The organism is Flavobacterium galactosi (assembly GCF_048158585.1).
Classification (GTDB): domain Bacteria; phylum Bacteroidota; class Bacteroidia; order Flavobacteriales; family Flavobacteriaceae; genus Flavobacterium; species Flavobacterium galactosi.
Window position 1 is genome coordinate 1 of record NZ_JBLNKV010000004.1, and the last position, 115,343, is coordinate 115,343.

At 34.4% G+C, this 115,343-nt stretch carries 117 protein-coding genes and 1 tRNA gene (1 of these 118 running past the window's edge); 85 read left to right on the forward strand and 33 right to left on the reverse strand.

Going from position 1 to position 115,343, the window contains the following annotated elements:
• Positions 1-161 precede the first annotated feature (161 nt).
• The 7 genes from ACM55M_RS09010 to ACM55M_RS09035 all read right to left on the reverse strand — a co-directional run bounded on the left by ACM55M_RS09010 (position 162) and on the right by ACM55M_RS09035 (position 6,609).
• Positions 162-665, reverse strand: coding sequence for an ISL3 family transposase (locus tag ACM55M_RS09010; RefSeq protein ID WP_416857264.1), 504 nt, complete (start codon positions 663-665; stop codon positions 162-164).
• Entirely contained in the window at positions 650-877 is a 228-nt protein-coding gene (locus tag ACM55M_RS09015; protein ID WP_416857773.1) for a transposase, read from the reverse strand. Before ACM55M_RS09015 ends, ACM55M_RS09010 begins: the two co-directional genes overlap by 16 nt.
• Positions 878-1,231: 354 nt before the next feature.
• A complete protein-coding gene (locus tag ACM55M_RS17400; protein WP_465245431.1) occupies positions 1,232-1,444 on the reverse strand; it encodes an ISAon1 family transposase N-terminal region protein in 213 nt (70 codons plus the stop codon).
• Between the two features lie 297 nt (positions 1,445-1,741).
• Positions 1,742-2,581, reverse strand: a complete 840-nt coding sequence (locus ACM55M_RS09020; RefSeq protein WP_416857265.1) for an MBL fold metallo-hydrolase — start codon at positions 2,579-2,581, stop codon at positions 1,742-1,744.
• 164 nt (positions 2,582-2,745) lie between these two features.
• Entirely contained in the window at positions 2,746-3,876 is a 1,131-nt protein-coding gene (locus ACM55M_RS09025) for an LLM class flavin-dependent oxidoreductase (protein WP_416857267.1), read from the reverse strand.
• A gap of 183 nt (positions 3,877-4,059) precedes the next feature.
• Positions 4,060-5,424: an MATE family efflux transporter gene (locus ACM55M_RS09030; protein ID WP_416857269.1), complete on the reverse strand. Its 1,365-nt coding sequence runs from the start codon at positions 5,422-5,424 to the stop codon at positions 4,060-4,062.
• Between the two features lie 285 nt (positions 5,425-5,709).
• Positions 5,710-6,609 (reverse strand): SDR family oxidoreductase, encoded by a 900-nt coding sequence (locus tag ACM55M_RS09035; protein ID WP_416857270.1) that lies wholly within the window; start codon positions 6,607-6,609, stop codon positions 5,710-5,712.
• Between the two features lie 119 nt (positions 6,610-6,728).
• Here ACM55M_RS09035 and ACM55M_RS09040 point away from each other — a divergent pair, with 119 nt between their 5' ends.
• The 3 genes from ACM55M_RS09040 (at position 6,729) to ACM55M_RS09050 (ending at position 8,579) form a co-directional block, all read left to right on the forward strand.
• Entirely contained in the window at positions 6,729-7,061 is a 333-nt protein-coding gene (locus tag ACM55M_RS09040) for a winged helix-turn-helix transcriptional regulator (RefSeq protein WP_416857272.1), read from the forward strand.
• A 36-nt stretch (positions 7,062-7,097) separates the two neighbouring features.
• Entirely contained in the window at positions 7,098-7,964 is an 867-nt protein-coding gene (locus ACM55M_RS09045; protein ID WP_416857274.1) for a helix-turn-helix domain-containing protein, read from the forward strand.
• 72 nt (positions 7,965-8,036) lie between these two features.
• Positions 8,037-8,579, forward strand: a complete 543-nt coding sequence (locus tag ACM55M_RS09050) for a cysteine hydrolase family protein (RefSeq protein ID WP_416857275.1) — start codon at positions 8,037-8,039, stop codon at positions 8,577-8,579.
• A 226-nt stretch (positions 8,580-8,805) separates the two neighbouring features.
• On the opposite strand, the gene ACM55M_RS09055 is transcribed toward ACM55M_RS09050, so the two are convergent.
• The 3 genes from ACM55M_RS09055 to ACM55M_RS09065 form a co-directional block, all read right to left on the reverse strand.
• Positions 8,806-8,883 (reverse strand) — tRNA-Val (locus ACM55M_RS09055).
• Positions 8,884-9,089: 206 nt separating this feature from the next.
• Positions 9,090-9,884: a hypothetical protein gene (locus ACM55M_RS09060; protein WP_416857276.1), complete on the reverse strand. Its 795-nt coding sequence runs from the start codon at positions 9,882-9,884 to the stop codon at positions 9,090-9,092.
• Positions 9,885-10,003: 119 nt separating this feature from the next.
• Positions 10,004-11,230, reverse strand: coding sequence for a bifunctional folylpolyglutamate synthase/dihydrofolate synthase (locus tag ACM55M_RS09065; protein ID WP_416857277.1), 1,227 nt, complete (start codon positions 11,228-11,230; stop codon positions 10,004-10,006).
• A 128-nt stretch (positions 11,231-11,358) separates the two neighbouring features.
• Here ACM55M_RS09065 and ACM55M_RS09070 point away from each other — a divergent pair, with 128 nt between their 5' ends.
• Together ACM55M_RS09070 and ACM55M_RS09075 are read left to right on the forward strand one after the other, a co-directional pair.
• A complete protein-coding gene (locus tag ACM55M_RS09070; protein WP_416857278.1) occupies positions 11,359-12,054 on the forward strand; it encodes a MotA/TolQ/ExbB proton channel family protein in 696 nt (231 codons plus the stop codon).
• A 1-nt stretch (position 12,055) separates the two neighbouring features.
• Positions 12,056-12,451, forward strand: a complete 396-nt coding sequence (locus tag ACM55M_RS09075; protein WP_416857279.1) for an ExbD/TolR family protein — start codon at positions 12,056-12,058, stop codon at positions 12,449-12,451.
• 228 nt (positions 12,452-12,679) lie between these two features.
• Here the strand turns inward: ACM55M_RS09075 and ACM55M_RS09080 are convergent, their stop codons facing one another.
• From ACM55M_RS09080 to ACM55M_RS09090, 3 genes are all read right to left on the reverse strand, one after another.
• On the reverse strand, positions 12,680-13,579 hold the full coding sequence (locus tag ACM55M_RS09080; RefSeq protein WP_416857280.1) for an energy transducer TonB: 900 nt from the start codon (positions 13,577-13,579) through the stop codon (positions 12,680-12,682).
• A 193-nt stretch (positions 13,580-13,772) separates the two neighbouring features.
• Positions 13,773-14,999 carry a Glu/Leu/Phe/Val dehydrogenase dimerization domain-containing protein gene (locus ACM55M_RS09085; protein ID WP_416857281.1) on the reverse strand — a complete coding sequence of 409 codons (1,227 nt, stop codon included), beginning with the start codon at positions 14,997-14,999 and terminating at the stop codon, positions 13,773-13,775.
• A gap of 67 nt (positions 15,000-15,066) precedes the next feature.
• Positions 15,067-16,137, reverse strand: a complete 1,071-nt coding sequence (locus tag ACM55M_RS09090; RefSeq protein ID WP_416857282.1) for an anhydro-N-acetylmuramic acid kinase — start codon at positions 16,135-16,137, stop codon at positions 15,067-15,069.
• A gap of 230 nt (positions 16,138-16,367) precedes the next feature.
• Here ACM55M_RS09090 and ACM55M_RS09095 point away from each other — a divergent pair, with 230 nt between their 5' ends.
• The 7 genes from ACM55M_RS09095 to ACM55M_RS09125 all read left to right on the forward strand — a co-directional run bounded on the left by ACM55M_RS09095 (position 16,368) and on the right by ACM55M_RS09125 (position 22,107).
• Positions 16,368-17,507, forward strand: a complete 1,140-nt coding sequence (locus tag ACM55M_RS09095) for an acyl-CoA dehydrogenase family protein (protein WP_416857283.1) — start codon at positions 16,368-16,370, stop codon at positions 17,505-17,507.
• A 295-nt stretch (positions 17,508-17,802) separates the two neighbouring features.
• Positions 17,803-18,192 carry a DoxX family protein gene (locus ACM55M_RS09100; RefSeq protein ID WP_416857285.1) on the forward strand — a complete coding sequence of 130 codons (390 nt, stop codon included), beginning with the start codon at positions 17,803-17,805 and terminating at the stop codon, positions 18,190-18,192.
• Position 18,193: 1 nt separating this feature from the next.
• A complete protein-coding gene (locus ACM55M_RS09105; protein ID WP_416857286.1) occupies positions 18,194-18,682 on the forward strand; it encodes a DinB family protein in 489 nt (162 codons plus the stop codon).
• The gene (locus tag ACM55M_RS09110) at positions 18,670-19,380 is read left to right on the forward strand and encodes an NRDE family protein (RefSeq protein ID WP_416857287.1); all 711 of its coding nucleotides are present in this window, start codon (positions 18,670-18,672) and stop codon (positions 19,378-19,380) included. Before ACM55M_RS09105 ends, ACM55M_RS09110 begins: the two co-directional genes overlap by 13 nt.
• Positions 19,381-19,391: 11 nt before the next feature.
• Positions 19,392-20,426: an ATP-grasp domain-containing protein gene (locus ACM55M_RS09115; protein WP_416857288.1), complete on the forward strand. Its 1,035-nt coding sequence runs from the start codon at positions 19,392-19,394 to the stop codon at positions 20,424-20,426.
• Positions 20,427-20,430: 4 nt separating this feature from the next.
• Positions 20,431-21,072, forward strand: a complete 642-nt coding sequence (locus tag ACM55M_RS09120; RefSeq protein ID WP_416857289.1) for a hypothetical protein — start codon at positions 20,431-20,433, stop codon at positions 21,070-21,072.
• Between the two features lie 57 nt (positions 21,073-21,129).
• Positions 21,130-22,107 carry a M28 family peptidase gene (locus tag ACM55M_RS09125; protein ID WP_416857290.1) on the forward strand — a complete coding sequence of 326 codons (978 nt, stop codon included), beginning with the start codon at positions 21,130-21,132 and terminating at the stop codon, positions 22,105-22,107.
• Here the strand turns inward: ACM55M_RS09125 and ACM55M_RS09130 are convergent.
• The gene (locus ACM55M_RS09130; RefSeq protein WP_416857292.1) at positions 22,104-22,679 is read right to left on the reverse strand and encodes a GNAT family acetyltransferase; all 576 of its coding nucleotides are present in this window, start codon (positions 22,677-22,679) and stop codon (positions 22,104-22,106) included. The two genes, ACM55M_RS09125 and ACM55M_RS09130, sit on opposite strands and share 4 nt — an antisense overlap.
• A gap of 132 nt (positions 22,680-22,811) precedes the next feature.
• Here ACM55M_RS09130 and ACM55M_RS09135 point away from each other — a divergent pair, with 132 nt between their 5' ends.
• Both ACM55M_RS09135 and ACM55M_RS09140 read left to right on the forward strand, forming a co-directional pair.
• The gene (locus tag ACM55M_RS09135) at positions 22,812-23,489 is read left to right on the forward strand and encodes an SDR family NAD(P)-dependent oxidoreductase (protein ID WP_416857293.1); all 678 of its coding nucleotides are present in this window, start codon (positions 22,812-22,814) and stop codon (positions 23,487-23,489) included.
• 16 nt (positions 23,490-23,505) lie between these two features.
• Positions 23,506-24,108 (forward strand): SprT-like domain-containing protein, encoded by a 603-nt coding sequence (locus ACM55M_RS09140; protein ID WP_416857294.1) that lies wholly within the window; start codon positions 23,506-23,508, stop codon positions 24,106-24,108.
• Between the two features lie 14 nt (positions 24,109-24,122).
• Here ACM55M_RS09140 and ACM55M_RS09145 read toward each other — a convergent pair whose 3' ends face one another.
• The 6 genes from ACM55M_RS09145 to gcvP form a co-directional block, all read right to left on the reverse strand.
• Entirely contained in the window at positions 24,123-24,884 is a 762-nt protein-coding gene (locus tag ACM55M_RS09145; RefSeq protein ID WP_416857295.1) for an ABC transporter ATP-binding protein, read from the reverse strand.
• Positions 24,881-25,630, reverse strand: coding sequence for an MlaE family ABC transporter permease (locus ACM55M_RS09150; protein WP_416851085.1), 750 nt, complete (start codon positions 25,628-25,630; stop codon positions 24,881-24,883). Before ACM55M_RS09150 ends, ACM55M_RS09145 begins: the two co-directional genes overlap by 4 nt.
• A gap of 78 nt (positions 25,631-25,708) precedes the next feature.
• Positions 25,709-26,557 carry a glycosyltransferase family 2 protein gene (locus ACM55M_RS09155; RefSeq protein ID WP_416857296.1) on the reverse strand — a complete coding sequence of 283 codons (849 nt, stop codon included), beginning with the start codon at positions 26,555-26,557 and terminating at the stop codon, positions 25,709-25,711.
• A 59-nt stretch (positions 26,558-26,616) separates the two neighbouring features.
• Positions 26,617-27,183: a methyltransferase domain-containing protein gene (locus ACM55M_RS09160; protein WP_416857297.1), complete on the reverse strand. Its 567-nt coding sequence runs from the start codon at positions 27,181-27,183 to the stop codon at positions 26,617-26,619.
• Positions 27,184-27,416: 233 nt separating this feature from the next.
• Positions 27,417-28,475, reverse strand: a complete 1,059-nt coding sequence (locus ACM55M_RS09165; protein WP_416857298.1) for a 3-oxoacyl-ACP synthase III family protein — start codon at positions 28,473-28,475, stop codon at positions 27,417-27,419.
• A gap of 293 nt (positions 28,476-28,768) precedes the next feature.
• Positions 28,769-31,618, reverse strand: a complete 2,850-nt coding sequence (gene gcvP, locus ACM55M_RS09170; RefSeq protein ID WP_416857299.1) for an aminomethyl-transferring glycine dehydrogenase — start codon at positions 31,616-31,618, stop codon at positions 28,769-28,771.
• Positions 31,619-31,754: 136 nt separating this feature from the next.
• Between gcvP and ACM55M_RS09175 the strand changes: the two genes are divergently transcribed.
• A complete protein-coding gene (locus ACM55M_RS09175) occupies positions 31,755-32,576 on the forward strand; it encodes a UbiA prenyltransferase family protein (RefSeq protein WP_416857300.1) in 822 nt (273 codons plus the stop codon).
• A 116-nt stretch (positions 32,577-32,692) separates the two neighbouring features.
• Complete coding sequence (locus ACM55M_RS09180; protein ID WP_416857301.1) at positions 32,693-33,808, forward strand: ATP-binding protein; 1,116 nt, start codon at positions 32,693-32,695, stop codon at positions 33,806-33,808.
• Between the two features lie 140 nt (positions 33,809-33,948).
• Here the strand turns inward: ACM55M_RS09180 and ACM55M_RS09185 are convergent, their stop codons facing one another.
• The gene (locus ACM55M_RS09185; protein ID WP_416857302.1) at positions 33,949-35,976 is read right to left on the reverse strand and encodes a M3 family metallopeptidase; all 2,028 of its coding nucleotides are present in this window, start codon (positions 35,974-35,976) and stop codon (positions 33,949-33,951) included.
• A gap of 215 nt (positions 35,977-36,191) precedes the next feature.
• Here ACM55M_RS09185 and ACM55M_RS09190 point away from each other — a divergent pair, with 215 nt between their 5' ends.
• Complete coding sequence (locus tag ACM55M_RS09190) at positions 36,192-36,863, forward strand: hypothetical protein (RefSeq protein WP_416857303.1); 672 nt, start codon at positions 36,192-36,194, stop codon at positions 36,861-36,863.
• Positions 36,864-36,912: 49 nt separating this feature from the next.
• On the opposite strand, the gene purE is transcribed toward ACM55M_RS09190, so the two are convergent.
• Together purE and ACM55M_RS09200 are read right to left on the reverse strand one after the other, a co-directional pair.
• Entirely contained in the window at positions 36,913-37,395 is a 483-nt protein-coding gene (gene purE / locus ACM55M_RS09195) for a 5-(carboxyamino)imidazole ribonucleotide mutase (protein ID WP_156129461.1), read from the reverse strand.
• A gap of 48 nt (positions 37,396-37,443) precedes the next feature.
• Entirely contained in the window at positions 37,444-38,601 is a 1,158-nt protein-coding gene (locus ACM55M_RS09200) for a 5-(carboxyamino)imidazole ribonucleotide synthase (protein WP_416857304.1), read from the reverse strand.
• 467 nt (positions 38,602-39,068) lie between these two features.
• Here ACM55M_RS09200 and ACM55M_RS09205 point away from each other — a divergent pair, with 467 nt between their 5' ends.
• From ACM55M_RS09205 to obgE, 9 genes are all read left to right on the forward strand, one after another.
• Positions 39,069-40,127, forward strand: coding sequence for a helix-turn-helix domain-containing protein (locus tag ACM55M_RS09205; protein WP_416857306.1), 1,059 nt, complete (start codon positions 39,069-39,071; stop codon positions 40,125-40,127).
• Positions 40,128-40,252: 125 nt separating this feature from the next.
• Positions 40,253-41,317 carry a helix-turn-helix domain-containing protein gene (locus ACM55M_RS09210; RefSeq protein WP_416857307.1) on the forward strand — a complete coding sequence of 355 codons (1,065 nt, stop codon included), beginning with the start codon at positions 40,253-40,255 and terminating at the stop codon, positions 41,315-41,317.
• A 276-nt stretch (positions 41,318-41,593) separates the two neighbouring features.
• Positions 41,594-42,025 (forward strand): hypothetical protein, encoded by a 432-nt coding sequence (locus ACM55M_RS09215; protein WP_416857309.1) that lies wholly within the window; start codon positions 41,594-41,596, stop codon positions 42,023-42,025.
• Between the two features lie 10 nt (positions 42,026-42,035).
• Positions 42,036-47,255, forward strand: coding sequence for a T9SS type B sorting domain-containing protein (locus tag ACM55M_RS09220; protein ID WP_416857310.1), 5,220 nt, complete (start codon positions 42,036-42,038; stop codon positions 47,253-47,255).
• 24 nt (positions 47,256-47,279) lie between these two features.
• Entirely contained in the window at positions 47,280-48,167 is an 888-nt protein-coding gene (locus ACM55M_RS09225) for a PorP/SprF family type IX secretion system membrane protein (RefSeq protein ID WP_416857311.1), read from the forward strand.
• A 348-nt stretch (positions 48,168-48,515) separates the two neighbouring features.
• Positions 48,516-49,046, forward strand: coding sequence for a hypoxanthine phosphoribosyltransferase (gene hpt, locus ACM55M_RS09230; protein ID WP_416857312.1), 531 nt, complete (start codon positions 48,516-48,518; stop codon positions 49,044-49,046).
• A gap of 9 nt (positions 49,047-49,055) precedes the next feature.
• Entirely contained in the window at positions 49,056-49,628 is a 573-nt protein-coding gene (locus tag ACM55M_RS09235) for an adenylate kinase (protein ID WP_416857313.1), read from the forward strand.
• 215 nt (positions 49,629-49,843) lie between these two features.
• A complete protein-coding gene (locus ACM55M_RS09240) occupies positions 49,844-51,115 on the forward strand; it encodes a hemolysin family protein (RefSeq protein ID WP_416857314.1) in 1,272 nt (423 codons plus the stop codon).
• Between the two features lie 89 nt (positions 51,116-51,204).
• Entirely contained in the window at positions 51,205-52,206 is a 1,002-nt protein-coding gene (gene obgE / locus ACM55M_RS09245; RefSeq protein WP_416850267.1) for a GTPase ObgE, read from the forward strand.
• A 73-nt stretch (positions 52,207-52,279) separates the two neighbouring features.
• Here the strand turns inward: obgE and ACM55M_RS09250 are convergent, their stop codons facing one another.
• Complete coding sequence (locus ACM55M_RS09250; RefSeq protein WP_416857316.1) at positions 52,280-53,269, reverse strand: glycosyltransferase family protein; 990 nt, start codon at positions 53,267-53,269, stop codon at positions 52,280-52,282.
• Between the two features lie 54 nt (positions 53,270-53,323).
• Positions 53,324-54,139: a UDP-2,3-diacylglucosamine diphosphatase gene (locus ACM55M_RS09255; protein ID WP_416857317.1), complete on the reverse strand. Its 816-nt coding sequence runs from the start codon at positions 54,137-54,139 to the stop codon at positions 53,324-53,326.
• Positions 54,140-54,282: 143 nt separating this feature from the next.
• Between ACM55M_RS09255 and ACM55M_RS09260 the strand changes: the two genes are divergently transcribed.
• From ACM55M_RS09260 to ACM55M_RS09285, 6 genes are read left to right on the forward strand one after another with little or no spacing between them, the layout of a single operon-like run.
• Positions 54,283-54,969 (forward strand): tetratricopeptide repeat protein, encoded by a 687-nt coding sequence (locus ACM55M_RS09260; protein WP_416857318.1) that lies wholly within the window; start codon positions 54,283-54,285, stop codon positions 54,967-54,969.
• Positions 54,970-55,028: 59 nt separating this feature from the next.
• Entirely contained in the window at positions 55,029-56,384 is a 1,356-nt protein-coding gene (locus tag ACM55M_RS09265) for a UDP-N-acetylmuramate--L-alanine ligase (RefSeq protein WP_416857319.1), read from the forward strand.
• Positions 56,385-56,392: 8 nt separating this feature from the next.
• Positions 56,393-56,851 (forward strand): GNAT family N-acetyltransferase, encoded by a 459-nt coding sequence (locus tag ACM55M_RS09270; RefSeq protein WP_416857320.1) that lies wholly within the window; start codon positions 56,393-56,395, stop codon positions 56,849-56,851.
• 11 nt (positions 56,852-56,862) lie between these two features.
• Positions 56,863-57,558 (forward strand): RadC family protein, encoded by a 696-nt coding sequence (radC, locus tag ACM55M_RS09275; RefSeq protein WP_416857775.1) that lies wholly within the window; start codon positions 56,863-56,865, stop codon positions 57,556-57,558.
• A 9-nt stretch (positions 57,559-57,567) separates the two neighbouring features.
• Positions 57,568-58,257, forward strand: a complete 690-nt coding sequence (locus ACM55M_RS09280; RefSeq protein ID WP_416857321.1) for a YjjG family noncanonical pyrimidine nucleotidase — start codon at positions 57,568-57,570, stop codon at positions 58,255-58,257.
• A gap of 12 nt (positions 58,258-58,269) precedes the next feature.
• Positions 58,270-59,118, forward strand: a complete 849-nt coding sequence (locus ACM55M_RS09285) for a hypothetical protein (protein ID WP_416857322.1) — start codon at positions 58,270-58,272, stop codon at positions 59,116-59,118.
• Between the two features lie 51 nt (positions 59,119-59,169).
• On the opposite strand, the gene ACM55M_RS09290 is transcribed toward ACM55M_RS09285, so the two are convergent.
• Complete coding sequence (locus ACM55M_RS09290) at positions 59,170-60,447, reverse strand: replication-associated recombination protein A (RefSeq protein ID WP_416857323.1); 1,278 nt, start codon at positions 60,445-60,447, stop codon at positions 59,170-59,172.
• Positions 60,448-60,728: 281 nt separating this feature from the next.
• On the opposite strand from ACM55M_RS09290, the gene ACM55M_RS09295 reads away from it, so the two are divergent.
• Positions 60,729-61,508 (forward strand): rhomboid family intramembrane serine protease, encoded by a 780-nt coding sequence (locus tag ACM55M_RS09295; protein ID WP_416857324.1) that lies wholly within the window; start codon positions 60,729-60,731, stop codon positions 61,506-61,508.
• Positions 61,509-61,552: 44 nt separating this feature from the next.
• Here the strand turns inward: ACM55M_RS09295 and rlmB are convergent, their stop codons facing one another.
• The 4 genes from rlmB to ACM55M_RS09315 form a co-directional block, all read right to left on the reverse strand.
• Positions 61,553-62,287 (reverse strand): 23S rRNA (guanosine(2251)-2'-O)-methyltransferase RlmB, encoded by a 735-nt coding sequence (rlmB, locus tag ACM55M_RS09300; protein ID WP_416857325.1) that lies wholly within the window; start codon positions 62,285-62,287, stop codon positions 61,553-61,555.
• A gap of 113 nt (positions 62,288-62,400) precedes the next feature.
• Positions 62,401-63,963, reverse strand: a complete 1,563-nt coding sequence (locus ACM55M_RS09305) for a SusD/RagB family nutrient-binding outer membrane lipoprotein (RefSeq protein WP_416857326.1) — start codon at positions 63,961-63,963, stop codon at positions 62,401-62,403.
• Between the two features lie 18 nt (positions 63,964-63,981).
• On the reverse strand, positions 63,982-67,173 hold the full coding sequence (locus ACM55M_RS09310; RefSeq protein ID WP_416857327.1) for a SusC/RagA family TonB-linked outer membrane protein: 3,192 nt from the start codon (positions 67,171-67,173) through the stop codon (positions 63,982-63,984).
• A gap of 85 nt (positions 67,174-67,258) precedes the next feature.
• Positions 67,259-68,842, reverse strand: a complete 1,584-nt coding sequence (locus tag ACM55M_RS09315; RefSeq protein WP_416857329.1) for a BamA/TamA family outer membrane protein — start codon at positions 68,840-68,842, stop codon at positions 67,259-67,261.
• 297 nt (positions 68,843-69,139) lie between these two features.
• On the opposite strand from ACM55M_RS09315, the gene rpsL reads away from it, so the two are divergent.
• The 33 genes from rpsL to carA all read left to right on the forward strand — a co-directional run bounded on the left by rpsL (position 69,140) and on the right by carA (position 87,919).
• Positions 69,140-69,523 (forward strand): 30S ribosomal protein S12, encoded by a 384-nt coding sequence (gene rpsL, locus ACM55M_RS09320; protein ID WP_144893908.1) that lies wholly within the window; start codon positions 69,140-69,142, stop codon positions 69,521-69,523.
• Between the two features lie 74 nt (positions 69,524-69,597).
• A complete protein-coding gene (rpsG, locus tag ACM55M_RS09325) occupies positions 69,598-70,074 on the forward strand; it encodes a 30S ribosomal protein S7 (RefSeq protein ID WP_035668130.1) in 477 nt (158 codons plus the stop codon).
• Between the two features lie 10 nt (positions 70,075-70,084).
• A complete protein-coding gene (gene fusA, locus ACM55M_RS09330; protein ID WP_416842883.1) occupies positions 70,085-72,241 on the forward strand; it encodes an elongation factor G in 2,157 nt (718 codons plus the stop codon).
• Positions 72,242-72,252: 11 nt separating this feature from the next.
• Positions 72,253-72,558 carry a 30S ribosomal protein S10 gene (rpsJ, locus tag ACM55M_RS09335; RefSeq protein WP_011963470.1) on the forward strand — a complete coding sequence of 102 codons (306 nt, stop codon included), beginning with the start codon at positions 72,253-72,255 and terminating at the stop codon, positions 72,556-72,558.
• Between the two features lie 152 nt (positions 72,559-72,710).
• A complete protein-coding gene (gene rplC, locus ACM55M_RS09340; RefSeq protein WP_039110224.1) occupies positions 72,711-73,328 on the forward strand; it encodes a 50S ribosomal protein L3 in 618 nt (205 codons plus the stop codon).
• The gene (gene rplD, locus ACM55M_RS09345; RefSeq protein ID WP_113666973.1) at positions 73,328-73,957 is read left to right on the forward strand and encodes a 50S ribosomal protein L4; all 630 of its coding nucleotides are present in this window, start codon (positions 73,328-73,330) and stop codon (positions 73,955-73,957) included. Before rplC ends, rplD begins: the two co-directional genes overlap by 1 nt.
• A 6-nt stretch (positions 73,958-73,963) precedes the next feature.
• Positions 73,964-74,254, forward strand: a complete 291-nt coding sequence (rplW, locus tag ACM55M_RS09350) for a 50S ribosomal protein L23 (RefSeq protein ID WP_104000023.1) — start codon at positions 73,964-73,966, stop codon at positions 74,252-74,254.
• 6 nt (positions 74,255-74,260) lie between these two features.
• Complete coding sequence (rplB, locus tag ACM55M_RS09355) at positions 74,261-75,085, forward strand: 50S ribosomal protein L2 (RefSeq protein WP_035668122.1); 825 nt, start codon at positions 74,261-74,263, stop codon at positions 75,083-75,085.
• 6 nt (positions 75,086-75,091) lie between these two features.
• Entirely contained in the window at positions 75,092-75,370 is a 279-nt protein-coding gene (gene rpsS, locus ACM55M_RS09360) for a 30S ribosomal protein S19 (RefSeq protein ID WP_416857330.1), read from the forward strand.
• A gap of 6 nt (positions 75,371-75,376) precedes the next feature.
• Positions 75,377-75,790, forward strand: a complete 414-nt coding sequence (gene rplV, locus ACM55M_RS09365; protein WP_035668120.1) for a 50S ribosomal protein L22 — start codon at positions 75,377-75,379, stop codon at positions 75,788-75,790.
• A gap of 2 nt (positions 75,791-75,792) precedes the next feature.
• On the forward strand, positions 75,793-76,554 hold the full coding sequence (gene rpsC, locus ACM55M_RS09370) for a 30S ribosomal protein S3 (protein WP_416836432.1): 762 nt from the start codon (positions 75,793-75,795) through the stop codon (positions 76,552-76,554).
• A 19-nt stretch (positions 76,555-76,573) separates the two neighbouring features.
• On the forward strand, positions 76,574-76,999 hold the full coding sequence (rplP, locus tag ACM55M_RS09375; RefSeq protein WP_007803637.1) for a 50S ribosomal protein L16: 426 nt from the start codon (positions 76,574-76,576) through the stop codon (positions 76,997-76,999).
• A gap of 13 nt (positions 77,000-77,012) precedes the next feature.
• Positions 77,013-77,204, forward strand: coding sequence for a 50S ribosomal protein L29 (gene rpmC / locus ACM55M_RS09380; protein ID WP_035668115.1), 192 nt, complete (start codon positions 77,013-77,015; stop codon positions 77,202-77,204).
• A gap of 17 nt (positions 77,205-77,221) precedes the next feature.
• On the forward strand, positions 77,222-77,482 hold the full coding sequence (rpsQ, locus tag ACM55M_RS09385) for a 30S ribosomal protein S17 (RefSeq protein WP_039110222.1): 261 nt from the start codon (positions 77,222-77,224) through the stop codon (positions 77,480-77,482).
• 2 nt (positions 77,483-77,484) lie between these two features.
• Complete coding sequence (rplN, locus tag ACM55M_RS09390; protein ID WP_026717863.1) at positions 77,485-77,853, forward strand: 50S ribosomal protein L14; 369 nt, start codon at positions 77,485-77,487, stop codon at positions 77,851-77,853.
• Between the two features lie 11 nt (positions 77,854-77,864).
• Positions 77,865-78,179, forward strand: a complete 315-nt coding sequence (gene rplX / locus ACM55M_RS09395; protein WP_035668111.1) for a 50S ribosomal protein L24 — start codon at positions 77,865-77,867, stop codon at positions 78,177-78,179.
• A gap of 2 nt (positions 78,180-78,181) precedes the next feature.
• Positions 78,182-78,733: a 50S ribosomal protein L5 gene (gene rplE / locus ACM55M_RS09400; protein ID WP_091173704.1), complete on the forward strand. Its 552-nt coding sequence runs from the start codon at positions 78,182-78,184 to the stop codon at positions 78,731-78,733.
• Positions 78,734-78,736: 3 nt separating this feature from the next.
• Positions 78,737-79,006, forward strand: a complete 270-nt coding sequence (gene rpsN / locus ACM55M_RS09405; RefSeq protein ID WP_007136553.1) for a 30S ribosomal protein S14 — start codon at positions 78,737-78,739, stop codon at positions 79,004-79,006.
• A 123-nt stretch (positions 79,007-79,129) separates the two neighbouring features.
• Complete coding sequence (gene rpsH / locus ACM55M_RS09410; RefSeq protein ID WP_035668108.1) at positions 79,130-79,528, forward strand: 30S ribosomal protein S8; 399 nt, start codon at positions 79,130-79,132, stop codon at positions 79,526-79,528.
• A gap of 17 nt (positions 79,529-79,545) precedes the next feature.
• Positions 79,546-80,088, forward strand: a complete 543-nt coding sequence (gene rplF / locus ACM55M_RS09415; protein ID WP_416842884.1) for a 50S ribosomal protein L6 — start codon at positions 79,546-79,548, stop codon at positions 80,086-80,088.
• 11 nt (positions 80,089-80,099) lie between these two features.
• The gene (gene rplR / locus ACM55M_RS09420) at positions 80,100-80,450 is read left to right on the forward strand and encodes a 50S ribosomal protein L18 (RefSeq protein ID WP_416842885.1); all 351 of its coding nucleotides are present in this window, start codon (positions 80,100-80,102) and stop codon (positions 80,448-80,450) included.
• 6 nt (positions 80,451-80,456) lie between these two features.
• Entirely contained in the window at positions 80,457-80,984 is a 528-nt protein-coding gene (gene rpsE / locus ACM55M_RS09425; RefSeq protein ID WP_073210380.1) for a 30S ribosomal protein S5, read from the forward strand.
• A 12-nt stretch (positions 80,985-80,996) separates the two neighbouring features.
• Entirely contained in the window at positions 80,997-81,179 is a 183-nt protein-coding gene (gene rpmD / locus ACM55M_RS09430) for a 50S ribosomal protein L30 (protein WP_166138180.1), read from the forward strand.
• An 11-nt stretch (positions 81,180-81,190) separates the two neighbouring features.
• Positions 81,191-81,643, forward strand: a complete 453-nt coding sequence (gene rplO / locus ACM55M_RS09435) for a 50S ribosomal protein L15 (RefSeq protein WP_416842887.1) — start codon at positions 81,191-81,193, stop codon at positions 81,641-81,643.
• A 13-nt stretch (positions 81,644-81,656) separates the two neighbouring features.
• Positions 81,657-83,003 (forward strand): preprotein translocase subunit SecY, encoded by a 1,347-nt coding sequence (gene secY / locus ACM55M_RS09440; RefSeq protein ID WP_416842888.1) that lies wholly within the window; start codon positions 81,657-81,659, stop codon positions 83,001-83,003.
• 3 nt (positions 83,004-83,006) lie between these two features.
• Positions 83,007-83,222 (forward strand): translation initiation factor IF-1, encoded by a 216-nt coding sequence (gene infA / locus ACM55M_RS09445; RefSeq protein ID WP_007136545.1) that lies wholly within the window; start codon positions 83,007-83,009, stop codon positions 83,220-83,222.
• A 12-nt stretch (positions 83,223-83,234) separates the two neighbouring features.
• A complete protein-coding gene (ykgO, locus tag ACM55M_RS09450) occupies positions 83,235-83,351 on the forward strand; it encodes a type B 50S ribosomal protein L36 (protein WP_008992256.1) in 117 nt (38 codons plus the stop codon).
• 2 nt (positions 83,352-83,353) lie between these two features.
• Entirely contained in the window at positions 83,354-83,728 is a 375-nt protein-coding gene (gene rpsM, locus ACM55M_RS09455) for a 30S ribosomal protein S13 (protein WP_416842889.1), read from the forward strand.
• A gap of 8 nt (positions 83,729-83,736) precedes the next feature.
• The gene (gene rpsK / locus ACM55M_RS09460; RefSeq protein ID WP_024981527.1) at positions 83,737-84,120 is read left to right on the forward strand and encodes a 30S ribosomal protein S11; all 384 of its coding nucleotides are present in this window, start codon (positions 83,737-83,739) and stop codon (positions 84,118-84,120) included.
• A 92-nt stretch (positions 84,121-84,212) separates the two neighbouring features.
• A complete protein-coding gene (gene rpsD / locus ACM55M_RS09465; RefSeq protein WP_416850248.1) occupies positions 84,213-84,818 on the forward strand; it encodes a 30S ribosomal protein S4 in 606 nt (201 codons plus the stop codon).
• A gap of 21 nt (positions 84,819-84,839) precedes the next feature.
• Entirely contained in the window at positions 84,840-85,832 is a 993-nt protein-coding gene (locus ACM55M_RS09470; RefSeq protein ID WP_039110214.1) for a DNA-directed RNA polymerase subunit alpha, read from the forward strand.
• Between the two features lie 36 nt (positions 85,833-85,868).
• Positions 85,869-86,357, forward strand: a complete 489-nt coding sequence (gene rplQ, locus ACM55M_RS09475; RefSeq protein ID WP_416857331.1) for a 50S ribosomal protein L17 — start codon at positions 85,869-85,871, stop codon at positions 86,355-86,357.
• Between the two features lie 461 nt (positions 86,358-86,818).
• Entirely contained in the window at positions 86,819-87,919 is a 1,101-nt protein-coding gene (gene carA / locus ACM55M_RS09480; protein ID WP_416857332.1) for a glutamine-hydrolyzing carbamoyl-phosphate synthase small subunit, read from the forward strand.
• 91 nt (positions 87,920-88,010) lie between these two features.
• Here carA and ACM55M_RS09485 read toward each other — a convergent pair whose 3' ends face one another.
• The gene (locus ACM55M_RS09485; protein WP_416857334.1) at positions 88,011-89,270 is read right to left on the reverse strand and encodes an erythromycin esterase family protein; all 1,260 of its coding nucleotides are present in this window, start codon (positions 89,268-89,270) and stop codon (positions 88,011-88,013) included.
• 477 nt (positions 89,271-89,747) lie between these two features.
• Between ACM55M_RS09485 and eno the strand changes: the two genes are divergently transcribed.
• The 4 genes from eno (at position 89,748) to ctlX (ending at position 94,421) form a co-directional block, all read left to right on the forward strand.
• A complete protein-coding gene (gene eno, locus ACM55M_RS09490) occupies positions 89,748-91,040 on the forward strand; it encodes a phosphopyruvate hydratase (RefSeq protein ID WP_416857336.1) in 1,293 nt (430 codons plus the stop codon).
• A gap of 157 nt (positions 91,041-91,197) precedes the next feature.
• A complete protein-coding gene (locus ACM55M_RS09495) occupies positions 91,198-92,481 on the forward strand; it encodes a citrate synthase (RefSeq protein WP_416857338.1) in 1,284 nt (427 codons plus the stop codon).
• Positions 92,482-92,546: 65 nt separating this feature from the next.
• Positions 92,547-93,461 (forward strand): dimethylarginine dimethylaminohydrolase family protein, encoded by a 915-nt coding sequence (locus ACM55M_RS09500; RefSeq protein WP_416857340.1) that lies wholly within the window; start codon positions 92,547-92,549, stop codon positions 93,459-93,461.
• A 24-nt stretch (positions 93,462-93,485) separates the two neighbouring features.
• Positions 93,486-94,421: a citrulline utilization hydrolase CtlX gene (gene ctlX, locus ACM55M_RS09505; RefSeq protein ID WP_416857342.1), complete on the forward strand. Its 936-nt coding sequence runs from the start codon at positions 93,486-93,488 to the stop codon at positions 94,419-94,421.
• 53 nt (positions 94,422-94,474) lie between these two features.
• On the opposite strand, the gene ACM55M_RS09510 is transcribed toward ctlX, so the two are convergent.
• Positions 94,475-95,104, reverse strand: coding sequence for a MarC family NAAT transporter (locus ACM55M_RS09510; protein ID WP_416857344.1), 630 nt, complete (start codon positions 95,102-95,104; stop codon positions 94,475-94,477).
• Between the two features lie 157 nt (positions 95,105-95,261).
• On the opposite strand from ACM55M_RS09510, the gene ACM55M_RS09515 reads away from it, so the two are divergent.
• Positions 95,262-95,627, forward strand: coding sequence for a CoA-binding protein (locus ACM55M_RS09515; protein WP_416857776.1), 366 nt, complete (start codon positions 95,262-95,264; stop codon positions 95,625-95,627).
• Positions 95,628-95,763: 136 nt separating this feature from the next.
• Here ACM55M_RS09515 and ACM55M_RS09520 read toward each other — a convergent pair whose 3' ends face one another.
• Positions 95,764-97,272: a sodium:solute symporter gene (locus ACM55M_RS09520; protein ID WP_416857346.1), complete on the reverse strand. Its 1,509-nt coding sequence runs from the start codon at positions 97,270-97,272 to the stop codon at positions 95,764-95,766.
• Positions 97,273-97,401: 129 nt separating this feature from the next.
• On the opposite strand from ACM55M_RS09520, the gene recR reads away from it, so the two are divergent.
• The 14 genes from recR to ACM55M_RS09590 form a co-directional block, all read left to right on the forward strand.
• The gene (recR, locus tag ACM55M_RS09525; RefSeq protein WP_416857347.1) at positions 97,402-98,022 is read left to right on the forward strand and encodes a recombination mediator RecR; all 621 of its coding nucleotides are present in this window, start codon (positions 97,402-97,404) and stop codon (positions 98,020-98,022) included.
• Positions 98,023-98,093: 71 nt separating this feature from the next.
• Entirely contained in the window at positions 98,094-98,885 is a 792-nt protein-coding gene (locus ACM55M_RS09530; RefSeq protein WP_416857348.1) for a polysaccharide biosynthesis/export family protein, read from the forward strand.
• 15 nt (positions 98,886-98,900) lie between these two features.
• The gene (locus ACM55M_RS09535; RefSeq protein ID WP_416857349.1) at positions 98,901-101,369 is read left to right on the forward strand and encodes a polysaccharide biosynthesis tyrosine autokinase; all 2,469 of its coding nucleotides are present in this window, start codon (positions 98,901-98,903) and stop codon (positions 101,367-101,369) included.
• Between the two features lie 23 nt (positions 101,370-101,392).
• The gene (locus tag ACM55M_RS09540; RefSeq protein WP_416857350.1) at positions 101,393-102,376 is read left to right on the forward strand and encodes an SDR family oxidoreductase; all 984 of its coding nucleotides are present in this window, start codon (positions 101,393-101,395) and stop codon (positions 102,374-102,376) included.
• Between the two features lie 59 nt (positions 102,377-102,435).
• On the forward strand, positions 102,436-103,827 hold the full coding sequence (locus ACM55M_RS09545) for a UDP-glucose 6-dehydrogenase (RefSeq protein WP_416857351.1): 1,392 nt from the start codon (positions 102,436-102,438) through the stop codon (positions 103,825-103,827).
• Between the two features lie 120 nt (positions 103,828-103,947).
• Positions 103,948-104,412: a UpxY family transcription antiterminator gene (locus ACM55M_RS09550; protein WP_416857353.1), complete on the forward strand. Its 465-nt coding sequence runs from the start codon at positions 103,948-103,950 to the stop codon at positions 104,410-104,412.
• Between the two features lie 490 nt (positions 104,413-104,902).
• Positions 104,903-106,186: a nucleotide sugar dehydrogenase gene (locus ACM55M_RS09555; protein WP_416857354.1), complete on the forward strand. Its 1,284-nt coding sequence runs from the start codon at positions 104,903-104,905 to the stop codon at positions 106,184-106,186.
• 39 nt (positions 106,187-106,225) lie between these two features.
• Positions 106,226-106,660: an adenylyltransferase/cytidyltransferase family protein gene (locus ACM55M_RS09560; RefSeq protein ID WP_416857356.1), complete on the forward strand. Its 435-nt coding sequence runs from the start codon at positions 106,226-106,228 to the stop codon at positions 106,658-106,660.
• Between the two features lie 194 nt (positions 106,661-106,854).
• Complete coding sequence (locus ACM55M_RS09565) at positions 106,855-107,862, forward strand: mannose-1-phosphate guanylyltransferase (protein ID WP_416857357.1); 1,008 nt, start codon at positions 106,855-106,857, stop codon at positions 107,860-107,862.
• Between the two features lie 226 nt (positions 107,863-108,088).
• Complete coding sequence (locus ACM55M_RS09570) at positions 108,089-110,512, forward strand: SLBB domain-containing protein (RefSeq protein ID WP_416857358.1); 2,424 nt, start codon at positions 108,089-108,091, stop codon at positions 110,510-110,512.
• Between the two features lie 124 nt (positions 110,513-110,636).
• Positions 110,637-111,707 (forward strand): Wzz/FepE/Etk N-terminal domain-containing protein, encoded by a 1,071-nt coding sequence (locus tag ACM55M_RS09575; protein ID WP_416857359.1) that lies wholly within the window; start codon positions 110,637-110,639, stop codon positions 111,705-111,707.
• A 194-nt stretch (positions 111,708-111,901) separates the two neighbouring features.
• Positions 111,902-113,026, forward strand: coding sequence for a non-hydrolyzing UDP-N-acetylglucosamine 2-epimerase (wecB, locus tag ACM55M_RS09580; protein WP_416857360.1), 1,125 nt, complete (start codon positions 111,902-111,904; stop codon positions 113,024-113,026).
• Between the two features lie 293 nt (positions 113,027-113,319).
• A complete protein-coding gene (locus ACM55M_RS09585; RefSeq protein WP_416857361.1) occupies positions 113,320-114,765 on the forward strand; it encodes a lipopolysaccharide biosynthesis protein in 1,446 nt (481 codons plus the stop codon).
• 319 nt (positions 114,766-115,084) lie between these two features.
• Positions 115,085-115,343, forward strand: the beginning of a protein-coding gene (locus ACM55M_RS09590; protein ID WP_416857363.1) for a glycosyltransferase. Its footprint extends 917 nt past the window's final position; the window shows 259 of its 1,176 coding nt (coding positions 1-259); the start codon lies at positions 115,085-115,087; the stop codon falls past the right edge of the window.

Sequence of the window (115,343 nt, forward strand, 5' to 3'; positions counted from 1 at the left end):
AGATTCTATTAAATCCTCATCATTAATTTGATGAGGATTTTTTGCGTTTTAACGGGATTATGATAGGTCATCTTCGCGCAACTCAAAAACAGATTTAGCATCAGTGTAATGTGATACAAAATACGGATGGATCAAGTCCAAAACCTGTGGAGGAACAAAAATTAAGCATACATATTAGTTAGCCTAAAAAGGAAAAACGTAATGTTTCTAACGCCTCTAAATTGCGCTCTAAAAGCTTTTATTTTAGCATTGAATGAATTCGGCAGAAGCATTGGTACTTCTATTATCAAAATAGTTTGATAATGATTCATTATTGATCGTGAGATTGTATTAAATGATTTGAAACCGGATTGATTTACTTTCTCATGCCATTTGGCTAACCTTGAAAGTCCAATAATTTCATCGGTTGTTTTTTCAAAGATATTTCTCAAATCTTGAGCTAAATCGTATGTTTTTCCGATATCGGGATATAGTTCAAATAATAATGCGGCACGGACTATTTGGTTTTGTGACCATTTCGATTTGTTCTTATATAGGAAATAGCGGCTTCGGGCTAGTAGTTGCTTAAGAGTATCTCCATTAGTTAATACTTCGGATTCGAACTTTCTATTGACTTTTTTAGCTTTTTCTATAGCATCATTTTCCTGATCTATTGCTTGTGCCAACGGTATTTAATTCTGATTTCTTGTAAAGCTTCCAAGGCTAGTTTTTGAACAAGGAAACGGTCGGTTACCTGTGTAGCATTTGGAAAACATTTCTGGTCAATTAACCCTATATTTGCTGCCATGTCCAAGGTAATCTCTGTGACTTGATTGCGCAGTTTGAGAGGAATTGGTTCAATAAAAGAAATTACAGTATCAGCTTTAGTTCCAGCAATAACGGCAACTAGAGTTCCTTTCTTTTCTTTACCGGCTTATTGGTTACAATAGTATAGAGTTCTCCACTGGAGAGAGAAGTTTCATCTATCGATAAGCGTTTACCTAAGTTTTTGCGAAAGATAAGCCATTGTTTGGCGTGTGATAGTTGATTCCAGGTTTTAAAATCACTTAATAAATTTTTGTATTTATCTTGCAGTTTTTTACCTGTAACTCCTAAAAAGAGGCAATAGCATTACAATCATTAGGCTTAGAATCTATTGATCTCATTTAAAAAAGACACAAACTCTTGTGTTACACGAGTTCAGTCTGCTACTAAATTCCAATCTCTAAATACGACTTGTCCAGTATCCTCATTAAGCCATCTTCTTCGGGTGATATGAAGATACTTGATGTCCTCGAATTGGGAAATCCTGAACGGTTATCTCATCAAAGAATCCTTTGGAACTTAATTTGTGTTGACGATATTCTTTGAGAATCGAATTGATCTCTTTTAAATAAAGATGAAGTATTTCTTCTCCTTTTTTGTACGAAGTTAATTCAAAGTAGTCAACAATAATTTGATTAATTCGCTATATGAATCTGGCATGGGTGGTGGTTATTTATAAATGTAAATATCCCTTTTTTTATATTTCTCCACAACTTTTATGTTTGATCCTATTTATGCTTAATTTTTGCTCCTCCACAGGTTTTGGACTTGATCCCTATAAATGCCATAAAATATAGACATAAAAAAAAACTCCATTATTTCTAATGGAGTTTTTTGTGGTCCTTACGGAACTATTTACGAACCATTTTATGCAAGATTTGAAGAAAATTTCAAATGAAAAATACTAAAAAAAATCTTTTTTCTTTTAATAAGTGATTTAAAGAAAAAGTTGAATTACATCTCCATCTTCTGGAATTAAAAGTTTGTCAGAACTGATCTTCAATTCGGCAGCTTTCTTTTTTAAAGAAGCTCTAGTAGCGAAACAATGATCCAAAGCATCCATGTGAACTGCGATCACTTTTGCTTTTCCGCTTTCTTTTATCAATGTCATTGTTTGCTCTTCGTTCATCAAAATTGGAGTGTTTTCATAACCTTTGATAACTGCTCCACCTGAATTAACTACAATGTAGTCAGGCTTGAATTTTTTGATTGTTTTTTTAACATCCTCTGTCCAGATGGCGTCTCCAACAATATACACGGTTGGTTGGTTCTTTGCCTGTAATACAAATCCAGAAGTCTTCCCCATCATCTTTAAAACCTCGCCAGTTCCATGCTGTCCTTGAATTCTATTGATAGTTATGTCATGCCATAACTTTTGGTCTTCTAAAACAGTTGCATTAATAAAGCCTTCTTTTTTGAAAAAATCTTTATCGGCTGGTTGCATTATCAATTCAATGGACTTATCCAGAGTTTTGCTTGCTGGTTGGTCAAAATGGTCTTCATGGGTATGAGTTACAATAACCAAATCAACACCTTTAACAATTTCTTCTATAGGAATTTTTAATTCAACGGTAGGATTTTTTTGGATTCCAGCCCAAGAATCAATTGCTCCTTTTGAGGACAACATTGGATCAAGCAACATTTTCTTTCCACTATATTCTATCAATAATGTTGCATTTCTAACTAACTGAATCGTAGGTTTTTTATCTGAATTAATTTGTCCAAACGAGAAGACACTGGACAACAGCAGTGCTACTGCTAAAATTACTTTTTTCATAAATTTTTGTTTAATTTTATTTATCTCCAAAGCCTCTTCATTAAGGCTTTTGGAGCATTTAATATGTTACAAAGGTCTGACAACAAATTATTCGTATGCTATCAAAAGCATACTATTTGATACCATTTTGATAACCTTTATTATATTTTGACTCTTGTTACTATTTAAATTGTACTCAAATTTGGCATGTTATAAGCATCTGCTATCAATTTTGCCGAATGCAATATTCCTTCCAGAGAATGTCCTAAGTTGGCAATCATTAATTCATCTGCTCCTGAAGTTTTCTGAAATTCATTCAACTTGCTTACTACTTGGTCCGCAGTTCCATGTATCATTTTTTCATTCCAACTTTCTAGTATTAATCTTTCCGAATTATCATAACTATAGTTTTTCAATTCTTCTGGAGACGGAATAACATAGGTTTGCCCTTTCATCATTCGAAGCATACTGTGTGCAAAAGCATGCGTTTGGATTTTCGCTTCTTCTACAGTATCTGCTGCAAATACAGAGAAACAAGCAATAGTATGTGGTTTATCCAAAACCTTTGACGGTTTGAAATTCTTTCTATACAAATCAAATGCAAACAGCATATTTTCGGGAGCCAATTGTGCGGCAAAAGCAAAAGGTAGCCCTAGTTTTCCTGCCAATTGTGCCGAATATCCTGAAGAACCTAATAACCAAACCGATGGACTATCAAAAGATCTGGCGATGCCGTTTTCACGATCTTGTCCCGGACCTGGAACGGCGAATACCCTATTCTTAAAAGGATGTCCATCAGGAAAATCATCTTTAAGAAAATGTAATAGTTCTGTTAACAGTTCAGGAAAATCTTCAGCTCCTAAATTATTCCCACGAAGTGCTGATGCGGTAAGTCCATTGGTTCCAGGGGCACGTCCTATTCCTAAATCGATACGTCCAGAAGCCATCGCCTGGAGCATACCAAATTGTTCGGCAACTACCAAAGGAGGAAAATTAGGCAACATCATACCGCCAGATCCTAATCGTATATTTTTTGTTTCGCCAATAAGTCTCGAAAGCATCATAGCGGGTGACGAAGTAGAAACGGCAGGCATACCGTGGTGTTCGGCTACCCAGTAACGAGCAAATCCACGTTGGTCGGCAAATTTTGCCAAAGCAATACTGTTTGCAATAGCTTCGGCAGCAGAATATCCTTTTCCAGTTGTCGCAACATCCAGAATTGACAAAGGTACTGGAGCATTTCCTTGTTTTTTAAGTGTTTGAAAAGAGGGTTGTTTATTATCTGAGTTATCTGTATTTATATTATTATTTTTCATAATCTATTCATTTTTAATTAGGTTACAAAATTACTTCAGTCATACAGAAAAAAGGATACCAAAAAATAGTTATAAACTACCGTTTTGATAATTGGGAACAACGAAACTAACTGACGAATTAATATTTCTCCTTGAAAAAAATATAGAAGTAATGCATTTGATTTATACGATACTATTTTGGGTCTATAATTTAGTTTGTCCCAATTTTATTTTCATTACGTGTTGAAATCTAAAATACATTAAGACTGATGACGTAAACAAACCAAGCGTCAAGCCATACCAAATTCCGTTAATTCCTAAATTGAAATAAATACCTAAAAGATAACTAAACGGTAGACCTATCAACCAATAAGCAAAAAAGGTTATAAAAGTTGGAATATTAACATCACCAATACCTCTCAAACTCCCTAATCCTACCACTTGAGCGCCATCAAAAATCTGGAATATTCCAGCAATAATTAATAATTGTGCTGCCAATACAATGACTTTAGCGTCGCTTGTGATTAAATAAGGTAAATATTGATTAAATAGCGTAAAAATAATAGCAAAAAAAAGCATGAAAATAATAACCAAATGATAGGAAGCATGAGCAAACTTCTGAAGTCTTATGTAATTCTTTTTTCCAAAACTATTTCCAACTTTAATAGTCGTTGCTGATGCAATTCCGCCTGCCATCATGTAAGTCATAGCAACAAGAGTAATAGCTGTTTGATGTGCGGCCTGTTCAATTGAGCCTAGTTGACCAGCCATTATAGCAGCAACGGCAAAGGCTCCAATTTCAAAAACATATTGCAAAGCAACAGGCAATCCAATTTTTACTACGTTTCTAATTTTTGAAAAATTGATGAACTTTACGGAGAAATACTGTAAATAAGATTTAAAATTATGAGATCGAAATACATACCATATCATTACAATCATCATTAAAACCCGATCTATCAAAGTTGCGATTCCTACACCCTTTACTCCCAGTGGTGCAATGCCAAACACTCCCTTTACCAAAATCACTGCGATAATTATGTTGAGGACGTTGCCCCATATCGTAATTTTCATGGCTTGTTTTGTAAAACCCAACCCTTCTGCAAATTGTTTGAAGGTTTGAAATATCATCAAAGGCAGGATTGACAAACTTAAAATAAGCAAATAAGGTTTTGCCGTTGCTACGACTTCAGGATCCTGCTGTGCGTGCTGCATGGCAAACATAGAACCAAAATATACTAACAAAAAAAGAAGAATAGCCGATACAATATTAAGCCATAGACTGTTGGATAGCAATCGGGCACATTCTTGATAATTAGACTTTCCATTTTCTTGCGCAATAAGAGGAGTCAATCCATAGGCAATTCCTAATCCAATAACCAAAACTACCATAAAAACAGAATGCACTAATGAAACTGCAGCCAAGGATATAGTTCCTGCATAATGACCAATAATAATGGTATCCATCGTTTGCACCAGTGTATGACCCAACTGTGAAATTACAATTGGTCCAGCCAGCGCTACTGTACTTTGGTAATATATTTTGTTGGTTTTTTGTTTTTTGAACATTGTGAATATTTATACTGCTCTAGGCAGATTTAACGCATCTAAATTACATTGCATTCTTGTGCTTTTTTAATAAAATTTAATTCTATCATTTAATCCTAAATAACAAAGTATTAATTTACAAATTTACTTAAGTGATACATAAAATAGGATACCAAAAAATAGTTATAAACTACCGTTTTGATAATCACTAGTAAAACTATTTCTATAAAAAAGAGAGTGCCCAAAATGAACACTCTCTTTACCTTAATTTTAAATCATCAACAAATCTTTTTAGATTCTCTTTATTTATCCTTTTATAAAGTAATCTTTATTTTCCTTTGCCCAATGTGCTAACGAAGTCATTTTTACAGGAAGTTTTTCCAGAATTTCATTCATTTTAGAATTGAATTTTGAAGGATATTCCGATGCATTTTGAAGCATTTCATAATACGCTGCAACACTTGACGCTCCTGCTTCTCCAACAAATGGTTTTAATATATCTCCAAATTCTTGTGGTTTTTGTGGATAATAAGCAATCTCTCGTTCAACACCTTTAGAAAACTGTACGGCAGTATCATTTCCTTTCAGATTTTCCATTCCACTAATTTTGAAAGTATCTGCTTTTAAGTCTTTATTGTAGATAGCTTCTACCACAAAAGCACTTACATCTCTAGATGCGATCCAACCAATTGGCATTGCTTCAGGCGTTGGGTAAGCTAATTTATTCTCGTTTGTTATAAACGGTGCACAAAAAGGTCCCATCATATTTTCCATATAAATAGTTGGTTGAATAATCACATAATCCACTCCGCTATTATTTAAATAATCCAAAACATCCAATTTCACATCATCTACAGGAGAACCTATTTTTTGTGATTCTAACCAGCCACTTGTATTCCATACAATCTTACTTACTCCATTTGCTTTTGCAGCATCAATCACATTTTTGGAATATGGCAATCCATCAAACGGATTTGGTAATGAAACTGGAATCATAAAGGCAATTGCATCAACTCCTTTAGTAATTTCAAGCATTTTATCAGCATCACTTAAATTTGCTAACACAGGCGTTGCTCCTGCTTGGGCTAATTTTTCAAAACTTTTTTCTGAACTTGTAGCAGCAATTACTTCTGCACCTTTTTTCTTTGCTTCTCCTATTACATTGAATTGTTGTGAGCCTGTAGCTCCAAATACTAAAATTTTCATATACTTAATTTTTATTTTTTTTACTAAAACTTGTACAAAACTACAATAGTACTTACTTTTGCACAAGTACTTACCTAATAGTTGGGTACTTATCAAATGGTTAGAATTATTGAATTACAATGGAAAAAAAGTCAAAAATAAATTCACCTTGTGATGAAAGGTGTCCAGTAAGAGCCTCTTTATCGCTATTAAGTGGCAAATGGACGTTGATGATATTGTTTCAAATCAACGAAAATGCAGTGCGATATGGCGAACTGAAAAGATCGGTTACAGGCATTAGCGAAAAAATGTTGATACAAGAATTAAATATGCTTGTTGAAAATAAATTGGTTAGCAAAAAAGTCTTTCCCGAAATTCCTCCAAAAGTAGAATATCGATTGACTGAATTAGGATTAAAAACCTTGCCTATTGTAGATCAACTGGCTCAATTCGGATTAGAAAATTTAGTTTAACAATAAACAAACCCAAACCGCTTAATCCAAGATCTCATGAGAATATTGAAATTTCATAAAACAGAATGCGGAGTTGACTTTCTGCTAAATGTTTTGCGTTCTGAAGATGTAATTGAAAACTATAACAATTCTGAAATTTACAATACCGATTACTTTGAAATTATAGTATTTAAAAAAGGTCGCGGAACGTTGTTATTGAATCAACAGAAAATAAATATTTCAGACAATAGCCTAATTTTTATTTCGCCATTTCAGCAACGTCAATGGTTTTTAGAAGGCGATGATCTTGATTTTACCGTTCTTGTTTTTCAGGAAGATTTTCTAAATGATTTTTTCGCTGATAAATTATTCACTTATAGTTTACTTTATTTTTATCAGTTAGAATACCCGTTGCATTTACCCGTTGATCCATCAGAGATTTTAAAATATTGTGAACTACTTACAGAAATTAAAACAGAATTGGTGGCTACTAAACCAGATAGTGTGCACATTATTCGCTCGTTGCTTTATTATTTATTACAAAAAATAAACCGACAATATGCTCAAAAAAATGAATTGTCAATCGATAAGAATGGTAGTAATTATGCTTTTCAGTTTAAGCAATTATTAGAAAAACACATCAAAGAAAAACAGCGTATTGAAGATTATACTGCTTTATTAAATATCAGTAGAATTTCGCTAAACAAAGCAGTAAAAATGCATTTTAATGTTACAGCAACTTATTTACTCAAACAACGTTTGCTTTTTGAAATTAAGAACTATTTGATTTATTCTGTTCTTACTGTGGCCGAAATTGCTCACGAATTACACTTTTCTGAACCCAATCATTTGATGCGTTTTTTTAAAACCCAAACAGGAATGACCACCAGTTTATTTATATCCGATTATCAAAATGGTAGTTAATGAATAGTGTTTGGTAGCATGTCTCTTTTAGGTATTTTCTAATTTTGTTTTATTAATTTAAAAAATAAAATCATGAGCAAAGCATTAATTATAGTAGACATTCAAAACGATTATTTTGAAAACGGAGCAATGGAATTAGTAGGTTCATTGAAAGCCAGTGAAAACGCAAAACAAATTTTATCAAAATTTAGAAGCGAAAAATTACCAATTGTACACATTCAACATCTTTCGGTAGCGCCAGGTTCTACCTTCTTTTTACCAGAAACTGAAGGTCAAGAAATTCACGAAAATGTAAAACCTTTGGAGGGTGAAAAAGTAATTGAAAAATACTATCCAAACAGTTTTAGAGATACAGGACTTTTAGAGTATCTGAAATCTCAAAACGTAACCGAATTAGTATTTGTTGGTATGATGACACAAATGTGTATCGATGCAACTGTAAGAGCGGCAAAAGACCTTGAGTTCAAATGTACCGTAATTGGTGACGCTTGTGCAACAAGAGATCTTGAAGTAAACGGAAAACAAGTAAAAGCTGCTGATGTTCAAACGGCATTTTTAGCTGGCTTGAGTTTCTTTTATGCTGATATAAAAAACACAGCAGATTATCTATCTTAATAAAAAGAAGTACAGAACCACAGCATTGAACAAACATCCCTATGTAAAGTAATCTAAGTATTATAGTTTAACTAATAGGTTTGCTGTTTGTGTCAATTAACCATACGAGCCTCGAACCATAATTTCCAGTAAATACGGTAATTTATACAAATAAAGTATTTTAATTCAAGTTTATCGAATCAAAAAAAACCTCCAAAGTCTAAGACTTTGGAGGTTTTTAAATTTATGGTGGGCGATGAGGGGTTCGAACCCCCGACCCCCTCGGTGTAAACGAGGTGCTCTGAACCAGCTGAGCTAATCGCCCTAGTGCAATTTAGTAATTTTAAATGCCTTATTGCGAGTGCAAATATAAGCTTGTTTTTCGCTTATCCAAAATATTTTTGCACAAATTTCAATATTTTTTCGAAAGATTTTATATTTAATTGGTGTTTAGTTTATTAGGTTTGATGAAATTTTTAAATAAACTCCGTCTTTCAATCTGTAAACGGAGTTTATTTGAAAATTTATAATTTATTTGGATAGCGTGGGTTCGTTATGGTAAATGAAATCACCATGAATTCCTGTAAATGCTTTGTTCAATCCATCAAAAAACACTTTTCTGTCATCTTCTTTTGGCCAAGCGGTTTTTATTAATTCATCTTGTTTATCGCTGGATTTTTCTAAATCGGATAAGGAATCATAATAATAGGTTTCGAGAAAATCTCTGCTGTCAGCACCCCAAGCATGACGATTCGGGTAATAGCCTTTGATATAAGGGTTGTTCATGGTTACTTTTTCGTTATATTCCTTCATGCCTTTTCCTTGACCATTCAGCGACATTTGAGATTTTCGGATATAGACAACCATAGGTTCTTTTGAAGTAGGTTTAAATTCTTTAGAGCCAGCAATCGAAGAATAAATTTCATCGGAATGCATTTTGGAATAATAAGTGTTGTATTTATCAAAAAAATCCTTTCTAATTTTTTCGTCTGGCCAACCTTTTTTAATTAATTCATCGGATACATCATTTGCTTTTTCGATATCTTCCCAAGTTTTAAAGACAGAAACCAGTAAAACTTCAGAACTGTTTTCTGTATAATAATGATTAAGAATTTCGGAGCCAATTATTAAATCGTTCTTACTTGTAACTTTATCAAAATACTCTTGTTCAGTTTGTTTCCAGTCTTTACTATCTGTATCCTGATTCCTGTGTAATGTCGTCACTGTAATAAATACAGGTTTTTGGTCTTCTTGGGCAAACATTCCAATGCTAAACTGAAATGTTAAAATTAACAATACCAATGCTAAATTGTCTTTCTTTTTCATAATAGTTTAAGAATTAAGTGAATTAAAATAGTCATATAAATTTAACTAATTAGAAGTCAGTTAATTGTAGAAATAAACAATTTATTTTTGAAAGTAATTTTGGCCAAAGTTAAATCCCTTTATTTTAAAGGTAATTCAGCAACTACAAACGTACTGCCGCCAATAAAGATAAAATCATTTTTTGTGGCATTATTCCTAGAGTGCTCATAAGCCTCTGTTACAGAGTAGTATGTGTTTCCGTTAAGATGGTGTTTTTTTGCTTTTTCTTTTAAAATGGCAGCGTCTAAACCACGGGGAATGTTTGGTTTGCAGAAATAATAAATTGCATTTTTTGGAAATAAAGGTAAAACTTCGTCCAAATCTTTATCATTTACCATTCCAAGTACAATATGTAGTTTTTCGAACGTTTCTTTTTGAATTTGGTTCATGACAATCTCTAATCCGTTCTTGTTGTGTGCGGTGTCACAAATAACTTTAGGGGATTCGCCTAGTTGTTGCCATCTTCCTTGAAGTCCTGTGTTTTTTACAACCAGGAGCAAACCAGATTTGATATCTTTCTGGAAGACTTTAAATTCTTTTTGCGTATTTAAAATAGCAATTGTTTGTATCGCGGTTTTTTTATTGTGCAGCTGATAATCGCCAATTAAATCCGAAGGATAGGTTTCTGAAACCAATTCAGAAGCAAAGTAGATTGCTGAATTGCATTCTTTGGCTTTCGCCAAAAAAACGGGCTTGGTTTCAGTAGTATATTCTCCAATCACTACCGGAATGTTTGGTTTTATGATTCCCGCTTTTTCAAAAGCAACTGATTCCAGTGTGTTGCCAAGAAATTGGGTATGATCCAACCCAATATTCGTAATAACCGATACAAGTGGCGTAATGACATTGGTAGCGTCTAATCTTCCTCCCATTCCAACTTCTATAATGGCGATGTCCACTTTTTCTTTTGCAAAATAATCAAAAGCCAATCCAACGGTCATTTCGAAGAAACTCATGTCGTTTGCTTCAAAAAAAGCTTTATGCTTATTGGTGAAATCAGTAACAAATGCTTCAGAAATTTCAATTCCGTTAATTTTGATGCGCTCCCTGAAATCTTTTAAATGAGGCGAAGTATACAATCCCACTTTATAGCCCGCTTCCTGAAGTATAGAAGCTAGCATGTGTGAGGTAGAACCTTTTCCATTAGTTCCTGCAACATGAATGCATTTTATTTTTTCTTGAGGATTGTCAAGATGATCTATTAGTAAATGCGTGTTGGTTAAATCTTTTTTATAGGCCGAAGCTCCCTGAAGTTGGTACATCGGGAGTTGATTAAACAGCCAATTTATAGTTTCCTGATAGTTCATTTTTGAATAAAATAGTCGTTGTTTAAAATATTTTTCGATTTTTTTAGTTTAATAGTACATCGAAAAGTATCTTTATTGCAAAATTGAAATAATTTTTAGAATTAATGAGTAAAAATCAATAATAATATATGTTTAGTTTTATACAATTACAGGCCGACACTATTACTAATGCTGCGTCAAACGTAGTAATCGAGAAAATTGCTCCAAATACTGAAATCTCTGTTTTGGAATTTATTTTAAAAGGAGGGTTCTTCTTAATCCCAATTTCAATCTTATTATTCTATACTTTTTATTTAATTATAGAACGTACTTTGTATATTAATAGAGCATCTAAAATGGATCATCGATTGATGTTAGATGTCAGAGATAATCTAAATTCAGGTAATTTGGAATTGGCACGATCTATTGCTGAAAGAAGCAACACGTCTTCCGGTAACATTATTAAAGAAGGAATTCTGGTTATTGGCAGACCTATTACGGAGATTGAATCTAATATGGATCGCGCTGCAGACATTGAAATTGGAGAAATGGAGAAACATTTAGGTCAATTAGGTCTTATTGCAGGGATTGCGCCTACATTAGGATTTATTGGAACTATTTCTGGAGTAATTAAAATATTTTACAGCATTTCAGTTACTGAAAATATTAGTATTGGTAATATATCTGGAGGTTTATATGAGAAAATGATCAGTAGTGGTTCTGGTTTATTGGTTGGAATTATTGCGTACAGCGCGTACCACTTACTAAACGGAAAAATTGATAATTTTGCTTTAAAAATTCAAAAACAGATATTGGAATTCGTAAATATTATTCAAAGATCGTAACATGTCTATAAAACGAAAAAGAAGATTTCATGCCGAAGTGGCTACTTCGTCATTAAGTGATATTATGTTTTTCTTGTTGTTGTTTTTTCTGATCATATCCACTTTGGCTAATCCAAATGTTATAAAAATGACATTGCCAAAAGCAAAAGCTAATGAGAAAACGAACAAACAATACATCAGTTTGTCTGTTACCGAAGACAAGAAGTTCTATATCGACAAACAACCGGTAGCATTTGAGGAGTTAGAAACAACTTTAATGTCTAAAATGAATAGTGAAAAGGATCAAACCGTTGTGGTGAGAATCCCGTTTAATTTGCAAGTCCAGGATTTAGTTGATGTATTGCAAATAGGAGTAAAAAATAATTTGAAGTTTGTGATTGCCACCAGTCCAAAATAAGTGTCATTGCGAGTTTTTACGAAGCAATTTCATTATTTGGGCGTGACCGCAATAGAAAAAGGGGCTAATCAGCATAAAGTTGATTAGCCCCTTTTTCTATTGCGGTCGGGCTATCCGCAGTACTTCGGTACTTGCTCCTATCCCTCACGCAAATCCCGAAACCACTGAATTCTTGGAAAAAAATAAAAAATAAAAAATGCCTAGATAATTTGATTCTGTATTTAATTTTTAATTCAAATTGAAATTATAAACGATTTTTCCCACTTGTTTTTCCGGGGCATCGCTGCTGGCATCCCATTTCGTATTCATCGCCGCGATTCGTGCTTGGTCTAATAAGCATCTTGCTGTATTCGTTGTTCCTTTTATGCCGGCAATTGCATTTATAGTTCGTCCATTTCTATCTACAGAAACTTCTACGACAACTTTTCCTTCTTCGTTGCAGGTGTATTTTGGAGCGGGCTTAGAAATCGCTTTTCTGTTTCCTAGAGTGTAACCACTGCCGCCGCCAGAACCACTACCGTTTCCTCCACCGCTACCGGAGCCATATCCGCTTCCAGTTCCTATTCCGGTTCCTGTGCCGTTTCCGCCACCTGTTCCTCCACCGGAACCACCTGTTCCATAATAACCATTAGAACTTAAACTTCCGTTTGATTTTCCTTTATTTCCAGCTGCTTTGTCATCGCCATCACCGCCTTTATTGGAGCCTTTCAGAATGCTGGATAATGCATCATTTGTATTGTTGGAAACTTTAGGTTTTACAACCACTGGTTTTGGTTTCTCTTTTACAACAGTTATAGGTTTTGTAGTTTTTTCTTTTTGGGGAATGACAACACTTTCTTCGGTGCTGTTTTCCTGCGATAAAATAGCTTCGTCAGGAGTTGCTTTTGCTGGTGTTTGTCTCGTTTGGTTTTTTACTTGCAGCACTTCACTTTTATAATTCGCTCCGGAACCTAAATCGCTATCTCCAAAATTCACGGTGACACCTCCGCCACCTCCTCCGCCTGCAAGTTCAGCCAAGTTTGCTGGTGGCCAAAATCGGATGAAAAATAAAATTAACAACATTGTCGCATACAAAAGAATGGATATGGCTAAAGATTTCTTTTGGTCTGATGAAATGGTGGAACTCATTTGTATTTTAAATTTAAAAAAGTGTATTACTAAAAAACGTTGAAAAGTACTAAAAATTGTCAAGAGTAAAAAGCTACTGGGAGAATATAAATAAGATAGCTTTTATTTAAAATTGAAAATAAGAAAAAGGGATTAAATAGATTTTGAATAATCTACTTAATCCCAGTTCCAATATGTTTATGAATGCTATATTTTAAGTAAGTTGTTTCAAAGCAATTTCAAAAGCAGTAGCACTAATGTTTGTTTTGCTTGGATTCAAATCATGTGCTTTTTCGATTGCTTTTTTGATCGTTTCTGATGTGTCTTGAAAAATGGCTTCATCGGTCATTTGCACTTTCTTTTCCATAAAATAAGCAAAAACGCGAGCCATACCACAATTAGAAATAAAGTCAGGAATTAAGCTTACTTTATGATCTACATCTTCCATAATTGGACCGAAAAATATTTCTTTGTCCGCAAAAGGAACATTTGCGCCACATGAAATTACTTCAAGACCATTGGCAATCAAACTGTCAATTTGAGATTGAGCCACTAATCTGGAAGCTGCGCAAGGAGTGAATATTTCAGCGCCGATTGTCCAGATTTTTTGGTTGATTTCTTCAAAAGGAATCATGTTTTCGGCAACCAGTTTGTTTCCGTCTTTAGCAAGGAATAATGTTTTTATTTCTTCGAAAGTAAAACCTTCTTCATTTATCAATCCGCCATCTCTGTCAATGATACCTATGATTTTTGCTCCCATTTCTGCCAGATAAAATGCTGCAGCTGAACCTACATTTCCAAAACCTTGGACTATGGCTTTCTTGCCTTTTACGTCTCCGCCATAAATAGTATAATAATTACGAACTGCTTCGGCAACGCCAAAACCGGTAATCATGTCTGCAATGGTATATTTTCGAGAAACATCTGGAGAGAATTTCGGATTCTCTATTACTTTAACCACACCTTGACGCAATTGACCAATTCTGTTGATTTTATCCGCTTCGGTAGGTTTGAAATGTCCGTTAAAAACACCTTCTTGTGGGTGCCAAACGCCACATTCTTCTGTCATGGGGATTACTTCATGAATTTCATCCACATTCAAATCACCCCCGGTTCCGTAATAACTTTTTAATAACGGAGAAACCGCTTTGTACCAACGTTGTAAAACGCCTTTTTTTCTGGGATCATTTGGGTCAAAATTAATTCCGGATTTTGCACCGCCAATAGCAGGTCCTGAAACCGAAAATTTCACTTCCATTGTTTTTGCCAAGGACAAAACTTCATTCATATCCAATCCTTTTCTCATACGAGTTCCACCGCCAGCAGCGCCACCACGAAGAGAATTAATTACAGTCCAACCTTCGGCTTCGGTTTCAGCATCTTTCCAATGGAAAACTATCTCAGGTTCTTTATTTTCGAATTTCTTTAATAAATCTTTCATTTATTGCGATATGTTTAATTTTGACAAATATAAAAAATAGAATAATGCGAATTATGTATTTTTGATATTATTTTGAGTAATAAACATTTCCAGAGCTGTGATCCATTTCAGCACCCGTAACACTGCTCAAAACATTGATTTCTCCTCGTAATTTTAATACGCCAAGTAGCGCAAAAATCAACGCTTCTTTGAATTCCAGAATTTTGGCTGATGGAATTATGATTTTCATTTCCGGTAAACAAGACTGAATACGTTCGATAAGAAAATCATTGTATGCGCCACCGCCAGTTATGTAAAGACTTCCTTTTTTATTTGGTAAAGCCAAAGCGATCTGTTGCGCTACATGTTCGGTGAACGTATGTAATTTATCTTCAATAGCAATTTCAAAACTTTCGATTAAGGGTAAAACGGTTTCTTTTACAAATTCAAAACCCAGTGATTTCGGATGTTTTTTTTGATAAAAATCCAAAGCGTTTAAATCATTAAGTAAAGTAGTATTGTTTTTTCCAGTACGGGAAATGGTACCTTTGTCATCATAATCGAATCCCAATTGATTGGCGTAAAAATTCAAAACGGTATTTACCGGTGAAATATCAAAGGCAATTCGTTGCTGGTCCAGTTCAAAAGACACATTTGAAAAACCTCCTAAATTCATGCAATAATCGTATTCAGGAAATAATATTCGGTCGCCAATAGGAACCAAAGGAGCGCCTTGTCCGCCAAGTTGAACATCTTGTACTCTAAAGTCGCAGACTACTGTTTGGTGAATTAAAGAAGCGATTTCGGGTAAATTACCAATTTGAAGTGTAAAGCCATTTTGCGGTTGATGTAAAATAGTATGTCCATGCGAACAAACGGCATCCAGATTTTCGATTTTATGTTTTTCGATAAAAGCTGAAATAATGGAAGCGAGAAGTTGGGTGTAATCCTGATTTAATTTTTCGAGTTGTTCTTTAGAATAATCTACCGCAGTTTTTAGGCTTTTTACCCAGTTTGAGCTATAGGCTATAGTTTCGCTTTCAAGAATTTCAAAAGACCATTTATTGTTCTGTACTTTAAATTGGATATGTGTTAAATCAACACCATCAAGCGAAGTCCCTGACATTACTCCGATAACGTTATAGTAATCTTCTTTCATTGAGCAAATTTATAAATCAAAATTGATAATTTCATAATATTAAAGTACCTTTGAATGCTTTTTTTAAATAAAAAGTAATTTAATAGGTGTAACTTAAAACAATAATCAATTTTATGATGAAAAGTAAAAAACATAAAAAACTTTCTAAAGCTGTAAATTTAAGGATTGTAATTGAGTAATTTTACTTTTATTTGTAGAGTTGAAATTTTAATAAAAAACAAAATATAGTTATGGATTTTAATCTAACCGAAGAGCAGTTAATGATTCAGCAAGCAGCTAAAGATTTTGCTCAAAACGAATTATTGCCGGGTGTTATTGAAAGAGACGAATTCTCTAAATTTCCAACGGAGCAGGTGAGAAAAATGGCGGAGCTTGGTTTTTTAGGAATGATGGTTGACCCTAAATATGGCGGCTCCGGATTGGATAGTGTTTCTTATGTTTTGGCGATTAGTGAAATTGCTAAAGTAGATGCCTCTTCCGCAGTTGTTATGTCTGTAAATAACTCTTTGGTTTGTGCAGGTTTAGAAAAGTATTGCAATGAAGAACAAAAAATGAAGTATTTAGTCCCTCTTGCCAAAGGAGAAGTAATAGGTGCTTTTTGTTTGTCTGAACCTGAGGCGGGCTCTGATGCCACTTCGCAGAAAACGACTGCAATCGATAAGGGCGATTATTATTTACTGAATGGAACCAAAAACTGGATTACCAATGGATCTTCGGCATCAACCTATATTGTAATTGCTCAAACTGATGTTGAAAAAGGACATAAAGGAATTAACGCATTTATAGTTGAAAAAGGATGGGCTGGCTTTGATATTGGTCCAAAAGAAAAAAAAATGGGAATTCGTGGTTCGGATACGCATTCCTTAATGTTTAATGATGTTAAAGTGCCAAAAGAAAACCGAATCGGAGCAGACGGGTTTGGTTTCAATTTTGCGATGAGTGTGTTAAATGGCGGAAGAATAGGAATTGCTTCTCAAGCCTTAGGAATTGCAACTGGTGCTTATGAGTTGGCCTTAAAATATTCGCAAGAGCGCAAAGCCTTTGGGAAGGAAATTTTCAAACATCAGGCGATTGCTTTTAAATTAGCCGATATGGCAACTCAAATTATGGCAGCCAGAATGTTGTGTTTTAAAGCAGCTTCTGAAAAAGATTTAGGAATGGATATTTCTCAATCTGGAGCAATGGCTAAGTTATTTGCTTCACAAACTGCTATGGATACAACGATTGAAGCGGTTCAAATACATGGTGGAAACGGCTATGTTGCCGAGTATCATGTGGAGCGTATGATGCGCGATGCTAAAATTACTCAAATATACGAGGGGACTTCTGAAATTCAGCGTATTGTGATTTCAAGAACACTGGTTTCATAAATAAAATTTTATAGTTATTTATACCCTTTTCAATTTCGATTGGAAAGGGTTTTATTTTTAAAACGATTTTTTAATATATTTACTGGAAGATTGGGCTTAAAAAGAAAGTAAACTGTGACTCCAATTGTTCAATCAAAAGGAAACTAACCGGGCATTGATTTATAACTGAAAAGAATTCATTATCTCGGATATTCCAAAACTATAGTTTCAATTATTTCGTATCTATTGTAAAGTAGTGACAAATGGCTTTTTTGATTCTTAATAACTTTGTTTAAGAAATAAATATAAGAATGTGATGAAAACAACTATTTTATCTTGGATTTTACGTATTGCAGTTGCAGTAATTTTTTCACAAACGTTATATTTTAAATTTACTGGTGCCGAGGAAAGCATTTATATTTTTACTGCTTTGGGAGTGGAACCTTATGGAAGAATTGGTACCGGGATTTTAGAATTGATTACTGTAATTCTAATTTTAATGCCTAGAACTACAATATATGGAGCATTGCTAGGTTCTGTTATAATGGTCGGAGCTATTCTTTCACACCTTTTTGTTCTGGGAATTGAAGTGGAAAATGATGGCGGAACGTTATTTGCGTTGGCAAACATAACCTTATTTAGTTGTCTTACTTTGATTTTTTTAAATAGAGATAAACTGTCAAATTTGTTAAAATTAAAACTATAATATGCTGATACCTTCTATTACAAATAGTCTAAACGAATTGATTGATTTGCTCCATCAATTGTCAAAAAAGGATTACTCAAATCCATGTGTTGAATTGAGTAATGCCAGTATAGGTGAACACACGAGGCATATTATCGAAATGTTTCAATGTCTCGAAAATCAATACGATTTAGGGATTGTGAATTACGATAAAAGAGAACGTAATGTGTTAATTCAAACTGATATGAATTATGCGATTGATCATATTTTAGAAATTAAAAATAATCTTGAAAAAGAGAATAAAAATATCGATTTGCAACAAGTGATTGACGGTGAAGAAATCCGAATTCAAAGTAATTATTATAGAGAATTGCTTTATAATTTAGAACATTGCATTCATCATCAGGCACTGATAAAAGTGGCTACTTTAAAATGTGAAAATATCACGGTCGATGAGAATTTTGGAGTTGCCCGTTCTACAATTGAATACAGGAATCAATGTGCACAGTAAGTTTTGTCCATGTCCATGATAGGATTGTCATTACCTCAAATCGAGATGAAAAAATAATTAGACCCTCTGCAATACCACCAAGGAATTATACTATAAACGGTAAAAAGATTATTTTTCCAAAAGACCCAAAAGCTGGTGGAACTTGGTTTGTTGTCGATGCAAATGGAACTGTTTTAGTTTTATTAAATGGTGCTGACGAAAAACACAAAGTAGTGCTTCCTTACAGGAAAAGTCGGGGTCTAATTGTTCTTGATATTATTAGCAGCGTATCACCAAAGGACTTTTGGGACGAAATTGATTTGGAAAACATAGAACCTTTTACATTGGTTTTATTTCAAAATAAGGAGCTGTTTCAATTGCGATGGAATGGGAATCAGAAAGAAACGACTCTTTTAGATAATCATAAAAATCATATTTGGTCGTCTTCAACCTTGTATCCAGCTGTAATTCGGGAGAAACGTACAAATTGGTTTTATACTTTTTTGGATACAAATCCTGAAATATCAGAAACAGAAATGCTTTATTTTCATCGCTATACCGAAGATAAAAATCAGGAAAACGGATTGGTTATCAATCGAAATGACGAAATGAAAACCTTGAGTATTACGCAATCTGTAATCGAAAAAAATAAAGTTGCTATCTTGCATTGTGATTTGATTGCACAAGAAGAGTACAAGACCTCATTTATCACTATTTAAAATTTTCTCAATTGAAATTACTTTTTCATAAGATTACGCATTGGGAATATTGGCCGTTTCAGATAGTTTATATTCCAATTTATTTTCTTTGGGTATTTTATTCGCTTAAAGCAAAATCGATTTTTTTCTTTAACGCGACTAATCCAACGATAAAAAACGGAGGATTTATGATGGAATCTAAAAAAGCCATCTACAATTTAATTCCACAACGGTATTATCCAAAAACTGAACTCATAATCGAAGGAACTTCACTGGAAGAAATTCTAAAAATAATGGAATTTTCAGGAATAAATTATCCACTGATTGCAAAACCTGATATTGGTTTGCGTGGTTCCGGAGTCAAGAAAATAGATACAATCGCCGACTTAAAAAGATACGCTGAAAAGGCGAATTTTGATTATATAGTGCAAGATTTAATTCCTTTTGAAAATGAAGTTGGCATTTTTTACGTACGTTATCCACATGAGAAAACGGGTAAAATAACAGGAATAGTTTCCAAAGAATTTCTAATAATCACTGGAGATGGAATTGCAACTATTGAACAGTTAATCAAGAAAAACCCGCGTTACGAATTACAGCTTAAAGTATTACAACAAGATTACGGTAAGAAATTATTTAAAATTCTTTCAAAAGGAGAAAAACTAAATTTGGTTCCATACGGGAATCATGCACGAGGTGCAAAATTTATTGATGGAAGCCATTGGACAACCCCAAAATTAACCGAGACCATCAATGAAATGTGTTTACAAATTCCAGGTTTTTATTTTGGAAGATTGGATGTTATGTACACTACTTTCGAAGATTTGGAACAAGGAAAAAATTGCGCTATTGTGGAGTTGAATGGAGCTGCAAGTGAACCCACGCATATCTATGATCCAAAACATTCGTTGCTATTTGCTTGGAAAGAACTTGCCCGACATATTACGTATATGTATGAAATAAGTGTTGAAAATCATAAAGCCGGAAATCCGTATTTGTCCCACAAGGAAGGAATGAAAGAATATCGTCTACATTTAGAGCAAAGCAAAAGAATAGTAAATTTCTAATAAAATGAAAATTATAAAAAATATTCTCGTTGGTTTCTTAGTGAGTTTTATAGGCTCAGTTCCACTGGGATATTTAAATATTATTGGATTCGAAATTTATGCTGGATTAGGAATTAATAGTTTGATTTTTTATTTGTTGGGCGTTATTTCGGTTGAGGTTTTTGTAATTTACTTCACGTTGATTTTTGCGAATCAATTGGTAAACAATAAAAAGTTGATGAAAATAATCGATTTTTTTGCGGTCTTTTTTTTGCTGTTTTTAGGGTATTCTTTTTATGCGCATTCGAATCAAGCAGTAGGAAATCATAATGATTTAGAAAGATTTGTAAAGTATTCGCCTTTTCTTATCGGTGTTTTTTTGAATGGTATCAATTTCCTGCAAGTGCCATTCTGGACAGGATGGAATCTCTATTTGATTAATGGAAATTATATTGCCATTGAAAAAAGACTCAAATACTATTATGTTTTTGGGACTTTAGTTGGGACTTTTTTTGGTATGTTAGCTTTGGTAACTATTCTAAATTTGTTTTCCCAAAACACAGCGAGTTTCTCAAGATATATAGTACCTGTAATTATTCCGTTATTTTTTGTAGTTTTAGCTTTCATTCAAATGTACACCGTCTACAAAAAATATTATAAGAAATAAGATTTTGATTCTATTAATAAAATAAGATTGCTCCTTTTAACCAAAGAATTATTGACTATGAAAAACACCTTTTTACTGCTGCCGTTCGTTCTATTCGGTTGTGTACGAAATTCTCCTATCACAGCACAAGCCACAAACGATACCCGATTAAAACTAATTGAAGCAGAATATAAAGTCAAAGAGAGTGATGTTGCAGAAACATTGAAATACTTGACTTCGGATGAATTGGAAGGCAGAGAAACCGGTACAAAAGGAATGGTGAAAGCGGCAGATTATTTAGAACAGTTTTTCAAAGACAATAATGTAAAGTCTTATTTTTCCACGTATCGCGATACGTTGTCTAATTTCAAAGACCCCGCTTTTAATATCGTAGGTTTTGTTGAAGGAAATGATCCTGTGCTTAAAAATGAATTCGTTATTATTAGCGGACATTATGATCATATAGGAATCGATAAAAAAGGAGTAAATGGAGATTTTATAAATAATGGTGCCAATGATGATGCTTCGGGAACAACCGCAGTTGCTGAAATAGCGAAATATTTCATTAGTGTTAAAAACAATAAAAGAAGCATTCTTTTTGTATTCTTTGCTGGTGAAGAAAAGGGATTGTTGGGCTCTAAACATTTAGCCAAAAAGCTGAAAGCTCAAAACTTTAATTTGTACGCGCAATTCAATATTGAGATGATAGGTGTGCCAATGAAAAGGGATTATCTGGCGTATATTACCGGTTTTGACAAATCGAATATGGCGGGTAAAATCAATGAATATACAGGAAAAAATACGATTGGTTTTCTACCAAAAGAAGCTGAATATCAATTATTTTACAGATCAGATAATTATTCTTTTTACAATGTTTTCAAGGTTCCGTGCCAGTCTGTGAGTACTTTCGATTTTGAAAATTTCGAATTCTACCATCATGTTTCAGATGAATTCAAAGCCATGGATTTACCTCACATGACTTCGTTTATTCAGGAATTATTACCTGCCGTAACGCAAATGGCCAATACGCCAACACATGAAATTCATATGAATTAACGAATAGAAACAGGCTGATTCATATCATAAGCCAAAATAAAATAGTTGTTATTGTTGAATTGAAAATCACCAATAATAGACCAATTTAGTTTTTCTGTATGCGCTTTTGTCGATGGTATATTAGTTTTGTTAATGAAAGTCAAAGCCAATGGATGTTTTTTAACAACGTGTTTTCTCATGAATTCAAAAAGAGGCGTTATCAATCCTTTTCCTCTGTATTTTTTATCGATGCAAATAGGACCGTATTGAAAGCTATTGGTTGTAGTAATGTCGAAATCTAAAAATTTAAGATCAGGTAATAGCGTAATCATGTAATTGAATATGGGCCATTGATTGAAAAAATCCCAGCTTCCAGAAAATATGTAGGCAATGGTTTTATTATTGTCTTTAGCAAGAAATAAGCCTTGTTGTTCTATTACTTCAGTTAATTGGGGAATTGTAAACGGTGTGGTAACAAAGCCAAATTCTTTTTCCTCTTCAGATAAGTTAGAGACAAGGTATAATTCCTGTAATGCTAATACTCCATCAATATCACTCAATTTTGCTACTTCAAATTGTATGTTTGCTATCATTTTATGCTACTTCAAATTGTATTTTGTTTTGGCAAAATTAAACAAAATTATAGAAAACCTTATTTTTATATTCGAAACAATACCTACGGCTAAAATGATGTTTTTTTTAGTGTTTTTGTTTATTTTTGCTACATGAAAAATATTATTATTACAGGAACGAGCAGAGGTATAGGATATGAGTTGGCATTGCAATTTGCCAAGGCTGGACATCAGGTTCTGGCTATTTCCAGAAAAATTCCTCAAAGCTTATTAGGGAATGAAAATATCACTTGTCTTTCGGTTGATTTGTCTCATGAGTCCGAATTGGAAAAAGTTAAAGATTTTCTTTCTAAATCTTGGAAACAAATTGATGCTGTCGTTCATAATGCAGGAAGTTTATTGTTGAAACCCTTTTCAGAAACGTCACAGGAAGATTTTGAAAATATCTATAAAGTCAATGTTTTTGGGGTTGCTAATTTGACCCGAATTTGCTTGCCTTATTTACAAAAAGGAAGCCATGTCGTAACGATAAGTTCTATGGGCGGAATTCAGGGAAGTTTAAAGTTTGCCGGACTTGCAGCGTACAGTTCAAGTAAAGGCGCAGTTATTACACTGTCAGAGTTATTAGCAGAGGAATATAAAGAGCGGGGGATTGCTTTTAATGTTTTGGCATTAGGTTCGGTTCAAACAGAAATGTTGGCGGAAGCTTTTCCGGGCTATCAAGCGCCTATTTCTGCAAGCGAAATGGCAGATTATATTTTTAATTTTACGTTGACGGGAAATAAATATTTCAACGGAAAGGTGTTGCAAGTGTCTTCTACAAATCCGTAACTAAGAATTGTAAATTATGAGCGAAACACTTTCAAGATACATACCAGAACATGCCGTAAAACCAGTTTTTGAACTAATTGTGGACCATCAAGTACATCTTAAGATTGTAAACGAGCGTCAAACCCGTCATGGTGATTATCGAAAAGGCTTGAATGGCAAGCATGAAATCACGGTAAATTCAAACCTGAATAAATACAAGTTTTTGATTACGCTTATTCATGAAATTTCGCATTTGGTTGCGTTTGAGAAATTTGGGCGACATATTAAACCTCATGGAAACGAGTGGAAGTATTCCTTTCAACGATTGATGATTCCCTATATTCGTCCGGAGATTTTTCCAAATCATTTGTTGCCGTTGTTGGCTCGACATTTTAAAAACCCAACAGCCAGTAGCGATACCGATGTTACTTTGGCATTGGCCTTGAAACAATTTGACCAACAAAATGATAAAAATTATGTATTTGAAATTCCGTACGGCAGTGTTTTCCGAATCCAAAACGGAAAGATTTTCAAGAAAATAGCCATTAGAACCAAACGTTTTGAATGCCTTGAAATAAGTTCTGGCAAAACGTATTTATTTAATCCTAATGCAGAAGTGGAGTTGTTGAAAACCAGTTGAAATTTCAAAAATAGTTACTCTTTCAAATAGGCCTCTCTTACTTTTTTGAATAAATTCGAAGAATAGACAAAGGCTACAACAGCTTCATTATCGGTTCTGAAAATTTCTTCTTTCGTACCTTCCCAAGCTTTTAAACCATCTTTTAAGAATAAAATTTTCTCTCCAATTTCCATAACGGAGTTCATATCGTGCGTGTTTATAACCGTAGTGATATTGTATTCTTCCGTGATTTCTTTAATAAGATTATCAATTAAAATAGCCGTGTTTGGGTCTAAACCGGAGTTGGGTTCATCACAAAAAAGATACTTTGGGTTGTTTACAATAGCGCGAGCAATGGCTACTCTTTTTTGCATACCTCCTGAAATCTCCGATGGTAATTTTTTATGCGCGTCAGTAAGGTTGACTCTTTTTAGTACAAAGTCAACACGCTGCTGAATTTTTGCTCTATTGTCTTTGGTGAACATTTTTAACGGAAAGCCAACATTTTCAGCTACAGTCATGGAGTCAAATAAAGCACTTCCTTGGAAAACCATTCCTATTTCAGTTCGTAAATCTCGTTTGTCATCGGGAGTTAATTCAGAATAAATTCTACCATCAAATGAAATCGTTCCTGATTCTGGGGTATGAATGCCTAAAAGACTTTTAAGCAAAACCGTTTTTCCAGATCCGCTTTGTCCAATAATCAAATTTGTTTTTCCAGTTTCAAAAACCGTCGAAACTCCTTTAAGAATTTTGATACCGCCAAATGATTTTTCTATGTTTTGTACTTCTATCATGAGCCAAGTAACAATTGTGTTAATATATAATTGAATAGTATTATCGAAACCGATGTCCAAACAAAGGCGACCGTACTGGCTTTACCCACTTCAAGTGCGCCACCTTTCATGTAATACCCATGAAAAGAAGGGATTGTGGCTAATAACATCGCAAATATTAATGTTTTAATGAAAGCATACACGATATGAAACGGAATGAATTCCATCTGGGCACCGTTTATGAATTCCGAACTTGATGTAAAACCGCCATAAACACCAGCCATCCAGCCGCCCAAAACTCCTAGAAACATGGCGATCCCAATAAGGAATGGGTACAATAATAAAGCGATAATTTTTGGAAAAACCAAATAGTTTAAAGAGTTGACTCCCATCACTTCCAGTGCGTCAATCTGTTCTGTAACTCGCATGGTTCCTATGCTTGACGTAATAAAAGAACCCATTTTTCCTGCCATAATCACTGAGATAAACGTAGGTGCAAATTCTAATATTACAGATTGTCGAGTGGCAAAACCAATAAGATATTTTGGGATTAAAGGATTAGTTAAATTTAATGCCGTTTGAATGGCAACAACACCTCCAACAAAGAATGAGATGAAAGCCACAATACCAAGGGAGCCAATAATTAAATCATCAATTTCCTTGAAAATTAGATTTCTCATCACGGACCATTTCGTCTGTTTATTGAAAATTTCTTTCAGCATTAAGAAGTATCTTCCTATCTGCGTTATATATCGAATGAGCATCATAGTTTTGCGATTATGGGCTAAATTAAGGATTAGTTAGCAGTTTATACTTTCCGGTTTACAATTTTTTGATTGCTGAGGTTAAAAAAGCTTTTCTTTCATTTTCTTTAAACGATACTTTCGAATGAATTTTGCTTGTTCTGCCGTTACCAATAAAGGAGTTTTAGCCGCTTTGGCTTTCCAAAAACCTTTAATGTAATCCAAAAAAAGGAAAGGCTTTTTCTTCATCATTGCCAGTTTTGCTGAAGCAATCGATGTGATTAAAAATCCGTAACCCAAAGTGTAAAATGCTTCGCCTTGTTTGTAACGGGCTGTTTTGTTATAATTAGCACCTGTAGGTTTTAAATGTTTTACGATTAGTGAGGCATCGGTAACTACTTTCCATCCGTAAAATTTTGACAATAATTCATCAACAGTATCCCAACCCATAGCCGGTTTTAAATTGCCTATTTGTTGAAAACATACTTTTCTATACGCCTTGAATGCGCCACGAATATGGTCTTTATCGGTTAGGTTTTCCAGGATCCAGTCACCATTTTTTTCGATGTAGGCAAATCCGCCAGCCATTCCTATCGTTGCATCTTTTTCGAAAATGTTTAGAACGGTCTCAAAATAATTGTTAGGTAGAATTAAGTCGGCATCCAGTTTTACGATTACATCATAGTCTTCATCCAATTTTTCAAAGCCTTTGTGAAAAGCCTGTATGACTTTGCTTCCGGGTAAATGTATGGCGCTTGAAGTTTTGTTTACTAAAGTGATAAACGGATTTTCTTTGGCGAAAGCTGTAACAATTTCGGCAGTTTTATCAGTAGAATTGTCATTGACAACAACCACTTTTTTAGGTAAAACGGTTTGAGAAATCAAAGATTCCAAAGTTAAAGCAATAAATGCTTCTTCGTTATGAGCCGGAATAACAATGTAATACTTCATTTTTCTTGAGGGACTAAGTTTCTAAGAGGCTAAGATTTTAAGCTTAAAAATTGTAGAGTCTAGGCTTCCTTCCCTTCGGGGAGTCCCGAAGCTTCGGGAGGGGTGGGGATTTTTTCAGCGTATACAATATAATATCGGTTGGTGAACTTTCTCAATAATGGACGAAGGCCAAATTTCTTAACCGGATTGGTCCATTTTTCTCTGTCGATTATTTTCCAACCTGTTTTTTCCAATAACCAGTCTAATTGCCAATCTTCAAATTCATGGTAATGTCTGTCCCACATATCAGTTTTACTTCTATAGGCCGGTGAAAACCACAAACGCATTGGGATGGATATAAAAAGCTTATCGGATTTTATTTCTTTTAAAATAGTAAACGGATTGAGCAAATGTTCAAAGATTTCGAAAGCAGTTACCACATCCTGTTTTTCATTTGAAAGTACAGTTTGGTCAGTATCTAAGTCTTCTCCTGTGGTGTTTTTAACTACAAATCCCTCTGATTTCATGATTTTAGAGAAGGGGTTTTCTACGCCTAAATCTAGTATGGTTTGATCTGTGGAGATGTGTTTTTTTAGAAATTCTAAAGTGTGTTTGAATCTTTTATTGGGAAACGTTTTTTCGTACATGTTTTTTTGATTTTGCCACAAGGGCACGAAGGCACAAATATAGTAATAAATGTGTTTTTGGGCATTGTTTTTTAGCCCGGATGGAAATGAAAATCCCGGAGCTTCAAAATGTAGTTTTTCAAGGTGCAAAAAGCGACTAAAAGAAGCTTTGTTGCACCTTAGAAAAACAAGTTTTGTAGTGAGGAATTGTAATGTACAGCCGTTAGCTCCTGATTGCAAAATTCCTTAGACGCTTAATATCGGTAAACAAATGCGTTGATATTCATTCCTGCTCCAACGGAGGCAAAGATAAGAACGTCACCTTTTTCTATGGATTGATTTTCTATTTCTCCACGAATTAACAAATCATAAAGCGTAGGTACGGTTGCTACGCTGCTATTTCCAAGTTCATGAATGCTCATTGGCATGATGTTTTCAGGGACGGGTTTGTCGTGTAATTTGTAAAAACGTTGGATTATCGCTTCGTCCATTTTTTCATTGGCTTGATGGATAAGGATTTTTTTTACGTCATCAATGCCTATACCGCTTTTGTCCAAACAGCTTTTCATTGCAGCAGGAACTTGGCTTAATGCAAATTCATAAATCTTGCGACCATACATTTTTATATATCGTGTGTCTGGATCTAAATTAGGATTATATGATTTACCAAAAAACAAATAATTTGCTTCATCATTCGCATATGTAGCACTTTCATAAGATAACATTCCTGTTTCATCATCTGAAGCTTCTATGATTGAAGCACCAGCGCCATCAGAATAAATCATGGAATCCCTGTCATGTGCGTCGACTACTCTCGAAAGGGTTTCAGCGCCTATTACCAGACAGCGTTTTGCCATTCCTGATTTGATGAAAGCATTGGCTTGCATGACTCCTTCTATCCAGCCTGGACACCCAAAAAGGATATCATATGCGACACATTTTGGGTTCTTTATTTGTAGCTTGTGTTTCACACGGGTGGCCAAACTTGGAATCATATCCGACTGCGTTGTGCCGTATTTTACATCTCCAAAATTGTGTGCGAAGATGATATAATCTATAGATTCCGGGTCAATACCAGCATTTTCTATTGCTTTTTGAGAAGCAAAAAAAGCTAAATCAGATGAGTTGTGCTGATCTTCAGCATAACGTCTGTGCTCGATTCCGGTTATTCCTTTAAATTTATTAATGACAACTTCGTTAGGATAACCAAAGGCGGTTCCATCTTCGTTTAAAAAAACATGTTCGCCAAAGTCTGTGTTGCTTACTTTTTTCTCAGGAATATAACTTCCTATTCCAGTTATTTTTATTTTCATCGGGTTATTTATCCAAAAATTCAGGCTAATTTAATAATTAAAAAGTTATTACACTCACAATATTTACTATGCATGCATATAATTGTGAAATAATAATTTATTGGCAAAAATATTGATTATTTTATTACGAAGTGCAAATAGTAGTGCGATATTTATTTGCTAGTTATTGTAATTGATAAAAAAGCATATTTTTAAGAATTTATATTGTGCTTTTTTATGAAGGTTGCATGAATTTGCAATCAAAAAAAAATGTCCCGATTTCTCGAGACATTTTATTGAATTAATTTTTAAAATTAGTTTTCCATATACGCTTCAATTGGAGCACAAGAACAAACTAAATTTCTATCGCCATACGCATCGTCAGCGCGACGAACAGTTGGCCAGAATTTATTTTCAGCTATATAATCTAATGGAAAAGCTGCTTGTTCACGAGTGTAAGGGAAGTCCCAAGCATCTGTAGTTAGCATGGCTAATGTGTGGGGTGAATTTTTCAAAACATTGTTTTTGTCTTCAATAGTAGCAGCTTCAATTTCTTTACGGATTGAAATCATCGCCTCACAAAAACGGTCTAACTCTTCTAAGTTTTCGCTCTCCGTAGGTTCAATCATTAAGGTTCCTGCAACTGGGAAAGAAACGGTAGGAGCATGGAAACCATAATCCATCAAACGTTTTGCAATATCAGTCACTTCAATTCCTTTTTGTTTGAAAGGACGGCATTCTAAAATCATTTCGTGAGCAGCACGACCCATTTCTCCAGAATACAATGTATCATAATGACCGTTTAATTTCTCTTTAATGTAGTTTGCATTTAAAATCGCATATTGAGTAGATTGTTTCAAACCTTCGGCACCCAACATTGAAATGTAACCGTAAGAAATCAAACAAACTAAAGCGGAACCCCAAGGAGCTGCAGAAATAGCCGTAATAGCGTTTTCTCCTCCTGTAGGAATTACAGGGTTTGAGGGTAAAAATGGAACTAATTGTGGAGCAACACATATTGGTCCAACACCTGGTCCACCTCCACCGTGAGGAATAGCAAATGTTTTGTGTAAGTTCAAGTGACAAACGTCAGCGCCAATAGTAGCGGGATTTGTTAATCCTACTTGCGCATTCATGTTGGCACCATCCATATAAACTTGTCCACCGTTATCGTGAATCAATTGTGTGATTTCTTTAATCGCACTTTCAAAAACACCGTGAGTTGACGGGTATGTTACCATCAAACAGGAAAGATTATCCTTGTGTAAAATTGCCTTTTCACGTAAATCTTCCACGTCGATATTTCCGTTTTCCAATGTTTTGGTAACAATTACTTTCATCCCTGCCATAGCCGCGGAAGCTGGATTTGTTCCGTGAGCTGATGATGGAATTAAAGCAATATTTCTATGATGATCTCCTCTTGACTGGTGGTAGGCACGAATTACCATTAATCCTGCATATTCCCCTTGAGCACCTGAATTGGGTTGTAAAGTCGTTCCTGCAAAACCTGTGATAACATTTAATTGTTGCTCTAGTTTGGCTAACATTTCTTGGTATCCTTGCGCTTGGTCCAATGGTGCAAATGGGTGAATGTTGTTCCATTGTGGCATGCTTAAAGGCAACATTTCAGAAGCTGCATTCAGTTTCATGGTACAAGAACCTAATGAAATCATGGAATGATTCAAAGCCAAATCTTTTCGTTCCAACATTTTGATGTAACGCATCAAAGCGGTTTCCGAATGGTATTTGTTGAAAACATCATGTTGTAAAAAAGCGGATTTTCTGTTTACGTTTTCTGGAAAATGATTGGTTTCTGATAAACTTTCAATTGGCGTTGCCTGAGTTTCTTTTACGGAAGCAAAAACAGAAATTATGATATTTAAATCGGCAATACTTGTCGTTTCATTCAAAGAAATAGAAACGGTATTTTCGTCAATATAATAAAAGTTGATTTCGTTTTGTTCAGCAATAGCTTTTACTTTTTTGACATCAGCCTTAACAACGATAGTGTCAAAGAAAGCAGTATTGGTTTGTTGTAAACTTAATTTTTCTAATGCGTTTGCCAATGTAGCTGCCGAAGCATGAACTTTATTAGCGATATATTGCAAGCCTTTAGGTCCGTGATAAACGGCATACATTCCTGCCATAACGGATAATAAAACCTGTGCGGTACAAATATTTGAAGTGGCTTTGTCACGTTTTATATGTTGTTCACGGGTTTGCAATGCCATACGCAACGCACGATTACCATTCGTATCAATAGTTACACCGATGATTCTTCCCGGCATGCTTCTTTTGTATTCGTCTTTTGTGGCAAAATAAGCAGCATGTGGACCACCATAACCTAACGGAATTCCGAAACGCTGTGTGGTTCCAAGAACTACAGCGGCGCCCATTTCTCCGGGAGAAGTCAATTTTGCCAAACTCAAAATATCAGCAGCAACAGCTACTTTTATTTCGTTTGCGGCAGCTTTAGCGATGAAATCAGCATAGTCATGAACTTGTCCGAATTTCCCGGGATATTGAAGAATTGCTCCAAAAAATTCCGTTGAAAAATCGAAATCTTCATGGTTTCCAATTACTAGTTCGACACCAACTGGTGTAGAACGCGTTTGTAAAACCGATAAAGTTTGAGGTAATATTTCTTCGGAAACGAAGAATTTACAAACATTATTTTTCTTTTGGTCACGAGAACGAACATCAAAAAGTAATGCCATAGCTTCTGCAGCAGCAGTTCCTTCGTCCAATAAAGAAGCGTTAGCGATTTCCATTCCGGTTAATTCGATAACCATAGTTTGAAAATTTAAAATTGCTTCTAAACGACCTTGAGCGATCTCGGCTTGATAAGGCGTGTAAGCGGTGTACCAACCCGGGTTTTCAAAAACATTTCTTTGGATAACCGCAGGAATAATGGCGGCATTGTAACCCAAACCAATGTAAGATTGAAAAACTTTATTTTTATTCCCTAATTTTTGAATGTGATTTGCAAATTCATATTCGGTCATTGCTGGATCTAAATCTAAATCAGCTTTTAGACGAATATCACTAGGAATTGTCTCGAAAATCAATTGGTCCAGCGTCTCCGCTCCAATGGTTTTCAACATATGTTGTAGGTCGTTTTCTCTTGGACCAATGTGTCTTAAAGCAAAAGCATCTGTTTTCATATAAAAATGTAGGTGTTGTTTTTTTAGTGGTGCAAAATTAAGTATTATTAATAATTTAAAACGCATTTTGGGTGCCCTTTTTTATTGATTTTTCAACTAAATGATGTATTTGTTCACAATTGATTAATTTTGTCTAATGAAGATTTTTAAACAACTATTCAATTTTTATATCAATAGCAGTATTCACGTGGGATTGTCGTGTTATGCCTTAGTGCAAATGACGCAACACATGTTCCACATTTCTTCAGATGAACCGATAGCTAATTTTGTTTTTTTTGGAACAATTGTAGGATATAATTTCGTAAAATATGATGCTTTGGCCAGAGCCAAAAAATTAAAGATGCGCAAAGAGTTGAAAAGCATTGCTGTATTTAGTTTTTTAGCGCTTCTTTTGGTTGGTTTTTATTTTTTTCGATTGCAGCGGATTACCCAAATCGTAGCAATTGTTTTTTTGAGTATCACTTTGCTGTACACGCTTCCGTTTTTCCCAAATAAAAGAAATGCCAGAAATTGGGCGGGTGTGAAAATTTATATTGTGGCGTTATGTTGGGTAGGCGTGACTTTGGCTTTGCCTATTTTGAATGCCAATGTTTCGATAACGCTTGATTTCTATCTGAAATGCATACAGCGATTTATCCTGATTTTTGTATTGGTGCTTATTTTTGAAATTATTGATTTGGCAAATGATGATCCGCATTTACAAACCGTACCACAACAAATAGGAGTGAAGCGAACCAAAATATTGGGATTGTTACTTTTACTACCGTTTTATTTTCTGGAATTGCTAAAAAGTAATTTTGATGCAAACCAATTAATCGTCAACTTCATACTAGTGATTCTAATTGCTGCGTTTCTACTTTTTGCCAATGAAAAACGCTCAAAATATTATACTTATTTTTGGGTGGAAAGCGTGCCGATTGTTTGGTGGTTGATGGTTTTGGTTCTTAATAAATACTAATATTGGTGAACGTATTCACCAATAATGGTGCGAATTTGGTGAACGTATTCACCAATAATGGTATAAATTTGGTGAATACGATATAATTGTATTATATTTGTTTGAAATTTACAGTTATGATTAGCAGAGATTTAACGCCAATAATAGAGAAGAATTTAGGGAAGGGAAAAATTATTGTATTAATAGGTCCGCGACAAGTTGGTAAAACTACATTGATTAACGCTTTGTTAAAGGATATTCCGTTTCTATTTCTTGATGGTGATGATGCAGTTGTGGCTGATACTTTAGCAAATGCAAATACCGAAACCTTAAAAAGTATTATTGGAAATTATAAATATGTTTTTATTGATGAAGTGCAGCGTATTCCTTCTATAGGTTTAAAACTAAAGATTATTGTTGATCAAATCAAGGATGTACAAGTAATTGTTAGCGGTTCATCGGCTTTTGATATAAATCATGTTACACAAGAACCATTAACGGGACGCAAATTTGAATACCGTTTGTATCCCGTTTCCTGGAATGAATTTGAAGCGAATGTAGGTTATATGAAAGCGCAACAACAATTGGAATTGCGATTGTTATACGGAATGTATCCGGATGTGATCAATAATTTTGGTAATGAATATGAAATTCTAAAAAACCTTGTTTCCAGCTACTTGTATAAAGATGTTTTGAGCTTAGCGGGTATCAGGAAATCGGAAGTTTTAGAAAAAATATTACAAGCTTTAGCTTTTCAGGTTGGTAGTGAAGTAAGCTATAATGAAATAGCACAATTAGTTGGTGTAGATAAAAATACGGTGAATAATTACATCGATTTATTAGAAAAAGCTTTTGTGGTTTTTAAACTAAATAGTTTTAGCAAAAACTTGAGAAATGAAATAAAGGCAAACAGAAAAATCTATTTCTACGATAATGGTGTTCGGAATATGTTGATTGGAAATTTCAATTCATTAGACTTTAGACAAGATAAAGGAGCGTTGTGGGAAAATTTTTTAGTCTCAGAGCGGTTTAAACAGTTGTCCTATTCTCAAAGTTTGTCAAAACCTTACTTTTGGAGAACCACACAACAACAGGAAATAGATTATATTGAAACTAATGCTGATACAGTCAGTGCTTTTGAATTCAAATGGTTTTCCACTAAAAAAGCGAAGTTGCCTAAATCATTTCAAGAAGCGTATCAACCCAGTTTTTTGGTAGTAAGCAAGGAAAATTTCAGGGAGTTTTTAAAGTAGTTCGAAAGATTATACTTCTTTTTGGGTGGAAAGCGTGCCAATTGTTTGCTGGTCGTTATTGATTTTATTTTAATAAAAAAAACCGAAGCTTTTAAACTTCGGTCCTAAAATATTATATAGTTAATTTTTATTCAAAAAAATTACACCAATCCCGCTCTTCTCAACAACGCTTCCGGTTTTGGTTCCTGTCCTCTAAAGCGTTTGTACAAAATCATCGGATGTTCTGTTCCGCCTTTAGAAAGCACATTTTCCTTGAACTTGGTAGCCACTTCTTTATTGAAAATCCCTTTTTCCTGAAAATATTCGAAAGCATCAGCATCCAGAACTTCCGCCCATTTATAGCTGTAATATCCAGAAGAATACCCGCCTTGAAAAATATGGGAAAAAGAAGTGCTCATCGCATTTTCCTTTACATCAGGATAGAGTTGCGTAGCCGCAAATTGTTCGGTTTCGAAAGCTTTGATGTCCTTGATGTTGGATGGATCTTGTGCATGCCACCCCATGTCTAACAAGCCAAAACTCAATTGGCGCATCGTTGCCATTCCTTCTTGAAAACTGGCACTTTCTTTAATTTTATGAACTAATTCCATCGGAATCATTTCGCCAGTTTGATAATGATACGCAAACAAAGCCAATGCTTCCGGCTCGTAACACCAGTTTTCCAAAATTTGACTCGGTAATTCTACGAAATCCCAATACACAGAAGTTCCTGATAAACTTGGATATGTCGTGTTGGCTAACATGCCGTGTAACGCATGACCAAATTCATGAAACAAAGTTGTCACTTCATTAAAAGTTAATAATGATGGTTTCGTTTCAGTAGGTTTTGTGAAATTACATACAATTGAAATGTGGGGTCTTTCGTTGATTTCTTTTTTTATGTATTGCGATTTAAATGACGTCATCCAGGCTCCGTTGCGTTTGCCTTTTCTTGGAAAGAAATCTGCATAAAACACGGCAACTAATTGGTCTTCTTCGTCTTTTACTTCGTATGTTTTTACTTCCTCATGGTATTTATCCACTTCGAAAATTTCTTCGAAAGTGATTCCGTATAATTTTTGCGCTACTGCAAAAGCACCGTCTAAGACTTTTTCTAATTGGAAATATGGTTTTAATATTTCATCATCCAAATTGAATAATTGTTGTTTCAATTTCTCCGAATAATAGGCGCCATCCCATTTTTCCAGTTGTTCAATACCGTCAAGCTCTTTTGCGAAATCAGTTAATTGAGCAAATTCTTTCAAAGCTGCCGGTTTGGCTTTTTCCAATAAGTCATTCGAAAATGTTTTTACTTTCTCCGGACTTTCAGCCATTCTTTCTTCAAGTACAAAATGAGCGTGCGAGGCGTATCCTAAAACTTGTGCTCTGTCAAAACGCAATTTGGCAATTTTAAGCACAATTTCCTGATTGTCAAATTCATTGTTTTGAAAACCTTTGGCGCCAAAAGCGATTGCCATTTTCTTGCGCAGTTTACGATTATTAGCATACGTCACAAAGGGAACATAGCTTGGATAATCCAAGGTAAAAATCCAACCTTCTTTTTCTTGGCTTTTAGCCAAAGAATGAGCGGCTTCTATAGTTCCTTCCGGTAAACCAGCTAAGTCAGATTCGTTTGTAATGTGCAATTGATAGGCTTGCGTTTCGGCCAAAACATTTTCGCCAAACTGCAAACTCAATTTCGATAATTCTTTGTCGATTTCTCGCAATTGATCCTTTTTGTCATCCGGCAAATTCGCTCCGTTTCTGGAGAAGCTTTTGTATTTTTTGTCTAAAAGCGTAGTTTGTTCCGGATTTAGATTCAGCTTTTCTCTTTGCTCGTAAACCGTTTTTACTCGGGCGAATAAATCGGGGTTAAGGCGAACATCATTTCCAAATTCAGACAATAAAGGAGAAACTTCCTGAGCGATTTTCTGAATTTCGTCATTCGTTTCCGCTGAATTTAAGTTGAAAAAGATGCTTGAAATTCTGTCCAAAACATCTCCGCTGAAAGCCAATGCTTCAATGGTATTTTCGAAAGTTGGTTTTGTAGGATTTCGTACGATAGCATCGATTTCGGCTTTTGCCAATTCGATTCCTTTTTGAAAAGCGGGAAGAAAATCTTCGTTCTTTATTTTCGAAAAAGGGGCAGTGTTATATTTTGTATTGAAATGGTGTGTTAGGATGCTCATTTGTATTTTTTTAATAAAAATAATTCGATGTTTTAAGAGAACAAAGGTATGGATTTATTAAAAAAAATGAGGTTGCTAAAGGAATTGATTTACCCTAAAATGCTAGAATGGATTGTGTTATTTAAATGTTATTTATTTCATTTGGCAGTAATAAAGCCTTAAATTGTAAAAAAAGATTCGTTTTTAAAGAAACGAATCAAAAAAATCAAAAAAATATGAATTATCAAATTATAATAAAAAGCGCTAATACTGTAGATCAAATCGAGGAATATTGGACTAATGATGATTATATCAAACTGCTTGAAAAATTCGATTATCCGGATGCTTCAGATGCCGATGTGGCCAGTTTAAGAGAATTGCTGTTTATGGCAATTTCTGATTTTGAACCCAAAGATGCTGCCGTAATTGTATTGGAATATAAATTGTCAGAGGATTTAAATGAAGGTCAAATTCAGCAAATTTCAAACGATATGTTTTTAGACAAAGTCTGTGAAGAATATCCTGAAATAGGTTTGCATTCGACTTTGTTTCATGTCAATCAATTGCTTTTTAAAGCGTACAACGGTAAATTCCCCAATGCAAAAGCCATAATTATCGAATGCAGTATGACACCATCAGAAGGTGAAAGTCAAACTTTATTGACGAAAGAAAATGTTTTAAAATTGTTAAGCAATGGTTTGTCAGACAGTACTCTTATCAAAAGATTGTTTGATCATGCCATGAATGAAAATGCACCTTTTCCGGAAGCCGAAGATATTTTGTGGGATTTGTCAACTTCGGATAACGTAAATTATACTTTGACTACCTCCGAATACTGGTTAAACAAAGAAGATATCATTGCTTCGGAATTTGAAGGTGTTTTGGAAGAATCAGTAAGTGTAGAATAAATGATTCCTAATTTGAAATAAAAAAGCTCCGTTAATGGAGCTTTTTTTATTATTTGTTAAGAGTTTCGGAGGCAATATTTACCGCTTCTTTCAATCCTGTCTTATATAATATTATTCGGTCAAGGACACTTTTGTTGTGACTTCCTATGATTTGAGCGGCAAGAATTCCAGCATTTTTTGCTCCATTTAGTGCAACAGTTGCTACAGGAACGCCACCCGGCATTTGAAGAATAGACAATATACTATCCCAACCATCGATAGAATTACTGGATTTCACAGGAACGCCAATTACTGGAAGTGGCGACATCGAAGCGACCATTCCTGGTAAATGTGCAGCACCACCAGCACCGGCAATAATAACCGTAATCCCACGATGATGTGCATTTTTACTAAAATCAAATAATTTTTCTGGTGTTCTATGAGCGGAAACAATGTCAACTTCTGTTTCTATATCAAATGCTTTTAAGATGTCTATGGCTTCTTGCATAACTGGCATATCAGATATGCTTCCCATTATAACGGCTACTTTCATGTTTTTTAATTTTGTATTTTAAAGTGTATGACTGCGACTGAAAATAGATTATCGATTACTAATTACTCGAATCGTATTTTTTACTTTTTCAGCAATTTTTCTGGCTTCATCAATATTTTTGTTTACAATCGTAACATGTCCCATTTTCCTAAAGGGGCGTGTTTCTTTCTTTCCGTAAATGTGAGGCGTAACACCTTCCCAGCTTAATATTTTTTCAATATTTTCGTAAACTACATCTCCAGAAAAACCTTCTGCCCCAGATAAATTCACCATAATGCCGGCCACTTTACTAGCTGTATTTCCCAAAGGTAAATTAAGAATGGCACGTAAATGATTCTCGAATTGGGAAGTGTAACTGGCTTCAATGGAATAATGACCTGAATTGTGTGGGCGGGGAGCGACTTCATTAACTAAAATTTCATCGTCTTCAGTTTGAAACATTTCGACTGCCAAAAGTCCAACATGATTGAATTTCTCCGAAACATTTAATGCGATTTCGGTTGCTTTTTTAGCAACTGCAGCGTCAATTCGAGCAGGACAAATCACGTATTCTACTTGGTTTGCTTCTGGATGAAATTCCATTTCTACCACAGGATAGGTTTTTATTTCACCCGATGGATTGCGACAAACGATAACCGCCAATTCATTTTTGAAAGGAACCATTTCTTCAGCAATACATTCTACATTGGCTAAATTGTCTAAATCTGAAATTTGTCGAATGACTTTTACCCCATTTCCATCATAACCAAATTCAGTGCATTTCCATACAAAAGGCAATTTTAATTTAGAATCCAGTATAGCAACAACTACACTTTTTAGATTGCCGAATCGTTTGTAATTTGCTGTGGGAATAGCATGTTTGGTATAAAAATCTTTTTGAATTCCTTTATTTTGGATGAGTTTCAATGTTTTAGGCGAAGGATATACTTTTATGCCTTCTTCTTCAAGTTTTAGTAAAGCTTCAAGATTTACCAATTCGATTTCAAAGGTTAATACGTCAACGAGTTTTCCAAAATTGTAAACGGTTTCAAAATTCATTAAATCCCCTTTGAAGAATTTATCACAAGCTATTTTACAGGGTGCTTCATCACTTGGATCAAGAACATAAGTTTGTATGTCGAATTTTCGAGTGTCAAACAACAGCATTTTGCCGAGTTGTCCGCCGCCGAGAATTCCCAGTTTAAAATCAGAAGAAAAATAATTCATTAGGTTGTTGTTTGTGCAAAGATAATTGATAATTAACAAATGTCAATTTATTGTTTGTTGATTTGATGAGTGATATTTTTCAAATTTAAAAGTAATAATGATATTTTCGATAAGAATTTTATGTACTAATGGATAAACAAGTATCTTTACCTACTTTAGGTTATTAATTTTGATTTGGTTTAGCAGGCTGATTTTAGCTATTTATTGTGTAAAATAAGTTGTTTATTACATATTATATTTGTTAAAGCTAGGTTTTAAAAACAAATTTAAAAATTAGGAAATCAATTAAAAACACACAGCAAGGAATAACTTGTTACTGCCTCAATCTTGAAAATCGAAAATAAAGTTACGTCTTGATAGTTTGTCAAATAAATTTCGATTTTAATGCGATTGACTTTTATTAGTAGCTTTTATTTTGACAAATTATTTTTTGAATTTGATTCGATTTTCTTCTAATAACTAAATGTATGCCCTCAAATAATTGGACTAAACATATTCAAAAATATCTTTTTCTTCTCAAGGATGATTTTTTTGGATTACCCTATTTGTCTAATTCTCCACAAGTCATGTTGGATAGTTTAATAAAATTACCGATAACAAATCATAAATCTTTGCAACAGTCAGTTTCTTCAAATAATTATTTTTGTAAAGGTATAATACGCTATCGTGAAATTGAAGACGGTTTTTGGCTTTTGGAAACCGATATAACTATTAAAGAAAATATAATAGCTAAGGCTATTTATGATGAAAATCAATTAAGAGATTATTATATATTATCTTTTTCTGTATTTAAATATAAATATCCTTTTAAAAATTTAAGTGATAGCATAATTCTGAGTACTTGTTGGACTTTTTACAAACCTGGAACAGAAGTGACAACCTATTTTTATAAAGGCACAACGGGTAAGTTTTTTAATGTCGCATTTAATAAGGAATGGGCGAATAAAAATCTTTCTTCTAACAAGTTTCCTCAAAAAGAGGTTATTAAAAATTTTTTAGATACTAAAAAAGGTTTTTTTACTTGGTTAGACATCGCTCCAAAAGCACATGGTTTAGCAAAAATAATGTCAAAAAATTTAGAAACCGAAAGTGAAGGAAAATTTAATACTGTAGATTTAAAAAAGCATTCTATAAAATTGATTGCTGAATTTTTTAATAATTCTTTTGAAGATAACCGCATTTTAGATAATGTTTCGTTAAGCAATTTAGATTATTATAATGTGGCCAAGGCCGAGAAAATGATTTTGCATAATTTGCATCTTCCGTTTTTAGGCATTGAAAGTGTTGCATCTGAGGTAAATACTTCGCCTACAAAATTAAAATCTAACTTCAAAACGGTTTTTGGGTTTTCTATGTTGCAGTATCACAAAGAAAAAAACATGCTTCTGGCTATGCAACTGATTCAAAATCCGGATATTCAAATTCAAAATATAGCAACTGCAACAGGTTATGAAAGTGCCAGTAAATTTACGGCAACATTCAAAGAACGTTTCGGGAAATTGCCGTCAGCTTTTAGAAATAATTAAATTGTAGATGCTTTTCTCGAATAAAATATGTTGTAACAGCCTATTTTGTATTTTCATTTAATCTATATTTACATAATAAATTCTTATAATAATTCCTGTTAATTAAAATATTATACCTATCAAATATGCGTTTAGTAAAGTGGATTAAATTCATAAAAGAGAATATAAATTTTTACAGGGATGGTTTCTTTGAGTTGCCTTATTTATCTAATTCTCCTGAAATTTTAATAAAAAGCATTATCAATTCCCCCTCTTCCCGTCATGTTCGGCATGAACAAGCGGTTTACCGAAACAATCCTTTTTCTAAAGGTGTTATGCGTTATAGGGAGATTGAAGAGGGTTTCTGGATTATTGCAACAAATATTACATTTAAGAAAAATGTGATGCTAAAAGCAATTTATGATGAGGACTTTGTTAGTGATTATTACACACTTACATTTACAGTTTTTGAGAGCGAAGTGAAATTGCAAAATACATTTGCTGATAAGACCCCTTTTTCAAGCAAATATTGGGGTTTCAAAAGACCAGGAACCGAGGTAGGCGCTTATTTTTATAAAGGTTCTGTCTGTGAATTTTACCTTTATGGATTCAGTAAAGAATGGGCTGAGAAAAATTTTTCGTTTGAAACTTTGCCGGAAGACAACCAAATTAAAAATTTTTTAAATTCAGACAAAGGCTTTATTTCTTATCAGGATATTGTGCCTAATGCAGGTGAATTGTCTAAAGAAATTTGGATGAATTTAAAAACGGTTAAAACAGATCAATTGAGTAAATCAATTTTAAAATCTCAAACACTTCATTTAGTTTCCACTTTTTTTAAGAATGCATTTGTCGACCTACGCATTGGTAATTACATCCCTGTCAATACAACGGATTATAGGAAAATTGCCAAGGCCGAAAAATTAATTACCGATAATTTAACAGCTCCTTTTCAAGGTGTAGATAATATTGCGCAACAGGTGAACTTGTCCCCTACAAAACTAAAATTGACTTTTAAGTCTGTTCATGGGATTTCTATGTTGCAATACCATAAAGAAAAAAACTTGCTTCTCGCTATGCAAATGGTTACAAATACCGATATGCAAATAAAAAATATTGCTTTTGCAACGGGTTATGAAAGCGCGAGTAAATTTACAGCCAATTTTAAAAAACGCTTTGACAAACTCCCGTCAGAAGTACGTTTTTTATAGCCATTATAAATGGATTTTGGCTATTTTAACAAATTATTTTGTTTTTTTTAGGGCTATTTTTCTGATTTTATTAATTTTATTTTGTTTTATATTTTTAATTTAAAAATATAAAATGCTGTTTTTGATTGCTTTAATGAATATATAGATCGATTTTTATCGATTCTATATTTGAAAAATAACAACTGGTCTTAATAGGCTATCGATATGTCCTAATGGGCTATTTCTCCATTTTTTTTTCTTTTATTTTTGGATCCAAATAATTCTAAACAAACCAGTATGAAATTAAAATTACTCTTCATTATGAGCTTTTTTTTTGTTTTTTATAATACAATATATGCTCAGTCAGAATCCCAAGGGGAAATCATAAAGCAATGTGTTGCTTTACAAGAACTTCAGAAAAAAATCCCAAATGAAATTAAACAAAGCATGAAAGACATCTTGATTTTGAATCAAGGTGCAAATTTCATGTTTGGTCAAGATTTAAGTGTTGACAATAAGGCTATACTATTAATTTCTGAAGAGGAATTAATAAACAAAAAGGGAAATAATTATTTTGTTTTTGACATTCTTACTGTTGAAGATAATAAATCAACTGTGGTTTATAGTTTTGTTTATCAAAATAACAAGAAAGAGATTGTTGTACATGTTAGTTTATTGCTAGAAAAAGATGCAGATAAATGGAAAGTTGTTAATTCAAAAATTGATTAAATAAAGAGATATGAAAAATAACAAATTAATACAAGATCTACTGGCAAAAGCGTTTTTACTCGTTTTTGCTATTTTTTCTTTGCAGTTAGGTGCACAAACCACACCGGTTTCTGTTTTTAATTATCCGGGATTGAATGGCTCTTCAGGATGCGATGGAGAGAATGCAAATCTTATTGGAATTGTAAGTGCAATTCCTGCATATACTGTGGACGGTTCTATAACCAGTTTCTCAAATTCTGGAACTCTTGCAGCGCAATTAGATGCCAGTGTGTTTTTCTTTATGACCGACATGGAAACTCAAAATCCATCCAGCACCACTTTTTTGCCTTTAGCATCCAGAGATGTTATTAAGAACTGGGTAAATGCTGGGGGTGTTATAGTGATGACAGGAACTTACGGGGGATACGATACTGATTTTTTGAATTTAATTTTTTCTTGGGATCTGGGCACTACTACTGGTTCTTCTTGGGCAAAAAACACGGTTAATACTGCTGGAACCCCTTTTGAAGGCGGACCATCCTCGCTTCCTTGGTTAAGTGCTACAGATGCGATTTCCCGTGGTACTGTTCTTGATTTTACTACGATGTGGGGAACGGATAGTAATGCTACCGTAGCGGTTATAAAATACGGTGCAGGGTCTGTAATCTTCATGGGATATGATTTTTATAGTGCAGGACCATCTTGTAGTCAATATTCTTCTACTTGGGTTCAGAATATTATCCCTTCGGCTCTTAAATATGCAAAAGAACTATCTAGTATAGTCGATAATATAACTTATACTACTGCAGACGTTAAATATTCTTTTGCTCAAAGTGGTTCAACATATTATTTATTAGTTCCTTCTGGGTCAACTGCACCTACAGCTTCACAAATAGAGGCTGGAGCCGATTATTCGGGCGTTAGTGTAAAAACTAGTGGTAATGCCGTTACAACAGCAAATGTTGAGCATGTGTTTAGTTTGGCTGGACTTGTGTATAATACAAGTTATGATTTTTATACAGTCACAAAATATAATTTGGGAGCTGGTGATGTGTTTTCGGAGGTAAAAAGAGTAAATTTTTCTACTTTGGATAATGACTTGCCTGTTGGTTCATCTATTTCTAATCAACCTTTATTATGTAAGGACACTTCAATAAGTCCAGTTTCATTAACAATCACTGATGTGTATCCTGGAGACGATACTTATATTGTTACAGGAATTTCTTCAAATATTAGTTTAGTTCCAAACAGTAATATTGTGATTACCGGCACTGGAAGTTCAAGGTCTATTTCAGTTACTCCAAACACAGGTGTAATTGGGTCAAGTACAATTTCAATTAAAATTCAAGATAGTTTATTAAAAGAAACGACAGTTACATTTACTGTGAGTTTTGGAGATATAACAAAACCAACAATAGCGACATTATCTTCATTGAATGTCAATGCAGATATAGGGGTTTGTACCTATGCAAGTTCACAATTAACGGCACCGACAGCGGCAGACAATTGCAGTGTGGTAAGTGTTGTTGCTTCTCCAGCAAGTTTAGTGCTAGGTGCTAATACCGTAACTTGGACCGTAACCGATGGAGCAGGATTAACGGCAACTTCTACACAAATAGTAACTGTATTAGATACACAAAATCCAACAATAGCGACATTGTCAGCAATGAATGTCAATGCAGATGCGGGAGTTTGTACGTATGCAAGTTCACAATTAACGGCACCGACAGCGGCAGACAATTGCAGTGTGATGACGGTTGTTGCTTCTCCTGCAAGTTTAGTTTCAGGTGCTAATACCGTAACTTGGACTGTTACCGATGAGGCAGGATTAACGGCAACATCAACTCAAATAGTTACGGTTAAAGATGTGACGCCTCCTGTCATTACTTGTCCTGTAAATATTCTTGTAAGTAGTGCCATAGGAAGCTGTTCAGCAGATATAGTTGTGCCGACATTAGTATTATCGGATAATTGTAGTGCCCTTTGTAGTACCGAAGACCTTGATACCTACACAACAGGACTTGTAAGTGGACAATCGCCTCAATGGGCGGTATGGCCAGGTGGTGCCTCGGGATTAGTTTCAACAGAACAATTTTCGAGTGCGCCAAATAGCTTAAAAATATCAGGAATTCCAGCTGGAGGACCTGTTGATCAGGTTTTTAAATTAGGGAATCAGACCGCTGGAAAATGGACAGTGAGTTTTAAAATGTATGTTCCTGTAGGGAATGCAGCGTACTATAATTTGCAACATACTGAATCTCTTTTTGAATGGGGACTTGAATGTAAGTTCAATTCAGACGGAACTGGATCTTTGTTTGCAGCAGGTTCTAATACAGGATTGGTTTATCCTCAAGGGCAGTGGTTTGAAGTGAAGCAATTAATTGATCAAACGCTGGACGTAACAAGTTTGTATATAAACAGTGTTTTGGTTAAAACATGGCGGTTCTCTCTAAAAGCTAGTGGGGCACCTGGTCAGAACAAAATAGGTGCTTTTAACTTTTTTCCAAGTACTAACCCATCAGAATCTAATCCATCGGCAACACCTCTTTTCTATGTCGATGATATTAGTTTGTCTGGCGATGCTGCTCAAATGGGTGTGTATGTTGCAAGAAAGTATACTAAAAACTATTCTATTGGTACCACAACCAATATAATAAAAGTAACAGATGCTACAGGAAATCCTTCAAGCTGTAGTTTTGGTGTTACTGTTACCGATAATCAACTTCCTGTAATTGCTTCTAATGGAGATAAAAATGTGAATGTTGATTTCAATGTTTGCGGAGCAACTGTAGTTGTTTCGGCATCAGCGACAGATAATTGTATTGTAGGCGCACCAACTGGCGTTCGAAGTGATGCACTGGCATTGAATTCCATTTATCCGGTGGGAACCACAACGATTAAATGGAATGTATCAGATGCTAACAGTAATGTAGCAGTTGAAGTTGTCCAAACCGTTATCGTAAGGGATAATCAACTTCCTGTGATTACTTCCAATGGCAATAAAAATGTAACTACTGATTTAAATGTTTGCGGTGCAACAGTAGTTGTTACGGCAACTACAGCAGATAATTGTACTGTTGGATTGCCAACTGGCGTTCGAAGTGATGCATTGGCATTGAATTCCGTTTATCCTGTGGGAACCACAACGATTAAATGGAATGTGTCAGATGCTAACAGTAATGCAGCAGTTGAAATTGTCCAAACCGTTATCGTAAGGGATAATCAACTTCCTGTGATTACTTCCAATGGCAATAAAAATGTAACTACTGATTTAAATGTTTGCGGTGCAACAGTAGTTGTTACGGCAACTGCAGCAGATAATTGTACTGTTGGATTGCCAACTGGCGTTCGAAGTGATGCATTGGCATTGAATGCTGTTTATCCGGTGGGAACCACAACGATTAAATGGAATGTGTCAGATGCTAACAGTAATGCAGCAGTTGAAGTTGTCCAAACCGTTATCGTAAGGGATAATCAACTTCCTGTGATTACTTCCAATGGCAATAAAAATGTAACTACTGATTTAAATGTTTGCGGAGCAAGCGTAGTTGTTTCGGCATCTACCACAGATAATTGTACTGTAGGTGCAGCAAAAGGCGTTCGAAGTGATGCATTGGTATTGAGTGCTATTTATCCGGTGGGAACCACAACGATTAAATGGAATGTATCAGATGCTAACAGTAATGCAGTAGTTGAAGTTGTCCAAACCGTTATCGTAAGGGATAATCAACTTCCTGTGATTACTTCCAATGGCAATAAAAATGTAACTACTGATTTAAATGTTTGCGGCGCAAGCGTAGTTGTTTTGGCATCTACCACAGATAATTGTACTGTAGGCGCAGCAAAAGGCGTTCGAAGTGATGCATTGGCATTGAATGCTGTTTATCCGGTGGGAACCACAACTATTAAATGGAGTGTATCAGATGCTAACAGTAATGCGGCAGTTGAAGTTGTCCAAACCGTTATAGTAACGGATAATCAACTTCCTGTGATTACTTCCAATGGCAATAAAAATGTAACTACTGATTTAAATGTTTGCGGCGCAAGCGTAGTTGTTTCTGCATCTACCACAGATAATTGTACTGTAGGTGCAGCAAAAGGCGTTCGAAGCGATGCATTGGCATTGAATGCTGTTTATCCAGTGGGAACCACAACGATTAAATGGAATGCAAGTGATAGTAATGGAAAAGATGCGGTTGTAGTAATTCAAACGGTAATAGTGGTTGACAATGCTCTGCCTACAGTGCTTACAAAAAATATAACGGTTCAACTCAATGCTACAGGAAATGTTTCGATAACTCCAGCTCAAATCAATAATGGAAGTTCAGATGCTTGTGGAATTGCGTCATTGACATTAGATAAAACTTCGTTTACTTGTGCCAATGTTGGATCTAATATGGTAAAATTTACTATAACTGATGTAAACGGAAACGTTTCTTCTCAAACGGCAATCGTAACTATTGAGGATAAAGTTGCGCCCGTTGTTGTTGTAAAAAACAATACTATTCAACTAGATGCTTCGGGTAATGCTTCAATAACTGCAAATCAAATCAATAATGGAAGTTCAGATGCTTGTGGAATTGCTTCAATCAGTTTAAGTAAACTTACTTTTAGTTGTGCCAATGTAGGAACCAATACGGTTATTCTGACTGTAAAAGATGTCAACGGGAATGTAGCAACGGCCTCTGCGGTGGTAACAGTTGTTAATGCATTTGGCGATAATGATTTAGATGGAATCAAAGACAATTGTGATGACGATGACGACAATGATGGAATCTTGGATGTAAACGATAACTGTCCGTTAATAGCGAATGCGAATCAAGCTGATAATGATCATGACGGTTTGGGTGATGTTTGTGATGATGATGATGACAATGATGGAATTCTAGACACTATAGATAATTGTCCGATGACTTACAATCCTAATCAGGAAGATCGCGATCATGATGGTCTAGGAGATCTTTGTGATTTGATCGAGATTAACGTAGCAGAGGCTATGACTCCAAACGGAGACGGGATTAATGATACCTGGGTTATTTATAATATCGAAAACCATCCCAACTCAGTGGTACGCGTTTTTAATCGTTGGGGAACAGAAGTGTTTTCGGCCAGAAACTACCAAAATGATTGGGATGGTCATAGCAAAAACAATGGTCAGTCGTTGCCTGAAGGAAGTTCGTATTATTATCAGATAGATTTTGAAGGTGATGGTACTATTGATAAAGAAGGTTGGATATACATAAACAGATAGTCGTAAAATAAGAAAACGAAAGACATGAAAATAGTTAAAAATATATTTGCAGGAGCACTACTACTTTTCAGTGGTGCCCTTTTTGCCCAGCAGGAAAGTACTTTTACCATGTACAGGTATCATATGAATATGATAAACCCAGCTTATGCAGGAGTGGATAATGAGACGGTTGTTACGGGTTCATTCCGAAGACAATGGACAGGAATAAAGGATGCACCAGAATCTCAGGCAGTTTCCTTTGGAACAAATGTTGGGAGTAATTTAGGATTAGGGATTTCTATGGTTAGCGATAAAACGTTTATCGAAAAACAAACTATGTTAGGAATTGATTTTTCTTATAAGTTAAAAATGGACGAGACAATGGACTTATACTTGGGATTTAAAGTGGGAGGTAATTTTTACGATGTAAATACTTCGGGACTTCAAACCTATTTGCCACAATCTGATCCTGCCTTGGGATCTATAAATCATTTTAATCCGAATGTAGGTATAGGAGCTCTGTTAAAAAATGAAAAATTATTTGTTTCGATTTCTATTCCAAGGATGTTAAATACAAAAAGAGCCAAAAATGATGACGGATATGCTTCTGTAGCAACTGACAGGCCTCATATTTATTTGAGTGGGGGATATGATTTTAACTTGAACTCGGATGCGTCTTTGGTATTAAAGCCTTCTTTTATGTTAAGATATGTTAATGGATCGCCGGTCTCTATTGATATTAACTCAATGATTCAGATTCAAAACAATTTTGAAATTGGGGCCATGTATCGAAGTGATCAAGCCTTTGCAGGTCTAGTTGATTTCATAATAAGCAAACGTATGATGGTAGGTTATGCTTATGAGGTAAGCACAAGAACGGAATTGGCAAGCGCAAAAAACACAAATGAATTTTTTATTCGATTTAAGTTTTAATGAGACAATCAAAAAACATTTACTTTTGAAATAGTCTTTATTTTGCCAGACTAATTTAAAACAGAAGGGGGTTGTCTATTTATAGGCAGCCTCTTTTTTTTAACCGTTACTTTAAGTTGTTTAAATTGTGTTTTCAATGTATAACCTGAAATAAGAGGGCGAATATATTTTTGTTTTAGGCAAATACTATTTTATTTTCTTCGTAATTTATGTTGCATCATTTATTGCTTTTAATACATTTAAAGTTGGTTTTTTGTGAAATTTACTTAAAATTACAAATTAATGCCCATTTATCAATTGTCAAATCCGAATTCAGTATCTTTGCGCATTATTTTAAATACGAAAATAATGATACAACTTCACGATAAACAATTTGTTCCGTTTATTTCTGCTAAAGAAATTGACTTTGCAATCGCAAAAATGGTTGCTCAAATAGAAGATGATTTTGGTGATGAAATACCAGTATTTGTGGGTGTCTTGAACGGTTCTTTTATGGTAGTTTCTGATTTTATGAAACTGTATAAAAAACCTTGCGAGCTATCTTTCATAAAAATGGCCTCTTACGAGGGAACTTCTTCCACAAATGAAGTGAAACAATTAATAGGATTGAATCAGGATTTGACTGGACGCACCGTTATTATAATAGAAGATATTGTGGATACCGGGAATACTTTGGTAGAGCTGAAAGCATTATTTAAAAAACAAAATGTAAAGCATTTTAAAATAGCAACACTTTTTTTTAAACCGGAAGCCTATACAAAAGACATGAAAATAGATTATGTTGGAATTAGAATTCCAAATAAATTTATCGTCGGTTTTGGCTTAGATTATGATGGTTTAGGAAGAAACTTACCCGAAGTATATAAATTAAAAGAATAACTACACAACATGACTAACATTGTTTTATTTGGAAAACCAGGAGCAGGTAAAGGAACTCAAGCTGAATTTTTAAAAGAAAAATACAAATTAACGCATATCTCCACGGGTGATGTATTTCGTTTTAATTTAAAAAACGATACCGAACTTGGGAAACAAGCAAGAGTATATATGGATGCTGGGGATTTAGTGCCAGATGAATTGACTACTAAAATGCTAATTGATGAGGTAAATAAACACCCGGAGACTAATGGAATTTTGTTTGACGGTTACCCAAGAACAATTTCACAAGCCAAGGATTTAGATGTATTTCTTACATCAATAGGTTCTCAAGTTGCAGCGACAATAGCGCTTGAAGCCGATGATGAAATCTTGGTGGCAAGATTACTCGAAAGAGGAAAAACAAGTGGTAGAATTGACGATCAAGACGAAGAAAAAATTAGAAATCGCTACCAGGAATACAATGAAAAAACAGCTCCTTTAATGGATTATTATCAGGAGCAAGGAAAATTTCACGCAGTAAATGGAATAGGTTCCATTGCGGAAATTACCGAAAGAGTAAGTAACGTTATCGATAATTTATAGGAGCAATTCCAGCTGTACATTACAAGTCCTCGTTAAAAAAACTATTTTTCTAAGTCCTAAAAGGAGCTTCCTTTGGTCGCTCTTTTTTGACAAAAAAATTAGCTTTTTTAAGTCCGGGCTTTTCATTCCCATCTGGGCTAAAAATCAGGATTGCAGGTTTCAGAAAATAAAATTCAGGAATCAGAATTTAAATAAAAAACGAATCAACTAAAAAATTGGAAATACTAATAATATTTTTTCTAATACTATTAAATGGGGTTTTCTCTATGTCAGAAATCGCATTGATTTCAGCACGAAAGAATAGATTAGAGACTGCGGCAAAAAAAGGAAATAAAAGCGCTAAAATCGCATTGGATTTAGCGAATTCACCAAATAAATTTTTGTCAACAGTACAAATAGGAATCACGCTGATAGGGATTCTTACCGGTATTTACAGTGGGGATAAAATAACCAAAGATGTTGAGGCATTTATAATAGGGTTTGAAATAGTAAAACCGTATGCCCATTCTGTTGCTGTAGGTTTAGTTGTTGTGATTTTGACTTTTTTCTCCTTAGTATTGGGAGAGTTGTTGCCTAAAAGAATAGGCTTGAATCACCCGGAATCCATTGCTAAAGCGGTGGCATTGCCCATGAAAATTGTTTCAATTGTTACCGCGCCATTTATTTGGTTGTTAACTCATTCAACGGATTTTTTATTGAATATTTTACAAATAAAACCCACTGCGGACGGTAAAGTAACCGAAGAAGAAATAAAAGCGATTATCAAGGAAGGTACTGAAGGTGGAGAAGTACAGGAAATAGAACAAGATATTGTGGAGCGTGTTTTTCATATTGGAGACCGAAAAATAAACTCCTTGATGACGCACAGAAAGTCAGTAGTTTTTTTACCTTTACACGCTGATAAAGAACAGGTTAAAGAATTCATGCTGAAAGAGTTGCATTCTATTTATCCTGTTTATGGGGAGAATTATGATGATATTGTTGGGGTCGTTAACCTAAAAAATATTTTTGCTCATTTTGAAAATGAAAACTTCAATTTAGCGGATATAATGACTGAAGCTCCTTTTATGATGGAGCAAACTACTGCTTATATAGCCTTAGAAAGATTCAAAAAAACAGGTATTCATTATGCATTTGTCTCTGATGAATATGGTGTTTTTCAAGGCGTAATTACTTTGAATGATATTCTGGAAGCCTTAGTAGGCGATGCTTCTGATTTTTATAAAGATGATTTTCAGCTGATTGAAAGAGAAGATGGAAGTTGGCTGGTTGATGGGCATTATTCACTGCATGATTTCTTGACTTACTTTGAATTAGACGAGTTAATCAATGATTACGAAGTAACCACGGTGAGTGGCTTAATTATGACGGAACTCTCTCATATTCCTAAACAGGGAGAGAAATTAATTTGGCAAAAATTTGAGTTGGAAGTCATCGATATGGATGGCGTGAAGATTGATAAAGTGATGGTGAAAGCACTTAAATAATAAAAATAGAAATAGAGGGCAGGAGACAGATAGCAGTTTGAATTTTTTTCAATCCGAAATCCGAAAGCTGAAATCTGAAATTAAAAAAAATGACTGAAGGGAATTTTGTAGATTACGTTAAAATATATGTTTCTTCCGGAAAAGGAGGAAAAGGGTCTACGCATTTGCATAGAGAAAAATTTATTGAAAAAGGTGGTCCTGATGGTGGTGATGGTGGTCGTGGTGGTCATGTTTTTTTAGTTGGTAACAAAGGTCTTTGGACATTGTTTCACCTTAAATTTGCCCGACATATTAAAGCTGGTAATGGTGGAGATGGTAGTGGAGACAGAAGCACGGGCGCTGATGGGGATGATAAATTCATTGAAGTTCCGCTGGGAACAGTTGTAAAAGATAAAGAAACCGGAGAAATATTATTTGAAATTACCGAAGACGGTGAAAAACAAATACTTTCTCGAGGTGGAAAAGGTGGATTAGGGAACTGGCATTTTAGAAGTTCAACCAATCAAACACCAAGATACTCACAGCCGGGATTGCCTGGTGCAGAAATGGATGTTATTCTTGAACTAAAAGTGCTAGCCGATGTAGGTTTAGTAGGTTTTCCTAATGCAGGAAAATCAACATTGCTATCAGTACTGACTTCAGCTAAACCAAAAATAGCGGATTATCCGTTTACTACTCTAAAACCAAATCTTGGAATCGTGGCGTACAGAGATTTTCAATCTTTTGTTATAGCTGATATTCCAGGAATTATTGAAGGTGCTGCGGAGGGGAAAGGTCTTGGGCATTATTTCTTGCGACATATTGAACGCAATTCAACGTTATTGTTTTTAGTTCCAGTGGATACTCCAGACATCAAAGCAGAATATGATATTTTGGTAAACGAATTGACAAAATACAATCCAGAAATGCTTGACAAAGAGCGTTTGTTGGTGATTTCAAAATGCGATATGCTCGATGATGAGTTGAAAGCAGAATTGAAAGTCGAATTAGACGTTGCTTTCAAAGACATTCCTTATATGTTTATTTCATCTGTGGCTCAACAAGGCTTGACCGAATTGAAAGACAAATTATGGAAAATGTTGAATGACTAACATTTTAAAAAATTATAGGAAAAGGTGTTCTGAAAAGAGCACCTTTTCTGTTTTTATGATTTATTTGATTCAGTTATTTATTATAAGTGTCAAATAAAAATTGCAAGGTTTCAGGGATATTATTGGCTTGTATTTTTGGGTATTTTATAGGAGAATCAAGCCAGTTTTCTATTGTTAAATAAAAATCATCCCCAACATCATAAAGGACAGGTACCCCCATTTTTTTGAGAGCCGCTGCATTGCATTCTTGTTCATAGTGCTTCCGAATAGGAATAGAGAGTATTTTTTTTTCTAAATATAATGCTTCAGCGGGCGTTTCAAATCCTCCGCCAGTAATGATTCCTTCACAATTTATGAGACTTTTATTGAAGTATTCTTGATTCACTGGAAAATAAGTAACGTTTTTTATGGTGTGTTTGGTTTTTACATCATTCAAAAACCAATGAAAAGAGAAGTTAGGAAGCTTGTTGAATGCTTTCTCTAAGCAATCTTTTTGAAAAGAAGGCAAATAAACGGTAATATGACCTTTGTTTTTGGGTTCGGCATTTAGGATTTCATCTTTGATAATCGGAGGACGTATAAAGGAGTCGTATTTATCAAAATGCAAACCAATGTACTGAGGAGAAGGTGCATAATGTTTCAGAATCATTTCTCCAATAAGACTCTTTTTTTCAGGTCTGGGAGTTAAAGGAGATATAAAACTGGCTTGATGTCCAAATTGTATGGAATGGACCTTTTGTAATTTACAGGCCAAAGATGTAATAGAATCAAAATCATTGATGACTACATCATAGTTTTTCAGCGGTAAAGAATTCGCGTCTTTATAGATTTGTTTTGGTTTAACGTTTTTGGCAATATCCCAATAATTCAAACCGCCGCATTTACTGTAATGTAGGCTACAGCCTTCGCTTTTGAATTTTATAGGCAAATTGACATCCAGACTGGCATTGTTGCCACTCATAAAAAAATCAACTTCGCCAAATTTTTGTAGGTAAGGATATAATTGTACAGCTCTGCTGATGTGACCATTACCGGTTGCCTGAATGGCATAAAATATTTTCATTACTGTATATTTTGATTTTAGGATGCGTCTAATGTTTTTTAAAAATGCTGTTTTTTAAGAGAGAATTTTATTGACAATGTCATTGACTATTTTTTCTTCATGAGATTCAGTGTCATTATAATGCTCTGTTTTATAATGATAAAGGCTCCATTTTTGTTTTTTATATTCTAATGCCGTAAGGTTTTCAATCCAATCACCACTATTCAAGTACATCACTTTTCCGTGTTCATTTTCTATTTCCTTCATCTGGGGTTTATGGATGTGGCCGCAAACTACGTAACTGTATTTTTTTTGGATGGCTATTTCTGCCGCTGTAGTTTCAAAATTAGATATAAAGGAAACCGCTTTCTTGACACTGTCTTTAATCATTTTGGAGTAGCTTCTTTTTTCTTTGCCTAAAATGCCCAAAAACCAATTAATCAAACTGTTGATTAAAATCAATAAATCATAACCTTTGCCGCCAAGTTTAGCCAGTATTTTGGCATAGCCTTGAGTAGAGGAATCGAATACATCTCCATGAAAAATCCACGTTTTTTTGCCGTCTAAATCCAGAATTAATTTATCAGCCAATTCGAAATTTCCTAAAATAAAATCAGAGTATTTTCGTAAAGCTTCATCGTGATTTCCGGTTATGTAGATTACCCGAGTACCTAGATTAGACATTTTTATAATTTGTCTCAATACATTCATATGCGAGGCTGGAAAATAGCTTTTACTAAAACTCCACATATCGATAATATCTCCATTTAAAACTAATGTTTGAGGATTTATCGATTTTAAATACTGTAACAATTCTTTTGCATGACAACCATATGTTCCTAAGTGTACATCGCTTAATACTACTAAAGGAATTTTTCTCTTTCTTTTCATTTTTAGTTTTTACGAAAGTAAGACCACTATGTTATGTTAATGTTTCTTATTCATTATATTTCCTTTTTTAATTGAGGGGCTTTTTAGCTTAAAAAAATCTGTTTAATACTTCAAAATTTCCTTATTTTTGAAGGATGAAAAAAATGGCATACTTCTTTTTATTACTTCCTTTGATGATTTGGTCACAATCCAGTTTTGATGTCGCAGAAAAATTATTTAAAAAGGAAAAATTTGATCAGGCGCGACCTGTTTTTGAAAATTTTCTAAAAAGTAATCCGTCTAGTCTTAAAACAATCGAATATCTGGGAGATATTGCTGGACGAAATAAATCATGGGATACAGCGATAGGATATTATAAAAAACTGAAGCAATTGAAACCTTCGGAAGCCAATTATTATTATAAATATGGAGGAGCTCTTGGCATGAAAGCAAGTCAGGTTAGTAAATTCAAGGCTCTTGGAATGATTGATGAAGTTAAAGGGTCTTTTGAAAAAGCAATAGTTCTCAATCCTAAGCACATTGAGGCACGTTGGGCATTGATAGAGTTGTATATTCAGTTGCCGGGAATCATTGGCGGTAGCGAGTCTAAGGCTGTGAAATATTCGAATGAATTATTTCGGTTGTCACCCATTGACGGCTATTTATCTAAAGGACATATTGACGAATATTTTAAAAGATATAAAAATGCAGAACAAAACTACAAAAAAGCAATTGCTATAGGCGGTTCAAAAATGAGCTATCAAAAGCTGGCCAATTTGTACAAAAATAAGATGAACGAACCTGAAAAAGCAAAATCAGTTTTAGAAGAATATAAAAATAAAAAAGGATAAATAAGTTAAGATTAATTTCTAATTTGTTTCGAATTCAACAACTATAAAACACAAACTTAATGCGTACACATTTTATAGCTATCGGAGGAAGTGCCATGCACAATCTCGCTTTAGCATTACACAACAAAGGGTATCAAGTTACAGGAAGTGATGATGCTATTTTTGAACCATCAAAATCAAGATTAGATAAAAAAGGAATTTTGCCTCCGGAATTAGGATGGTTTACTGAAAAAATTACCTCAGATATCGAAGCAGTAATATTAGGAATGCATGCCAAAGCTGATAATCCGGAATTGTTGAAAGCACAGGAATTAGGATTGAAAATATATTCTTATCCTGAATTTCTTTACGAACAATCCAAAAATAAAACGCGCGTTGTAATTGGTGGTTCTCATGGAAAAACAACCATAACTTCAATGATTCTTCATGTGATGCATTACCATGATATAGCGGTTGATTATATGGTTGGCGCACAATTGGAAGGATTTGACACGATGGTGCATCTTACTGAGGAAAATGATTTTATTGTTTTGGAAGGAGATGAATATTTGTCTTCGCCAATAGACAGAAGACCAAAGTTTCATTTATACCAGCCGAATATTGCTTTAATTTCTGGAATTGCTTGGGATCATATCAATGTTTTTCCAACGTATGAAAATTATGTGGAACAGTTTGAAATTTTTATTGGCAAAATTACCAATGGTGGGATTTTAGTATACAATGAAGAGGATTCCGAAGTTAAACGTGTTGCCGAAGCCGCTACAAATCCAATCCGAAAATTAGCGTATCATACACCAAAATATACCGTAAATGATGGCATTACGCTTCTCGAAACTCCGGAAGGCGACATGCCGATTGAAGTTTTTGGAGCACATAATCTTAATAATTTGGCTGGAGCCAAATGGATTTGCCAAAATATGGGAGTCGATGAAGCCGATTTTTACGAAGCTATCGCGAGTTTTAAAGGCGCGTCAAAACGATTGGAAAAAATTGCTGAAAGTAAAACTAAAGTTGCTTACAAAGATTTTGCCCATTCACCAAGTAAAGTGGCGGCAACTACAAAAGCCGTAAAAGAACAATATCCAAATAGAACTTTGGTGGCTTGTTTAGAATTGCATACGTATAGCAGCTTGAATGCTGAATTTTTAAAAGAATATGAAGGCGCATTAGAATATGCTGATAAAGCAGTTGTTTTCTATTCACCGGATGCAGTAAAAATTAAGCAGTTGGAAGAAGTGACTTATGAACAAATAGCAAGTGCATTCAATAGAAAAGATTTAATCATTTATACGAATCCAAAAGATTTCAAAGATTATTTGTTTCATTTAAATTTTGAGAATTCAGCTTTATTATTGATGAGTTCCGGTAATTATGGAGGACTGAATTTTGATGAAGTCAAAGAGTTGATGAAATAAAAAACAGAATGAATGATAAAATAGAAAGTAGTAAGACTAACAGCGAGAATCAAGATTTTGTGAATCTGATTGCTGCATTAGATAAAAGTTTATGGGAGCGTTACCCAGAATTAAAAACAAATTATTGGGGGAATAATGTCATTGAATTAAATCCTAATGTTATTGTTATTTATCTCGAAAATAAGCCTGTAGCTTGCGGGTGTTTTAAGAAATATGATACAAATACAATTGAATTAAAACGTATGTTTGTTTCTCCTGAAGCAAGAGGGATGGGACTCGCACAAAAAATAATAAAAGAACTGGAACTTTGGGCACATGAATTAGGTTTTTCTGTCTGTGTTTTAGAAACCTTATACAAACAAAAAGAAGCGATTGGTTTGTATCAAAAAGTAGGCTATACTATTGTTGATAACTATCCACCTTATGTGGGTTTAAAAAATAGCATTTGCATGAAAAAACAAATTTAAGAGACAAGCCTATGCCTGAAAATTCTTTTTTCCCAATAACGAACTGGTCCGAAGACGACAAACCACGAGAAAAACTAATGCTCAAAGGCAAAAGTGTTTTGACTGATGCGGAACTGATTGCTATTTTAATTGGTTCAGGAAGTCGTAACGAATCTGCAGTTGATTTGAGTAAACGAATTTTAGGGAGTGTTAATAATAATTTGAATGCGTTAGGAAAATTGTCTATTTCGCAATTAATTAATTTTAAAGGAATAGGCGAAGCCAAAGCAATTTCAATAATTGCCGCTTTAGAACTAGGAAGAAGGAGAAGAGCGGAGGATGCTGTTGAGTTAACAAAAATTACTTCCAGCAAAACAATTTTCGAAATCATGCAGCCTATTATTGGGGAGTTGCCACACGAGGAATTTTGGATTGTATATTTAAATAATTCAAATAAAGTTATTTCAAAATCACAATTGAGTAAAGGCGGTATGACAGGAACTTTGGTTGATGTACGATTGGTTTTTAAAACAGCACTTGAAATGGGTGCAACAGGATTGATTTTGTGTCACAATCATCCTTCGGGAACATTACTTCCCAGTGATGCCGACAAACAAATTACACGGAAACTGAAACTTGCAGGAGATAGCTTAGAAATAAAAGTATTGGATCATCTTATTGTGACCGAAACCAGTTATTTTAGCTTTGTTGATGAGGGAATATTTTAAAAATTTAAAATGAAACATACCATTATAAAAGACGTTTTCTTTGATTTAGATCATACACTTTGGGATTTCGACAGAAATTCTGAATTGACGTTTGATACTATTTTCAATAAAAATCATCCAACAATTGAAACCAAAGAGTTCATTGAAAAATATGTGCCCATAAATCAAGCATGCTGGAAGTTATATCAATACGATAAAATTACGCATGCTGAATTGCGTTACAACCGGTTGAAGCATTCTTTTGATGCAATAAATTATACTATTTCCGATCAACAGATTGAAGATATTGCTCAAGAATACATTCAGCGATTGCCGGAGAATAATCATCTTTTTGACGGGACTTTTGAGGTTTTGGAATATTTAAATCAAAAATATAAACTGCATATTATTACCAATGGTTTTGCGGAGGTGCAATTTAAAAAAATAAGTAATTCCAATATTGGTAGTTATTTTCAAACGATTACCAATTCTGAAATGGCAGGCGTAAAAAAGCCAAATCCTATTATTTTCGAATATGCTCTTGACTTGGCCAAAGCCAAAAAAGAAAGCAGTGTTATGATTGGGGATTGTATTGAAGCAGATGTTCAAGGTGCGCTGAATGCAGGGTTAGATGCCATTTTTTTTAATGAAAGTAATGTTGATGTAGAACAGAATATTAAACAAGTAAATCATTTATTAGAACTAAAAAAATATTTATAAATTGAAATCGCCATGATTCAAAAAAAAACAATCATAAATGAAGAATGGCGATACCATATTGCATTAAAAAACAAATATTATATACATATGAAAACAAGATTCCTATTCCTAATAGTATTAATTTCAAGTTACTGTTTCTCGCAATCTGTAAATGATTATAAGGCGGTGCTTATTCCATTAAAATTTGACTTCACTAAAACAGATAATCAATATAGACTGGCAACTTTATCTAAGTTTAATTTAAATAAAGCGGGTTTTCAAGCATATTATGATAATGAACAATTGCCAAAAGAAAATAATGATAGATGTAGTTTGTTGTATTTTGACGTTGTGAAAGAAAAATCATTTTTAACAACCAAAGTTTATATTACTTTTAAGGATTGTGACAAGAAAATTATTTTTAAATCGGATATTGGTATAAGTAAAGAAAAAGACTATCAACTTGCTTACACCGAAGCATTGAATAAGGCTTTTGTGTCAGTTTATGCTTTACAATATAAATTTAATGATGCGCGTACTAGTAATTCAATTGCAGTTCCTGCGCCAGATGTGTCAAATGTTTCTAAAGGAATAGTCGAGGTTAGTCCAATGTCAGAACCGGTAAAACAAGCTGAAACGGCACAGAAAACAATTGTTGATAATTCAAATTTGCTTTATGCACAACCTACAGCTACGGGTTTTCAATTAATAGACAGCACGCCAAAAGTGATGATGAAAGTCTATAATACTTCTAGAAAAGATTCTTTCATTGCCACAAAAGGAAATACACAAGGTGTTTTAATTGCAATTGGTAATCAGTGGTTTTTTGAATATTACCTAAATGACAAATTAATTTCGGAAAAAATAAACGTAAAATTTTAGAATTTAAAAAGAGATATTAAAAATAAAGCGATGCAGTGCATCGCTTTATTTTTAATATCCATATTTATTTTTCCAACGGTTTTTTAGAAATTCCCGAATGGTGTTTTCGCGGGAGTTGTTTCCTGGATTATAAATTGGCTTGTTGCTTAGTTCGTTTGGTAGGAATTCCTGTTCCGCAAAGTTATTGGTAAAATCATGTGAATATTTATACTCCTCCCCATAACCTAATTCTTTCATTAATTTAGTAGGCGCATTACGCAAATGAATTGGAACCGGCAAATCGCCTGTTTGTTTCACTAGTTGTTGTGCTGTTCCAATAGCAAGATACGAAGCATTGCTTTTAGGGGAAGTTGCTAAGTAAATAGCACATTGGCTTAATATAATTCGGCTTTCAGGGTAGCCAATTGTTGAAACTGCCTGAAATGCATTATTAGCCATGATAAAAGCGGTAGGATTTGCATTTCCTATATCTTCACTACTTAGGATAAGCATTCGTCTGGCTATAAATTTTACATCTTCACCACCTTCAATCATTCTTGCTAGCCAATAAACTGCTCCGTTTGGATCGCTTCCGCGAATTGATTTTATAAAAGCCGAAACAATATCATAATGTTGTTCGCCGCTTTTGTCATACAAAACGGTATTTTGTTGTACCAATTCGAAAACGCGATTGTTAGTGATTATAATTTCAGCTTCATTAGAGGCGTTTACGACAAGTTCGAAAATATTTAATAGCTTGCGTCCATCGCCCCCGGAAAGGCGCAAAAGCGCCTCCGTTTCTTTCAAAATAATATTTTTCGTTGCCAAAAAGGCATCCGTTTTCATGGCACGCTCTAATAAGCTTTCCAAATCAGCTTTAGTAAAAGCATTTAAAACATAAACTTGGCAACGCGAAAGTAATGCAGGGATAACTTCAAAACTTGGATTTTCTGTGGTTGCACCAATCAGTGTAATCCAGCCTTTTTCCACTGCTGCTAATAAGGAATCCTGCTGTGATTTGCTAAAACGATGAATCTCATCAATAAATAGTATGGGGTTTTTTGCAGTAAAAAGACCACCACTTTGTTTTGCTTTTTCAATAACATCACGTATGTCTTTTACACCTGAATTGATAGCGCTTAAAATATAAAACGGTCGCTTTGATTCCTGCGCAATAATTTGTGCCAAAGTCGTTTTTCCCGTCCCTGGTGGTCCCCAAAAAATTAGAGAAGGAATTATTCCTTTTATAATTTGTTGAGTCAATGAGCCACTTGGCCCTACCAAATGGGATTGACTGATATAGTCTTCTAATTTTTGAGGTCGAATGCGTTCTGCAAGTGGTGCTTCCATTTGTATTTTAAATCTGAAATCGTTACTCTTCAATCATAAATGAAAATATGACTTTTGTAAAATTACTATTTTTATTTGGAGCTATTTCCAGCTGTCCACTATATCTTTTTATCTCGTTAAAAAAAACGAGATAAAAAGGATACCTCCCGAAACTTCGGGATCATCTGGGCTAGAGGACTGTATTTTAAAATGTCTTTTGGTTTTAATATGACAAAATAGCATTAAATTGCTTTTGGATAAATTTTTGAGCTTAATTCACTAGAACCCGAAACCATAAACTGATGGATAATCATTTCAAATTTACTAATGCTGTTGTTGGACTTCCACTTTTTTTTGTAGTATTCCTGTGGTTTGTTTTTTGGCTTGAAATCCGATTTGATTTTGATTTTGTTGAAAACGGGATTTACCCAAGATCGTTTTCGGGTTTACAAGGTGTTTTTTTTAGCCCTTTTATTCACGCTGATATTGAGCATCTTTATAATAATTCAATTCCCTTACTGATTTTATTGGGGGCTTTACAATTTTTTTATGCCAATCAATCTGTCAAAGTTATTGGATTTGGAATTTTGCTTTCGGGAATGATTACTTGGGTTATTGGCAGGGACAATTATCATATTGGTGCTAGTGGTTTGATTTATGTCTTGGTGAGTTTTATTTTTTTTAAAGGCTTACAAACAAAATATTATCGTTTGGTAGCTTTGTCATTAGCAGTTATTGTTATTTATGGTGGTTTGGTTTGGTATGTTTTTCCTAGCCCCGAAATCATCGGAGAAAAAGCAATTTCTTGGGAAGGTCACTTGGCTGGATTGATAACAGGTTTTGTTTTGTCTTTAATTTACAAAACACCAGAATATAAGAAAGTAATCAAATATGATTGGGAAAAACCAGATTACAATCCGGAGGAAGATAAATTCATGCAACGTTTCGATACAAATGGAAATTTTGTCAATCTACCATTACCTGAAGAAACAACGGAATTGTTATCCTATTATTCTTCTGATTTCCCTGTAGAATATACAATTGTCTTAAATGAAAAAAATGAACTAAAACCAGAGTCTTAATTCATTTTTTTAAAGTGTACCGATAGTATGATCAAATCTATTTTTTAGCTCCTTTGTCTTACCGCCTCATATAAAAAAGCACCACAAGCAACTGATACATTTAAAGATCCAATAGTTCCAAACATGGGTAGTTTAGCTTTTTCATCCACAATTTTTAAAACCGATGGGTTAACACCGCGATCTTCTGATCCCATTATAATAGCTACAGGTTCGTTTAAAGAAATATCATAAATATTTTGATCTGTTTTCTCTGTAGCGGCTACAGTTTTAATACCGCTTGCCTGTAAAAGAAAAATAGCATCTTTAATGTGTTCCACTTTACAAATCGGAATATTAAACACGGCTCCAGCTGAAGTTTTTACGGTATCTCCATTTACGGGAGCGGAACCAGCCTTTTGCACAATAATTCCATTTACACCAGTACACTCGGCAGTTCTGATTATAGCACCAAAATTACGTACATCAGATATTTGGTCCAAAATTAAAAATAAAGGTTTCTTTCCGTTTTCAATTACGGATTCTATCAGCGATTCTAAATCAAAAAAGGAGATAGGAGAAATGGTTGCCACTGCACCTTGATGGTTATTAGGCGTAAGTCTATTAAGCTTTTCAACAGGAACGTAAGAGAAGTTAATGTTGCCACGCTTCATCACTTTCATTAAGTCTTTCATCAGTTCGCTGCTTGCTTCCTTTTGAATGTATACTTTGTCTACCGTTGCGCCTGCTTGTATGGCTTCAATTATTGCTCTAATCCCGAATATTTGGTGTTCTTTTTCCATGGTGCAAATATATAAAAAAAACCACCAGTTTTTGACTGGTGGTTTTGATTCTTGGTATAAAATGATATACATTGATGTATTTATGAATAACTACCTATAAATAAAATACTCGATTATTGAAGATAATAAGGAGTTTTAGCATTTACAGTGAATAGATCAGCATTAGTAACCACAGGAACATTCGCACTATTTGAAGAATATTCTGAAGTTGGATAGATTAATCTATTTGGTCTGGTTGTAGCAATAACACCGAAAGGTAATGGTAAAACTGGGAAACCAGTTCTCATATGATCGATGTATAGTTCAATACCATTCCATTCCGCTAAGGCAATATATTTCTGAGTCATAATGGCGCTGATCTTATTTGTAGATCCCGTATAGTCTAAGCCGTTTTTACCGGCAATACTAGCTAAATAAGTCGTTGGATTAAGGACGGTTGTTACAATTGTACCAAAATTTCTACTGTAAAAATTGAAAGAAGAAGTTACTCCTGCATCAAATTCAGTTTTGGCAACTCCTGATAAATAACCTCTTTCAATGGCTTCGGCTTGAAGAAAATGACTTTCAGCAGCTTGCATTAAATAAGCGTCTCTTTCAGCTCCGTTTTTATTCGCAATTTCTACAGATGCACCTGTACGTCCATGATAAAAAGATGCGATTTTTGATATTGCCGTAAGTGGGAAAATGCCCTGAACATTACCAATAACTGTACCTCCAACAAGAGTGAATATTTTAGATCTTCGAGGGTCTACAATTCCAGTTGTAATATTAGCGTCATTTATAGTTCCATTTACAAGTCTAGCTGCAAAATCCCCAGCTGCATTAGCTGCGTTAGCTGATGTAGCCGCACTAAATGATTCGTTTTGGCCATAGGCTCTAAATACTGGAGTTCTTGAGTTAAGAGTACTTGTATTGTAACCCGGATTAACAGTTACATCTTCTGTAACGAAATTTTTATTTGCATTTAATGCTGTAAAACGAGTCGTTCTTAAGGTAACAAGTGCGGCATCAGTTGTTTTAGATAATCTCAATAACAATCTTAATTCAACTGTGTTGATAAACTTCTTCCATTTGTTAACGTCTCCATGAAAAACAATATCTTCAGCTCCTAAACCAACCACATTTGCACTTGGACTATTAAAATAAGCTTTTGCTTCGTCAAGTTCTTTGAACAAAGCTGGGATGATTACTTTATCATCATCATACTTTGGGGCTGTAACATCAGATTTAAATGCTTCTGAGTATGGAGCATCTCCATACAAGGCAGTTACATAATCCATACACATTACTTTCATTACTTTTGCAATTCCATAATGATAAGAATAATCAGGAAACTGACTTTTTTTATCTAAAATGTCTTGAAAATTATCTGCAAAAAGATATGAGCTTTCAAAATTTGTTTGATAGCTACTACTATCAAAAATGTAGGTCCAAGCAGGATCTGTAGACGTAAAACCACTATTCAAACCCCATACATAAGCTACTCTGTTACCATAGTTTCCTAGAGTGATAATTTGATGATTTGTATAGTTATTTATAGCTCCAGCTAACATTTGTTTAGGTGCAAGATCATTGTAGCCGGCTCTGTTTGACTGGTCTTCATTTACATCGAGATAATTTTCACAAGACGTAAATAAGAGTAACATAATCATGCTACTTAAAAATATTTTTTTCATAATATATGTATTTAATTATTAAAAAGTGGTATTGATACTAAAACCAAAAGTTCGTGTTGATGGGTATTGGGCATCACCAATAAAACCAAGACCATTTCTTGAAGTATTAGTAAGGGTACCAGCAGGGTTTTTAGCTGCAGAAGATGTAGTGTTGTTAACTTGATTAGAAGCTTCAGGATCAGCATATCCTCTGTTACCTTTAGCCAAAATTATAAATGGATTTCTAGCATTTACACTAAATTTAAAGGTTTCAATTCCAGCTTTTTCTAATATTCTTTTTGGAAGAGAGTAGCTTAAAGCAATTTCTCTAACTTTAAAAGCTGTAGCATCAATTAAATTGTGAGCACCTAAATTTGAAGCTGCACCGTAAAAAGCCTGTGTTCTGTTCGCTGCTCCAGTCAAGCTAGAAAAACCTCCTGTCAAAACACTTGTGTTAGGGATATAATCTCCTACTGTAGCTGTCGCTGGATTGTCAATTACAGAACCTGGGTAAAGGAAGCCAACATTTCTGTCGAAATCAGCCGATTCTACTAAGTGTCCATTCCATGTAAGGTTGTATTTAGTTTGAGAGATAAAGTGATGACCCGTTCTGTAATCCATAGTAAATGATAAACCAATACCTTTGTAATCAAAGCTATTTGTAAGGCCTAAAGTATATTTTGGAGTAACTTGACCTAAGTTTTTGAAATTTGCATCTGGAGTTGGTCTTCCTTGAGCATCAACAATTACATGTCCTTCTGTGTCTCTTGTCCAGTCAGTACCGGTAATGAATGGGAAAGGTAGGCCTTGTACTGCAGATATATCAGCATTTACTTGTGAATTTCCACTATTTGTTATTACAACTTTAGTCGACTCACCTGCGTCAATTACTTTAGTTTCATTAGCTGTATATGAAAGTCTACCATTCCATTTAAAGTTTGGTGTGCTTACCGGCATAAAACCTAAATCAATTTCAACACCTTTACCTTTTAACTCACCTGAGTTTGTCTTTTTTGTTAACAAACCTGTTGTAGTACTAAGTGAAGCGTCAGTAATTAAATCAGTTGTAGTCGTCATGTAACCAGCAACATCTAAAGTTAACCTGTCGTTAAAGAATCCAAAATTTAATCCACCCTCTAAGGTAGTATAGTTTTCTGGTTTAATGTTAGGGTCAGTGATGCTAGAACTATTATTAAATGAGTTTCCAGTACCAGGAAATGGGAAGCCAGTAGCAGTAGATGCTAAATCTAAAATTTCATATGCACCTACAGGGTCTAACGAACCGATTTTTGAATAGTTAGCATATACTTTTAAATTACTTAAAGTAGAGTTGCCCTGTAATCCTTCAAATGCTTTAGTAGGAATGAAAGATGCTCCAACAGATGGGTAAAAGTAAAATTGATTTCCTTTCTTAGCTACACTGTTTCCTTCGTATCTTCCTGTTGCATTTAAGAACAAATAATCTTTGTAATTAAAATCAACATTGGCAAATGTAGCTGTTGATCTTGTTTCAAAAGTGTTATTATTCATCGAAGAAGGGTTAGCAGGATTTAAAACATTATTAATATTGTATAAGCCTGGAATCTCTAAATTAGTTCCCCCTTGAGAAAGTCTTTTGCTATAATTATATTGCATATTCTGACCTATATTGAATTTCATTCCTATGTTTTCTGTTAACTCATAGTTGAAATTCAGTAATAAATCTCCATAATAAAATGTTGATCCAAAGTTAGATTGGAAAAATTCAGAGCCAGTTGAAAAATCGGCATCTGCAGTTGCTGGAGCTGATCCTGCATTAGAATAAGAAATTTGACTGTTGTTTCTTAACTGAACAGATCCATTATAGGTAATCCCTACGTGTTTGTTTATTTCATAGTCAGCATTAGCACCAAAATTAATGTAATTTCTGGTCTCTTCTAATCTGTTATTGTCTTTTGCCCACCAAGGATTTTGATAATAACCATTCCATCCATACAAACCTCTGTTTTTAAATTCACCAATTGGAATATTAGAGGCAGCTTGTAGCAAGTTGGTTAAAAGCGTATAATCAGCACGAGAAGTCGCTGCATTCACATTGGCTTGTTTTGTTCTTTGATTAGTGAAAGTAACTGTTCCGCCTAAAGTCAGTTTGTTTAATTTTTTTCCAGCGCTTAAAACGAAGTTATTTCTGTTTAAGTGATCACCTTGAAGAATAAAATTACGACTTACGTTACCCATATTAAAGTTCAAATACGAATCTTGTCCACCAGCATTGATGTTCAGATTGTTTTGGTAAATCGTACCAGTTTGGTAAAATTCTTTAATGTTGTCATCTCCTCTTGAAGAGTATGGAGCCATAACATCGCCTTGTGGGCTCCCAGGAATTCCTTCCGCCCATATAGCACCGTCAAATAACTCTCCCCATCCACCGTTTTCTTGGGGATCACGAGAATTGTACCATCCTTGACCGTATTTTTGTTGTCTTTCAGGAACAAAAAGAATGTTTTCCACATCTACTCCAGAGCTAAAAGTAACACTCATTTTTTCGTCTCTAGTACCTTTTTTAGTTTGTACTAAAACAACACCTTGTTTTCCTTGAGAACCATATAAAGCTGCCCCTTGAGCACCTTTTAATACTGTAACGTTTTCAATGATATCAGACGGTAATGTTGCAAGTACATCTGCAGTAGAGATTACATTGTCAATTACTACAAGTGCTTCCGTATTACCTGTGAAAGATAACATAGAACGAATTCTGATTGAGTTAGTACCCCCAACACCATTACTGGTTCCGTTGATCGTTAACCCAGAAACCTTTCCAACTAAAGAGCGAACAACATCAGGATTAGATGCTGCTTTCAATTCCTGATTGGAAACGGTAGAGTAAGAAGAGGTAATAGCAGCTTTCTTTTTCTTGATCCCTACTGCTCCTGTAATTACAACTTCTTGTAGTTGCATTGAAGCATCCTGTAGTTTCACATTCATCGTAGCTGAGCTAGCTGTAATTTCTTGGGTTTTCATCCCAATGTAGCTAAAAATCAAGACTTGGCTTGAAGTTACTCTGATAGAATATTTCCCATCAAAATCAGTTTGTGTTCCAGATTTAGTTCCTTTTACTAATACACTCACGCCTGGTAAAGGCATTCCTGTATTGTCAGAAACAGTTCCTGAAACAGCTCTTTCTTGCGCAAAAGTTAGTTGCGCCACAAGTACTACTAATAGTACTAAGAATCCATTGAACTTTAGTTTCATTTTTAAATATTTTGAATTAGTGAGACAAAAATCTTAATAATTTGTTAACTTTCCTAACATTTGAAATGATTTTTTATGCACGCATTCAAAATTTAACATTATAACATATGTGAATAATAGTGTTATAAAAAATTATTTTTTGGATTTTAGTACTCCCGTTTGCAAAAGCTAATTTCAGTAATCCATTTTTTGTTCGTAGACCTAATCCTAGTCCCAGTCCTATTAGGTTCGTTTTTTGATTGTTTTCTTTTGCAGTTGTTCTGTCTTCGTATGTGCCGTAATCTATTATGGAATGAATGTATAAACTAGGGGAAAGTGTGTGTCTATATTCTGTTAATATTGATGTTAAAAAATTTGCTTGAAGACTATTTTCTTCGAATCCTCGTATAGAATTTATTCCTCCAAAACGAAATAATTCATTTATTATATAAGTATTGCTTTGTAAAAAATAATTTTGGCTTTTTATGTTGATGCTATTCTTTTTATCTAGATAAAAATTATGCATAGCTTCCAGATTGATATAAAATTGTTTGTTTTTTGTTTCAGATAGATTATTGGAGTTTCTTTTTCCAAGTCCAATTGTAAGTAGAAGAGTTGATTTTTTTGGAAATAGAGAATTGTTATTGTTTTTTGTGTATTCGAAATCTGAAGTCAAGAATGAGTTTTTGTAATCGCTCAATTGCTTGCTGTTCGTATTTTGTATATCGCTGGATTCGGTTGATTGGATTCCTAGGTAAATTCGGGTATTGTAATTGATAAAATAACCTAAGTCGATTCCAGTTTTTGTGTTTTGGTAGGTGCTGTCTTGTTTGAAAATTGTAAGGTGAGCATTCAGTCCGATTGGACTTTTAAATAAATAGGGTAATTCTATGCTAGTTTTAAATGTTTTTTGTTTGTTTCCGTCGCTTTTCCAATAAATTAAAAATTGTTCTCCTGCTCCTAAGGTGTTTTCTAGATTGATATCTAAATAGCCGTTAATAGTTGTTTTTTTATTCCCGTTGTTAGAAAATCCGATGAAGCCATCAAAAGTATTTGACGTCCTTTTTTCAAGATAGACATATATTTTTGTGGTGTCTTTTGTGAATAAAATTTCAGGATATTTTACCTGATTTATGAATTTAAATTTTTTAAATTCATTATATACTTCATCGACAATGTTCTGATTGAAAGCTTTATTTTGGTATTTGTGATTGATTTGGGCTATATATCCTTTGGGGAAGTTTGTTTTGTTGTCTTTTTCAATATATTTAATTTCGATTGCATTTAATTTTCTTTTTTTGTCCGATGTGAATTCTAAATCAGCATAAAGGGTTTGATTTCTGTTTTGAATGTTAATCAGTTTTAATTTTGCTAAAGCAAATCCTTTTTGTTCTAATTTTTGTAAAATATTGTTCAGGAAAGCTTCTGTTTCTTCATATCGAATCACAATGGTGTCTTTCGGTTTGTTAGGGGCTATTGAGTTGTTTAATTCATTATTTGTACCTATATATATATGTATGGTTTTGATTCTGTTGCCTAAACTCAATTTAGCAATATAAATAGAGTCTTTTGTTTTTATCGTTTCAATTATATTGTTTTCAATATACCCAATTTTAGATAGTTTGTCTGATATTCCAGTTGTTTCGTCAAGGAGAGATTTTATGTTTTTATGATTTGAATTGTAATTCAATGAATCAATAGTTTTTGTTTCAGAATCAGAGTTGCCGATTATTTGTAATTGAAAATTTTGGGCAGGACAACGTAATCCAAAGTTCAATAATAAAATTAAAAGTAGCAAAGGTTTCAAGTGAGTATGTGTTTTAATAAATGTAATACAAATATCTGTGGTTTGTAATAAAAATCAAACGGCAAAATAATCTTATTGAAAATTAATAGTTTAACGTTTGTAGAGTGAAAATTATTTTCTACATTTGCAACCCCGTAAAAAGCGGGAATTTAATATAATAAGAAATTTTTAGTATTAATTATGCCAACAATTCAACAATTAGTAAGAACAGGAAGAACTCAGATAACTAAGAAGAGTAAATCGGTTGCTTTAGATTCTTGTCCTCAAAGAAGAGGGGTTTGTACGCGTGTTTACACTACAACACCAAAAAAACCAAACTCTGCAATGCGTAAAGTAGCGCGTGTACGTTTGACAAATGGTAATGAGGTGAATGCTTACATCCCTGGTGAAGGACACAATTTACAAGAGCACTCGATAGTATTAGTTAGGGGTGGAAGGGTAAAAGATTTACCAGGAGTTAGATATCACATCGTTCGTGGTGCGCTTGATACGTCAGGAGTAGCAGGAAGAACGCAAAGAAGATCTAAGTACGGAGCAAAACGCCCAAAAGAAGTAAAAAAGTAATTTAAAAAGTTATTTCTTGTAGCGATGTGATTAGTCACATTTGTATGGGTAAGACCTTTTATTAAAAAAAAGACATGAGAAAAAGAGCGGCAAAGAAGAGACCACTTTTACCAGATCCAAGGTTTAATGATCAACTGGTAACACGTTTTGTGAACAACTTAATGTGGGATGGAAAAAAATCGACAGCGTTTAAAGTATTTTATGATGCGATTGACATCATTGAGTCTAAAAAACAAGATGCAGAGAAACCATCATTAGAAATTTGGAAAGATGCGTTAACCAATGTTATGCCTCACGTAGAAGTACGTAGTCGTAGAGTAGGTGGAGCAACATTCCAAATTCCAATGCAAATTCGTCCAGATAGAAAAATTTCTATGGCGATGAAGTGGTTGATACTTTATTCTAGAAGAAGAAATGAAAAATCTATGGCTCAAAGGTTAGCTTCAGAATGTTTAGCTGCGGCTAAAGAGGAAGGTGCTGCTGTAAAAAAGAGAATGGATACTCACAAAATGGCAGAAGCTAATAAAGCATTCTCTCACTTTAGATTTTAATTCATAAGAAATGGCTAGAGATCTAAAATACACAAGAAATATTGGAATTGCTGCTCACATTGATGCTGGTAAAACAACAACAACGGAGCGTATATTATTCTATACAGGTAAATCACACAAAATAGGTGAAGTACACGATGGTGCTGCAACTATGGACTGGATGGCGCAAGAGCAAGAAAGAGGTATTACAATTACTTCTGCTGCAACTACTTGTGAATGGAATTTCCCTACTACACAAGGAGTGCCTTTACCGGAAACACTACCGTATCACTTTAATATTATTGATACCCCGGGACACGTTGATTTTACTGTTGAAGTAAATCGTTCTTTGCGTGTGCTTGATGGGTTGGTTTTCTTGTTTAGTGCTGTTGATGGTGTTGAGCCACAATCAGAAACGAACTGGAGACTTGCGGATCAATATAGAGTACCACGTATCGGTTTCGTAAACAAAATGGACCGTCAAGGTTCTAACTTTTTGATGGTTTGTCAACAAGTTAGAGACATGTTGAAATCTAATGCAGTTGCTATTACTTTGCCAATAGGTGAAGAAAACGACTTCAAAGGTGTGGTTGATTTAGTGAAAAATCAAGCTATTGTATGGCACGAAGAAGGTTTGGGTGCTACATATGATATTGTGCCTATTCCTGAGGATATGATAGCAGAAGTGAAAGAATACAGATCAATTCTTATTGAAGCAGTAGCTGATTATGATGAAAATTTGTTGGAAAAATTCATGGAAGATGAAGACTCTATTACAGAGGAAGAAATCAATACTGCGTTAAGAGCTGCTACTATGGATATGGCTATCATTCCGATGATTGCTGGTTCTTCTTTCAAAAACAAAGGAGTTCAGTTCATGTTAGATGCCGTATGTAAATATTTGCCATCTCCAATGGATAAAGAAGGTATCGAAGGGATTCATCCTGATGATGCTGATTTATTAGAGGAAGATCAAACTAAAATTTTGCGTAAGCCAGATGTTAAAGAGCCATTCGCTGCTTTAGCGTTTAAAATTGCTACTGACCCATTCGTAGGTCGTTTGGCTTTCTTCCGTGCTTATTCAGGACGTTTAGATGCAGGTTCTTATGTATTGAACACACGTTCAGGAAACAAAGAAAGAATTTCTCGTATTTACCAAATGCATGCTAACAAGCAAAACCCAATCGATTATATCGAAGCAGGTGATATTGGAGCGGCAGTAGGATTTAAAGATATCAAAACTGGAGATACATTGTGTGATGAAAAACACCCAATTATCTTAGAAAGCATGAAATTCCCTGCGCCGGTTATTGGTATTGCGATTGAACCTAAAACTAAGGCTGACGTAGATAAAATGGGTATGGCTTTGGCTAAATTAGCGGAAGAAGATCCAACATTTACTGTTAGAACAGATGAGGCTTCAGGTCAAACTATTATATCAGGTATGGGTGAGCTTCACTTAGATATCCTTGTTGATAGAATGAAACGTGAATTTAAAGTTGAAGTGAACCAAGGGGAACCTCAAGTTGAATATAAAGAAGCATTTACTAAATCTGCACAACACAGAGAAACGTACAAGAAACAATCAGGTGGTCGTGGTAAATTCGGTGATATCGTATTTAGAATCGAACCAGCGGATTTAGTTGACGGTAAAGCTCCTGTAGGATTGCAGTTTATTAATGCAGTAAAAGGTGGTAACGTTCCTAAAGAATATATCCCTTCAGTTGAAAAAGGTTTCAGAGAGGCTATGAAAACAGGTCCTTTAGCAGGATACCAAGTAGATAGTTTGAAAGTGACTTTATTAGACGGATCTTTTCACCCTGTCGATTCAGATGCGCTTTCTTTTGAGTTAGCTGCAAGAATGGGTTACAGAGAGTCAGGTCGTGCTGCAGGTGCTGTTATTCTTGAGCCTATCATGAAAATGGAAGTTATTACACCAGAAGAAAACATGGGGGATATCGTAGGTGATATCAACCGTCGTAGAGGTCAGGTGAATGATATGGGTGACAGAAATGGTGCTAAAACTATTAAAGCAGATGTGCCATTATCAGAAATGTTTGGTTATGTTACTACTTTAAGAACTTTGTCTTCAGGTCGTGCAACATCAACAATGGAATTTTCACATTACGCTGAAACTCCTTCGAATATTTCGGAAGCAGTTATCAAAAAAGCAAAAGGAAACGCTTAATCTTTAAGAAAATGAGTCAAAAAATCAGAATAAAATTAAAATCTTACGATCACATGTTGGTAGACAAGTCTGCTGAAAAGATTGTAAAAACTGTAAAAAGTACCGGTGCGGTAGTAACAGGACCAATTCCATTACCAACTCACAAAAAACTTTTCACTGTACTACGTTCTCCACACGTTAACAAAAAAGCGAGAGAGCAATTTGAAGTAATGTCATACAAGAGATTAATTGACATTTATTCATCTTCATCTAAAACTATTGATGCTTTAATGAAACTTGAATTGCCAAGTGGAGTTGAAGTTGAAATCAAAGTTTAAGTAGTTTAAGAGTAAAAAAGGACGCTGTTTTTAATCGAAATTATTTTTTGGTTTGTGTGTAAATAAGTTATACATTTGCACCCACTAAAAAAATAGGATTCGGTTAAAAGCTGCGTTCTATATTTATATTTAATAATTAATAATTAATAATTATGTCTGGGTTAATTGGTAAAAAAATCGGCATGACTAGCATTTTCGACGAGAACGGGAAGAATATTCCTTGTACAGTAATCGAAGCTGGACCATGTGTTGTTACCCAAGTCAGAACCAAAGGTGTTGACGGGTACGAAGCGTTGCAACTTGGTTTCGATGACAAAAACGAGAAACATTCCACAAAAGCGGCTTTAGGTCACTTTAAAAAAGCGGGAACTGTAGCTAAGAAAAAAGTCGTTGAATTCCGAGATTTCGCAACAGAACAAAATTTAGGAGATCTTATTGATGTTTCTATTTTTCAAGAAGGAGAATTTGTAGATGTACAAGGTGTATCTAAAGGTAAAGGTTTTCAGGGGGTTGTAAAACGTCACGGTTTTGGTGGTGTTGGTCAAGCAACTCACGGTCAACACAACCGTTTAAGAGCGCCAGGTTCTGTAGGAGCTTCTTCTTATCCATCTAGAGTATTCAAAGGAATGCGTATGGCTGGAAGAATGGGAGGAGACAATGTAAAAGTTCAAAACCTTAGAGTTTTAAAAGTAGTTGCTGAAAAGAACCTACTTGTTATTAAAGGATGTGTTCCTGGATGTAACAACTCTTATGTAATCATTCAGAAGTAATGGAAGCAAAAGTATTAGATTTCAACGGAAAAGATACTGGAAGAAAAGTTCAACTTTCTGATTCAGTATTTGGTATAGAACCAAACAATCACGCAGTATACCTTGATGTAAAGCAATATCTTGCTAATCAAAGACAAGGAACGCACAAAGCTAAAGAAAGAGCTGAAGTTGCGGGAAGTACGCGTAAGATTAAAAAACAAAAAGGAACTGGTACTGCTCGTGCAGGTAGTGCAAAGAATCCATTGTTTAAAGGTGGTGGAACAGTTTTCGGGCCAAGACCAAGAAGTTATTCATTCAAATTGAATAAAAGCTTGAAACGTTTGGCAAGAAAATCTGCTTTCTCAATTAAAGCAAAAGAATCGAACATTATCGTTCTTGCAGACTTTGAATTTGAAACACCAAACACTAAAAATTTCATCAACGTTTTGAAAGCTTTAGAGTTAGAAAATAAAAAATCCCTGTTTGTCTTGGGTGATACAAATAAAAATGTATATTTGTCGTCACGCAATTTAAAAGGCTCTAGCGTGGTAAGTAGCTTAGAATTAAGCACTTATGCTATTTTAAACGCTAATAATTTAGTGCTTTTAGAGAGTTCTTTGGAGATAATTGAAGAAAATTTAAGTAAATAATAGGATATGAGCATCATAATTAAGCCTATAGTAACGGAAAAAGTAACCAAAGAAAGTGAAGTTTTAAACCGCTTCGGATTTGTTGTTGACAAAAAAGCAAACAAAGTACAAATTAAGAAAGCTGTTGAAGCTGCTTATGGAGTAACTGTTTTGAGTGTTAACACCATGAACGTAAGACCGGATAGAACTACTAAATACACTAAAAGTGGTTTAATCAGTGGAAAGACTAATGCAATTAAAAAAGCAATTGTTCAAGTACAAGAAGGAGAAACAATTGATTTTTACAACAATATCTAAGATAAAATGTCAGTAAGAAAATTAAAACCTATTACCCCAGGTCAGCGATTTAGAGTTGTGAATGGTTATGACGCCATTACAACTGATAAGCCGGAACGCTCTTTGATAGCGCCGATAAAAAACTCTGGTGGTAGAAATAGTCAAGGAAAGATGACCATGCGTTATACGGGTGGTGGTCACAAGCAGAGATATCGTATCATTGATTTTAAACGTACAAAAGAAGGAATTCCAGCTACGGTTAAATCAATTGAATATGATCCAAATCGTACTGCATTTATCGCTTTGTTAGCGTATGCTGATGGAGAGAAAACGTATGTTATTGCTCAAAACGGATTGAAAGTTGGTCAGAAATTAGTTTCTGGTCCAGAATCTCAACCGGAGATTGGTAATACTTTACCTTTAAGTAGAGTTCCACTTGGAACTGTTATTTCTTGTATCGAATTGAGACCAGGTCAAGGGGCGGTAATCGCTCGTTCTGCTGGAACATTTGCTCAATTAATGGCAAGAGATGGAAAATATGCTACAATTAAAATGCCTTCTGGAGAAACAAGATTAATCTTGTTGACTTGTTCGGCTACAATTGGAGCGGTTTCTAATTCAGATCACCAATTAGTTGTATCAGGAAAAGCTGGTAGAACAAGATGGTTAGGAAGAAGACCTAGAACAAGACCTGTTGCAATGAACCCTGTCGATCACCCAATGGGTGGTGGTGAAGGACGTTCTTCTGGTGGACATCCACGTTCAAGAAATGGAATACCAGCTAAAGGTTATAGAACTCGTTCTAAGAAAAACCCGAGTAACAAGTATATCGTAGAACGTAGAAAGAAATAATAAGATATGGCACGTTCATTAAAAAAAGGACCTTTCGTTCATTATAAGTTAGACAAGAAAGTTCAGGAAAACATTGCAGGTGGAAGCAAAGGAGTGGTTAAGACATGGTCTAGAGCTTCTATGATTACTCCAGACTTTGTTGGACAAACTATCGCAGTTCATAACGGTCGTCAATTTGTACCAGTTTACGTAACAGAAAATATGGTAGGTCACAAATTAGGAGAATTTTCACCAACTAGATCTTTTAGAGGTCATGCTGGAGCAAAAAATAAAGGTAAAAAATAAGAAGCAATGGGAGTTCGTAAAAGAGAAACAGCAGATGCAAGAAAAGAGGCTAATAAGTCTTTGGCCTTCGCAAAGTTAAATAACTGCCCTACTTCACCTAGAAAAATGCGCTTAGTAGCAGATCTAGTAAGAGGTCAGAAGGTAGAAAGAGCACTTAACATCTTAAGATTCAGTTCTAAAGAAGCTTCAAGAAAATTAGAAAAATTGGTTTTATCTGTAATTGCCAACTGGCAAGCAAAAAACCCTGAAGCTAATATGGAAGAAGCAGGTTTATTTGTTAAGGAAATCCGTGTTGATGGTGGAATGATGTTGAAAAGACTTCGTCCAGCACCGCAAGGAAGAGCACACAGAATTAGAAAACGTTCTAACCACGTAACAATCGTGCTAGGAGCTATCAATAACACACAAAGCAATTCTTAAGCATGGGACAAAAGACAAATCCAATTGGAAATAGACTTGGTATCATCAGAGGATGGGACTCAAACTGGTATGGTGGAAATGATTATGGTGATAAACTTGCCGAAGATCACAAAATCAGAAAGTATATCCATGCTCGTTTATCAAAAGCTAGTGTATCAAAAGTAATCATCGAGAGAACTTTAAAACTTGTAACCGTTACTATCACTACTGCAAGACCTGGTATTATTATCGGAAAAGGTGGACAAGAGGTAGACAAGTTGAAAGAAGAACTTAAGAAAATTACTGACAAAGAGGTTCAAATCAACATTTTTGAAATTAAAAGACCTGAACTTGACGCGTATCTAGTTGCTACAAGCATCTGTCGTCAAATCGAAAGCAGAATTTCTTACAGACGTGCAATCAAAATGGCTATTGCTGCTTCTATGCGTATGAACGCAGAAGGTATCAAAGTTTTGATTTCTGGTCGTTTGAATGGTGCTGAGATGGCACGTTCAGAAGGTTTCAAAGAAGGTAGAATTCCTCTATCAACTTTCAGAGCTGATATTGATTATGCTTTGGCTGAAGCTCATACTACTTATGGTAGAATGGGAATCAAAGTGTGGATCATGAAAGGTGAAGTTTATGGAAAGAGAGATCTTTCTCCGCTTGCAGGAATGGATAAAAAACAATCCGGAACTGGTGGTGGTAAAGGTGGCGAGTCTCCTAGAGGAGATAGAAAGCCTTTTAATAAAGGTGGAAAACCAGACGCTCGTAAAAGAAAGTAAATTTTTAAACTAAAGAAAAATGTTACAGCCTAAAAGAACAAAATACCGTAAGGTACAAAAGGGTAAAATGAAAGGAAATTCTCAAAGAGGACATGAACTTTCTAATGGAATGTTTGGTATTAAATCTGTACATGAAGATGGAATGTTCTTAACTTCTCGTCAAATCGAAGCTGCGCGTATCGCTGCAACTCGTTTTATGAAGAGAGAGGGACAATTATGGATCAAAATATTTCCAGACAAACCAATTACTAAGAAACCTCTTGAGGTACGTATGGGTAAAGGAAAAGGAGCCGTTGAATATTGGGCTGCTGTTGTTAAACCCGGAAGAATTATGTTTGAAGTTGGAGGAGTACCTTTGTCAGTTGCAAAAGAGGCGTTACGTCTTGCGGCTCAAAAGCTTCCAGTAAAAACTAAATTCGTTGTTGCTAGAGATTTCGAAGCATAATTTATATTATATTATGAAACAATCAGAAATAAAAGATCTTTCTGCAGCGGAGTTGCAAGAAAAACTTAGCCAGACTAAGAAGGCATATGCCGACCTAAAAATGGCTCACGCTATTTCTCCAATTGAGAATCCACTTCAAATTAGAAGTGTAAGAAGAACAGTTGCAAGATTAGCTACGGAACTTACTAAAAGAGAGTTGCAATAATTGTAATCTGCTGAAAGATGGAAGAAAAAAGAAATTTAAGAAAAGAAAGAGTTGGTGTTGTAACTTCGGACAAAATGGATAAATCTATTGTTGTTGCAGAAGTGCGTAAAGTTAAACACCCATTATACGGTAAGTTCGTGTTGAAAACTAAAAAGTATCACGCACACGACGAAAAGAACGACTGCAACATTGGAGATACTGTAAGGATTAGCGAAACGCGTCCTATGAGTAAAACAAAATGTTGGAGGTTAGTTGAAATCCTAGAAAGAGCTAAATAATTATGGTACAACAAGAATCAAGACTAAAAGTAGCAGATAACACTGGAGCAAAGGAAGTTTTAACTATCCGTGTTTTAGGAGGTACCAAAAGAAGGTATGCCTCTGTTGGTGACAAGATTGTAGTTTCTATCAAAGATACTGCTCCTAACGGAAGCGTTAAAAAAGGAGCTGTTTCAACTGCAGTTGTTGTACGTACCAAAAAAGAAGTAAGAAGAGCCGATGGTTCATACATTAGATTTGATGACAACGCATGTGTGTTATTAAATGCTGCTGGTGAAATGAGAGGAACTCGTGTTTTTGGTCCGGTAGCAAGAGAACTTCGTGAAAAACAATTCATGAAAATTGTATCATTAGCACCAGAAGTGCTTTAATTCGTTTTAAGATGATAAAGCTAAAAATAAAATCAGGTGACATCGTAAGAGTAATTGCTGGAGACCATAAAGGTGCTGAAGGTAAAGTATTACGTGTTTACCGCGAGAAAAACAAAGCGATTGTAGAAGGTGTAAACATGGTTTCAAAACATACGAAACCTAGTGCAAAAAGCCCTCAAGGTGGTATTGTAAAGAAAGAAGCTTCTATACAAATATCTAATATTTCTTTAATTGATCCTAAAACTAAGGAAACAACTAGAGTGGGTATTAGAGTAGAAGGAGATAAGAAAGTAAGATTTTCAAAAAAATCTAATCAAGTACTATAGTAATGGCGTATATACCTAGACTAAAAGAAGAATATAAGAGCAGAGTAATTGCTGCTCTTAAAGAGGAATTCGGATACGTAAACGTAATGCAAGTTCCAAAATTGGAAAAAATCGTTTTAAGTAAAGGAGTTGGTGCAGCTGTATCTGATAAAAAACTAATCGACTATGCGGTTGATGAGTTAACGAAGATCACTGGACAGAAAGCAGTATCTACAATTTCAAAGAAAGACGTTGCGTCATTCAAATTGAGAAAAGGGATGCCTATTGGAGCAAAAGTTACTTTGCGTGGAGAAAGAATGTATGAGTTTTTAGATAGACTTATTACTTCAGCTTTACCACGTGTAAGAGATTTCAGTGGTATTAAAGCTACTGGTTTTGACGGAAGAGGAAATTACAACCTTGGAGTTTTGGAACAAATCATTTTCCCAGAAATTGATATTGACAAAGTAAACAAAATTTCAGGAATGGATATCTCTTTTGTAACTAGTGCAAAAACAGATAAAGAAGCAAAGTCTCTATTGACAGAATTAGGATTACCTTTTAAAAAGAATTAAGACATGGCTAAAGAATCAATGAAAGCCCGCGAGGTTAAGAGAGAAAAAACAGTAGCTAAGTATGCTGAGAAAAGAAAAGCTTTGTTAGAAGCTGGAGATTTCGTAGGTTTGCAAAAGTTACCAAAAAATGCTTCGCCAGTTCGTTTACACAATCGTTGTAAATTAACAGGTAGACCGAGAGGGTATATGCGTCAATTCGGTCTTTCACGTGTTACATTTCGTGAAATGGCAAATAACGGATTGATACCTGGTGTTAAAAAAGCATCTTGGTAAGACGTAATTTATTGCGTCCTGATACAGACATTACTTACGTTTTGTCTGTATCATAAACATTTATAAATTGGTTTCAGGTTCGACAAATAGTTTGTTGAAAACCAAAACCGCAAATTAATACACATGTATACAGATCCTATTGCTGATTATTTGACAAGAGTTCGTAACGCTGTGGCTGCAAACCACAAAGTTGTTGAAATTCCTGCATCTAATCTAAAAAAAGAAATAACTAAGATCTTATTTGATCAAGGTTATATCTTGAGTTACAAATTTGAAGACAACGCTGTTCAGGGTTCAATCAAAATTGCTTTGAAGTATGATAAAGATACTAAAGAGTCTGTAATTAAAGATATCCAAAGAATTAGTAAACCAGGTTTACGTAAATATTCAAGTTCTTCAACTATTCCAAGAATCCTTAATGGATTAGGAATTGCTATTGTTTCTACATCAAAAGGTTTGATGACAGGAAAGAAAGCCAGACAGTTAAATGTTGGTGGTGAAGTAATTTGTTACGTATACTAATTTAAAGACTATATAAGATGTCAAGAATAGGTAAAAGTCCGGTTGTAATCCCTGCTGGTGTAACTGTTGAAGTTGCAAATGGTATTATTACAGTAAAAGGAAAAAATGGTCAACTAACTCAGGAGTTTTCGGACGTTACTGTTACAGTTGAAGATGGTCAAGTTCAAGTTGACAGATCGTCTGATCACAAAGACCAAAGAGCAAAACATGGTTTGTACAGATCTTTAATCAATAACATGATTATCGGTGTAACAGATGGTTTTACTAAGTCATTAGAATTGGTAGGAGTTGGTTATAGAGCTTCAAATCAAGGACAAAAATTAGATTTAGCACTTGGTTACTCTCACAATATTGTTTTAGAAATTGCTCCAGAAGTTGTTTTGGAAACGATCTCTGAAAAGGGGAAAAACCCAATTGTGAAATTAACATCATTTGACAAACAACTTTTAGGTCAGGTAGCAGCGAAAATTAGAGGTTTTCGTAAGCCAGAGCCGTACAAAGGAAAAGGTGTTAAATTTGTAGGTGAAGTATTAAGAAGAAAAGCAGGTAAATCAGCTTAAAAAATAAGATTATGTCATTAACAAAACCTGAAAGAAGACAAAGAATTAGATTCAGAATTAGAAAAAGTATTAGTGGTACTGCTACTAATCCAAGACTATCTGTATTCAGAAGTAACAAAGAAATTTACGCTCAACTTATTGATGATGTAAACGGAGTTACTTTATTGGCGGCTTCTTCAAGAGAAAAAGAAATAGGTAACGGTACGAACATTGAAGTTGCTACAGCGGTTGGAAAACTAATTGCTGAAAAAGCTTTAAAAGCTGGGATAGACGTAATAACTTTCGATAGAGGAGGTTATTTGTATCACGGTCGTATTAAATCATTAGCGGAAGGCGCAAGAGCGGCTGGACTTAAATTCTAATATAGTATGTCTAATAGTAAATACAAGAATGTAGAGTTAGTAAAACCAAGTGGTCTTGAATTAAAAGATCGTTTGGTAAGTGTAAATCGTGTTACTAAGGTTACAAAGGGAGGTAGAGCTTTTGGTTTTTCTGCTATTGTAGTTGTAGGTGATGAAAATGGAGTGGTTGGACACGGATTAGGAAAATCTAAAGATGTTTCTGAAGCAATTGCGAAAGCAGTGGAAGATGCTAAGAAAAATTTAGTAAAAATTCCTTTGAATGGTAAATCAGTTCCTCACGAACAAAAAGGTAAATTTGGTGGTGCACGTGTATTCTTAATTCCTGCCTCTCATGGTACTGGAGTTATTGCTGGTGGAGCTGTTCGTTCAGTTCTTGAATCAGTTGGAATTCATGATGTATTATCTAAATCTCAAGGATCTTCAAATCCTCACAACGTAGTAAAAGCAACTTTTGATGCTTTATTACAAATGAGAAGTGCTTATACTGTTGCAAAACAAAGAGGCGTTTCTTTAGAAAAAGTTTTTAAAGGTTAATTCAAGGAAATTATGGCTAAATTATTAGTAAAACAAGTTAGAAGCAAAATCAACTGTCCTCTTTCTCAAAAGAGAGGATTAGAAGCTTTAGGTCTACGTAAAATGGGACAAGTTGTAGAGCATGATTCAAACCCTACAATCCTTGGGATGATAAATAAAGTTAAACACTTAGTTTCTGTTGAAGAAACTAAATAACAAATACTGTTATGAATTTAAGTAACTTACAACCTGCTGAAGGTTCTACACACAATCAAAATAAAAGATTAGGTAGAGGAGAAGGTTCTGGAAAAGGTGGTACTTCGGCAAGAGGACACAAAGGAGCAAAATCTCGTTCTGGTTATTCTAAAAAGATTGGTTTTGAAGGTGGTCAAATGCCACTTCAAAGACGTGTGCCTAAGTTTGGTTTCACAAACATCAATCGTAAAGAATACGAAGGTGTTAATCTAGATACACTTCAATTATTAGTAGATAATGGTGTGATAACAGATGCTGTTGATATGACAGTTTATGTTGCTAATCGTTTGGCTACTAAAAATGAAATCGTTAAGATTTTAGGAAGAGGAGAATTGACAGCGAAATTAAAAGTAACTGCTCACAAATTTACTGCTACTGCAAAAGCTGCTATTGAAGCTGCTGGTGGAGAAGCTGTAACAATATAATTTTTCTAATAAGATGAAGAAATTTATTGAATCATTAAGTAATGTTTGGAAAATTGAGGAACTAAAAAATAGAATCCTAATCACTTTAGGACTTCTTTTAGTTTATCGTTTTGGAGCACACGTTACACTTCCTGGAATTGATGCAACTCAATTAAACAGTTTAGCTGGCCAAACCAAAAATGGTATTGGATCTATTCTAGACATGTTTACGGGAGGTGCTTTCTCTAAAGCTTCGGTTTTTGCTTTAGGTATAATGCCATATATTTCTGCATCTATTGTTGTTCAGTTAATGGGAATTGCGATTCCATATTTGCAAAAGCTTCAAAGTGACGGTGAAAGTGGTAGAAAAAAGATTAATCAAATTACCCGTTGGTTGACAATAGGTATTACACTGGTTCAAGGGCCAACGTACATTTATAATTTGTATAGGACTTTGCCTAGTAGTGCTTTTTTGTTAGGATTTGATTCATTTGAATTTTTATTTTCTTCAGTAATTATCTTAGTTACAGGGACGGTATTCGCCATGTGGTTAGGAGAAAAAATTACTGATAAAGGTATTGGTAACGGTATATCATTGTTGATTATGGTTGGTATTTTGGCTAGATTCCCTCAGGCTTTTATCCAAGAGTTTACAACCAGAGTTACTAATAATAATGGTGGACCAATGTTATTGGTTATTGAAATTATCATTTGGTTATTGGTTATTATTGCTTGCGTTTTACTTGTAATGGCAGTTCGAAAAATACCTGTTCAGTACGCTCGTCGTACTTCGTCAGGAGATTACGAACAAGATTTAATGGGTGGAAATAGACAATGGATTCCTTTAAAGCTTAATGCTTCTGGAGTTATGCCTATTATCTTTGCACAGGCAATTATGTTTATTCCTGCTGCAGTAGCAGGTTTGTCAAAATCAGATGCATCTCAATCAATTGTTGGCGCGTTTAGTAATATGTTTGGGTTTTGGTATAATTTTGTTTTTGCAACTTTAATCGTTGTATTTACCTTCTTTTATACTGCAATTACAGTTCCTACTAATAAGATGTCTGATGATTTAAAGAGAAGTGGTGGTTTTATTCCTGGTGTAAGGCCTGGAGTTGAAACTTCTGATTTTCTTGACAAAGTGATGTCTTTAATAACTTTTCCAGGATCTTTATTTCTTGCCTTGATCGCTGTGTTCCCAGCAATTGTTGTGAGTCTTATGGATGTTCAACAATCTTGGGCAATGTTTTTTGGAGGTACTTCATTAATAATTATGGTTGGTGTTGCCATAGATACAATTCAACAAATCAATTCATATTTGTTAAACAAACATTATGACGGTTTAATGAAGAGTGGTAAAAATAGAAAAGCAGTAGCTTAACTTATGGCAAAACAATCAGCAATAGAACAAGACGGTTCGATCATTGAAGCATTATCAAATGCGATGTTCCGTGTAGAGTTAGAAAATGGACATATTGTAATCGCCCATATATCTGGAAAAATGCGTATGCATTACATCAAATTATTACCTGGTGATAAAGTGAAACTAGAAATGAGCCCTTACGATTTGTCAAAAGCAAGAATTACTTATAGATATTAAAGGATATTCAAAATGAAAGTTAGAGCTTCAGTAAAAAAGAGAAGTCCCGAGTGCAAAATTGTGCGAAGAAAAGGGAGATTGTACGTAATAAACAAAAAGAATCCTAGATTTAAACAAAGACAAGGATAGTTATGGCAAGAATAGCAGGGGTAGATATCCCAAAAAATAAGAGAGGTGTTATAGCACTAACCTATATCTTCGGATTAGGAAGTAGTAGAGCTATTGAGATTTTAGCAAAAGCTCAAGTTAGCCAAGATAAAAAAGTTCAAGACTGGAATGATGATGAGATCGGAGCAATTCGTGAAGCAGTATCAACTTTCAAAATTGAAGGAGAATTACGTTCTGAAGTTTCTTTAAACATCAAACGTTTAATGGATATTGGATGTTATAGAGGTATCCGTCATAGAACTGGTCTTCCATTAAGAGGACAAAGAACTAAAAACAACTCTAGAACAAGAAAAGGTAAGAGAAAAACTGTTGCCAACAAGAAAAAAGCAACTAAATAATAAGTAATATGGCTAAAGCAACTGCAAAAAAACGTAAAGTTATCGTTGAATCAACGGGAGAAGCTCATATTTCTGCTACTTTTAACAATATCATCATTTCTTTGACTAACAAAAAAGGTGAAGTTATTTCTTGGTCTTCAGCTGGTAAAATGGGTTTTAGAGGTTCTAAAAAGAACACTCCATACGCAGCCCAAATGGCAGCAGAAGATTGTAGTAAAGTAGCTCTTGAAGCTGGACTTAAAAAAGTAAAGGTTTATGTTAAAGGACCAGGAAACGGACGTGAGTCTGCTATCCGTTCTTTGCATAACGGTGGAATTGAAGTGACTGAAATTATTGATGTTACTCCAATGCCTCACAACGGATGTCGTCCTCCTAAAAGACGTAGAGTTTAATACTCAAAAAAAACAATAGTATAACCTAGATTGAATACCGATTATCGAAGGATAAGACCTGAATTCATAATCTCAATCTTAAACAATTTAAAATGGCAAGATATACTGGTCCTAGTACAAGAATCGCTCGTAAATTTGGCGAAGCGATTTTCGGAGACGATAAAGCTTTCGAAAAAAGAAATTACCCACCTGGTCAACACGGGATGGCTAAAAAAAGAGGAAAAAAATCTGAATATGCTGTCCAGTTAATGGAAAAGCAAAAAGCTAAATATTCTTACGGAATATTAGAAAAACAATTCAGAAACTTATTCGAAAAAGCATCAGCAACCAAAGGTGTTACTGGTGAAGTTCTTTTGCAATTGTGTGAAGCAAGATTAGACAACGTTGTTTTTAGAATGGGTATTGCTCCTTCTAGACGTGGTGCTCGTCAAATCGTATCACACAGACATGTTACTGTAAACGGAGAAAATGTAAATATTCCTTCTTACCACTTGAAACCAGGTGATGTAGTAGGGGTTCGTGAAAAATCTAAATCTATAGAAGCGATCGAGCGTTCTTTATCAAATTCAAGTCATGTTTATGAGTGGATTACATGGAATAATGAAACTAAATCAGGTACGTTTGTTACTGTTCCTGCTAGACTTCAAATTCCAGAAAACATCAAAGAACAATTAATCGTAGAGTTGTACAACAAATAATAATTGACTTAGTCGAAATTTATGGCAATATTTAATTTTCAGAAGCCCGATAAAGTTATCATGATCGATTCAACCGATTTTGAAGGTAAATTTGAATTCAGACCTTTAGAACCAGGATACGGATTGACCGTTGGTAATGCACTTAGAAGAGTTTTGCTTTCAGCATTAGAAGGTTATGCAATTACATCTGTTCGCATTGAAGGTGTAGATCATGAGTTTTCTACTATTTCAGGAGTTGTTGAGGACGTTACCGAAATTATTCTTAATCTTAAACAAGTACGTTTCAAACGTCAAATTGAAGATATAGATAATGAATCAGTTACTATTTCTGTTTCCGGTAAAGATCAATTGACAGCGGGTGATTTTCAAAAATTTATTTCAGGTTTCCAAGTTTTGAATCCAGAACTTGTTATCTGTAATTTAGACAGCAAAATCAAACTTAATTTCGATTTAACAATCGAAAAAGGTAGAGGATATGTTCCTGCTGAAGAGAACAAAAAACAGAATGCTGCAATTGGAACTATTTTTACAGATTCAATTTTTACTCCGGTAAAAAATGTAAAATATGCGATTGAAAACTTCCGTGTAGAGCAAAAAACAGATTATGAAAAATTAGTTTTTGAAATAAAAACGGATGGTTCAATCAATCCAAAAGATGCCCTTACTGAAGCTGCAAAAGTTTTAATTCACCATTTCATGTTATTCTCTGACGAAAGAATTACACTCGAGGCTGACGAAATTGCACAAACAGAATCCTATGACGAAGAGTCATTGCATATGAGACAATTGCTTAAAACTAAGCTTGTTGATATGGATCTTTCTGTAAGAGCATTAAATTGTTTGAAAGCGGCTGAAGTTGATACACTTGGTGATTTAGTATCGTTCAATAAAAATGACCTAATGAAATTCCGTAATTTTGGTAAAAAATCTTTAACTGAGCTTGATGAACTTGTAGCAGTTAAAAATTTAAACTTCGGTATGGATTTAGCAAAATACAAACTAGATAAAGAATAATCTAATCCGCCTTGGCGGATTAAATTTCATAAAGCAATGAGACACGGAAAAAAATTCAATCACTTAAGCAGACAGACTGCACATAGAAAATCTATGTTAGCTAATATGGCTTGTTCTCTTATCGAGCACAAACGTATTAACACTACTGTTGCTAAAGCAAAAGCGCTTAAACAATTTGTTGAGCCTTTAATAACAAAATCAAAAGCGGATACTACGCACAATCGTCGTATCGTTTTTGGATACTTACGTAGCAAATATGCGGTAACTGACTTGTTCAGAGACGTAGCTGCTAAAGTAGGAGACCGTCCAGGTGGATACACTCGTATCATTAAAGTTGGAAATCGTTTAGGAGATAATGCTGATATGGCAATGATCGAATTAGTAGATTTCAATGAACTTTACAATGGTGGTAAAAAAGAAGTTAAAAAAGCAAAAAGCCGTCGTGGTGGAAAAGCTAAGAAAGATGAAGCTACTGATGAAGCTCCAGCTGCTGAAACTGAAACAACTACAGAGAGTGCTGAATAGTTATGAAAATAATCATTCAATAAAAATCAAGGATAAGCTAGTACTAGTTTATCCTTTTTTTTTGATTTTTTTTAATTTCAGGAGCACAACATTATATGTTTAAAGAACTTTTGACCTGCTTTTCGCTATATCTTTTTCTTGTAATTCTTCCTTCGTTCGAATAACAAGAAAAAGGATGCCACTTCAAACGAAGTTCACTGAACTCAAATGAAAATAGAAATTAAGTGAAGTAATCAGGGCTAATTAAGGCTATTGTTTTCCATAAGAAATTTCAAAAATAGGATGTTTACTTTAGAACCTGTATTTCTTTAATCCTTGTATGTTTTAATGTTTAAAATATAAATTTTAAAAACGTTGCATTCATTGCTTTAAAGAATTAAATTTGCACAATATTTAACTACACATGAAACGCGTTTTTTCGAGTTACATGAGACTATTAAAAAAATAATAGAAATCAACGAATGAAATATACTACACGACAAAAAGCAATTCTTTTATTAAGTGACGGAACGATATTCCATGGTAAGTCTATTGGAATCAGTGGAACTACTTTTGGGGAAGTTTGTTTTAACACAGGAATGACGGGTTACCAAGAAATATTCACTGACCCTTCTTATTTTGGTCAATTAATGGTAGCCACCAATGCGCATATTGGAAATTATGGAGTAAACGATTCGGAAGTTGAATCAAAAAGTATTAAAATTTCAGGTTTAGTTTGTAAAAACTTTAGCTTCAATTATTCTCGTGAAGGCGCTTCAGGAAGTTTAGAAGACTATTTTATTAAACAAAACCTTATCTGTATATCTGATGTAGATACACGTGCTCTGGTAAGTTACATACGTGAGAATGGTGCTATGAATGCGGTAATTTGTACAGATGAAACACCAATTGAAGAGCTAAAAGTTGCCTTGGCAAAAGTCCCGGATATGAAAGGATTAGAATTAGCTTCTAAAGTATCTACTACTGAACCTTATTTCTTTGGTGATGAAAATGCAACCTATAAAATATCGGCGCTAGACTTAGGGATTAAAACCAATATCCTTCGTAATTTGGCCAAAAGAGATTGCTATATTAAAGTGTTTCCTTTTGATTCTTCTTACCAAGATTTAGCTGCATTTAATCCAGATGGCTATTTTTTATCGAATGGACCTGGTGATCCGGAGCCTCTTTCTGGGGCTATTCAAGTAGCAAAAAAAATTCTTGAAAACGATAAACCTTTATTCGGGATTTGTCTTGGACACCAAGTAATTGGTCTGGCAAACGGAATTTCAACGTATAAAATGTTTAATGGACACAGAGGGATAAACCATCCCGTAAAAAACATGATTACAGGAAAAGGCGAAGTTACTTCTCAAAATCATGGTTTTGCCGTAAACAAAGAAGAGTTAGAGAATCATCCTGATTTGGAAATCACACATCTTCACCTAAACGATGGAACAGTTGCAGGTATGCGTATGAAAAACAAAAATTGTTTCTCCGTTCAATACCATCCCGAAGCAAGTCCTGGACCACATGATTCCTCTTATTTATTCGATCAATTTATTGAAAATATAAAAGGCTAGAGTTTTAATATGATTATTAATGCTTCGGTATTTAAAATACAAGGGTTTGACTTAAATGAGTCAAACCCTTTTTTTATAGAATAATGTAAACTTAGATGCCGAAAGGATATGTTTCCGGAATCTCGTTTCCATCGGGTTGAATATGTATCGGATGCAATGCGCTTGTTTCATCAAGAAAAATAAAGGCATCATATCTTTGTGGTAAGATTGTGGGAACATAATTCCCGAATCTTTCCTGCTCTGGATTATAAACTACCCCAATGGCCCGATGTCTTATATATGAAGAAAGGCATTTCTCGTCCTTTATTTCATTCATTAATAATAATTTGTTTTTTCCATTACCTGCAAGATGAAAAGCATGCTCCCAACTTCCAACGACAGCATCAGGAACTTTTATTTTCCGTATGGAATCGCCCCATTCTCTTCCGGCAACCACACTTCCTTTGTAGGATCCAAATCCTACTGCAACAACTCCTTCGCTTAAATATTGCTCTCTTAATAATTGTCCTACATTTACCATTCCTTCAGAAGCCATTTCTGTAGCACGAGCATCGCCGATATGCGTGTTGTGTTCCCAAACTATTGTTTTCGCTTCCTTTCCATGGAATTTCATGAGGCGTTCTATAGTCGAGACCATGTGTTCGTCCCGAATATTCCAAGAGGCGGATCCTCTTTTTATCATGGCACGATAGTATTTTTCTGCATTGCTGGCAACGAATGCATTTTGTTCCGTACTCATAACATTTTCTGGATCATGATTGTAGTTAGGAATGTTTTTTATTATTTCCGTGAGCAGGTGCAGGATTTCTTTTTCACAAAGTTCCGGGACGTAGGATGAGGCTCTGGCGTACGTTTGGCCTTCGTCTCTGTCATAAGGTTCAAAGCATTTCATTGCTGTTTTGGCTACTGCTAATGCTTTTGGATCATTTTTTTCTAAATATTGAATTATGGAATTCATTGATTCCCTGAAACTGTATACATCCAAACCATAAAAACCAATTCTTTTATTCGCTGGAAAATCTTCGTTATAAACCTTGATCCAATCGATGAATGCTGCGGTTTCCCAATTTGCCCACATCCATGTTGGCCATCTTTTAAATTCATTCATGACGCTGTAGATGTCTTTCCCCGAATCTAAATATCCTTTTGCATATCGATTCAAACGATAGCAATCGGGCCAATCGCCTTCGACTCCTACAAAAGAAAAGCCTTTTTCCTTTATTAGTCGTTGTGTGATTATGGCCCTCCAGACATAATATTCATGCGTGCCATGGGAAGCTTCGCCTAAAAGGACATATTTTGCGTCGCCGATTGAATCGATTAATGGATCTAAATCTGCTATATTTTCCAAAGGAGAAGCCTTTTTGTTTAATAATGTTACAATTTCACTAGAATTAATCAAATTGTTACGGTTTTTTGAAGCGTCCATCACATTTTTATTTTTTTAATTTATAGCTTGAATAATAAAAAATTCCAATTAAAAAATATATGAAATAAAGGTTGTTTTTATTTTTTAAAAAATGAATATAAAGTTAATTTATATTATTGATAATGAGTATGTTTTGATTTATTTATTCGCTTTAATCAATCACTTTGGAATTGAAATTAGCCTTCTTGAATTTTGGACAAAGTGATGTCAATGGAGTTGTTTTTATTTTAATGGAATCATGAAAAATAACTAATAATGTAAAAATAAATTCTTAAAATAGTTTAAATGTTTTGTTTGTGAAAAAATTATAACGTTTTCGTTAATAACATTCATTATTTTCATTAAATCATTACGAAAGATAGAATATATTTGTATTTTTAAAATTAAAAATTTTAGTATATGAGTATAATTATCAAAATTCACGCAAGACAAATTTTCGATTCAAGAGGAAATCCTACAATAGAAGTAGATGTAATTACAGATAATGGTGTTCTAGGAAGAGCAGCGGTACCGTCAGGAGCTTCAACTGGAGAACATGAAGCAGTAGAATTACGTGATGGAGGAAAAGCATTTCTTGGAAAAGGAGTTTTGAATGCCGTGAAAAATGTGAATACCATTATTTCTGAAGAACTTGTTGGAGTTTCAGTTTTCGAACAAAATGTTATTGATCAAATGATGATTGATTTAGATGGTACTCCAAATAAATCTAACTTAGGAGCAAATGCAATTTTAGGTGTTTCTCTAGCTGTTGCAAAAGCTGCTGCGAATGAATTAGGTTTGCCTTTATACAGATATGTAGGCGGTGTTTCTGCAAATACATTGCCGGTGCCAATGATGAATATCATCAACGGTGGTTCTCATTCTGATGCGCCTATTGCGTTTCAAGAATTTATGATTTTCCCTGTGAAAGCAACATCTTTTTCACATGCAATGCAAATGGGAACAGAAATTTTCCATAGTTTGAAAAAAGTGTTACACGATAGAGGTCTTTCAACTGCAGTTGGGGATGAAGGTGGTTTTGCACCAAATCTTCCTGGAGGAACTGAAGATGCTTTAGATACTATCAAAAAAGCTGTTGAAACTGCAGGATATACTTTTGGAGATGAAATCATGATCGCTTTAGATTGTGCTGCTGCAGAATTTTATGTAAATGGAAAATACGATTATACTAAATTTGAAGGCGAAACAGGGAAGATTAGATCTTCTGCTGAGCAAGTAGATTATTTAGCGGAATTAGTGGCTAATTATCCAATCATTTCTATCGAAGATGGAATGGATGAAAATGACTGGGATGGATGGAAATTACTTACGGAAAGAATTGGAGATAAAGTACAATTAGTTGGAGATGATTTATTCGTTACCAATGTGACGCGTTTGGCTACAGGTATTGAAAAAGGAATCGCTAATTCAATTCTTGTGAAAGTGAACCAAATAGGTACTTTGACTGAAACTATTGCAGCAGTTAATATGGCTAAAAATGCAGGATATACTTCAGTAATGTCGCACCGTTCAGGAGAGACTGAAGACAATACAATTGCAGATTTAGCAGTAGCTTTGAATTGTGGTCAAATTAAAACAGGTTCCGCTTCTCGTTCGGATCGTATGGCTAAATACAACCAATTATTAAGAATTGAGGAAGAATTAGGAAGTACTGCTTATTTTCCTGGAAAAAATGCTTTCAAAATAAAATAATTACAAATATTTTTTAAAAAATTGCCATTCACGTAAAGTGAGTGGCTTTTTTTTTGACAGTTTTAACAATTTCATTGTGTTATTCATTTTTTAATTACTTTGAAATTCCCTAGATTTGGTAAATTATTATTTTAAAAGTTTTATTTCCAATTATATTATGTCAAAAACAGCAACATTAGAAATAGATGGTCAAAAATTTGAACTTCCTATCATTGTAGGAACTGAAAATGAAGTGGCTATCGACATTAACAAATTACGTGATTTGTCAGGTGCGATTACTATTGACCCGGGCTACAAAAATTCAGGTTCTTGTAAAAGCGAAATTACTTTCCTAGATGGAGAGCTTGGAATTTTGCGTTATAGAGGGTATTCAATAGAGGATTTAGCTGAAAAGGCAGATTTTTTAGAAGTTTCTTATCTTTTAATTTTTGGAGAATTGCCAACTAAAGTTCAGTTAGAGCAATTTGAAAATGATATTAGAAAATATACTTTGGTCAACGAGGAAATGAAAAATATCATTGACGGTTTTCCAAAAACAGCTCACCCAATGGGTGTTTTAGCTGCTTTGACAAGTGCTTTGACGGCATTTAATCCAAAGTCGGTGAATGTTGAAAATGAAAAAGAGATGTATGAAGCAGTTTGCAAAACCATGGGTAAATTCTTGGTAATTGCAACTTGGACGTATAGAAAAAGTATGGGTTATCCTTTAAATTATTACGATAATACAAAGGGTTATGTAGAGAATTTCATGCGTTTAATGTTTGAATTGCCAACGGAACCTTATAAAGCAAGTCCTGTTGTTATTGATGCGTTAGACAGATTGTTTATTCTTCATGCGGATCATGAGCAAAATTGTTCTACATCTACCGTTAGAATGGTAGGTTCTTCTCATGCGGGATTATTTGCTTCAATATCTGCAGGAGTTTCTGCACTTTGGGGTCCTTTACATGGTGGCGCTAATCAAGCAGTACTTGAAATGCTGGAAGAAATTCACAAAAATGGTGGTGACGCTGATAAATATATAGCTAAAGCAAAAGACAAAAATGATCCTTTCCGATTGATGGGATTTGGTCACAGAGTATATAAGAATTTCGATCCAAGAGCAAAAATCATTAAAAAAGCTGCTAATGAAGTTTTATCAACTTTAGGAGTGGAAGACCCAATTCTGGCTATCGCTAAGAAACTGGAGGAATCGGCTTTAGAAGATGAATATTTCAAATCACGAAACCTATATCCAAATGTAGATTTCTATTCTGGAATTATTTACAGAGCATTAGGAATTCCTACAGATATGTTTACGGTAATGTTTGCCATAGGCCGCTTGCCGGGTTGGATTGCACAATGGAAAGAAATGCGTGAAAATAAAGAACCTATTGGAAGGCCAAGACAAATATATACTGGTAGTCCTTTGAGAGACTTTGTGTCATCTGATAAAAGATAAATTTCAATTCAAAAAAGCTTCACTAATTTGTGAAGCTTTTTTTATATTTGCCAAAAGCGAAATACATGCTAGCGTTAAATATAAAGAATGAAACTTCAAGATTGAGAGCCGTAGTTTTAGGTTCGGCAATTGATAATGGGCCAACACCAAAGGCAGAAGAAGCGTATGATCCAAAATCATTAGAACATATTTTAGCGGGCACTTATCCAAAAGAATCGGACATGGTTGCTGAAATGGAGGCTTTTAATAAAGTACTTCAAAAATATGATGTGACAGTTTTTCGACCAGAAATGATTGCCAGTTACAATCAGATCTTTACCAGAGACATTGGTTTTGTCATTGATGATATTTTTATTAAATCTAATATTTTACCTGATAGAGAACGAGAGTTAGAGGCGATACAATATGTTATTGATGAAATTGACCCTGAAAAAGTCGTTCGTCCTCCAGAGGAAGTACATATTGAAGGCGGAGATGTAATTTTGTGGAATGATTACATATTTGTTGGAACATATAAAGGGAGTGACTACAAAGACTATATTACCGCAAGAACGAATGTGCAAGGAGTCCAATATATCAAAGATTTGTTTCCAAATAAAATTGTTAAGGGATTTGATTTGGTAAAATCAAAAATCGAAGCCCGAGATAATGCGTTGCATTTGGACTGTTGTTTTCAACCGGTTGGAAAAGATAAAGGAATTATATATAAAAGAGGATTTCGTGAAGAAGCGGATTATCTGTTTCTTGTGAATTTTTTTGGAAAAGAAAACTTGTTTCACATTACAAGAGACGAAATGTATCATATGAATTCTAATGTTTTTTCCATAAATACAAATGTGGTAGTTTCCGAAAAAAACTTCACACGATTAAATAATTGGTTGCGTGCCAATGGTTTTGTAGTTGAAGAAATTCCATATGCAGAAATTGCAAAACAAGAAGGACTATTGCGATGTTCTACTTTGCCTTTAATTAGAGATTAATTTTTTGACGAAAAAAATAAAAATATGAAACAGACAACAAACTCCATATTGATGATTCGCCCGGTTGCGTTTCGAATGAATGAACAAACGGCAGTAAACAATTATTACCAAAAAGTATTGGATGGACTTTTACCTGCTACGGTAAATGCCAAAGCGCAGCAGGAATTTGATGCTTTTGTTGCCAAATTAAGAGCTGTTGGTGTTGATGTTACTGTTGTTGACGACACTACAAATCCAGACACTCCGGATAGTGTTTTTCCAAATAATTGGGTTTCTTTTCATGAGAATGGAGATGCAGCCTTATTTCCTATGTTTGCTGAAAATCGTCGTGAGGAACGCCGCGAAGATATTTTAGATATTCTCGAAGACAAGGGTTTTGTAATTAATAATATAATGGATTACACTTCGGCTGAGGAAGATGGTTTTTTCTTGGAAGGAACAGGGAGCATCGTGCTGGACAGAGCGAATAGTAAAGCGTATTGCGCTTTATCTCCCAGAGCTGATGAAGAATTATTTATCGAATTCTGTGAAGATTTTGATTATGCACCGGTAATTTTTGAAGCTTTTCAAACCATTGATTCAGAGCGAAAATTGATTTACCACACCAATGTAATGATGTGCGTGGGAGAAACTTTTGCGGTGATTTGTTCCGATTGTATCGATGACAAAAAAGAACGCAAGATGGTTTTAGATAATTTAAAAGAAAACGGAAAAGAAATCATTTTGATTACCGAAGCCCAGATGAACAGTTTTGCAGGAAACATGCTTGAAGTTTGTGGAGCAAATGATAAAAGATATTTGGTTATGAGTACTGCGGCACATCAAAGCTTAACGCCAAAACAAATTGTACAACTGGAAAAGCACGCTGAAATTTTAAGCTCCAATTTAGATACTATCGAAGCCTGTGGCGGTGGAAGCGCCAGATGTATGATGGCAGAAATTTTCTTGCCAAGAAATTAATTTTTAAACTCTGACAAGGTTCTCAGGCTTGTCAGAGTTTAAAATTATTATTTTTAAGTTAAGTTTCCTTTGATAATGTTGATAATTGCACTTACAATATATTGAATCCCAATTGCAATTACGATAAAGCCAATGATTCTCGAAATAGCAACAATCCCTGATGCTCCGAGTATTTTTGCTAAATAATGGGCACTTCTGAGAATGACAAAAATAGCTACAGCTATAGCAAGAATGGCTAACGAGGATATAATGATATCGCTTGTGGAGTTGTGTTCTTGGTAAAAAGCAATAAGCAAAGAAATAGAGCCAGGGCCCGCAAGCATAGGAATTGCCAGAGGAGTTAAAGCTATATCATTTCTTTTTTGAGCATCCGTTTCTATCTTTTTGTTAATCCCTCTTTTTTTATTGATTTTCCCTGAAAGCAGTGAAAATCCTGAACTAACAATGATTAATCCCCCTGCAATTCGGAGCGCATCAATACTGATTCCAAAAAACAGCAAAACATATTGACCGATAAAAAAGGAGATTATCAGGATAGCAAATACATTTATTGCCGTCCATAAGGAAATTCTGGAACGTTCCTGTTTGGTGTCATCTTGTGTGAGTCCCACAAATATTGGAACAGTACCTATAGGGTTTAATACTGAAAAAAGGGCGACGAACAGGTAGATGAAAAGATCCATATTTTCTAATTTGATGCTGCAAAAATACTCTTTTTTTTATGCTATGAAAGATGTAAATGTTAGGATATTGTTTTGATTGCTTTTGTAACTAAACCTAATAATTCATAAACTCATGGCTCTTTTTGATTACTTTTGCAAAATATAATTACAGAAAATGATAAAAAATAAAAAAACGTTGGTTCTTGGAGCTTCAACAAAACCGGCGAGATATTCCTTTTTAGCAATTGAAAAATTGGTTGATAAAGGGCATTCCGTTCTTGCGATTGGTCAAAACGCGGGTGAAGTAGCAGGAATAAAAATCCAGACTAAAGCTATTCCTTTAAAAAATATAGATACGGTCACACTTTATCTGAATCCTTTACGTCAGCGCGATTACTACAATTATATTGTTGAGGCGCAACCAAAACGTGTTATTTTCAATCCAGGCACTGAGAATCCAGAGTTCTATCAATTGTTGAAATTAAATGATATCAAAGTCGAGATAGCATGTACGTTAGTTATGTTGGCAACAAATCAATATTAGTTTTTGGAGCTATTTTACTTTGTCAGTTCGCTTCGCTCGTGTCAGCTGTTCGCTATATCTTTCTCGTCCTGAACTTGTTTCAGGATCCTGAAACAAGTTCAGGACGAGAAAGGATGCCGCTGCCATCTGGTTACAACTAAAACCGTGTTGTAGAGGTAGCATTCTTACTAATCAATAACAATCCAAGAAAAGTAATTAGTCCGTTTACGATAATCAGTTCGTTGTCGAAAACATATCCAAAAAACAGTGTTTTCGAATTTTCGCTAATAAGGAAAGTTACAGCAGGTGACATGAAACAAATTATTGGAACAAATTTGTCTTTAACAGTCTTTGATTTTGCAAACAATCCAAAACAGTACAATCCCAAAAGTGGGCCATACGTATAGGAAGCCACCCTAAAAATCATTCCCACTACGGAACTGTCATTGATTGCATTAAAGAAAATAATTACCAGAAACATCAAAAACGAAAAGACAATATGAACAAAATGTCTGGTTCGTACTATATTTGGTTTGTTTAGATTTTCGGCTTTATCCATTTCAAGAAAATCAACACAAAACGAAGTTGTAAGTGCCGTTAATGCGGAATCGGTCGTGGCAAATGTAGCCGCTGTTAATCCCAACAAGAAAATAACGGAGGGAATCAATGTCAAATGATGGAAAGCAATTTCGGGGAAAAGCAAATCGGTTCTTGGTTTTCCCGTGACTAAATCGGTTGGTACTTCAATTCCGTTTTTAGTGGCATAAATATAAAGCAAAGCGCCTACGCTAAGGAAAAATATATTGATACCTACAAATATCCCCGTAAAAGTGAACATGTTTTTTTGTGCTTCACCAATGTTCTTGCAACTCAGGTTTTTCTGCATTAGATCCTGATCCAAACCTACCATCGCGATGGTTACGAAAATTCCACCCAGAATTTGTTTCACAAAATGGAACTTACTTGACACAAAATCCTCAAAGAAAAATACTTTAGAATAATTGCTGTTTTTTACTGCTTCAAAAGCCTCAAAAACATTTAAATTTAAACTTCTGCAAATAAAGAAAATGGTTAAAAATACAGAAGAAACTAAGAAAAAGGTTTGTAAAGTATCAGTGATTATAATCGTTTTTAAACCGCCACGATATGTATACGCAAATATCAAAGCCAGTGAAATCAAAACTGTAACGGCAAAAGGAATTCCATAAAAATCAAAAACATAGCGTTGTAAAACAATTACAACAAGATACAATCTAAAGGAAGAGCCTATCGTTCGACTTATCAGGAAAATTGTTGCGGCAGTTTTATAGGAATAAATTCCTAGCCGATGTTCTATATAACTATAAATCGAAGTTAAATTCATTCGATAATACAATGGCAACAGCACTTTTGCAATAATAACAAAACCAATGGCATTACCCAATACAAACTGGAAGTACTTGAATTGTTCTCCGCTTGGTGCCCCAACTTCTCCTGGCACCGAAATAAAAGTTACTCCAGAAAGAGCCGTTCCAATCATTCCAAAGGCAACTAAATACCATTTGGAATTTTTATTGGCTTTAAAAAAAGCATCATTTCCACTGTCTTTTTTGCTTACAGCATGAGAAATGTAAAATAAAATTCCAAAATAAACGATTATAAGTAGTAGAATGGTGCTAGGTGTCATTTGTTGAATTTAAAGTGACCAAAATACGATTTTTTGTTTAATTGTTTTAGCGGATTATCCGCTTAACTGTTTTATTCGTTTAACTATTTAACCGATTAAAACATTAAACAAATTACTACATTTGCATTTATGGAATTTTCTTCGAAATTAATAGAAAAAGCAGTTAACGAAATGTCTCAGTTGCCGGGAATTGGTAAACGAACGGCGTTGCGATTAGTATTGCATTTATTGAAACAACCCAAAGAACAAACGGGTTTTTTGTCACAAGCTTTGGTTGCTATGCGTGAGGATATTAAATATTGCAATAGTTGTCATAATATTTCAGATAGTGTGTTGTGTGAAATTTGTGCTAACAAAAGCAGAAATCATCAAATTATTTGCATCGTAGAAGATATTCGCGACGTAATGGCTATTGAAAATACAGGTCAATTTAGAGGAATTTATCATGTTCTTGGAGGTAAAATTTCACCTATTGACGGAGTTGGTCCCAGCCAGTTAAATATTACTACATTAGTCGAAAAAGTGAAATCAGGAAGTGTAAACGAAATCATTTTTGCTTTAAGCTCCACGATGGAAGGTGATACCACTAATTTTTATATCTACAAACAAATAGCCGATTGTGAAATAATTATATCAACAATTGCAAGAGGAATTTCGGTGGGTGATGAACTGGAATATGCTGATGAAGTTACCTTGGGAAGAAGTATATTGCAAAGAGTCCCTTTTGAAAAGTCTTTTAAAAGTAATTAATCTATTTAATGAATCGTTACGCTTTTTAAATAGTAAATGAAAAGCTATATTTGTCGTTAAAAATATTGAAAATGAGTAAATCCGGAGTCTATTTATTGCTAATTATTAGTGTGTTGTTTTCTTCTTGTATTTCAACTCAAGATTTAATATATCTTCAAAAAAAGAATAATTCACAAGACGATACTTCTATTTCAGCAGTGGAATCAAAGCCTTACAGATTGCAAACTAATGATGTCTTGAGTATCACAATTAAAGCAATAGATCCAAAATTAGTCGCTATTTTTAGTACTACAAATGAAGGAGTTTCTGCTGGTAAATCAGATTCAGGATTATATTTTGATGGATTTACGGTTGATGATCATGGAAATATTAGAATTCCGGTTTTGGGAGAATTAAATGTTATTGGTTATACCCTGGATGAAATAAGAGTTAGAATTGAGAAGCAACTGTTAGCGGAGTATTTTAATAAAGAGGCCAACATTTTTGTAACTGTAAAATTAGCGGGTTTTCGATATACTATTAATGGAGAAATTGGTGGTCCAGGCACAAAAACATTATTTCAAGAGCATGTAACGATCATGGAAGCTATCGCAAATGCTGGGGATATTACCATTACCGGAAATAGAAAAGCGGTTACAATCATGAGAAAAGCACCAACTGGGGTTCAAATGCAGGATTTAGATCTTACTGATATAAATGTGATGAAATCGCCTTATTATTATTTGCAACCGAATGATTATATTTACGTAAAACCACTCAAGCAAAAAACTTGGGGAACCGGAAAAACAGGAATAGAATCTTTAGGTACTATTATTACACTGTTATCATTGGCAACAACTACTTTTTTACTATTAAAAAATTAAAACAGAATTCAAAAAATGTTAGATATAAAAGATTTTTCGATTTTTGAAAACCAAGTAAGTTTTGACTTTAAAGGATTTTTAATAAAAATCGGAAGTTATTGGAAATGGTTTCTGCTTAGTTTATTAATCGCTTTCACGATTGCCTATCAAGTGAATATTCGTAAACAAAAAATTTACGGTATGGAAACGCTAATTTCCGTAAAGGAAGAAAGTAATCCTCTTTTTACGTCTAATACCAGTTTGGTTTTTAATTGGGGTGGAATTTCAGATCAGGTTCAAACCATATCAACTACTTTGCAATCCAGATCTCATAATGAATTGGTTGTTGATAAACTGCAATACTATATTAATTACTTAGTTCAGGGTAAATATAATCTCGAAGATGCTTATGGTGCGGTCCCTTTTTATGTAAATATTGATAAATCAAAAGGGCAGTTAGCAGGAAATCTAATTAGAATTAAATTTTTGAGTGAAAATGTATACGAAATCAGAATTCCCTTTGAAAATCAAAACGTATCATTAATAACTTACACTAACAACTCATACAGTAATACCACTGTTGAAATTGGTGATTTTGTAAAAAGATATACCGTAGGAGAGCAGGTATCATTGCCTTTTTTAAATTGGAAATTACAAATAAAAGATAATCCTGGCTTTTATAAAGGGAACGAGTATTTTGTACAGTTTAACGATTTTGACGGAACAGTATCTGGATATAAAGGGATAAATGTTAAATCAGATGATAAAGGTGGGTCCATAATTACTTTGGGAATGCAAGGGACCAATAAAGCGAGAATGGTTGAGTATTTGAATTCTACTGTTAAAATGCTTATAAAAAGACAATTAGACAGTAAAAATCAGTTTGCGACTAATACAATTGCTTTTATAGATAGTACATTGGTTGCGATGGAATCCCAATTAAAAGAAACAGGAAATGAGCTAAAGTCCTTTAGGAAAGATAAAAACATCTATGATATAGAACAAGGCGGAGCTAAGTTTTCGGATAAGATTTTAGAATTTGATGTAAAGAAAGACGAAGTCAATCGCAAAATGGCATATTATAATTCGCTAAAAGCATACTTGAAAAATAGCGTGAACTATGCTAAACTTCCAGCGCCATCAGTAGCTGGGATTGAAGATCCAAATATTGTTGTAAATGTGTCAAAATTGATTGCATTGTCTACCCAAAGATCTGAAATGGCTTATGCGGTAAAAAGCGATAAAATATTCAAGGATTTTGACAATCAAATGGAAGCTGTTAAAAATGTGTTATTGGAAAACATTGCTACTGCCAAAGCATCTTTGCAATATGATTTAGCAATGATAAGCAGTAAGATTAATGAAACCGAAAGCACTATAAAACAACTTCCTGAAGATCAACAAGAGCTAATCAAGATTAAGAGAAAATATGATTTAAGTGATAATATTTACAGTACTTTTCTTCAAAAAAGAAGTGAAGCTGATATTGTTAAAGCAGCGAATTTATCGGATATTCATTTTATAGATCCTGCAAAAGATGTTGGAGGAGGGCTTATAGGACCAAAAACATCTGTAAATTATGTGTTGGCATTATTTCTGGGAGTACTATTTCCTTTGCTTTTTGTATTTGCAATTTTCTTTATCAATAACTCGATTCAAAACACCGATGATATCAGTAAGTTGACACAAATTCCTTTGCTAGGTGTCGTAGGGATGAGTAAGGAGAATACTAATTTGGCAGTTTTTGACAAACCTAAATCTGCTTTATCTGAATCCTTTAGAGCTATTCGTTCTTCACTTCAGTTTTTGTATAAACAACAAAATGTAGATGGCGCTAAAACGCTTATGATAACATCATCTGTAAGTGGGGAAGGGAAAACGTTTTGTTCTATAAATATTGCTACAGTCTTTGCGCTCAGCGAGAAAAAAACAGTAGTTATTGGTCTTGATTTAAGAAAGCCTAAATTGTTTGCTGAATTTAATTTATCCAATGAAGTTGGAATTGTAAATTATCTGATTAAGCAAAAAACAGTTGACGAAATCATTAATCATACCAATGTACCATATCTTGATGTTATTCTCTCAGGACCAGTGCCGCCAAATCCGGCTGAGATGATTATGAGTGAAGGAATGAAAGAATTAATTGAAGAATTAAAGAAAAAATATGATTATATTATATTGGATACGCCACCAGTTGGTTTAGTATCTGATGCCTTGGAATTAGCGCAATATTGTGATGTTACCTTGTATATAGTAAGACAGAATTTTACTAAAAAAGAAATGATTACGTTATTAAACAACCGGGTAAAACGTGGAGAATTAAATAACACCAGCATTATTTTGAATGGGTTTGAAAATAAAGCTAAATATGGTGCGGGTTACGGATATGGTTACGGATACGGTTATGGCTACGGAACTTATTCAAGTGGGTATCATGAAGAAGATAAACCAAAAAACATCTTTGAAACTATAGTGAGTAAATTTCGCAAAAAACTAACAAAGTAACTGATTTTCTAAATTAAGAAAAGATGATAGAGGAAACAAAAAGTACGATACTAATTACCGGAGGAGCAGGATTTATAGGTTCTAATCTTTGTGAATATTTTTTGTCTAAAGGACATGAAGTTATTTGTTTGGATAATTTTGCGACGGGATACAGACATAATTTAAAAGATTTCATTAATAATGCTAACTTTCGTTTAATCGAAGGTGACATTCGTAATGCGACTGATTGTCAAAATGCGGTAAAGGGAGTAGATTATGTGCTGCATCAGGCAGCTTTGGGGTCTGTGCCGCGTTCTCTAATTGATCCGGTTACTACCAATGATGTCAATGTTTCTGGGTTTTTAAATATGCTTGTTGCTTCTCGTGATGCCAAGGTAAAACGATTCATATATGCGGCAAGTTCCTCCACTTATGGGGATTCAGTTGGATTGCCAAAAGTAGAAGCCGTAATTGGGAAACCGCTCTCTCCTTATGCAATAACAAAGTATGTGAACGAATTGTATGCTGAAATTTTTAGTAGAACGTATGGTATTGAAACCATCGGTTTGCGTTATTTCAATGTTTTTGGACGGAAGCAAGATCCAAACGGGGCATATGCGGCAGTTATTCCAAAATTTGTAATGCAACTAATGCAATTGGAAAGCCCAAAGATAAATGGTGACGGAAACTATTCCCGTGATTTTACCTATATTGACAATGTGATTCAAATGAACGAGTTGGCGATGTTAACAAAAAATCCTGAAGCTGTAAATACTGTTTATAATACTGCTTATGGCGATAGGAATACGTTGAATAATCTGGTTGATTATTTGAAGGAGTTTTTGTCTAAATACGATGAGAGGATTGCCACAGTTGAAGTGGAATACGGACCCAACAGAGCAGGAGATATTCCACATTCTTTGGCAAGTATTGATAAAGCCAAAACAGAATTAGGGTATGATCCACACTATTCTATGCAAGAAGGATTGAAAGAAGCGGTTGGTTGGTATTGGGATAATCTTAAATAAAAATTCCTTTTTTAAAGAAAAGGTGGATAATAAAAGATAGTATATTTGAAAATTATAAAATGAAAATCACAAAAATTTGTTGCATTGGTGCCGGATATGTAGGCGGTCCTACAATGGCAGTTATTGCCCAAAAATGTCCGCAAATACAAGTTACTGTAGTTGATCTGAATAAAGAGCGTATAGCAGCTTGGAACGATGAAAATATAGACAATATTCCCATTTATGAACCTGGATTAGACAAAATTGTAGGGGAAGCAAGAGGCCGAAATTTATTTTTTTCCACCGATGTGGAAAAAGCAATAGACGAAGCCCAAATCATTTTTATATCAGTAAATACGCCTACAAAGACCTATGGAAAAGGGAAAGGGATGGCGGCTGACTTGAAATATATTGAATTGTGTGCGAGACAAATAGCCAGTGTAGCAAAAGATAATAAAATAGTTGTCGAAAAATCAACACTTCCGGTACGAACGGCAGAAGCAATCAAAAGTATTCTGGATAATACCGGTAATGGAGTGCAGTTTCAAATTCTTTCAAACCCAGAGTTTTTGGCAGAAGGAACTGCAGTTCAGGATTTATTGAATCCAGATCGAATACTAATTGGAGGAGATCCTTCGGAAGAAGGGCAAAGCGCCATACAAGCACTTGTTGCTGTTTATTCGAATTGGGTTTCAGCAGATAAAATATTAACTACGAATGTATGGTCATCAGAATTATCAAAACTGACTGCTAATGCTTTTTTAGCACAGCGAATTTCTTCGATTAATGCGATGTCAGAACTTTGCGAAAAAACTGGAGCTGATGTCAATGAGGTAGCCAAAGCCATAGGAATGGATAGCAGAATAGGGCCAAAATTCCTGAAAGCATCGGTTGGATTTGGTGGTTCTTGTTTTCAAAAAGATATATTGAATTTGGTTTACATTGCAAAATCCTATGGATTGAACGAAGTAGCCGATTATTGGGAGCAGGTAATCATAATGAATGATCATCAAAAGAGACGTTTCTCCAATAATATCGTTCAAACACTTTACAATACCGTTTCTGATAAAAAAATAACCTTTCTGGGTTGGGCTTTCAAAAAAGATACAAATGATACCAGAGAATCAGCAGCTATTTATGTTGCCGATGATTTGATAAATGAGCATGCGAAAATTGCTGTATACGACCCTAAAGTATCCAGAAAGAAAGTTTTGGCTGATTTGGATTATTTAGAAACCAGAGCGGCTTCAACTAATGCGGATCGTATTATGTCGTTTGATAGTCCTTATGAAGCTTGCGCTAATGCCCATGCCATAGCAGTTCTAACGGAATGGGATGAATTTATTCAATACGACTGGCAAAAAATTTATGACTCCATGCAAAAACCAGCTTTTGTCTTTGACGGAAGAAATATACTTAATGGTCCAGCTTTAGAGGCGATTGGATTTGTTTATCAGGGGATAGGTTCATAAGTTAGGACGCTTTTAGAGTATAACAACAATTGATTAGAGTATTGTTTTTTTATAAAACAGACTTAAGAGAAAATACAAATAAATAAAGAGACATATTTTTATTTTAATACAGAATGCAAGATGAATTGGTATGTAGTGTATACAAAACCTAAATGGGAGAAGAAAGTAGCTGAACAATTGAAAAAAAGTGGAATAGAATGCTACTGTCCTTTGATTACAGTAATGCGTCAATGGTCTGATCGAAAAAAAAAGGTAGAAGTGCCACTTTTTAATTCCTTTGTTTTTGTTCAATTACCAGATTCTGACAGAAATTTAGTATTTCAGTCAGTTGGTGTCGTACGTTACTTATTTTGGTTGGGGAAACCTGCAATTGTAAGGGATGAGGAAATTAAGATTATTAAGAAAGGACTCGATGGAACTGATAGTTGTGAGATTACAATAGTTCCATTTCAAATAGGTGACAAGATAGCATTGGATTCAGGACCATTTTCAACTCAAACGGCAATTGTCCAAGAAGTAAATAACACTCATTATGTTCTTGTTTTGGAATCATTGGGATGTGTTTTGAAAATGAAATACAAATAAGCAGTGGGAGGTGCAATTATTTTACCCTCCGGCAAAAGGAGGTGCCGTTAATTAAAGAAATTTAAAAAGTGAAGTGCTATTTCAAACCTTAATTTTATTATTCATAAATAAGCCACTTTTTATTTATTTCAAGAAAATAGAAGTATAATTTTATATAATGAATATCGGATGGTTTTTTATGAGAATCCGTTGGATTAGAACTTTAAAATTCATCTTTTTTAGTGGTTTTTATATCACTAAATCAGGTGATTTTTTTTTTAAAGGAGGTGGTTTTTTTTATTTTTTATAATTGTATTTCAGTTAGTTATCGGTTTTTTGTGCTTTTTAACCATATTTTGAGGTTTTGAATGAATTAAAATTTAAAAAAGTGTAGTTTATTGTGCTTATATTTGCGCACTTAAAATTATCCTGATTTCGACTCATTTCTGTGAGTTTGAATCGCGAAGCGGTGGATTGAAATTAACAATAGTTGATTAAAATTGGTTTGAAAATGAGTTCAAATATAAAAATAGCAGTTGTTGGTCTGGGTTATGTGGGTTTACCATTGGCGCGGTTATTTGCAACGAAATATGCTGTAGTAGGATTTGATATCAATCAATCCAGAGTTGCTTCCTTGCAATCAGGTACTGATACTACATTTGAAGTAACCGACGAAGTATTACAAAAAGTATTGCTGGAAAAACCCGGTGATGCTATTGGTTTGTATTGTACTTCCCTTTTAGATGGTATAGCGGACTGTAATTATTACATCGTAACGGTTCCTACTCCGGTGGATAAGAATAATCGTCCTGATTTGACTCCTTTATACAAGTCCAGTGAAACGATAGGGAGTGTTTTGAAAAGAGGAGATATTGTGATTTATGAATCTACGGTGTATCCAGGAGTAACCGAAGAGGAATGTGTGCCGGTATTGGAAAGGGTCTCGGGCTTACAATTCAATGTTGATTTTTTTGCAGGTTATTCCCCTGAAAGAATTAATCCGGGAGATAAGGAACATACCGTAGAGAAGATTTTAAAAGTGACTTCAGGCTCTACGCCAGACATTGGACAAAAAGTAAATGAGTTATATAAATCAGTGATTACTGCCGGGACACACTTAGCTCCTTCCATAAAAGTTGCCGAAGCCGCCAAAGTAATTGAAAACTCCCAACGGGATATCAATATCGCATTTGTAAACGAATTGGCTAAAATATTCAATTTGATGAATATCGATACCCATGCCGTTTTGGAAGCAGCGAGAACCAAATGGAATTTCCTGCCTTTTAAACCCGGTTTAGTTGGAGGTCATTGTATTGGAGTGGATCCTTATTATTTGGCTCAACGAGCGCAAGAGTTTGGTTATCATCCGGAAATTATTTTGGCAGGAAGACGATTGAATGATAGCATGGGTGACTATGTGGCATCTCAAGTAGTAAAAGGAATGATTAAAAAAGGAATTTCTGTTAACGGAGCTACACTCCTGATGCTTGGAATCACTTTCAAAGAAAACTGTCCCGATGTTCGCAATACAAAAATTGTGGATGTTATCGCTGCTTTTACAGATTATGGAATTACAGTAACTATATACGATCCCTTAGCCAATCCAGCTGAGGTGAAACAAGAATATGATTTAATAACCACTAATGTAGTGCCGAATCAAAAATTTGACGCGGTAGTTTTAGGAGTGGCGCACAACCAATTTCTGACTATCGATATCACAAAATTGCAAAATAAAAGCAGTTTATTGTACGATGTTAAAGGAATTTTGGGTGATGCAGTTGATGGGAGATTGTGAAATAGTAATATTTTCAAGTAAACTTATATTTATAGACTTATGAAAATAGGAATAACTTTTAGTGCTTTTGACTTGCTTCATGCGGGACATATTACAATGCTGGAAGAAGCGAAGCGACAATGTGATTATTTAATAACGGCATTGCAAACTGACCCAACTATCGACCGTCCCGAAAAAAACAGGCCTACACAGTCTGTTGTAGAGCGTTATATTCAACTCAAGGGATGTAGATTTGTTGATGAAATAGTGCCCTATGCAACAGAACAGGATTTAGAAGATATTTTACGCTCATTTAAAATAGATGTCCGAATTATTGGGGACGAATATAAAGATAAAGATTTTACAGGTCGAACGTATTGTGAAGAAAAAGGGATCGAACTCTATTTTAATGTTAGGGATCACCGATTTTCCAGTAGTAGTTTGCGTAAAGAGGTAAAGGAAAAAGAATTATTGAAAGAAAATAAAGTGTTGTAACACTTTATGATTGCTTTCCAAGTACTGGTTCTCAGTACAATTTTTAAAGCTAATTATAAAAATAGCCTGAACTGGCTGACAATTGATAAAATAGAACTGCCTTTTGACCGAGGTGACGGATAACCAATAACGAAAAGCCGACTTGCTGATATGCTAAGGCTACTCACAGTTACTCACAAAAAATGCAGAATACGATGGAAAAGAAACCTTCAATTACACATGTCATTCTTACCGGTGGAGTAGGCAGCCGATTGTGGCCCTTATCACGAAAAAGCCAGCCAAAACAATATCTTGATTTATTTGAAGGCAAGTCGTTGTTTGAGATAACTGTGGAACGCAATCGTACTATCGCAGACAAAATTATGGTAGTCGGTAATATTGATAATTGTCACCTCAGTAGACAAGTGATGGAAAAATCGAATGCTCCCTATTTGGATATAATTGAATCAACCCCTAGAAATACAGCCGCCGCCATTGCTTTTGCTGCTTTTGCTTCTCATCCGGATGATATTTTAATTGTCACACCTTCGGATCATATTATAGATGGAGTGGAACCATACGAGACAGCCATTCATGAAGCTGTTGAAAAAGCATCAAAAGGGTTTATTGTTACGTTTGGAATTATTCCCACCAAACCAGAAACCGGATATGGGTATATTGAACGTAAAGGAGATGATGTCATTTCTTTTCGGGAGAAGCCAAACAAAGTAACGGCTACTGATTTTATAGCCAAAGGAAATTTCCTCTGGAATAGCGGTATGTTTTGTTTCAAAGCTTCGGTTTTATTGGAAGAATTAAATAAATTCTATCCAGAAGTCTATGAAAAATCAAAAATTGCCTGGGACGCTAATAGTAATGGAAATTTAGATTTGGATTTGTCTCTGGAAATACCTTCTATCAGTATTGATTATGCCGTTATGGAACGAAGTAAAAAAATAAAAGTGGTTTCTTCTACCTTCATTTGGTCTGATTTAGGATCGTTTGAATCGGTTTATGATTATTTAGTTTCTAAAGGTCATCCTGTTGACATAAATGGGAATATGGTCATTGGAACCAGCAATTATACTGCTTTTGTTGGATTAAAAAATACTATTTTCGTTTATACGGATACCGCTAATTTGATTTTGCAGAAAGACAGGTCTCAGGATGTTAAGAATATATACAGTGAATTGGAGAGGAAACATTCAGATTTATTGAATTGAGGATAAAATAATTCAAGTTTTCCTGTGCAATAAGAATATTTAATAAATTGCTAATTAAATCTTTTGACATAGTTTTGTGGTCGATAATGTAATATGGGACCTAATGGAGCTAGCCACAGTGAAACTATAAGGTGTTTCTTATTACGCCTTTTCACATAAAAAAATAACTATTGCATTCTTGAAAAAGAATGATTAAAAATACAAAATACATTATTATAAAGTACTCATGAGAAAAATAATTGCTACCCTTTTATTGTTGTTTGCTCTTTTTCAGACTTCCAATACATTTGCACAGGACTTGTTAAAAAGCACTGATTTGAGTACGTTAAAAGTGGATTATTTATCAGATAGTGATATTGCAAAAATTAAAACGCAGTTGCAGACTAATAATGTAACCATTGAACAAGCGGAACCAATGGCTTTGGCAAAAGGAATGCCTGCGGCCGAGTTTGCTAAATTGAAAATCCGTTTGGGAGAAATAAAAAAGGCTTCGGCAGATGGTAAAAAAGATGATTTGAAAGGCGAAGAATCGGAAGAGTTAACCAGAAAACAAGAAAAAATTGTCAATAGTAAAGTAAAAGATACCCTAAATGCTTTAGTTTTTGGTTCGGAACTGTTTGATAATCCTACGTTGAATTTTGAGCCTAATTTGAAATTGGCCACACCTGTAAATTATGTCTTAGGACCTGGCGATGAATTGCAAGTTAGCGTTTATGGGGTACAAGAATTTAATGCCAGTGTGCCGGTATCGACAGAGGGTAAAGTAACTATTCAATATGTAGGTCAGATTCCGGTTACGGGAATGACGATTGAAGCCGCTACCCAAAAAATAAAAGGAGCCATTGCAAGGGTGTACAGTACAGTAGGATCCGGACAATCGCAAGTCGCAGTAAGTTTGAGCCGTATCAGAACCATTAGAGTGACGATAATAGGGAGTAAGCAGCCGGGTAATTATTCGATATCTTCATTAGCAACGGTTTACAATGCCTTATTTTTAGGTGGAGGCCCGGGGAAGAATGGAAGTTATAGAAATATAGAGTTGTTGCGAGATAATAAAGTATACAAAAACATTGATATTTATCGCTTCCTTGTCAATGGAAATCAATCGGATAATGTGGGTTTAAAGGATAATGATGTCATTCGGATCCCTGCTTACAATCAAAGAGTCACTCTTGAAGGACAGGTAAAACGTCCCGGGATTTTTGAGATGAAGAAGGGGGAAACATTTTCGGACTTATTATCTTTTGCTTCAGGGTTTAATGAATTTGCCTACACCGCTTCAGTAAATGTTTTGCAAAAAACAAGCAAAGAATTTAAAGTGAAAGACATCAATGCAGTTGAATATACTAGTTATAAACCGCAGTCAGGGGATGTGTTCCGAGTGTCTAAGATATTAAATCGATTTGAAAATCGTATTAAAATTGATGGAGCCGTTTTTAGACCGGATACCTATTCTTTTTATGAAGGTATGCGTATCTCCGATCTGATTGCAAAAGCGGATGGCTTGAAAGAAGATGCCTATAGCAATAGAGCAAGAATTATACGATTGAAACCTGATTTGACGACGGAAATCGTAAATGTGAATTTGGCTAAAGCCCTGCAAGGGGATCTGGAAGCCGATATTGCATTGCATAAGGAAGATGTCGTAACGGTGTACTCTATTTTAGATTTCGTGGAAGAGTATAAAATAACGATTGACGGTGAAATTAAAAAACCTGGAATTTATGACTATCATGAGAATCTTACTTTAAATGATTTATTGGTGCAGGCAGGCGGCTTGACCGGTTCCGCATCTAAAAGAGTCGAGGTTGCCCGAATGATTATGTCAGAAGAAATTGATGATGCCAATCCCAATAAAGCACAACTATTTAATATTGAAATTACCGCAAATAACAATGAACAACTAAAAAACTTTGCCTTGCAACCTTTTGATGTTGTAAATATCCGTAAAATGGCTGTCTATGAAAAACCGGAAATGGTAACTATAAGCGGTGCTGTTAATTATGCGGGGAAATATGTTTTGGCAACTAAAAAAGACAAGATCTATGATATTGTACAAAGGGCAGGTGGTTTAACGGTTGCGGCAAATATAGAGGGTGTTAAAATTAAACGACCAATTCAAGCCAAACAAATTGAGGATTTGGAAAATGTGAATTTGAATTTGGGTAAAAAAGACAGTATCCAGAACAAGCTCACTAAAAAATTAAAAGAAGATTTAAAATTTGGCACAATACCAGTGGATTGGAAAGCCATTGTTAAAAATCCAGAGAGTAACACCAATGTAACTTTGTTTCCCGGTGATGAAATTGAAGTGGCGGCTTACAATGAAGGCGTAAAGGTGGCTGGTAATGTATTGTTAACTTCTGAGATTCCTTACACTAAAGGGAAAGGATTCGGATATTATATAGGTTCTGTTGGGGGAGTAGATAATAAAGGCTGGAAAAAGAAGGCCTATATTATTTATCCTAATGGGAAAGCGGCAGTGGCTCATTCGTTCTTGTTTATACGATCGTATCCTAAAGTAACGCCGGGGTCACAAATTATAGTGCCAGAGAAACCTGAAGTTAAAAAGATGAGTACCGGTGAGTTTGTAAGTATTGCTGGGGTTTTAGCTAGTTTGGCGGGTATTGTAATCGCTTTAATTAGGTAATAGTGATCAGTGTTCAGTCGCTATTTACAGTTCTTCAGAAACCGACAGCAGGTTATTGTCAATAACCGTTTTTTAACAAATTGCCTCATTAATTAACTAAATACAAGCGTAAAATCTTGAAACAATGAATGAACAAAACCTTAACGACGAATTATCTTTAAAGGAGTTAATAGAAAAAGCCAAAGATTGGGTTGCTTATTTGCTTTCGCAATGGAAAATAATTATACTAGCAGGAATAATAGGAGCTGTTTTAGGGCTAACTTATTCTTTTATTAAAAAACCAGTTTATACCGCTACATTATCGTTTGCTTTAGAAGACGAAAAAAGTGGTGGCGGATTAGGAGGGGCTCTAGGCTTAGCAAGTTCACTGGGTTTAGATATTGGCGGCGGCGGCGGTAGTATGTTTTCTGGTTCCAATTTAACGGAATTGTTCAAGTCTCGCTCTATGGTGGAACAAACGCTATTGACACCCGTAACTTCAAATGGAAGAATAATTTCTTTGGCTGAAATGTACATTCAAAATCAAGGATGGCGAGAAAAATGGAATGATAATCCTAAATTCAAGGGTATTCAGTTTTTGCCGGATGTAAAAAGAAAGTATTTTACGCGAGTGCATGATAGTATTTTGGGGATGCTATATGAAGATTTGTCTAAAACAGGATTGGCTGTTGCGCAAAAAGACAAAAAAATAGCGATCGTTAGTATAGATATGATGTCTACAAATGAATTGTTTGCGAAATATTTTGCGGAAGCCCTAGCCAAGAAGGTATCCGATTTTTATATTACGACCAAAAGCAAAAAGGCACGAATGAATATGGATATCCTAGAACGACAAACCGATTCCATTCGAGGTGAGCTCAACGGAGCCATTACCGGTGTGGCGGTGGCCAATGATAATACTTTTGGGTTGAATCCTGCGATGAATGTACGCCGCGTACCATCCGCCCGAAGACAGGTAGACGTTCAGGCAAATACGGCCATCTTAACGGAATTGGTCAAACAGACAGAGTTAGCCAAAGTAACTTTACGCAAAGAAACCCCATTGATTCAAGTAATTGACCTACCGATTTTGCCTTTGAAGAAAGAGAAGTTAGGGGAAGGTAAAGGGATTCTAATGGGCGGGATTTTAGCAGGGTTTTTGACAGTCCTATTTCTGATTGGGAGAAAATTGTTGAGAGGATTGCTGATTGATTAGTTGAAGATTTACGAATGTATAGTTGATAAAATTTCAATCTACTTCAAAATTTTTATATGCCAAACGAGTTCAGTAAAAAACTAGATAATGCTTTTTTCCTTAATTAAGGAATCAAGATGTGGTTTTGTTAAAAATGGAAAGTAAAGGAATATTAAGTTTTTTACTTAAATCTTTCAAGTATAAACATTACATAAATGATTAAAAATTTAATAATTTTCGGAACTAGACCAGAGGCTATCAAAATGGCCCCTTTAGTTAATGAGTTCAAAAAGCATACAGATAAATTTGAAACAAGAGTTTGTGTAACTGCTCAGCATAGGGAAATGTTGGATCAAGTGTTGGACTTTTTTGAAATCACACCAGAATATGATTTGGATTTAATGAAACCGAATCAGAATTTATTTTCTTTAACTTCTGATATTATCTTGGGGTTGAAATCTGTTTTAGAAGAGTTTATCCCAGACTATGTATATGTTCACGGGGATACAACGACAACGATGGCTGCAAGTATTGCATCTTTTTATTCAGGAGCAAAAATATGTCATGTTGAAGCTGGTTTGCGAACAAATAATAAATATTCTCCATTTCCAGAGGAAATGAATCGTCAGGTTACGGGGCGTGTAGCAGATTATCATTTTGCGCCTACTGAACAGTCTAAACAAAATTTATTAGTTGAAAATGTTAATGAAAATTTTATTTTGATTACAGGAAATACTGTAATTGATGCTTTATTGGAAAGTACTGTGAAAGTAAATTCTATTGAAAACCAAGAAATTGAAAAATTAAAATCAATTGTTGATAAAACTAAGAAGTTGATTTTAGTTACAGGCCATCGCAGAGAAAATCATGGGCAAGGATTTATCAATATTTGTGAAGCCTTAAAAGAAATTGCAATTAACAATCGAGATGTACAGATTATGTATCCAGTGCATTTAAATCCAAATGTTAAAGGCCCTGTACATGAAATTCTTGGTGATATTTCTAATATTAACTTAATTGAACCATTGGCTTATCCAGCTTTTGTTTGGCTAATGAATCAATCGTATTTAATTATTACGGATTCAGGGGGTGTGCAAGAAGAAGCGCCTAGTTTAGGAAAACCTGTTTTGGTGATGCGAGATACAACAGAACGCCCAGAGGCTGTTGAAGCAGGAACAGTTATTTTAGTGGGTACAAGTAAGAACAGCATCATAAGTGAGTGTAATGACTTGTTGAATAGTCCAGAAAGATATAAAAAAATGACTGCTTTGCATAATCCCTATGGGGATGGTAAAGCATGTAAACGTATAATAGAATTTATAACTTCTTTAAAAAAATAGGTCAATAAATAAATTGATTTTTATTAATAATTATTTTGATTTTGTATAGATTAATTATCTATGAATTCTATCATAAATAATTAAACTGCACATATGTTAACTAGATTTTATATTAATCATTTTGAGATATAGCATTGAACATTTGTTAAATTGCATACGATCAATCTTGGTTACTAAGCTGAATAAAATGAAATTAATTATTGATTATGATCAATACACACTTTTGCCTCTGTAATTAAGTAAGTAATTGTTGGTTTATTTTATTTAAAATTATTTATAATAATATTTATTTAATGAAAAATTCGTTAATAGATGAAACAGTTAGAACTGTTGCTTGGAGTGCAATAGAACGTTTTTCAGTTCAAGGTTTTCAGTTTGTGACGAGTATTATTCTTGCTCGTTTAGTTGTTCCCTCTGAATATGGATTAATTGCGATGTTGGCTATTTTTATCGCTATAGCACAATCTTTTGTTGATAGTGGTTTTTCAAACGCATTAGTTCAGAAAAATGACAGTACAGAGACTGACTATTCTACAGTTTTCTATTTTAATACAGCTGTTTCATTACTGGTCTATTCAGTATTATTTTTATCCGCTCCATATATAGCTTTGTTTTATAAGGAACCATTGCTTGATTTAATTTGTAAATGGATGGGTCTTAATGTAATCATTCAAGGATTATCAGTTGTTCAAGTAGCTAAGTTGACAGTATTATTAGATTTCAAAACACAAGCAAGTGCATCATTAATAGCTGTTATTATAAGTGGATTATTGGGTGTGAGTTTGGCTTATTTTGGATATGGAGTATGGGCACTTTTAATACAAACATTAGTAAACAATCTGTTGAATACAATTTTTTTATGGATTTTTGCTAAGTGGCTTCCTAAATTTGTTTTTTCTTGGAACTCGTTAAAGTCTTTATTTTCATTTGGTTCTAAGCTGTTGTTGTCAGGATTATTACATACTATTTATATTAACCTTTACAGCTTGGTAATTGGACGGAAGTATTCAGCAATGGATGTGGGCTTTTTTAATCAATCCAGTCTATTAGCAAGATTTCCATCCGTAAGTTTAATGGCTATTATAACTAGAGCTATTTATCCAATTCAATGTAAAATTAAAGATGATGATGTATTGATAGGTACTTCATTTATAAATTATTTGCGAATGTCTTGTTATATTATTTTTCCAATAATGATTAGTATTGCAGTTTTGTCAAAACCTTTAATTTTAATTTTGTTAACTGATAAATGGTTACCAATGGCTGTATCTTTATCTGTATTATGCATTGCTTATATGTGGATTCCTATAATGGTACTAAATAATCAAATTTTAAATGTTATGGGGCGATCAGATTATTTTTTAAAATCCGAAATAGTTAAAAAAATTGGTGGAATCCTAATCTTAATTATAACTATTCCTTTTGGGCTTACCATAATATGTATTGGATTATTTGTTTATAATCTTTTTGATATGATTATAATAATATATTATTCTAAAAAAGTTATCAATATAGGCTATTACAAACAGTTTAAAACTATTTTGCCTTTTATTTTGTTGTCAGTTATTATGGCTGGGATGATATTTTTTTCAATGCAGATGTTTTCTAATGCATACTATCAACTTTCTGTAGGATTTATAATTGGAATAATTACTTATATCACGCTTAGCAAGCTGTTTAATATAAAAGAGTTTGACTTTTTGCTATCTATTTTAAAAAAAATAAAGAGTTCAATATGAGTATAAAATTTCATTATAAAGCACATTCTAAACGAATTATTTTAAAAAATAATATTTTAATTATCTCATAATTATATCATTAAATTTATATTTTTTACAGATTATTTTTGACTAATTAATGTTAAATTTAATTTTGGATTAGTGGTTGATTTTTATATCTCAAGTATATTTATTTATACTACACTTTTTTTATTGGGAATGTTGAAGTAAAGTCTTATCTATAAGATTGTTGCTTCAAAATTTGATGAATTCATTTGTTTTTTAATAGAGTTTATCATCACTAAGCATATTAATAATTTTGCATTAATTATTTCATGTTATGAATATTTTATTTCTTTATTCTGAGGCTATTAATCCTCAAGTAGGTGGGGTTGAAAGAGTTACTTTTACATTGGCTAATTACTTTGAAGCGAAAGGATATAAAGTTTTCTTTTTAGGTTTAACTGATAGTTACTCAATAAAAGATAAAAGACAATTTTTTTTACCAGACTCTTCTTCATTTATTTCAGAAAGGAATATTGTTTTTTTTCGTTCTTTTTTAGCAGAAAAGTCTATTGATATAGTTATTAATCAGGGAG

Bases quoted from the DNA above. Each gene is read 5' to 3' on its own strand.
- ACM55M_RS09145 (WP_416857295.1), bottom strand. From the start codon at position 24,884: ATGATAGAAGTACAAAACATAGAAAAATCATTTGGCGGTATCAAAATT.
- hpt (WP_416857312.1), top strand. From the start codon at position 48,516: ATGATACAACTTCACGATAAACAATTTGTTCCGTTTATTTCTGCTAAA.
- ACM55M_RS09050 (WP_416857275.1), top strand. From the start codon at position 8,037: ATGAGCAAAGCATTAATTATAGTAGACATTCAAAACGATTATTTTGAA.
- ctlX (WP_416857342.1), top strand. From the start codon at position 93,486: ATGAAACAGACAACAAACTCCATATTGATGATTCGCCCGGTTGCGTTT.
- rpsK (WP_024981527.1), top strand. From the start codon at position 83,737: ATGGCTAAAGCAACTGCAAAAAAACGTAAAGTTATCGTTGAATCAACG.
- ACM55M_RS09545 (WP_416857351.1), top strand. From the start codon at position 102,436: ATGAAAATCACAAAAATTTGTTGCATTGGTGCCGGATATGTAGGCGGT.
- rpsM (WP_416842889.1), top strand. From the start codon at position 83,354: ATGGCAAGAATAGCAGGGGTAGATATCCCAAAAAATAAGAGAGGTGTT.
- ACM55M_RS09160 (WP_416857297.1), bottom strand. From the start codon at position 27,183: ATGTACGAAAAAACGTTTCCCAATAAAAGATTCAAACACACTTTAGAA.
- rplQ (WP_416857331.1), top strand. From the start codon at position 85,869: ATGAGACACGGAAAAAAATTCAATCACTTAAGCAGACAGACTGCACAT.
- rplD (WP_113666973.1), top strand. From the start codon at position 73,328: ATGGAAGCAAAAGTATTAGATTTCAACGGAAAAGATACTGGAAGAAAA.
- ACM55M_RS09095 (WP_416857283.1), top strand. From the start codon at position 16,368: ATGGATTTTAATCTAACCGAAGAGCAGTTAATGATTCAGCAAGCAGCT.
- ACM55M_RS09235 (WP_416857313.1), top strand. From the start codon at position 49,056: ATGACTAACATTGTTTTATTTGGAAAACCAGGAGCAGGTAAAGGAACT.
- rplB (WP_035668122.1), top strand. From the start codon at position 74,261: ATGTCAGTAAGAAAATTAAAACCTATTACCCCAGGTCAGCGATTTAGA.
- recR (WP_416857347.1), top strand. From the start codon at position 97,402: ATGGAATTTTCTTCGAAATTAATAGAAAAAGCAGTTAACGAAATGTCT.
- rpsG (WP_035668130.1), top strand. From the start codon at position 69,598: ATGAGAAAAAGAGCGGCAAAGAAGAGACCACTTTTACCAGATCCAAGG.
- ACM55M_RS09555 (WP_416857354.1), top strand. From the start codon at position 104,903: ATGAGTTCAAATATAAAAATAGCAGTTGTTGGTCTGGGTTATGTGGGT.
- ACM55M_RS09520 (WP_416857346.1), bottom strand. From the start codon at position 97,272: ATGACACCTAGCACCATTCTACTACTTATAATCGTTTATTTTGGAATT.
- rplC (WP_039110224.1), top strand. From the start codon at position 72,711: ATGTCTGGGTTAATTGGTAAAAAAATCGGCATGACTAGCATTTTCGAC.
- ACM55M_RS09585 (WP_416857361.1), top strand. From the start codon at position 113,320: ATGAAAAATTCGTTAATAGATGAAACAGTTAGAACTGTTGCTTGGAGT.
- ACM55M_RS09085 (WP_416857281.1), bottom strand. From the start codon at position 14,999: ATGAAAGATTTATTAAAGAAATTCGAAAATAAAGAACCTGAGATAGTT.
- ACM55M_RS09470 (WP_039110214.1), top strand. From the start codon at position 84,840: ATGGCAATATTTAATTTTCAGAAGCCCGATAAAGTTATCATGATCGAT.
- ACM55M_RS09540 (WP_416857350.1), top strand. From the start codon at position 101,393: ATGATAGAGGAAACAAAAAGTACGATACTAATTACCGGAGGAGCAGGA.
- ACM55M_RS09060 (WP_416857276.1), bottom strand. From the start codon at position 9,884: ATGAAAAAGAAAGACAATTTAGCATTGGTATTGTTAATTTTAACATTT.
- rpsD (WP_416850248.1), top strand. From the start codon at position 84,213: ATGGCAAGATATACTGGTCCTAGTACAAGAATCGCTCGTAAATTTGGC.
- ACM55M_RS09020 (WP_416857265.1), bottom strand. From the start codon at position 2,581: ATGAAAAAAGTAATTTTAGCAGTAGCACTGCTGTTGTCCAGTGTCTTC.
- ACM55M_RS09080 (WP_416857280.1), bottom strand. From the start codon at position 13,579: ATGAGTTCCACCATTTCATCAGACCAAAAGAAATCTTTAGCCATATCC.
- ACM55M_RS09190 (WP_416857303.1), top strand. From the start codon at position 36,192: ATGAATTATCAAATTATAATAAAAAGCGCTAATACTGTAGATCAAATC.
- ACM55M_RS09045 (WP_416857274.1), top strand. From the start codon at position 7,098: ATGAGAATATTGAAATTTCATAAAACAGAATGCGGAGTTGACTTTCTG.
- rplE (WP_091173704.1), top strand. From the start codon at position 78,182: ATGGCGTATATACCTAGACTAAAAGAAGAATATAAGAGCAGAGTAATT.
- rplX (WP_035668111.1), top strand. From the start codon at position 77,865: ATGATAAAGCTAAAAATAAAATCAGGTGACATCGTAAGAGTAATTGCT.
- ACM55M_RS09135 (WP_416857293.1), top strand. From the start codon at position 22,812: ATGAAAAATATTATTATTACAGGAACGAGCAGAGGTATAGGATATGAG.
- ACM55M_RS09290 (WP_416857323.1), bottom strand. From the start codon at position 60,447: ATGGAAGCACCACTTGCAGAACGCATTCGACCTCAAAAATTAGAAGAC.
- ACM55M_RS09035 (WP_416857270.1), bottom strand. From the start codon at position 6,609: ATGAAAATTTTAGTATTTGGAGCTACAGGCTCACAACAATTCAATGTA.
- rplW (WP_104000023.1), top strand. From the start codon at position 73,964: ATGAGCATCATAATTAAGCCTATAGTAACGGAAAAAGTAACCAAAGAA.
- ACM55M_RS09255 (WP_416857317.1), bottom strand. From the start codon at position 54,139: ATGAAAAGAAAGAGAAAAATTCCTTTAGTAGTATTAAGCGATGTACAC.
- ACM55M_RS09295 (WP_416857324.1), top strand. From the start codon at position 60,729: ATGGATAATCATTTCAAATTTACTAATGCTGTTGTTGGACTTCCACTT.
- ACM55M_RS09250 (WP_416857316.1), bottom strand. From the start codon at position 53,269: ATGAAAATATTTTATGCCATTCAGGCAACCGGTAATGGTCACATCAGC.
- rpmD (WP_166138180.1), top strand. From the start codon at position 80,997: ATGGCTAAATTATTAGTAAAACAAGTTAGAAGCAAAATCAACTGTCCT.
- ACM55M_RS09155 (WP_416857296.1), bottom strand. From the start codon at position 26,557: ATGAAGTATTACATTGTTATTCCGGCTCATAACGAAGAAGCATTTATT.
- ACM55M_RS09025 (WP_416857267.1), bottom strand. From the start codon at position 3,876: ATGAAAAATAATAATATAAATACAGATAACTCAGATAATAAACAACCC.
- secY (WP_416842888.1), top strand. From the start codon at position 81,657: ATGAAGAAATTTATTGAATCATTAAGTAATGTTTGGAAAATTGAGGAA.
- rplP (WP_007803637.1), top strand. From the start codon at position 76,574: ATGTTACAGCCTAAAAGAACAAAATACCGTAAGGTACAAAAGGGTAAA.
- ACM55M_RS09220 (WP_416857310.1), top strand. From the start codon at position 42,036: ATGAAAAATAACAAATTAATACAAGATCTACTGGCAAAAGCGTTTTTA.
- ACM55M_RS09030 (WP_416857269.1), bottom strand. From the start codon at position 5,424: ATGTTCAAAAAACAAAAAACCAACAAAATATATTACCAAAGTACAGTA.
- ACM55M_RS09150 (WP_416851085.1), bottom strand. From the start codon at position 25,630: ATGATGCTCATTCGATATATAACGCAGATAGGAAGATACTTCTTAATG.
- ACM55M_RS09570 (WP_416857358.1), top strand. From the start codon at position 108,089: ATGAGAAAAATAATTGCTACCCTTTTATTGTTGTTTGCTCTTTTTCAG.
- ACM55M_RS09120 (WP_416857289.1), top strand. From the start codon at position 20,431: ATGAAAATTATAAAAAATATTCTCGTTGGTTTCTTAGTGAGTTTTATA.
- rpsC (WP_416836432.1), top strand. From the start codon at position 75,793: ATGGGACAAAAGACAAATCCAATTGGAAATAGACTTGGTATCATCAGA.
- ACM55M_RS09070 (WP_416857278.1), top strand. From the start codon at position 11,359: ATGTTTAGTTTTATACAATTACAGGCCGACACTATTACTAATGCTGCG.
- rpsJ (WP_011963470.1), top strand. From the start codon at position 72,253: ATGAGTCAAAAAATCAGAATAAAATTAAAATCTTACGATCACATGTTG.
- gcvP (WP_416857299.1), bottom strand. From the start codon at position 31,618: ATGAAAACAGATGCTTTTGCTTTAAGACACATTGGTCCAAGAGAAAAC.
- ACM55M_RS09140 (WP_416857294.1), top strand. From the start codon at position 23,506: ATGAGCGAAACACTTTCAAGATACATACCAGAACATGCCGTAAAACCA.
- carA (WP_416857332.1), top strand. From the start codon at position 86,819: ATGAAATATACTACACGACAAAAAGCAATTCTTTTATTAAGTGACGGA.
- ACM55M_RS09560 (WP_416857356.1), top strand. From the start codon at position 106,226: ATGAAAATAGGAATAACTTTTAGTGCTTTTGACTTGCTTCATGCGGGA.
- ACM55M_RS09510 (WP_416857344.1), bottom strand. From the start codon at position 95,104: ATGGATCTTTTCATCTACCTGTTCGTCGCCCTTTTTTCAGTATTAAAC.
- ACM55M_RS09265 (WP_416857319.1), top strand. From the start codon at position 55,029: ATGCGTACACATTTTATAGCTATCGGAGGAAGTGCCATGCACAATCTC.
- ACM55M_RS09535 (WP_416857349.1), top strand. From the start codon at position 98,901: ATGTTAGATATAAAAGATTTTTCGATTTTTGAAAACCAAGTAAGTTTT.
- ACM55M_RS09550 (WP_416857353.1), top strand. From the start codon at position 103,948: ATGAATTGGTATGTAGTGTATACAAAACCTAAATGGGAGAAGAAAGTA.
- rpmC (WP_035668115.1), top strand. From the start codon at position 77,013: ATGAAACAATCAGAAATAAAAGATCTTTCTGCAGCGGAGTTGCAAGAA.
- rplO (WP_416842887.1), top strand. From the start codon at position 81,191: ATGAATTTAAGTAACTTACAACCTGCTGAAGGTTCTACACACAATCAA.
- ACM55M_RS09225 (WP_416857311.1), top strand. From the start codon at position 47,280: ATGAAAATAGTTAAAAATATATTTGCAGGAGCACTACTACTTTTCAGT.
- ACM55M_RS09105 (WP_416857286.1), top strand. From the start codon at position 18,194: ATGCTGATACCTTCTATTACAAATAGTCTAAACGAATTGATTGATTTG.
- rpsH (WP_035668108.1), top strand. From the start codon at position 79,130: ATGTATACAGATCCTATTGCTGATTATTTGACAAGAGTTCGTAACGCT.
- rplR (WP_416842885.1), top strand. From the start codon at position 80,100: ATGTCATTAACAAAACCTGAAAGAAGACAAAGAATTAGATTCAGAATT.
- ACM55M_RS09210 (WP_416857307.1), top strand. From the start codon at position 40,253: ATGCGTTTAGTAAAGTGGATTAAATTCATAAAAGAGAATATAAATTTT.
- ACM55M_RS09270 (WP_416857320.1), top strand. From the start codon at position 56,393: ATGAATGATAAAATAGAAAGTAGTAAGACTAACAGCGAGAATCAAGAT.
- ACM55M_RS09205 (WP_416857306.1), top strand. From the start codon at position 39,069: ATGCCCTCAAATAATTGGACTAAACATATTCAAAAATATCTTTTTCTT.
- ACM55M_RS09500 (WP_416857340.1), top strand. From the start codon at position 92,547: ATGCTAGCGTTAAATATAAAGAATGAAACTTCAAGATTGAGAGCCGTA.
- rlmB (WP_416857325.1), bottom strand. From the start codon at position 62,287: ATGGAAAAAGAACACCAAATATTCGGGATTAGAGCAATAATTGAAGCC.
- ACM55M_RS09175 (WP_416857300.1), top strand. From the start codon at position 31,755: ATGAAGATTTTTAAACAACTATTCAATTTTTATATCAATAGCAGTATT.
- ACM55M_RS09065 (WP_416857277.1), bottom strand. From the start codon at position 11,230: ATGAACTATCAGGAAACTATAAATTGGCTGTTTAATCAACTCCCGATG.
- rpsS (WP_416857330.1), top strand. From the start codon at position 75,092: ATGGCACGTTCATTAAAAAAAGGACCTTTCGTTCATTATAAGTTAGAC.
- rpsQ (WP_039110222.1), top strand. From the start codon at position 77,222: ATGGAAGAAAAAAGAAATTTAAGAAAAGAAAGAGTTGGTGTTGTAACT.
- rpsN (WP_007136553.1), top strand. From the start codon at position 78,737: ATGGCTAAAGAATCAATGAAAGCCCGCGAGGTTAAGAGAGAAAAAACA.
- obgE (WP_416850267.1), top strand. From the start codon at position 51,205: ATGACTGAAGGGAATTTTGTAGATTACGTTAAAATATATGTTTCTTCC.
- ACM55M_RS09130 (WP_416857292.1), bottom strand. From the start codon at position 22,679: ATGATAGCAAACATACAATTTGAAGTAGCAAAATTGAGTGATATTGAT.
- ACM55M_RS09285 (WP_416857322.1), top strand. From the start codon at position 58,270: ATGATTCAAAAAAAAACAATCATAAATGAAGAATGGCGATACCATATT.
- ACM55M_RS09530 (WP_416857348.1), top strand. From the start codon at position 98,094: ATGAGTAAATCCGGAGTCTATTTATTGCTAATTATTAGTGTGTTGTTT.
- rpsL (WP_144893908.1), top strand. From the start codon at position 69,140: ATGCCAACAATTCAACAATTAGTAAGAACAGGAAGAACTCAGATAACT.
- rplV (WP_035668120.1), top strand. From the start codon at position 75,377: ATGGGAGTTCGTAAAAGAGAAACAGCAGATGCAAGAAAAGAGGCTAAT.
- ACM55M_RS09100 (WP_416857285.1), top strand. From the start codon at position 17,803: ATGAAAACAACTATTTTATCTTGGATTTTACGTATTGCAGTTGCAGTA.
- rplF (WP_416842884.1), top strand. From the start codon at position 79,546: ATGTCAAGAATAGGTAAAAGTCCGGTTGTAATCCCTGCTGGTGTAACT.
- ACM55M_RS09200 (WP_416857304.1), bottom strand. From the start codon at position 38,601: ATGAATTATTTTTCTTCTGATTTTAAACTGGGAATTCTCGGCGGCGGA.
- radC (WP_416857775.1), top strand. From the start codon at position 56,863: ATGCCTGAAAATTCTTTTTTCCCAATAACGAACTGGTCCGAAGACGAC.
- ACM55M_RS09165 (WP_416857298.1), bottom strand. From the start codon at position 28,475: ATGAAAATAAAAATAACTGGAATAGGAAGTTATATTCCTGAGAAAAAA.
- rplN (WP_026717863.1), top strand. From the start codon at position 77,485: ATGGTACAACAAGAATCAAGACTAAAAGTAGCAGATAACACTGGAGCA.
- eno (WP_416857336.1), top strand. From the start codon at position 89,748: ATGAGTATAATTATCAAAATTCACGCAAGACAAATTTTCGATTCAAGA.
- ACM55M_RS09185 (WP_416857302.1), bottom strand. From the start codon at position 35,976: ATGAGCATCCTAACACACCATTTCAATACAAAATATAACACTGCCCCT.
- ACM55M_RS09260 (WP_416857318.1), top strand. From the start codon at position 54,283: ATGGCATACTTCTTTTTATTACTTCCTTTGATGATTTGGTCACAATCC.
- ACM55M_RS09565 (WP_416857357.1), top strand. From the start codon at position 106,855: ATGGAAAAGAAACCTTCAATTACACATGTCATTCTTACCGGTGGAGTA.
- ACM55M_RS09110 (WP_416857287.1), top strand. From the start codon at position 18,670: ATGTGCACAGTAAGTTTTGTCCATGTCCATGATAGGATTGTCATTACC.
- ykgO (WP_008992256.1), top strand. From the start codon at position 83,235: ATGAAAGTTAGAGCTTCAGTAAAAAAGAGAAGTCCCGAGTGCAAAATT.
- ACM55M_RS09495 (WP_416857338.1), top strand. From the start codon at position 91,198: ATGTCAAAAACAGCAACATTAGAAATAGATGGTCAAAAATTTGAACTT.
- ACM55M_RS09075 (WP_416857279.1), top strand. From the start codon at position 12,056: ATGTCTATAAAACGAAAAAGAAGATTTCATGCCGAAGTGGCTACTTCG.
- rpsE (WP_073210380.1), top strand. From the start codon at position 80,457: ATGTCTAATAGTAAATACAAGAATGTAGAGTTAGTAAAACCAAGTGGT.
- purE (WP_156129461.1), bottom strand. From the start codon at position 37,395: ATGAAAGTAGCCGTTATAATGGGAAGCATATCTGATATGCCAGTTATG.
- wecB (WP_416857360.1), top strand. From the start codon at position 111,902: ATGATTAAAAATTTAATAATTTTCGGAACTAGACCAGAGGCTATCAAA.
- ACM55M_RS09305 (WP_416857326.1), bottom strand. From the start codon at position 63,963: ATGAAAAAAATATTTTTAAGTAGCATGATTATGTTACTCTTATTTACG.
- ACM55M_RS09040 (WP_416857272.1), top strand. From the start codon at position 6,729: ATGGAAAAAAAGTCAAAAATAAATTCACCTTGTGATGAAAGGTGTCCA.
- fusA (WP_416842883.1), top strand. From the start codon at position 70,085: ATGGCTAGAGATCTAAAATACACAAGAAATATTGGAATTGCTGCTCAC.
- infA (WP_007136545.1), top strand. From the start codon at position 83,007: ATGGCAAAACAATCAGCAATAGAACAAGACGGTTCGATCATTGAAGCA.
- ACM55M_RS09215 (WP_416857309.1), top strand. From the start codon at position 41,594: ATGAAATTAAAATTACTCTTCATTATGAGCTTTTTTTTTGTTTTTTAT.
- ACM55M_RS09090 (WP_416857282.1), bottom strand. From the start codon at position 16,137: ATGAAAGAAGATTACTATAACGTTATCGGAGTAATGTCAGGGACTTCG.
- ACM55M_RS09310 (WP_416857327.1), bottom strand. From the start codon at position 67,173: ATGAAACTAAAGTTCAATGGATTCTTAGTACTATTAGTAGTACTTGTG.
- ACM55M_RS09180 (WP_416857301.1), top strand. From the start codon at position 32,693: ATGATTAGCAGAGATTTAACGCCAATAATAGAGAAGAATTTAGGGAAG.
- ACM55M_RS09280 (WP_416857321.1), top strand. From the start codon at position 57,568: ATGAAACATACCATTATAAAAGACGTTTTCTTTGATTTAGATCATACA.
- ACM55M_RS09125 (WP_416857290.1), top strand. From the start codon at position 21,130: ATGAAAAACACCTTTTTACTGCTGCCGTTCGTTCTATTCGGTTGTGTA.
- ACM55M_RS09575 (WP_416857359.1), top strand. From the start codon at position 110,637: ATGAATGAACAAAACCTTAACGACGAATTATCTTTAAAGGAGTTAATA.